Raw genomic sequence first — 110,507 nt, 5'->3', positions numbered from 1 at the left:
GCGGCGCCTCTTCGGCGCCTTGCCGCGCGAGAAGATCGATGCCTGCCTGGACGCCGATTTCCTCGGCGCCGGCGAGCTGTGGAACGACACGATCGAGCAGAAGATCGGTGCGAGCCACTACTTCCTGGTGTTGAACAGCGAGAACCTGCGCGGCAAGGACGTCGGCTACGTCAACAAGGAGCTGGCGCTCGCGCTCGAGCGCCAGAAGTACCGCGCGCCGGGCGTGCCGTTCATCGTGCCGATCGGCGTCGACGGGCTGAGCGCCGAGCAGGGCCGGCACGACCTGAAGCCGTTCCACCAATTGCCGCTGCGCCGCGACTCGTTCCACGACGACGCGGCCGAGATCACGCGCCATCTGTGGCGCGACTTCCAGAAGCGTTCGCGCGATGCCACCGCCTGAAGCCCGCCGCACGCGCTACCCGGGCGCCCAGTCGTTCTCCGACGACGGGCTGTCGCGGCGCCTGTTCTTCGGCCGCGAGGCCGAGGCCACGGCACTGCGGCACCGGGTGCTCGCGAACCGGCTGACGGTTCTGTTCGCGCGCTCCGGACTCGGCAAGACCTCGCTGCTGAACGCCGGGCTGGCCCAGAGCCTGCGCGAGCAGGGCTTCCTGCCGCTGGTGGTGCGCGTCGGTGACGGCCACCGTGACGTCGCCGAGGCGATCGTGCGGAACATCGAGGCGCTGTGCGCCCGCCAGGCGGGGCTGGAGTACGTGCCAGGGGAGTCGGTCAGCCTGTGGCGCTACTTCAAGACTGCCGAGTTCTGGATCGACGACCTGCTGATGACGCCGGTGCTGGTGCTCGACCAGTTCGAGGAGCTGTTCACCCTCGTCGGGCAGGCTCGGCGCGAGGCCTTCCTGGACGACTTCTCGCAGGTGGTGCGCGGCATCGGCCCGACGGACGACTGCACGGCGCCGGCGATCAAGGTCGTGCTGAGCCTGCGCGAGGACTTCCTCGGCCTGCTGGACGAACTGTCCAGCCGCCTGCCCGGCGTGCTCGACCAGCGCTTCCGGCTGCTGCCGCTGAGCCACGCGGCGGCAGCCGAGGCGATCGAGTCGCCGCTGCAGATCGAGGACGCGTCGCTGGCCAGCCAGCCGTTCCTGATCGAGGCCGACGTGCGCGACGCGGTCCTGCGTTTCCTCGAGCAGAGCGCGCGCCCGGAGGCCGGACGGACGAACGCCGTGGCCATCGAGCCGTTCCAGCTCCAGCTGGTCTGCCAGCACGTCGAGGACCTGGCCCGGCGCGCGCAGGCCCGCGGGGCGGATGCGCCAGTCCGGATCACGACGCACGATCTCGGCGGCGAGTCGCGCCTGCGCTCGATCTTCCGCGAGTTCTACAAGCGCCAGGTGGCCGCCGTGCCCGGCCTGCTGCAGCGCCGCGGCGTGCGGCGCCTGTGCAGCGAACACCTGATCAACGCACGCGGGCGCCGGCTGCGCCTGGAGCAGTCGGAGATCAGGCGCTTGACCGGGGTCAGCGAGGCGACACTGGAGACGCTGGTCGATCGCCGCCTGCTTCGTCGCGAGCAGACCCCCGACGCCGACTACTACGAGTTGAGCCACGACTCGCTGGTGCTGCCGATCATCGACTCGCGCCGGCTCTGGCTGACGGTCAAGTCGGTCTGGCTGCTGGCGGTGACGCTGTTCGTGCTCGTGTTCCTGGTCGCCGGCGGGTTCGGCATGTGGAACGTGATCGAGGAGGTGCTGACCCGGCTGTGGGACGGGCGCCTGCGCAGCGAGCACCTCGCGCTGGCGCTGGCGGCACTGGCCCTGCTGGCGGCGCTGGCGCGCTGGGCGTGGCGCAGCGTCGGCGAACTGCGCGACACGTTCGGCCGCGCCGTGCTGCGCGCCGCGGGCAGCCTGCGCCGGTCGCCGGCGCCGCCGGCTAGCGCGCCAGGGCCTTCAGCGCCGCCTTGATGCCATCGCTGACGCCGATGTCCGGCGGCAGTGCCTTCAGCGCCGCGGCGGCCTCGCGGTCGTTGTAGCCGAGCGCCAGCAGCGCCTGCAGGATGTCGCCCTGCGCGCCACCGGCCACGGCGGCCGGCGCGGCCAGCGCATCACCGAGCTTGCCCTTGAGCTCGAGCAGCAGGCGCTCTGCGGTCTTCTTGCCGATGCCCGGCACCTTCACCAGCCGGCCGCTCTCCTGCAGGCTCACGGCCTGCGCCAGCTCGGCCACCGACAGGCCGGAGAGGATGGCCAGCGCGGTGCGCGGGCCGATGCCGCTGATCCGGACCAGCTGGCGGAAGGTGGCGCGCTCCTCGTGCGTCAGGAAGCCGTACAGCAGCTGCGCGTCCTCGCGCACCACGAAGTGGGTCAGCAGCGTGACGCGCTCGCCCAGGCCGGGCAGGTGGTAGAAGCTGCTCATCGGCACGTCGAGCTCGTAGCCGACGCCGTTGACGTCGACCAGCACCTGGGGCGGTGATTTCTCGGCGAGCGTGCCGGTGAGCCGGCCGATCATCGGCTGCGGCCGAACAGGCCGAGCCGCTGCGCCTCCAGCGCCGCTTCCGCACGCGAGCTCACGTTGAGCTTGCGGTAGATCTGCTTCACGTAGTCGGCGATCGTGTGGCGCGACAGGTTCAGCTGCACGCCGATCTCCGGCAGCGTGAAGCCCTTGGCCACGCGCAGCAGCACCTCGTTCTCGCGGTCGGTCAGCTGCACGTGCGGCAGCGAGTCCTTGCGCGGCTTGGCCTGCTCGGCGAAGTAGGAGATCACCTTGCGCGCGATCGAGGGCGACAGCGGCGGCTCGCCCTGGCTCATGCGACTGAGCTGCTCGGCGATCAGCTCGCGCGCCTGCTCCTTCAGCACGTAGCCGAAGGCACCGGCCTGCAGCGCGGGGAACAGGTGGTCGTCGTCGTCGTGGATGGTCACCACGACCGATTGCGCCTCGGGCTGCTGCTCGCGCAGCGCGGCGACGACGTCGACGCCGGTGCCGTCGGGCAGGCCGAGGTCGATCAGCGCGAGGTCGAACTTGACCGCGCTGACCAGGCCGAGCGCGTCGTGCACGCGCGCGGCCTCGGAGATCTGGGAGTCCGGGAACACCTGGGTCACCAGCGCCTTGAGCCAGGTCCGGATCTCCGGCAGGTCTTCGAGCAGCAGGATGTTCTTCATGGCACGCCTCTCGCGCGGGCCGCGTCCGGCCCGGAAGGAAGCACTGTATCAGCGCCCCGCGCCGGCCGGCAGTTCGGGGCCGAGCGGCAGCGTGAGCCGGATCACGGTGCCGTAGCCCGGGCCGGACTCCACCAGGCACTGGCCCTGCATCTGCTTGGCGCGGTGCTTCATGCTCGACATGCCGTGGCCGCGGTCGAGCTTGCCGTCCAGCTCCATCGGGATGCCCTTGCCGTTGTCCTGGATGTTGATGCCGAACTGCCCGTCGGCGATCGCGCAGCGCACCTTGCAGTGCGAGGCGCCGCTGTGCTTGATGATGTTGCTGACCGCCTCGCGCAGGATGCGCGTGGTCTGCACGTAGCCGCGTGCCGGCAGCACCTGGTCGGTCTCCTCGGCCAGGCTGCGCCAGTCGATCTCGATGTTGGCCTGGCCCAGGCGCGAGACGGTCTCGGCGCGCCAGTCGGCCAGCGCGTCGGCCAGCCGCACCGGCTTGCCGGTCAGCCCGCGCACCGACAGGCGCATCTCCTCCAGCGCCTCGCGCGCCAGGCTGGATATGCGCTCGCTCTCGCTGGTGTGCACGATGGTCAGCAGCTTGGCGCCGAGGTCGTCGTGCAGGTCGGCGGCGATGCGCTTGCGCTCCTGCTGCGTGACCTGCTCGACGCGCATCTCGGCGATCTGCGCGTAGTTGCGCTCGGCCTCGGCGGTGACCTCTCGGATGCGCGCCTCCATCACGTGCCGGCCGATGTCCACGTGGCGCTGCGCGCGCCCGAACACCAGCAGCAGGCGCACCGCCAGCGCGAGCAGCAGCACCGGCAGCGCGAACTGCAGCAGCGGCACCGGCGGGCTTGCCAGCCAGCCGCGCTGCACCGCCACCTCGGCCAGCAGCACGGCGGCGCCCGCAGCCAGCGCCGGCGCCATGGTCCAGAACTCGTGGCGCCTCTCGCGCCACAGGATGTGCAGGTGCAGCCCCATCGCGCCCACCGCCTCGGCCGCCAGCACCAGGTACCAGGCGCTGGCCAGCTCGAACAGCCGCGCCGGGCCGGCCAGCAGCAGGCTCATCGGCAGCACCACGCACTGGGCCAGCAGTGCTGCCTCGAGCATGCGCGAACGCACGCCCGCATGGCTGAGCAGGAACTGCACTGCCAGCGCGAGGATGGGCGTGAAGCCGAGGCAGACCAGGAACTCGATGCTGGCGCTGTCCATCGGCAGGTCGCGCCACCACAGGCGCGCCGACAGCACCGACCAGCCGAGCGACATCAGCCCGAAGTAGCCCATCGCCGCCTCGCGCCGGTTCAGCCAGGCCAGCGCCACCAGCGCGGCGCCGAGCACCGCCAGCGCGAGGTTGGCGGCCGCGACGGCGTCCACGTTCCAGAAGCGCGCCTGACGCTGGCGCTCGAGCAGCTCCGCATGGTCGCCGATCACCAGCTCCGACAGCCCTGCGGCGCGCTGGCGCGCGGCCACGCGCTGCAGCGCCTGGCCGCGCAGCTTGATGTCCAGCGTGTTGCCCTGCGAGAGCAGCACGCCGCCGGGCAGCGGCACGAGCTGCGGGTAGTGGCAGTTGCGCGTCAGCGGCTCGTCCATGCGGCCGCCGCGGTAGATCACCCGGCCGTTCAGCCACACCTCGAGGTTGCTGCAGGCGCGCGGCACGTACAGCGCCAGCAGCTCGTTGCGGCCGGCGCCACCGACCGGGTCGAATTGCACGCGGTACCAGACGCTGCCGTCCAGGCGCGGCACGCGGCTCGACCAGTCGTCAGGCAGCGGCACGGTCACGATGCCGGGCGCGCGCTCCGGAAACTGCGGCGCGTCGCTGACCACCGACTCGGCCGACTGCAGCACCTGGGCCGCCGGGGCCGCGGTGGCCGGGGCCTGCAGCGCGATGAACAGCGCGACGAACAGCGCCATCGGCCGCGCGACGGCCTGCAGCGCGTGCAGCACCGGGCGTCGGAGGGCGGCCGTGATCATCGGCGCGCATTGTGCAGGATGGGCCGCGCGGCTTGCGGCGACAATGCCGGCCGTGATCCTGCGCCACGCCTTCATCCCGCCCGACAACGCACGCCTGGCGCACCTGTGCGGCAGCCTGGACGAGCACCTGCGCAGCATCGAGGCGGCGCTGGACGTCAGCATCCACCGGCGCAACGAGTCCTTCCGCGTGGAGGGCGGCAAGCGCCAGGCCGAACGCGCCGTGCTGCTGCTGCAGTCGCTCTACGAACGGGCACGCCGGCCGATCGGGGCCGAGCAGCTCCAGATGGCACTGTACGAGGCGCAGTCGGAGCTCAAGGCCAAGCCGGCGCTGCGTGCAGTCAAGGGGCGCACCGAACGGGAGCCGCGCGAGGCCGGCGGCGACGAGGACGAGGCGATCGTGCTGCACACGCGCCGCGCCGACCTGGCCGGCCGCACGCCCAACCAGGTGACCTACCTGCGCAACATCCTGGCCCACGACATCACCTTCGGCATCGGCCCGGCCGGCACCGGCAAGACCTTCCTCGCGGTGGCCTGCGCGGTCGACGCGCTGGAGCGCAGCCAGGTGCAGCGCATCATCCTGACGCGCCCGGCGGTGGAGGCCGGCGAGCGGCTCGGCTTCCTGCCCGGCGACCTGGCGCAGAAGGTCGACCCCTACCTGCGCCCGCTGTACGACGCGCTGTACGACCTGATGGGCTTCGACCGCGTGACCAAGGCCTTCGAGAAGGGGCTGCTGGAGATCGCGCCGCTGGCCTTCATGCGCGGCCGCACGCTGAACCACGCCTTCGTGATCCTCGACGAGGCGCAGAACACCACGCCCGAGCAGATGAAGATGTTCCTGACGCGCATCGGCTTCGGCGCCAAGGCGGTGGTGACGGGCGACACGAGCCAGATCGACCTGCCCAAGGGCACGACGAGCGGGCTGGTCGACGCCGAGCGCGTGCTGCGCCGCGTGCGCGGCATCGCGACGACCCGCTTCACCGCCGCCGACGTGGTGCGCCACCCGCTGGTGGCGCGCATCGTCGAGGCCTACGACGCCGCGCGCCCCTCCGATGATCGATCGTGATTCGCTGAGCCTCGCGCTGCAGTTCGCCGACGCGCGGCACCGGCGCCACCTGCCGCGCCACCGCGTGGCGCGCTGGCTGCGCGCCGCGCTCGAGGCGCCGGCCGAACTGGCAGTGCGCATCGTCGATGCCGAGGAGGGCCAGGCGCTGAACCGCGACTACCGCGGCCGCGACTACGCCACCAACGTGCTGACCTTCGACTACCAGCACGCGCCGGTGGTGGTGGCCGACCTGGTGCTGTGCGCGCCGGTGGTCGAGCGCGAGGCGCGCGAGCAGGGCCTCGCGCTCGAGGCCCACTACGCGCACCTGCTGGTGCACGGCGCGCTGCATGCGCAGGGCCACGACCACGAGAAGTCGCGCGAGGCGAGGGTGATGGAGGCGCGCGAGGTGGAGATCCTCGCCGGGCTCGGCTTCGCGAATCCCTACGCGCGCTGAGGCGCCGGCGGCAGCAGCACCGATGCGATCGCGGCCAGCATCAGGCCGATCGCGGCGAAGTCCTGCCAGTGCAGCACCTCGCCGAGCCACCAGGCTCCGGAGAGCACGCCCAGCACCGGGATCAGCATGACCGACAGTGTCGAGGCGATCGGCGGCAGCGAGCGCGCCAGGTAGAGCCAGACCGGCTGCGCGAAGCCGAAGATCAGCACCGCGTTGAAGACGATCGTGGCCCACACCACCGGGGTGGGCGCGTCCCAGCGATCGTGCTCGAGCAGCGCGGCCAGCAGCGTCATCACCAGCGTGGTCAGCACCGTCATCCAGAACACGATGGCCAGCGTGGGCGCCGTCATGCGCGTATGGCGCAGCTGCTGCGTGCCCAGCGCCCAGGTGGCAGCCGCCAGCAGCATGCCCGCCGCCGCCCAGGGCCGCCCGGCCATGCGGCCGAGTTCGTGCCACAGCAGCAGCGTGACACCCAGCGCTGCCGCGGCCACGCCCAGCAGCTGGCGCGCACGCAGGCGCTGGCCGAACAGCGCCAGGCCCCACAGCGCCGAGAACACCGGCATCGTGTAGCCGAGGATGGCCGCGCGCCCGGACGACAGCGCCTGCACCGAGACGATCGCGACGACATGCCACACGATCATGTTGGTGATGGTCAGCGCACCGAGCTCGCGCCACTCGGCGCGCGGGATCGACAGCGGCACGCGCAGCACGCGTACCGCGGCCCACAGCACCGGCAGGCCGAGCCACATCGACAGCGTGCGGAAGGACAGCGGCGGGAAGTGCGTGACGCCGAGCTTCATCACCGGCCAGTTCACGCCCCACACCAGCGTGAGCAGCGCCAGCAGCACCAGCTGGCGCGGGCTGAAGCGCAGCGCACTCAATGCGTGCTGCCCAGGTAGTTCTTGCGCCAGAAGTAGACGCTCAGGCCCACGCCGAGGGCGAGCATCACGCCGGCGGCGATCCAGAATCCCGTCGCGCTGTGGATCAGCGGCAGCGCGTCGAAGTTCATGCCGAAGAAGCCGGTGACGAGGTTCAGCGGCAGGAAGATCGCCGTCAGCACGGTCAGCGTGCGCATGATGTTGTTGGTGCGGTGGCTTTGCGCCGAGAAGTGCATCTGCACCGCCGTCTCGGCCGAGCCCTCGAGTCGGCGCACGTGCGTGAGCACGCGCTCGATGTGCTCGACCACGTCGCGCGAGCGCAGCCGCAGCAGCTCGCGCTCGCGGCGCGCCGCCTTGTCGGGCACGTCGGGCCATTCCTCGAGCGCGTCGATCCACTCGATCATCGCGCTGCGCTGGTCCTCGCAGGTGTCCTCCAGCATGTGCAGCGCGTTGCGCGAGTCCAGCAGCAGCTGCCAGTTGCGGAAGTTGCTGCGCGGGCGGAACAGCTCCTGCTGCAGGTAGGCGAACTGGCGCGTCAGCAGGCGGCGCAGCTCGAGGTAGCTGTCCACCATGTGATTGACCATGCGCAGCATCAGGTCGGCCGGGCTGTTGGGCAGGCGTGCGCCGGGCCGTGCCTCGCCAGGCTGCGCCTGCTGCGCGAGCCGGTTGGCGAAGTACTCGCGCACCTGGCAGTCGGTCGGGTGCACGGTCAGCAGCACGCGGTCGGTGACGACGAAGCCGACCGGGCTGGTGTCGATCGCCTCCAGCGCGCTGCGTGCCGAGCCGATGGTGCCGTGCTGCTCGTCGAGGAACTTGGCCGCCGTGCCGCTGCCGGCGGCCAGGCGGCGGAACACCAGCATCTCGTAGCCCGAGGTGTAGTCGAAGTGCGAGGGCAGCTGGTTGTTCAGCAGGTCCGAGACGTGCAGGTCGACGATCTGCGTGCCGGCCCAGCGCTGCAGCGCGGCCTGCAGTGCCGCCACGCCGACCTCGAACTCGCGCCGCGCGCTGCCGATCCACAGGTATCCCGCGGCCGGCAGGGCCTCGGGCAGCGCCGGCAGCTCGACGAACTGGTCTCCGCTGGCGTGGAAGATGCGCATCGGCCCAGGCTCAGCGCACCCTCAGGAGCCGGGCCGCGTCGCGCGCGAAGTAGCTCAGCACCCCGTCGGCGCCGGCGCGCTTGAACGCGAGCAGCGACTCCAGCATCACCGCGTCGTGGTCGAGCCAGCCGTTGGCCGCCGCGGCCTTGAGCATCGCGTACTCGCCGCTGACCTGGTAGGCGAAGGTCGGCACGCGGAACTCGTCCTTCACGCGGCGCACGATGTCGAGATACGGCATGCCGGGCTTGACCATCACCATGTCGGCGCCTTCGGCGAGGTCCAGGCCGACCTCGCGCAGCGCCTCGTCGCCGTTGCCCGGGTCCATCTGGTAGACCTTCTTGTTGCTCTTGCCGAGGTTGGCGGCCGAGCCGACCGCGTCGCGGAAGGGGCCGTAGAAGGCGCTCGCGTACTTGGCGCTGTAGGCCATGATGCGCGTGTGGATGCGCCCCCTGGCCTCGAGCGCCTGGCGGATGGCGCCGATACGGCCGTCCATCATGTCGCTCGGCGCGACGATGTCCACGCCGGCCTCGGCCTGCACCAGCGCCTGCTGCGTGAGCACCGCGACGGTCTCGTCGTTCAGGATGTAGCCGGTCGCATCGAGCAGGCCGTCCTGCCCGTGGCTGGTGAACGGGTCGAGCGCGACGTCGGTCATCACGCCGAGCTCGGGGAAGCGCTTCTTCAACTCGCGCACCACGGTCGGCACCAGGCCCTCGGGATTGAGCGCCTCGCGGCCGTCCTCGGTCTTGAGCGACTGCTCGATCACCGGGAACAGCGCCAGCACCGGAATGCCGAGCCTGACGCAGTCCTCGGCCACCGGCAGCAGCCGGTCCAGGCTCAGGCGCTGCACGCCGGGCATCGACGCCACGTCCTGCACCACCCCCTGGCCGGCCAGCACGAAGACCGGCAGGATCAGGTCGCTCGGGTCGAGCCGGTGCTCGCGCACCAGGGCGCGGGTGAACTCGTCGCGGCGCAGGCGGCGCGGGCGGCTGGCGGGGTAGGGCGGCGGAATGTGCATGTCGGGAGAAGGCCCAAGAATGTGTAGAAATTCTCGTGCCTTCTGCTAAAGTGTTGATTGAATGATAGCCGCGAGGCTGTTGTTCCCTGCTTTTCCTCCCTGAGCAGGTGCCTTACCGTGATGACAGCGTTAAGGCTTTTGGAGCCCTGGCCTCGCGCCGGGGCTTTTCTTATGGCCCCCGACATAATGCCCCGATGCTCTGGGTCAAGGCTTTCCACATCGTGTTCGTCGCGGCCTGGTTCGCGGCGCTGTTCTACCTGCCGCGCATCTTCGTCAACCTGGCCACCGTGCCGGCGGACAGCCACGCCGAGCGCGAGCGGCTGCTGATGATGGCGCGCCGGCTGTACCGCTTCGGCACGCTGCTGATGATCCCGGCGGTCGGGCTCGGACTCTGGCTGTGGATCGGCTTCGGTGGTGTCGGCCGATTCGGCGGCGGCTGGATGCACGCCAAGCTGCTGCTGGTGCTGGGCGTGATCGGCTACCACCACATGTGCCGCGCGCTGCTGCGCCGCTTCGAGCAGTTCACCAACCAGCGCAGCGAGCACTGGTTCCGTGTGTTCAACGAGGCCTCGGTGCTCTTCTTCGCGGCCATCGTCGTGCTGGTGGTGGTCAAGCCCTTCTGACGCGGCCCGGCCGTGGTGCGCCACCGCAGCTCCGCCGTCCCGCTGGCCTGGCTGTATGCCGCGCTGATCGGCTACGCGAGCCTGTACCCGTTTGCCGGCTGGCGGGTGTCCAGCGCCGACTGGTGGCAGTTCCTGGTCAGCGTGCCGCCGCATTGGCGAAATACCTTCGACCTGGTGTCCAACATGGTCGGCTACCTGCCCCTGGGCGCGTTGGCCTGCGCGGCCCTGCTGCGCAGCGGCCAGGAGGCCCGCCGCGCGGCGCCGCTGGCGCTGCTGGCGGGTGCCGGGCTGTCGTTCGCGATGGAGTCGCTGCAGAACTACCTGCCGCGGCGCGTGCCGTCGAGCATCGACCTGGCGCTGAACACCCTGGGCACGCTGGGCGGCGTCGCGCTGGCCGTGCTGGCGCACCGGCTGGGCGGCATCGAGCGCTGGCAGGCGGTGCGCGACCGCTGGTTCATCAGCCGCAGCGCCGGCGGGCTGGCGCTGCTGCTGCTGTGGCCGCTCGGCCTGCTGTTCCCCGCGCCGCTGCCGCTGGGCCTGGGCCAGGTGCTGGAGCGGGCCCAGGAGGGCCTGCGCGCGCTGCTCGAGGACACGCCGGCGATCGACTGGGCCGAGCCGTTCCTGACCGCCGTGCCCGCGCTCGAGCCGCCGTCGCCGGCCACCGAACTGGTTGCCGTCGCGCTCGGGCTGCTCGCGCCCTGCATGGTGGCCTACACGGTGGCGCGGCGCGGCTGGCGGCGCCTCGTCCTGGCCGCCGGTGCGGCGCTGTTCGGCGCCGCCGCCACCACGCTGTCGACCGCGCTGAACTTCGGGCCCGACCATGCCCTGGCCTGGCGCACGCCCAACGGCTCGGCCGGCTTCGCGCTCGGTGCGCTGCTCGCGGTCGTGCTCGCGCCGGTGCCGCAGCGTGTGGCCGCCGGCATCGGCCTGGTCGCCCTGACCGCGCTGGTGCTGCTGGTTACCCAGGTGCCCGCGGACCCCTATTTCGCCGAGAGCCTGGCGGCCTGGGAGCAGGGCCGCTTCATCCGCTTCCACGGTGCTGCGCAATGGGTCGGCTGGCTGTGGCCCTATGCCGCGGCGGTGTACCTGCTGGTGCGCATCGGGGCGCGCGCGGACGAGGGTGAAGGCTCGCCAACCTAGAATCCGCCCATGAGCTACTACGAGCGCCACATCTTCTTCTGCCTGAACGAGCGCGACAACGGCGAGGCGTCGTGCTCCCAGCACGATGCGCGTGCCGCGTTCGACCACTGCAAGGCCCGCGTCAAGGCCGAGCGCCTGGCCGGACCGGGCGGCGTGCGCGTCAACAAGGCCGGCTGCCTGGACCGCTGCGCCGGCGGACCGGTGGCAGTGGTCTACCCCGAGGCGGTCTGGTACACCTACCTCGACAAGCACGACATCGACGAGATCGTCGACTCGCACCTGAAGAACGGCCAGGTGGTCGAGCGCCTGCTGCTGCCGCCGAACGTCGGCCGGTGAACGCACAGACCGAGCGCCAGCTGATCGCCGGCCCGGCCGGTGCGCTGGAATGCGCGATCGACCGGCCGCCGGCCGCGCCGGTGGGCCTGGCGGTGATCTGCCACCCGCACCCGCAACATGGCGGCACGCTCGACAACAAGGTGGCGCAGACGCTCGCCCGCGCCGCGCTCGCGCTCGGCTGGCGCAGCGTGCGCTTCAACTTCCGTGGCGTCGGTGCGTCGCAGGGTGGCTGGGACGAGGGACGCGGCGAGATCGACGACGCGCTGGCCGTCATCGCCGCCCATCGCGCACCCGGCGAGGCGCTGCTGCTGGCGGGTTTTTCGTTCGGCGGCTTCGTCGCGGCCAGCGCCGCCGCGCGCCTGCCGGAGGGCGAGAAGCCGCAGCGCCTGGCCCTCGTCGGCCCGTCCACGCAGAAGCAGCAGGTGCCGCCGGTGCCGGCCGACACCGTGGTGATCCACGGCGAGGCCGACGACGTGGTGCCGCTCTCGGCCACGCTCGAGTGGGCCCGGCCGCAGTCGCTGCCGGTGATCGTCTTCCCCGGCACGGGCCACTTCTTCCACGGGCAGCTCGGCCTGCTCAAGAACACGCTGGTGCGGCAGCTGCAGACGGCCGCGGCCTGAACCTTTCTTCTCTTTCGCCCTCTTCCTTCCGATGAACAAGATCCGTGCGTGGGCCGCGTGGCTGGCCCTTTCCGTTCCGCTCCTCGCGCAGGCCCAGGCCCCGCAGCCGCCCGAGGTGGCAGCCAAGAGCTACATCCTGCTGGACCTTACCAGCAACCAGGTGCTGGCCGAACGCGAGGCCGACGCCCCGGCCGACCCCGCCTCGCTGACCAAGCTGATGACGGCCTATGTCGTGTTCAGCGCGCTGAAGGACAAGAAGATCTCCGAGGACCAGACGCTGCCGGTGTCGGTGCGTGCCTGGGCCGAGCGCAAGGGCGGCGGCTCGCTGATGTTCATCGAGCCGCGCAACACGCCCAAGGTCTCGGAACTGCTGCGCGGGATGATCGTCAACTCGGGCAACGACGCCTCGGTGGCGCTGGCCGAGGGCGTGGGCGGCAGCGTCGAGACCTTCGTGCAGATGATGAACCGCCAGGCGCAGGCGCTGGGCATGAAGAACACGGTCTACAAGAACGTGACCGGCCTGACCGAGCCGGGCCACCACAGCACGGCGCGCGACATCGCGATCGTCGCCTCGCGCATCATCAAGGACTTCCCCGAGTACTACCCGATCTACTCGACGCGCAAGTACCGCTACGAGGGCGCGCCGGCCAGCAACGAGAACAACCGCAACGTGCTGCTGCAGCGCGACCCGACGGTCGACGGCATGAAGACCGGCTACACCGAGGCCGCCGGCTACTGCCTCGTCGCCAGCGCGCAGCGCGACTTTCCGAACGGCAAGCGCCGCCTGCTCAGCGTGGTGCTGAACACCGCCTCGATGGAGGCGCGCGCCAACGAGAGCCAGAAGCTGCTGAACTGGGGCTACCTGGCCTGGGATGCGGTCAAGCTGTTCGAGGGCGACAAGCCGCTCGCCACCCCGCCGGTGTGGAAGGGCAAGGCTAACGAGGCCAGGCTCGGTGCCGCGCAGAGCGTGTTCGTCAGCGTGCCCAAGGGCGAGGGCACGAAGCTGCAGACGCAGATCGAGCGCACCGACCCGCTGGTGGCGCCGCTGGCCAAGGACCAGAAGGTCGGCACGATCAAGGTCAGCACCTCGACCGGGCAGGCGGTGGCGCAGGTGCCGCTGGTGGTGCTCGAGCCGGTCGAGGAGGCGGGCATCCTGGGCCGCGCCTGGGATGCGATCCGCCTGTGGATCAAGTAAGCTGCCACGAGGAGGCGCCATGCAGACCCTGCCCGACACGTTGTGCTACCTGAACGGCGAGTACCTGCCGCTGCGCGAGGCCAAGGTGTCGGTGCTCGACCGCGGCTTCATCTTCGGCGACGGCGTCTACGAGGTCGTGCCGGTCTACGCGCAGCGCCTGTTCCGCTTCGACGAACACCTGGCGCGCCTGGGCCGCAGCCTGGCCAAGCTGCGCATCGCCGCCCCGCACACCGACGCGCAGTGGCTGGAGCGCTGCCGCAGGCTGGTGGCCGCGCTGGCCGACAAGACCGGCGCGCAGGACCAGCTGATCTACATCGAGGTCACACGCGGCGTGGCGCTGCGCGACCACGTGATGCCGGCCGACATCGAGCCGACGGTGTTCATGATGGCCACGCCGATGAAGCCGGCCACCGCCGAGCAGCGCCACCACGGCGTGGCCTGCGTGACGGCGCGCGACTTCCGCTGGGAGCGCGGCGACATCAAGAGCATCTCGCTGCTGGGCAACGTGCTGGCGCGCCAGATGTCGGCCGACAAGGGCGCGGTCGAGACCATCCTGTTCCGCGACGGCTACCTGACCGAGGCCTCGGCCAGCAATGTCTGGGTGGTGCACGAGGGCGCGCTGCTCGGCCCGCCCAAGAGCGAGCATGTGCTCGAGGGCATCCGCTACGACCTGCTGCGCGACCTGTGCGAGGAAGCCGGCATTGCCTACAACCTGCGCCCGATCCCCGAGGCCGACGTGCTGTCGGCCGACGAGCTGCTGCTCAGCTCGGCCACCAAGGAGGTGCTGCCGGTCACCACGCTGGACGGCCAGCCGGTCGGCCACGGCGCGCTGCGCGGCAAGCCCGGGCCGGTGTACGCACGCCTGTTCGAGGCCTACCAGCAGGCCAAGCTGACCCAGTCGATCTGAGCCGGTTGACTTCGCGCAAGCCGGCCCCACCTTCGGCGGCATGGACGTCACGATGAACGAGATCCCGCCCGAGCAGTCGCTGATCGAGTACCCCTCGGCCTTTCCGATCAAGGTGATGGGGGCCAACGTCGAGGGCTTCGCCGAGGCCATCGTGATGGTCGCGCAGCGTTTCGACCCGGGCTTCGACCCCGCCACGCTGGAGCGGCGTCCGAGCAGCGGCGGCAACTACCTGGGCCTGACGATCACCATCACCGCGACCAGCCGCGAGCAGCTCGACGAGCTGTACCGCACGCTGTCGACCCACCCGATGGTCAAGGTGGTGCTCTGAGCCAGCCGCTGCTGCGCGTGCTCGGTCGCGTGGACTACGCGTCCACGGTGGACGCGATGCGCGGCTTCACCGAGCAGCGTGGCGACGACACGCCCGACGAGATCTGGCTGTGTGAGCACGCGCCGATCTACACCCAGGGCATCGCCGGGCGCGCGCAGCATGTGCTGAACCCGGGCGGCATCCCGGTGGTGCAGACCAACCGCGGCGGGCAGGTCACCTACCACGGCCCGGGCCAGGTGGTGGCCTACCCGCTGATCGACCTGAAGCGGCTGCGCATCTACGTCAAGGAATACGTCTACCGCATCGAGGACGCGGTGCTGCGCACGCTGGCCGCGTTCGACGTCACCGGCCACCGCGTGGCCGGCGCGCCGGGCATCTACGTGAAGCTCGACGATCCCTTCGGCCATGCCGCGCTGACCGGCCCGCGGCGCGACCCGTTCGAGGGCCTGGGCAAGATCGCCGCGCTCGGCATCAAGGTCAGCCAGCACCGCACCTACCACGGCGTGGCGCTGAACGTGGCGATGGACCTGACGCCCTTCGAGGGCATCGACCCGTGCGGCTATGCCGGGCTGAAAACGGTCGACCTCGCTAAAATCGGGGTTTCCACCGATTGGGACAGCGTCGCGCGGCAGCTCGGAGACAGGCTGGCTGCGAACCTCGCGCCATAACCAGCCATGCCGACCGAAAACGTCACCCACGAGGCCAAGAGCGCGGAGCAGTACGACGCCAGCGCCAAGCAGAAGGCCCAGGCCAAGACGGCGCGCATCCCGATCAAAGTCGTTGCCGCCGAGACGCTGAAGAAGCCGGACTGGATCCGCGTCAAGGCCGGCTCGCCGACCACGCGCTTCTACGAGATCAAGCAGATCCTGCGCGAGCACAAGCTGCACACGGTGTGCGAGGAAGCCTCCTGCCCGAACATCGGCGAATGTTTCGGCCACGGCACGGCGACCTTCATGATCATGGGCGACAAGTGCACGCGGCGCTGCCCCTTCTGCGACGTCGGCCACGGCCGCCCGGATCCGCTCGATGCGGACGAACCGGCCAACCTGGCCAAGACCATCGCCGCGCTGAAGCTGAAGTACGTGGTGATCACCAGCGTCGACCGCGACGACCTGCGCGACGGCGGTGCCGGCCATTTCGTCGAGTGCATCCGCCAGGTGCGTGCGCAGTCGCCCGAGACGCGCATCGAGATCCTGACGCCCGATTTCCGCGGGCGCATGGACCGTGCGCTGGACATCCTCAAGGCCGCGCCGCCGGACGTGATGAACCACAACCTCGAGACCGTGCCGCGCCTGTACAAGGAAGCGCGCCCGGGCTCGGACTACGAGTTCAGCCTGAACCTGCTCAAGCGCTTCAAGGAATTCGCGCCCGGCGTGCCCACCAAGAGCGGCCTGATGGTCGGCCTGGGCGAGACCGACGAGGAGATCCTGGCGGTGATGCGCGACATGCGCGCCCACGGCATCGACATGCTGACGATCGGCCAGTACCTCGCGCCCTCCGGCCACCACCTGCCGGTGCGCCGCTACGTGCACCCGGACACCTTCCGCATGTTCGAGGACGAGGCGAAGAAGATGGGCTTCACACACGCCGCCGTCGGCGCGCTGGTGCGCTCGAGCTACCACGCCGACCAGCAGGCGGCATCGGCGGGCGTCGCCTGACACGCCGGCGCCGGTGATGAGCGAGCCGGCACTGTCCTGCGGCAACTGCCGCCAGCCGATGCAGCGCCTCGCGCTGCCGGGGCACTATGGCCGCCGGGTCGAGCTCGACCTGTGCCCGCGCTGCCACCTGGTGTGGTTCGACCAGACCGAGACGGCGCGGCTCACGGGCGTCGGCCTGCTCGAGCTGATCGGGGCGATGGCCGGCACCCAGTCGCTACCGCACGAGACGCTGCACGACACGGCGCGCTGCCCGCGCTGCAGCGCCGGGCTGAAAACGGTGCACAACCGCAGCCGCTGGGGCAGTTCGCTGCAGCTCGAGTGCCGCAACCGGCACGGGGCGTTCCAGTCCTTCGCGCAGTTCCTGCAGGAAAAGGGCCTGCTGCGGCCGATGTCGCGTGTCGACCGCGCCAGGCTGGTCGAGCAGCGCGGCCATGTCGATTGCGTCAACTGCGGCGGCGCGATCGGCCGCGACGACGAGGAATGCCGGTTCTGTCGTTCGGTGCCGGCGCTGCTGGACGTGGCCCGGCTCGCCCGCGCGCTCGATCCCGAAGGCGTGCTCGAGCCACAGGCGGTGCACGGCGCGACGGCCGAGCGCACCGCGATGCAGTGCGCGGCCTGCGGGGCCGCGCTGCCGCCTCAGCAGTCGCTGGCCTGCGCGCAATGCGGCGCGACGCTGGCCATCAGTCGCCTCGCCCAGGCCCACGACAGTGTGGCCGCCCTCGGCCCGGCATTGCGCGCCCACGCCCACAAGCCGGCGCCGGAGGTCATCAAGCGACGCCTGGACGCACTCGATGCCGATCTGCCGCGGCGCCGCGAGCTGGCGGCGCAATGGCAGGCCGAGGCGCAGGAGGCGCGCCACGGGCGCAGTTTCGACTGGGAGCAATGGGCCACGTGGTGGCCGTTCGACACCAACCCGCTGCGGGCCGTGCTGATCGCGCTGGCGATCTGGTTCATCTGGTGGTTCTGGTAGGGTCGCGGGATCGGACCTTCCAACGACGGGAGCAAGACGATGAGACGACGCGAATTCGCGGCCGGCGGCGCAGTGGCCGCCTGGACGGGCCTGGGGGCGTTGCCGGCCTGGGCGTTCGACCTGAGCGAGACCGACGCGGCGGCCGGTGTACGTGCCGCCCTCGAGCGTGGTGCCGGCGCCGCGGTCAGCCTGCTCGGTCGCACCGACGGCTTCCTGGGCAACCCGAAGGTCCGGATCCCGCTGCCGGGTTACCTCGAGGATGCCGGCAAGCTGCTGCGCACGATGGGCCAGGGCCAGAAGGTGGACGAACTGGTCACGGCGATGAACCGCGCCGCCGAGGCCGCCGTGCCGGAGGCGAAGTCGCTACTGATCAGCGCCGTCAAGGCGATGAGCGTGGAAGATGCGCGCAACATCGTGACCGGCGGCGAGGACTCGGTGACGCGCTTCTTCGCCGACAAGACACGCGAGCCGCTGGGCGTCAAGTTCCTGCCCATCGTGACGCGCGCCACCGAGAAGGTTTCGCTCGCCTCGAAGTACAACGCGGTGGCCGGCAAGGTGGCGGGCTTCGGCCTGGTCAAGAAGGAAGACGCCAACATCGAGCAGTACGTGACAGGCAAGGCGCTGGACGGCCTGTACCTGATGATCGGCGAAGAGGAGCGCAAGATCCGGCAGAACCCGGTGGCCACCGGCAGCGCGATCCTGAAGAAGGTCTTCGGCGGCCTGAAGTGAGCCCGGGGCGCGGCGCGAGCCGCGCCGCTCAAAGTCCCTTGGACAGCTCGAACATCAGCGCCGAGGGCAGCGAGCTGTCGATCACGTCGCGACCCACGCGAGCGACGTTGGAGCCGCTGAAGCCCGACATCTCGAAGGTGTTGCCTTCCTCGATGATCTCGATGAAGACGAAGTCCGGCACCTCGTTGCTGATCTCCTCGCGCAGTTGCGCGAACTTCTCGCCGCGCTGGATCGACTCGACGATGATCGCGTGAGGCAGGCCGTCGCGGCAGAACTCGGTGGCTTCGTCCACGCTGCCGACGAAGTCGACGATCAGGCCCATGTTGCGCAGGGCGTCGCGGATCTGCGTGCGCAGTTCGCGCCGCGACGAGATGACCAGCACATGGCTGCCCGCCAGGGGCTTGGAGTTGGTGGACGGAGCGAATCCCTCATCGACCTCGAAGGTGCTGACCCCCTCGATCTCGTCGCTGGCGGTACGCGGAAACTCGATCGTCAGCACCGTGGCGCCACCGTCCTCCTGACGATCCAGCGGCAGGCCCATGGTCCAGGCGGTCTGCTCCAGCAGCCGCCAGGTGAGCGTGTCGAGTGCCGTCGGCTCCACGTTGTTGTCCTCCGGCTCATCCGGCAGCCGGTGCGCGAAGCGGCACTGGAGCCGGGCATGCGCCGGCCAGGAGCGCATCTCGATGCGGAACTCGATGGTCGAGCGGGCGCATTCGAGCGCCCAGTCGAGCACGGTGTTGAGCAGGCTGAACAGCAGCGAGGCGTCGACGATCACCTCGGCCGGCTTGAGCGTCGGCTTGAACACGATGCCGCGCGCCTGGGTCTCGCGCTGGCGGTGCGACAGCACACCCTTGAGCGTTTCGGCCAGCTGCAGGCGCTCGTGCGACTGGCGCAGCCGGCCGGAGGCAAAGCGCGTGATCTGCTGGCCGACCATGCCGGCCTGTCGGGCGCGCTCGACTTCGTCGCGCAGCGCCCGCAGGCTGGCGCGGTCGATGCGGCCGCTGCTGACCAGCGCGTGGATGCGTTCCAGTGCCGACGTGAGCGGCGCGGCCGTGGCGGCCCCGATCGCCGTCACGATGGTGTGCCAGCGCTCGGCCGTGCCACCGTCGTCGGGCGCCGGGGCCGGATGGGAGCGGGGGCGGGACCCTGCGTTGCGGTTGATGTCCGACATGTCCATGCGATCGGTGCCTTGTGTGCCTTGTTATGGGGCCGCGCGCAGGCGCCGGGTGGGGCGCATCGGGATGCGCCGGGTGGCGGCGAATCCCGGAGAGCGTCGGTCGGCGCGCGACCATTCGTAGGCGCGAAGTGTCGCGCCGCCGCCTCGGCTAGACCATCCCGCGACCGGGCATTCACACCGTGGCCCGGGGGTGGACATGTCACAAGATGTGAGCGTGCGGGGGCGCGGTGTCGCGGCCCGGCTCGCGGTGCCGCCGGATAATCGCCCCATGCCGATCCGGACCCTGACCAGCCTGTTGGCGATCGGCCTCGCCGCGACGGCGTGTTCACCGTCGCGCGACTGGCGCGAGCTGCACCCGGAGGGCAGCAGCCTCCGCGCCCAGTTTCCCTGCAAGCCGGACCGGCATCAGCGGGAGGTGCGGCTGGCCGGGCGGACCGTGCGCATGGACATGCTGGTCTGCCACGACCGAGGCGCGACCTTCGCCCTGGCCTTCGCCGATGTCGCCGATCCGGGCGCCGTGGCGCCGGCGCTCGACGAACTGCGTGCCGCGGCCGTCGGCAACGTGAAGGCCGCGGCGGTGCACGAAACGGCGCTGGCGGTGCCGGGCATGACCCCCAACCCGCGGGCCGTGCGCCTGCAGTTCGATGGCAAGCGCCCCGACGGCACGCCGGTGCAGGAGCAGGTGGGCTTGTTCGCCTACGGAATGCGGGTCTACCAGGCCACCGTGCTCGCGAGCCGGCTGAAGCCGGCGGAAGCCGACACCTTTCTTGGCGCCCTGCGGGTATCACCCTGAGGCCGCGGCAAGTGCGTGGCGCCTGTGGTTTTATTGGAACGTGCGGTCCGGTGTGTGCCCGGACCGGGCGCGGCCGGGTCGAACTGCCGATAATTTGTGAATGGCCGGGTTGTTGATCATCGCGCATGCGCCCTTGGCATCGTCTCTGAGGGATGTGGCGCGCCACGTCTATCCCGACTGTGCCGCGCGCCTGGAGGTGCTCGACGTCCCGCCGGACATGCCGGCCGAGCAGATCGAGGCCCAGGCGCGCGACCTGCTCGCGCGGATCCGTCAGCCGGAGGCGCTCATCTTCACCGACGTGTTCGGCGCCACCCCCTGCAACGTGGCGCAGCGACTGGCCGACGGCGTGCAGGTCAAGGTGATTGCCGGGGTCAACGTGCCGATGCTGTGGCGCTCGCTGTGCTACGCGGACGAGCCGCTCGACGCGCTCGTGGCGCGGGCCATGGCAGGCGCCGCGCAGGGCGTGATGGCCGTGGCCTCTTCGCGGCCCCAGAACCAGACCTACAAACCGGGCGGCAATGATCAAGACCACCGTCACCATCAGCAATAAGCTGGGCCTGCATGCGCGCGCTTCCGCCAAGCTCACCAAGCTGGCAGGGGGATTCCAGAGCGACGTTCACCTGAGCCGCAACGGACGGCGGGTCAATGCCAAGAGCATCATGGGAGTGATGATGCTGGCCGCGGGCCTGGGGTCGGAGATCGAGGTCGAGACGTCGGGTGCCGACGAGCAGCCGGCGATGGACGCCATCGTGGCGTTGATCAACGACAAGTTCGGCGAAGGCCAGTAGCCCGTGCCCGGCCCGCCCCGCGGTGCGGGCGGGGGCCTGTAAGAAGTACCGATGTCCCCGGCGCCGGGCGGCTGCTAGGATTTTTCGATGAGCTTCCAGGTGTTCGGGTTGCCGGTATCGCGCGGGGTGGCGATCGGGCGGGCGGTGCTGGTCGCCTCCAGCCGCATCGACGTGGCGCACTACTTCATCGACGCCGGGCGCGTCGATGCCGAGGTGAGCCGCCTGCGTGCCGCGCGCGATGCCGTTGCCGGGGAGCTCAGTCTGCTCAAGCGCGACCTGCCGGTCGAGGCGCCGGCGGAACTCTCCGCACTGCTCGACGTGCACTTGATGCTGCTGCACGACGACTCCCTGACCGGCGCCACCAAGCAGTGGATCGTCGATCGCCACTACAACGCCGAATGGGCGCTCTCCGCCCAGCTGGAGGTGCTGGCCCGGCAGTTCGACGAGATGGAGGACGACTACCTGCGCGAGCGCAAGGCCGACCTCGAACAAGTCGTCGAGCGCTTGCTGCGTGCGCTTGCTCGGGGCCCGGAGGCCGTTCTGGTACCGGTGGCGACGGCGGGCGCGCGCGACTTCGCCGGCGAAGACCCGCTGGTGCTGGTGGCCAACGACATCGCGCCGGCCGACATGCTCCAGTTCAAGGGCAGCGTGTTCACCGGGTTCGTCACCGACGTGGGCGGCCGAACCTCGCATACCGCGATCGTCGCCCGCAGCATGGACATCCCGGCCGTCGTGGGTGCACGCGAGGCGAGCCGCATCATCCGCCAGGACGACTGGCTGATCATCGACGGCGACAACGGCATCGTCATCGTCGATCCATCACCCATCGTTCTGGAGGAGTACCGATTCCGGCAGCGCCAGTCGGGGCTGGAGCGGGAGCGTCTGTCCCGGCTGCGCCACACCCCGGCGGTGACCCTCGACGGCGAGCGCGTCGAACTGCTTGCCAACATCGAGTTGCCCGCCGACGCCAAGGCGGCGCTGGAGGCCGGGGCCGTCGGCGTGGGCCTGTTCCGCAGCGAGTTCCTGTTCATGAACCGCGAAGGGAACCTGCCCGACGAGGAGGAGCAGTTCGAGGCCTACCGAGCCGCCGTCGAGGCGATGCAGGGGCTGCCGGTGACGATTCGCACCGTGGACATCGGCGCCGACAAGCCGCTCGAACGCATGTCGGTGCACGAACTTCGCCACGAACACGCGCTGAACCCGGCGCTCGGGCTGCGTGCCATTCGCTGGAGCCTGTCGGAGCCGGCCATGTTCCGGCAGCAGTTGCGTGCGATCCTGCGGGCGAGCGCCTATGGCAAGGTCCGGCTGCTGATTCCGATGATTGCCCATGTCAGCGAGGTTCGCCTGACGCTCGATGCGCTGGCGCGGGCCAAGCAGCAGCTGGACGAGGCCGGCCGCCCCTACGTGGACGTCGAGGTGGGGGCGATGATCGAGGTGCCCGCCGCGGCGCTCATGCTGCCGGTGTTCCTGCGCTACTTTGACTTCGTGTCGATCGGCACGAACGACCTGATCCAGTACACGCTCGCCATCGATCGCGCCGACGAGTCGGTGGCCCATCTGTACGACCCGTGGCACCCGGCGGTGCTGTCTCTCATCGGGGGGACGATCGCCCAGGCGCGGCAGCTCGGCAAGAGTGTCAGCGTCTGCGGCGAGATGGCCGGGGATCCGGCCTTCACGGAGATCCTCCTGGGCATGGGCCTGCGAAGCTTCTCCATGCACCCTGCTCAGATCGCGTCGATCAAGCAACGTGTGCTGCGCGCAGACACGCGCAAGTGCGGGCAGCAGCTCGAGGCGGTGCTCCGACCCGATGACGGGTTCGTGGTTGCTCCCGGCCGGCAGATGCCACCGGATTCGCAGACTGGCTTGCCGGCCGCGACAAGCATGCTATAGTCGCGGTCTTCGCTGAGTGATGCGCAGCTCGCACCAACCAGGGCGGCAAAGCAAGACGCAGCGAAAACGAGAAAGCCGAGCGCTTGACAGGGTTTTGAAAAACATGTCAGAATCGCTTTCTTCGCTGATAACGCAAGTCGATGTCAGCGACGCCGCAAGGCAAGCTCTTTAAAAACTAACAGCCGATAAGCGTGGGCGCTTGAGCAAACAGTGCCAAGGATCGCAAGATCCAAGGCCAAATGGCCTCAAGTGCTCACTGAAGTGAAGTTCACTTCAATTCTTTGAGCAACATTCAAGATCGAACTGAAGAGTTTGATCCTGGCTCAGATTGAACGCTGGCGGCATGCCTTACACATGCAAGTCGAACGGTAACGCGGGGCAACCTGGCGACGAGTGGCGAACGGGTGAGTAATGCATCGGAACGTGCCCAGTAGTGGGGGATAGCCCGGCGAAAGCCGGATTAATACCGCATACGACCTATGGGTGAAAGCGGGGGACCGCAAGGCCTCGCGCTATTGGAGCGGCCGATGTCAGATTAGCTAGTTGGTGGGGTAAAGGCCTACCAAGGCGACGATCTGTAGCTGGTCTGAGAGGACGACCAGCCACACTGGGACTGAGACACGGCCCAGACTCCTACGGGAGGCAGCAGTGGGGAATTTTGGACAATGGGGGCAACCCTGATCCAGCCATGCCGCGTGCGGGAAGAAGGCCTTCGGGTTGTAAACCGCTTTTGTCGGGGAAGAAACGGTCTGCGCTAATACCGCGGACTAATGACGGTACCCGAAGAATAAGCACCGGCTAACTACGTGCCAGCAGCCGCGGTAATACGTAGGGTGCAAGCGTTAATCGGAATTACTGGGCGTAAAGCGTGCGCAGGCGGCTTTGCAAGACAGATGTGAAATCCCCGGGCTTAACCTGGGAACTGCATTTGTGACTGCATCGCTAGAGTGCGGCAGAGGGGGATGGAATTCCGCGTGTAGCAGTGAAATGCGTAGATATGCGGAGGAACACCGATGGCGAAGGCAATCCCCTGGGCCTGCACTGACGCTCATGCACGAAAGCGTGGGGAGCAAACAGGATTAGATACCCTGGTAGTCCACGCCCTAAACGATGTCAACTGGTTGTTGGACGGCTTGCTGTTCAGTAACGAAGCTAACGCGTGAAGTTGACCGCCTGGGGAGTACGGCCGCAAGGTTGAAACTCAAAGGAATTGACGGGGACCCGCACAAGCGGTGGATGATGTGGTTTAATTCGATGCAACGCGAAAAACCTTACCTACCCTTGACATGCCTGGAATCCTGCAGAGATGTGGGAGTGCTCGAAAGAGAACCAGGACACAGGTGCTGCATGGCCGTCGTCAGCTCGTGTCGTGAGATGTTGGGTTAAGTCCCGCAACGAGCGCAACCCTTATCATTAGTTGCTACGCAAGGGCACTCTAATGAGACTGCCGGTGACAAACCGGAGGAAGGTGGGGATGACGTCAGGTCATCATGGCCCTTATGGGTAGGGCTACACACGTCATACAATGGCCGGTACAGAGGGCTGCCAACCCGCGAGGGGGAGCTAATCTCAGAAAACCGGTCGTAGTCCGGATCGCAGTCTGCAACTCGACTGCGTGAAGTCGGAATCGCTAGTAATCGCGGATCAGCTTGCCGCGGTGAATACGTTCCCGGGTCTTGTACACACCGCCCGTCACACCATGGGAGCGGGTTCTGCCAGAAGTAGTTAGCCTAACCGCAAGGGGGGCGATTACCACGGCAGGGTTCGTGACTGGGGTGAAGTCGTAACAAGGTAGCCGTATCGGAAGGTGCGGCTGGATCACCTCCTTTCTGGAAAATGCACTGGAGTTCTTGCGCCCACACTTATCGGCTGTAGTTGACAACAGTGTGTGAGCGTGAGCCGGCTGACTGCGTCAGCTGTGTGTATTAACACCTGGTTGACGCGACACGGACTTCCTGCGCTTCGCAATGAATGCGAAGGGTCTGTAGCTCAGTTGGTTAGAGCACCGTCTTGATAAGGCGGGGGTCGTTGGTTCGAGCCCAACCAGACCCACCATCTTCATGGGGGATTAGCTCAGCTGGGAGAGCACCTGCTTTGCAAGCAGGGGGTCGTCGGTTCGATCCCGTCATCCTCCACCACCAATGAACTCTGAGCGCTAGTCGCTGACGTGAGCGGCCACTTATGAAGTGGGCCGCTCGCGCCAGCGTCTCGAAAGAGTCGGCTGTTGTTCTTTAACAATTCGTAGAGTCGAATCAGCGTCGACAACGGCATCTGCCGTTGGCGATCAATGATTGCGTCACCAATAGATCAACTCGAAAGAGTTTGAAGACGGCGAACGCATACTCATCAGTCCTTGACGATGCCGAATACAGCGCGGCGTCAAAGTTATAGGGTCAAGTGACTAAGTGCATGTGGTGGATGCCTTGGCGATTACAGGCGATGAAGGACGTGATAGCCTGCGATAAGCTTCGGGGAGCTGGCAAATTAGCTTTGATCCGGAGATTTCCGAATGGGGAAACCCACCGAAAGGTATCGCGCGGTGAATACATAGCTGCGCGAGGCGAACCGGGTGAACTGAAACATCTCAGTAGCTCGAGGAAAAGACATCAACCGAGATTCCGAAAGTAGTGGCGAGCGAAATCGGAACAGCCTGCGCGTTTTAGCTGTTGGCATATCGGAACGGAATGGAAAGTCCGGCCATAGCGGGTGATAGCCCCGTACGAAAAATGTTGGCAGTGGAACTAGGCGCGCGACAAGTAGGGCGGGACACGTGTAATCCTGTCTGAAGATGGGGGGACCATCCTCCAAGGCTAAATACTCGTAATCGACCGATAGCGAACTAGTACCGTGAGGGAAAGGCGAAAAGAACCCCGGGAGGGGAGTGAAATAGATCCTGAAACCGCATGCATACAAACAGTCGGAGCCCGCAAGGGTGACGGCGTACCTTTTGTATAATGGGTCAGCGACTTACATTCAGTGGCAAGGTTAACCGAATAGGGAAGCCGTAGAGAAATCGAGTCCGAATAGGGCGATCAGTCGCTGGGTGTAGACCCGAAACCAAGTGATCTATCCATGGCCAGGATGAAGGTAGGGTAACACCTGCTGGAGGTCCGAACCGACTAGTGTTGCAAAACTAGCGGATGAGCTGTGGATAGGGGTGAAAGGCTAAACAAACTTGGAGATAGCTGGTTCTCTCCGAAAACTATTTAGGTAGTGCCTCGTGTATTACCGCCGGGGGTAGAGCACTGTTATGGCTAGGGGGTCATGGCGACTTACCAAACCATTGCAAACTCCGAATACCGGCGAGTACAGCACGGGAGACAGAGCACCGGGTGCTAACGTCCGGACTCAAGAGGGAAACAACCCAGACCGCCAGCTAAGGTCCCTAAAATTGGCTAAGTGGGAAACGAAGTGGGAAGGCTAAAACAGTCAGGATGTTGGCTTAGAAGCAGCCACCATTTAAAGAAAGCGTAATAGCTCACTGATCGAGTCGTCCTGCGCGGAAGATGTAACGGGGCTAAGCCAGTTACCGAAGCTGCGGATTTGCACGCAAGTGCAAGTGGTAGGAGAGCGTTCTGTACGCCTGTGAAGGTGGATCGTGAGGTCTGCTGGAGGTATCAGAAGTGCGAATGCTGACATGAGTAGCGTTAAAGGGGGTGAAAAGCCCCCTCGCCGAAAGCGCAAGGTTTCCTACGCAACGTTCATCGGCGTAGGGTGAGTCGGCCCCTAAGGCGAGGCAGAGATGCGTAGCTGATGGGAAACAGGTCAATATTCCTGTACCGATGTGTAGTGCGATGTGGGGACGGAGAAGGTTAGCTCAGCCGGCTGTTGGAGTCCGGTTCAAGCCTGTAGTCGTGCCTGGTAGGCAAATCCGCCGGGCTTAGATGAGAGGTGATAACGAGGAAGCTTGCTTCCGAAGTGAGTGATACCCTGCTTCCAGGAAAAGCCACTAAGCTTCAGCTGCACACGACCGTACCGCAAACCGACACTGGTGCGCGAGATGAGTATTCTAAGGCGCTTGAGAGAACTCTGGAGAAGGAACTCGGCAAATTGACACCGTAACTTCGGAAGAAGGTGTGCCTTTAGTAGGTGAAGTCGTACAGACGGAGCCCAATGAGGCCGCAGAGAATCGGTGGCTGCGACTGTTTATTAAAAACACAGCACTCTGCAAAGACGAAAGTCGACGTATAGGGTGTGACGCCTGCCCGGTGCTGGAAGATTAAATGATGGGGTGCAAGCTCTTGACTGAAGTCCCAGTAAACGGCGGCCGTAACTATAACGGTCCTAAGGTAGCGAAATTCCTTGTCGGGTAAGTTCCGACCTGCACGAATGGCGTAACGATGGCCACACTGTCTCCTCCAGAGACTCAGCGAAGTTGAAATGTTTGTGATGATGCAATCTCCCCGCGGAAAGACGGAAAGACCCCATGAACCTTTACTGTAGCTTTACATTGGACTTTGAACAGATCTGTGTAGGATAGGTGGGAGGCTTTGAAGCGGTGCCGCTAGGTGCCGTGGAGCCAACGTTGAAATACCACCCTGGTGTGTTTGAGGTTCTAACCTTGGCCCGTGATCCGGGTTGGGGACAGTGTATGGTGGGCAGTTTGACTGGGGCGGTCTCCTCCCAAAGCGTAACGGAGGAGTTCGAAGGTACGCTAGGCACGGTCGGAAATCGTGCTGATAGTGCATAGGCATAAGCGTGCTTGACTGCGAGACTGACAAGTCGAGCAGGTACGAAAGTAGGACTAAGTGATCCGGTGGTTCTGTATGGAAGGGCCATCGCTCAACGGATAAAAGGTACTCTGGGGATAACAGGCTGATACCGCCCAAGAGTTCATATCGACGGCGGTGTTTGGCACCTCGATGTCGGCTCATCTCATCCTGGGGCTGTAGCCGGTCCCAAGGGTATGGCTGTTCGCCATTTAAAGAGGTACGTGAGCTGGGTTTAAAACGTCGTGAGACAGTTTGGTCCCTATCTTCCGTGGGCGCTGCAAGATTGAGAGAGCCTGCTCCTAGTACGAGAGGACCGGAGTGGACGCACCTCTGGTGTATCGGTTGTCACGCCAGTGGCATTGCCGAGTAGCTATGTGCGGAAGAGATAACCGCTGAAAGCATCTAAGCGGGAAACTCGTCTCAAGATGAGTCTTGCCGGGGCCTCGAGCCCCCTGAAGAGTCGTTCGAGACCAGGACGTTGATAGGCCGGGTGTGGAAGCGTAGTAATGCGTTAAGCTAACCGGTACTAATTGCTCGTGAGGCTTGACCCTATAACTTTGACGATCCTTCGTTGAAGTATGTTGAGTGTGTATCGCCGGTCTTCGTGATCGGTGCGCAATCAAGCTGATTTGACTCTATGAATTGGCCGCTGCAAGTGTGCAGCGGTGACCGGTTAAGCCTGATGACCATAGCGAGGTGGTCCCACTCCTTCCCATCCCGAACAGGACAGTGAAACGCCTCAGCGCCGATGATAGTGCGGATTCCCGTGTGAAAGTAGGACATTGTCAGGCTATTAATGAGAAGGCCCCCGTCATTGACGGGGGCCTTTTTCGTTGGCGTCTCGATCCAACCCTCAGGCGTCGCAAACAAACTCGCCGTCCCGCCGCACGGCACCCGAGCGCAGCAGCTCACCAAGAACATTGGTGAGCCACCCGCGCATCGGTTCGGCCGCAAAATGATCCCGATGAATCAGTCGGAGATACAGGATCGACTCCGCCCAAGCGAACAAGCTGTCGACCCGCTTGCGGCGAACTTCCAGTAGATGAAACTTCAGCAAGACCTTCGCTGCGTGCAATGAATGCTTCTCGGGCGCAGAACGAAATGAGTCGAGTCGGCGACGCGCCCGATCGATAGCTGCGGCAACGTCTCCGAACGGCCGTCCATGGCCCGGTATCACCCAGTCGACCTTCAATGTCGCCAGTTGATCCAGTGTCGATGCCAGAACGTCGAATGCCGCGGACCCTTCCAGCTCCGGGAAAACGACCCCGAAGCCGTTCTCCCAAAGTGCATCGGCCGAAATGAGAATGCGCAGTTCTCGCTGGTGCAAGACCACCGACTCCGGGTCATGCCCCGGCGATCCGATCACTTCCCAGCTGCGCCCCCCGAGCGTCACCGCAGTCCCAGGCCGCAGCGCCCGGTGAGCCGCGAAGCGGGGGCAGTGCTGGCCCGTCGCATCGTAGGTCAGTTGTGCGCTGTCCCAGCGCCGGACCTTGTCGACTTCGCCTGCGGGAATCCACGCCTCGCAACCGTAGGCGGCCTGCAACCCCGCATTGCCGCCGCAGTGATCGGAATGAAGGTGCGTGTTGACGATGCGCCGGAGCTGCCGTTCGCCCAGCGCGTGCCGCACGAGCGCCAGTGTCTGCGACTCGTGTGAGAAGTAGCCGCTGTCGACCAGGGTGGCATCGTCGTCCGCGCCGCCGGCGAACAGCACGTTGTTGGACGACAACCAACCGCGCTCGAACACCTGCAGCCCGGCGGCGGCGAACGCCTCGTGCGGCTCATCGAACCGACGGGTCATGGCCGACTCAGGCCCGCAACTCCCGTCGCAGAATCTTGCCGACGTTCGACTTGGGCAACTCGTCGCGGAACTCGATATGCCGAGGTCGCTTGTACGCGGTGAAGTTCTCCCGACAGTAGTCGGCAAGGTCTGACTCGGACAGCCCCGGATCGCGCCGCACCACGAAAAGCTTCACCGCCTCGCCGGAACGCTCGTCCGGCACGCCGATCGCGGCGCACTCCAGTACCCCGGGGTGCAGGCTCACGACCTGCTCGATTTCGTTCGGGTACACGTTGAAGCCCGAGACGAGGATCATGTCCTTCTTGCGGTCCACGATCCGGATGCGCCCGCTCGGATCCATCACCCCCACGTCGCCGGAACGGAAGAATCCATCAGAGGTCATCACCTTCGCCGTCTCGTCCGGACGGTTCCAGTAGCCGGCCATCACCTGCGGCCCGCGGATGCAGATCTCGCCAGCACTGCCGAGAGGAAGGTCGCGCCCCTCGTCGTCGCGGATGGCCACGTCCGTGTTGGGCATCGGCAGCCCGATCGTGCCGGAGAAGGACGCGTCATCGAACCGGTTGATGGTGACCACCGGGGAGGTCTCTGAGAGTCCGTAGCCCTCGACCACCGGGCAACCGGTGACCTGCTTCCAGCGCTCCGCGGTGGACTGCTGAACGGCCATGCCGCCCCCGGTGGAGATCACGAGCTCGGAGAAATCGAGCCGGGCGAAGTCGGGGTCGTTCGCCAGTGCGTTGAACAGGGTGTTCACGGCGGGGAACATGTTCACCGGACGCTGCGCCAGCGTGCGAACCAGCCCGGGAATGTCGCGCGGATTCGGGATGAGCAGATTGGTCATGCCCAGGCGCACGCCGAGCATGAAGCAAGCCGTCAGCGCGAAGATGTGGTAGAGCGGCAGCGCGCAGGCGACCGTCAGCGCGCGCTCGGTGCCCAGCTTGGCGAGCATGGGCTGGAACCAGGCTTCGCACTGCAGCACGTTCGCCACCACCTGGCGGTGCAGCAAGGTGGCCCCCTTCGACACGCCGGTGGTCCCGCCGGTGTACTGCAGGAAGGCGACGTCCTCCGGGCCGATGGCCACCCGCTTCAGGCTCATGCGTGTGCCCTCGGCCAGGGCGAGGTTGAAGCGGGTCACGGAGACGCCCTCGCCGAGCGGAATCGAGAACTCGGCAACCATCTTGCGCACGTGGCGCACGGCGAAGTTCACCAGCTGACCCTTCCAGAACCCGAGCAGGTCGCCCATCGCCGCCAGCACGACGTGCCGGACCGGCGTGCGCTCCAGCACCTGCGCGAGGGTGTGCGCGAAGTTCTCAAGAACGATGATCGCCTCGGCGCCGGAGTCACGCAGCTGGTGCTCCAGTTCGCGCGCCGAGTACAGCGGGTTCACGTTGACCACCGTGCAGCCGGCACGCAGCACCGCAGCGATCGCCACCGGGTACTGCGGCAAGTTGGGCATCATGATCGCGACGCGCGCGCCGCGCGCCAGGCCCTTGGCCTGCAGCCACGCGCCGAGCGACTGGGACATCTCGTTCACCGCCGCGTAACTCTGCGTCGTGTTCATGCACACCGTCGCCGTGCGGCGGGCGTGGCGCTGGAACGACTCCTCCAGCAACTCGACCAGCGAGCCGTAGCGCTGCACGTCGATCTCCGCCGGCACGGAGGCGGGATAGCTCTTCAACCAGGGGCGTTTGTCGAGATCGGCGCTCACGGATCAGTCAGATTGAAGGCGAAGCCCGGATGCTCCTTGTTCGCCGTCCGCAGCGGCTACGGTAGTTCTCCTAGGACGCCTGCATCCGCGGCAGCGCCAGGCCGGAACAACTGCGCGGCCAGGCGCCGTTCGCGATCTTCGATCTGGCCGAGGAACTCGTGCGCCCCGTTCATCGCGCGAAAGGTGTCGAACCCGCTTTCCAGGAACTGCTGCAAGGCACCCAGACCGGCGGCCCGCGCCGGGCCGCGCATCAGGTGCAGGCTGTGGCGCAACAGGGTCTTGCGGGTCAATCGGTCGAGCGTGCGCCCGATCGAGACCGTCAACACGATCTGCCGGTCGCGATCGGCCGCGCGCCCCACCGCCTGCCAGGCGTTGATGTAGCCGGGCGCATCCACATCCGGCGCATCGCGCAATTCGGCACCCATTGCACTGTCCAGGCCCTCGGACAACGCATGCAGGTGGGCCAGCGTCTCCACCGTCGCCACGATCTCGGGCGGGAACAACCGCACCAGGGCCGGCACCACACGTGCGAACTGCGCGTCGCGCTGGCTGAAGTCCTGCGGGCCGTACAGTTCCTCGAGGAAGAAGCGCGAGGCGGCCGCGTAGCGCGGGCTGGCCAGCAGGTCCGCATAGGTGCGTGCGAAGCGGTCGCGCTGGAAGTGCTTGACCTTCAGCACCGCCGCCGCCAGCGCCGCATCGACGGCGCGCCGAGCCCGTTCCTGCTCGACGCAGGCCAGCTGATCAAGAATCGTCTGGGCCGCAGGACGCATGGGTGGGGCAGATCGCTCGTCGCACTGTAGCGGCTGGTGCGGGTTTGCAAGGGCATGGGTTAGTCGACCCCCTCTAGGGAACGGAGCGAGCCCGGTGCAACACTCACGCCCGAGATGCAGCGAAGAACCCTCCTGCGATTGGGCCTGGGCAGCGCGGTGGTGCTGGCACTGGCCGGCGGTGGCCTGGCACTGGTCGAACCCGGGCTGACGCGCGACGGACGCTTGGGCCGCGGCGCGCGCGAGGTGATGCGCCACGTCGCCCGCGCGGTGCTCGACGGCCTGCTGCCCGTGGACGCGATGGCGCAACGACTGGCGCTGGACGCGCAGCTCGAGCGCCTGGATGCGGCGATCGCACCGTTTCCGACCGCCACGCGTGCGGAGCTGTCGCAACTGCTGGCGCTGCTGGCGGCACCGCCCGGACGCTGGTCGCTGGCCGGCCTGCGACCGTCCTGGGAGGCGGCAACGGTCGAGGAGATCGCTGCGGCGCTGCAGTCGATGCGCCTGTCCGGGCTCGCCCTCCGCCAGCAGGCCTACCATGCCCTGCGCGACCTGACCAACGCGGCCTGGTTCGCCGAACGGGCCCACTGGCAGGCGCTCGGCTACGACGGCCCCGTCCCCGTCTGACAAGGTGTCCATGGTGAGCCGCTTCCCCGATCCCATTCGCCTTGGCCTGGCGCGCGGCTGGAACGTCCACGGCGGGCCGCATGGGCCGGTGCCCGAGCGCTTGAGCTGCGATGTCGCCATCGTCGGCAGCGGGGCTGGCGGAGGCATCACGGCCGAACTGCTGGCGCGCGCCGGGCTGTCGGTCGTGATCGTCGAGGAAGGGCCGCTGCGCAGCAGCAGCGACTTCCGCCAGCTCGAGTCCGAGTCCTACCCCGCGCTCTACCAGGAGAGCGCCGCGCGCAAGACCGCCGACAAGGCGATCACCATCCTGCAGGGCCGCTGCGTGGGCGGCTCGACCACCGTCAACTGGACCAGCTCGTTCCGTACGCCGACCCCGACCCTGGCCTACTGGCGCGAGCACTTCGGCCTCGACGGCATGGACCCCGACGCGCTCGCGCCCTGGTTCGAGCAGGTCGAGCGACGGCTGGGCATCGACGCCTGGCTGATGCCGCCCAACGAGAACAACGACCTGCTGCGCCGCGGTGCCGACAAGCTCGGCATCCGCACCGGAGAGATCCGCCGCAACGTGCGCGGCTGCTGGAACCTCGGCTCCTGCGGCATGGGCTGCCCGACCAACGCGAAGCAGTCGATGCTGGTGACCACCATTCCCGCGGCGCTGGACGCCGGGGCGCGCCTGCTGGTGCAGACACGGGCCCAGCGCCTGCTGCTGCCGGCAGACCGGGTTGAGGCGCTGGAGTGCGTCGCCGTGGGCCCGGATGGCAGCGCTTCCGGCGTCGCGACGCGCATCACCGCGCGCCACTACGTGCTGGCCGGCGGGGCTATCAACACGCCGGCCCTGCTGCTGCGCTCCGGCGCACCCGACCCGCACCGCCGCACCGGGCTGCGCACCTTCCTGCACCCGGTGGTGATCTCCGCCGCGGTGTTCGACGATCCCGTCGAAGGCTGGAAGGGGGCGCCGCAGACGATCTACAGCGACCACTTCCTCGAGACCCAGCCGCTCGACGGGCCGATCGGCTACAAGCTCGAGGCGCCGCCGCTGCATCCGATCATCTTCAGCACCACGCTGCCGGGCTTCGGCCGCGCCCAGGCCGATCTCCTGTCCCGCTTCCCTAACACGCAGGCGCTGCTGGCGCTGCTGCGCGACGGCTTTCACGCCGAGTCCCCCGGCGGCCAGGTGCGCCTGCGCGAGGACGGCAGCCCTCTGCTCGACTACCCGCTCAGCCCCTTCGTCCTCGAGGGCGCACGGCGCGCGCTGCTGAGCATGGCAGAGATCCAGTTCGCGGCCGGCGCGCGCTCGGTGCTGCCGGTGCACGAACTGGCGCAATCCTGCAGCACCTGGGCACAGGCGCGCGCCATGATCGACACGCTGCCGATGCAGCCGCTGCTGACGCGCGTCGTCAGCGCGCACGTCATGGGCGGCTGCGGCATGGCGGGCGATACGCAACGCGGCGTGGTCGGTCCGGACGGCGTGCACTGGCAACTCGCCAACCTGTCGGTCCACGACGGATCGCTGTTTCCCACCAGCATCGGCGCGAATCCTCAGCTGTCGATCTACGGCATCGTCAACCGGCTGGCCGCCGGCCTGCGCCAGCGCCTGGGCGCACCGGCGACGGCGCTGGCCTGATGCTGGCCCGGCTGCAGCAGGCCACCACGCTCGGGTTGCTGGCCCTGGCAGCGGCCTGGTTCGCCTGGTTCGCCGCGCGCGAACGCTGGGGCTGGGCGATTCTCGGCGCCTTGCTGATCGTGCTCGGCTATGCACTCTTCCTCGGCGTCGAGATGGTGCTGCTGGCCTGGCAACATGGAGACGACCCCTCGCCGCGCGCCAGCGCGGCGCAGTTGCTGCGCGCCTGGTGGGGCGAGGTGCGCACCGCGCCGCAGGTGTTCTGCTGGCGCCAGCCGTTCCGCTCTCAGTCGCTGCAGGACCTGCTCGGGCCCGAGAGCGCCGGCCACACCGGCGTGGTCCTGGTGCACGGCTTCGTCTGCAACCGCGGCCTGTGGAACCCCTGGATGCGTGAGCTTCGGCGGCGCGGCATACCTCATGTCGCGGTCAACCTGGAGCCCGTGTTCGGCTCGATCGATGCCTATGCCCCGCGCATCGATGCCGCGGTCCGGCAAGTCGCCGCGGCGACCGGGCGTCCACCGCTGGTCGTCGCCCACAGCATGGGCGGCCTGGCAGTGCGAGGCTGGTGGGCCGGCTGCGGCGCCGGCACGCCGCTGGCAAGGGTGATCACCATCGGTTCACCGCATGCGGGCACCTGGCTGGCCCGCTTCGGCGCCACGCACAACGGCCGGCAGATGCGGCGCGGCGGCGACTGGCTGGCCGAGCTGGCCTCGGCCGAACGGCAAACGCGCGGCGCGCAGCCCTATGCGTCGTTCACCTGCTTCTACAGCCACTGCGACAACATCGTCTTCCCGCCATCGACCGCCACGCTGCCGGGTGCCGACAACCGGCACGTGCCGGGCTGCGCGCACGTGGACCTGGTGTTTCAGCCCGCCGTGTTCAGCGAGGCCTGTCGCTGGCTGTCCGGCGCGGCACGCGAGGCGGCCAGCAGCGCACGGTAGGCCAGCCAGCCGCTGACGACGGCCAGCAGCAGGTGCATCAGCGCATGGCCGCCGAGCCCACCCGTGGCCGCCAGCAGCCGGGCGTCGTGCAGGTCCGCCAGGCGCGCCAGGCCGTAGCCGATCAGCATGACGACCCAGTCCACCGTGCGCGTCCAGCGCCCCGGCAGGCTGATCGCGCCGGCCGGCAGCAACAGGACCGGCAGCAGTTCGAACAGCAGCAGCGGCCGGATGTCGGCGCCGCCGCCTGTCACGACGACAGCACCTGACAACAGCACGCCGAGCAGCAGCAGCACGGTCGGCCTGGTCTGGCCGAAGCGCGCGTCGACCCGTTCGGCGAGGGCGCCCAGGGCGAGCATCGCGAATGCCGCGCACAGGGCGGTGTGCGCGGCAATCCAGCCGGTCGGGCCCGGCTGCAGGTGGTACAGCAGCGCCAGCGCTCCGGCGGCGAGCGTGCAGAGGTGGAAAGCCGCCCAGGGCCGGCGCACGGCGGCCGGCCAGGGCGCATTGCGCGTGACATGCCAGCCCCACCAGCCCACCAGAATCTGCGGCAGGCTGGCCAGCACGTTCCCTGCGTTCGGCAGGCCCAGCCACGGCCGCGTGTCGGCATGGCGCCAGGCGGCGGGTTCTAGCGGCACCGGCCCCCAGGCCAGCAGCCCGGTGGCCAGGGCCAGCGCCATGGCGCCCAGCAACACCAGCGTACAGCGGCGAACGAGTGAGTCGTCCATCGTGGCGCGCAGTCTCGGCGCGCCGGCGCGGCGCCACAATCGCCCCGAAGAGGGCTTGCTCAGTACACGCGGTCGGCGGGCAGCAGGCTGTCGGGTGCCAGCTCACCGCCCTCGGCAACCCGCCGGTAGACCGGCGTGAAGTCCGGCGCCGTGGCGTCGAACAGCTGATCGAACGAGTCGATCACGAAGTAGGCGGCCTGGTAGGTGTCGATCTTGTAGCGCGTGCGCATCATGCGCTCGAGGTCGAAGCCGATGCGGCGCGGCTGCGGGCTGGTGACGCTGTAGCGCAGCTCGCCGGCCGACGACAGGATGCCGGCCCCGTAGGCGCGCAGCCCGGCCGGCGTGGCGATCAGGCCGAACTCCACCGTGTACCAGTACAGCCGCGCCAGGTACTCGCAGGCCTCGAGCCGGCTCGCCTTCAGACCGCCTGCGCCATAGGCCTGCATGTAGTCGGCGAACACCGGGTTAAACAGCAGCGGCACGTGGCCGAACAGGTCGTGGAAGACGTCGGGCTCGACCACGTAGTCGAATTCCTCCGGCCGGCGCAGCCAGCCCGTGACCGGGAAGCGCCGGTTGGCGAGCAGGCGGAAGAACGCCTCCTCGGGGATCAAGCCGGGCACCGCGACCACCTCCCACCGCGTCGCGCGGTAGAGCCGCTCGCTCAATGCGTCGAAACGCGGGATGCGGTCCGGCGCGCCGAGCTCGCCCACCGCGGCGATGAACTCCTCGCACGCCAGCCCGGGCAGCTGGGCCGACTGGCGCTCGTGCAGGCGGCGGTACAGGTCGTGCTCGGCCTCGGTGTAGGCCGCCCAGCCCTGCTCGCAGGTGTAGTCGGCGCGCGCGCTGCCGTAGTCGCCACGCGGCGGGCGGTCGCCCTGGCCGTAGGTCACCGGCGCCACGCCGTGGTTGATGCCGGAATGGAAGTCGGGCGTCAGGCTCATCGTTGTCTCCTCGCGGGCCGCGTTGACCGGCCTCAAGTGGACATGAACTGTAGGGTGGAGGCTGCGCAGCTTTCCTGCAAGTCGCAAGCCCCCATCCACCGAGCGCGCCCGGATCCTGCAAAATATCGCCCATGACGGGCGAAATCCTGCTTGATCAGGTCGATCGGCGCATCTTGCGTGCCCTCCAGGCCGACGGGCGGACGACTTACGACGCGCTGGCCGAGCAGGTCGGGCTGTCGGCCTCGGCGGCGCTGCGGCGTGTCAAGCGACTCGAGGAGGCGGGCGTGATCGCGGCCTACGTCGCGCTGGTGCCGCCCGAGCGCGTCGGCCTGTCGCTGACGGCCTACATCAACGTGCGACTCGAGAAGCATGTCGAGGTGCACAAGCGTTCTCCCATGGACCTGTTCCGGGCCGCCGTGCAGGCCTGGCCCGAGGTGGTGGAATGCGCGGCGCTGACGGGCGAGACCGACTACCTGCTGCGCGCGGTCTTCGGCGACATGCAGCACTACTCCCGCTTCATCCTCGAGACGCTGCTGCGGCACCCGAGCGTCGCCGACTGCCGCACCAGCTTCGTGCTCGACCGCGTCAAGGCGACAACGTCGGTTCCGGTATAGCCCCGGCGCGCAGCCGCTCGGCGATCGCCCCGGCCTCCAGCGGCGGGCTGAACAGGTAGCCCTGCAACTCGTCGCAGCGCAGGTCGTGCAGGGCCTCGAGCTGCTGCGCCGTCTCCACGCCCTCGGCCACGGTGCGCATGCCCAGCGAGCTGGCCAGCGCGACGATGGCCCGCGCCACCGCCAGCGCGCTGTTGTCGTGCCCGATGTCGCGCACGAAGGCGCGGTCGATCTTGAGCACGTCGATCGGCAGGCTGCGCAGGTACGACATCGACGAGTAGCCGGTGCCGAAGTCGTCCAGTGCGATCGTCAGGCCCAGCCGCCGCAGCGCGCGGAGTCGCGCCATCGTCGAGTCGGTCTGTTCGACCAGCAGGCTCTCGGTGATCTCGACCTCCAGGTCGGCGCCGAGCAGGCCGTGCCGGGCCAGGGTCGACTGGAGGTCGTGCAGCAGCCGGTCCGAGGCGATCTGGCGTGCCGACAGGTTGATCGCCACGCGCAGGCCGTCGATGCCGGCATCGCGCCAGGCACGAGCCTGCCTGCAGGCCTGCTCGATGACCCAGCGCCCGACATGTTCGATCAGGGTGCTCTGCTCGGCCACCGCAATGAATTCGCCGGGCGGGCACTCCCCGTGTTCCGGATGTCGCCAGCGCAGCAGCGCCTCGACCGACACGATCCGTCCGTCGCGCGCCAGGCGCGGCTGGTAGACGAGCCGGAGCTCGCCGCGTTCGGCCGCCAGCGGCAGCTCGGCCTCGATCCAGGCACGCCGGCGTGCCTGCCGGTCGAGTTGCGGGTCGAACAGCGCGTACCGTCCGCCGCCGGCGCGCTTGGCCTGGTACATCGCCTGGTCGGCCTGCCGCAACATGGCCTCGCCACCGGCGCGGGCGTCGTCGCACAGGGCGACGCCGATGCTGGCACGCACGAAGAACAAGGTATCGCCCAGCAGCATCGGCTGGGCCAGGCTGTCGTTGATCGCCTGCGCCAGCGCGGTGGCCGCCCGGCCGTCGCCGGCGCGCGGCAGCAGCACGACGAACTCGTCGCCGGCTGGGCGGGCTGCCTCGGCCTGCTCGGGCAGGCAGTCGCGCAGCCGTTCGGCGGCCTGGCGCAGGGCCTGGTCGCCGACGGCGTGGCCGCGGCTGTCGTTGATCGACTTGAATCGGTCGAGGTCGACGAACAGCACCGCGAGCTGGTTCGCTCCGGGCCCGGCCGAGGCGAGTGCCTGTTGCAGCGCGTCGTCCAGGCCATGCCGGTTCAGCAGGCCGGTGACCGGGTCGTGCCGCGCAGCATGGACCAGGCTGCGCTCGCGCTCGGCGGCACCGGCGGCGATCGCCGCGCGGTTGCGCAGCTCGTGGATCTGGCGTTGCGCGTCCTCGTCGGGCGTCGGCCCGGCACCCAGTGCCAGGAAGCCATGGCAGCGATCGCGCCGGCGCAGCGGCAGCGCAGCGCCGCCGGCCAGCCCGGGCACCTCGAGCACACCGTCCAGCGGCAGCCAGCCGGGCGCCGCGCCGATGCGCGCGAGCACCTCCGGCTCGGCCGCGATGCGGTGCGAGCGCGTGTCCGGAAGCGTCGGCGCCGCGACGATGCCCACGAGGTGCCGTGCGTCGAGGTTGGGCAGGTAGGCCAGCGCTACGGCCCGCTGCGGCAGCACGCGCTGCAGCTGCCGGACGATCTGCACCCCGATCGTCGCCAGGTCGGCGCCGTCGACGATCTCGCGGTCGATGGCCGCCAGCGTCTCCAGCTCGGCGAACTGCGCCTCGATGCGCTCGGCCATGTGGTTGAAGGCGCCGGCGAGTTCGCCGAACTCGTCCTGGCTGGTGATCGCCAGGCGCGTGCCGGTGCGCCGCTGGGCGACCTGCTGCGCCCCGTGGGTCAGCGCCAGCAGCGGGGTCATCGTGCGGCGCAGCTGCACCATCGTCAGCAGCAGGGCCAGCAGGAGCACCGCGGCCCCCGCCAGCGGCAGTTGGCGGCGCAGGCTGTGCGCGGCGGCGTCCGCACGGTCGTCGTCGAAGCCGGCCACGAAGTGCCAGTCCGGCGCGCCGAAGTCGGCGGCCAGGAACAGGCCACGGGCACCGTGCTGTGCACCGGTGGCGACGCCACGTCCTGCGAGCAGGTGGGCGGCGCGCTCGGCCAGGCCGGGGTGCGAGCACTGCAGCGGCCGACCCTGGTCGTCCAGCGCACACATCCACAGGCCGGCGGGCAACTCGTCGAAGCCGTCCCACAGGAAGTCGCGCGCGACCAACCCGAGCCGGACCCCTCCGTCCTCGAGCGGCTGCCGCAGCACCACATCGGCCGCGCCGGTGCTGTCCGGCACGATCAGCAGACGCGCCTGCGCGCCCGCCGCGACCCCCCGGGCCGCGGTCAACAGGCGGGCGGCGCCGGGACCGTCGCGCCGCACCACGACCCGGCCGCGGGCGTCGGTGTCCACCGCGGCGCCCAGCGGGTGCGCATCGGCCGATCCGGCTGCCGGGGCGGAGGCGAGCAGGCTCTGGCGCGCCAGCCGCAGCCGGTCCAGTGTCTGCAGGCTGGAGGCCTTCGCGGTGGAGGCGAGGATCTCGGCATTGCTGCGCGCCAGGGCGTCGTCGATGACCTGCTGCGCCAGCAGCGCGAGCGCCAGCAGCGGCGCGGCCGCGGCCAGCACGAACAGACCGAGCACGCGCAGGCCGACCCGGCTGCCGCGGAGGCGCGCGTGGCTGCTGCTCACGGCGAGCTCAGTAGTCCTTCGCCGGGCCGACGAACGAGCCGTTGCGGGCCCGGACGATGTCGTCGCGGCTGATGGCCGCGGTCAGCGGCGTCGCGCTCTTGCCGTCCGGCCCGACGCTGTACAGGTCGTAGTCGGTGTTCAGCGGGTGCAGCGAGCGGTCCTTGCGAACCTGGCCGACCTTGGCGCCTTCCATGTTCAGGTAGCGGTAGGCCCGGCCCCAGGGGTCGGTGAGCGTGATGCCGGCCTCGGCCAGGCTGGCCGGGTAGCGCCCGCGCGCGGTCATGAACCGCTCCAGGCCCATCTCGATCGACTTGATGTCAGCGATCGCTTTCGCCGTGCGCCCTCGATTCACGTGCCTGCTGTAGGCCGGCAGGGCGATGGCGGTGATCACCCCGGCGAGCACCAGGGCGATCAGCATCTCGATCAGCGTGAAGCCGGTTCCTCGGCAGGACTTTCTGAGCGTGGCCACGACAAGTTGTCGGCCGCGCCCGCGCCGGGTTGAGCCCGGCGCACCTCACGCATTCACGATCCGCGTGACTTGCGTCGGGGTCGGCGCGGGCCAGCCGGCCTCCTTGCAGACCCGCACGATCGCCGCATTGGTGTCGAAGTAGACCTGCCAGTAGTGGGCGGTGTGGGTGTACGGCCGCACCGAGATCACCGGGCCGTTCAGGTTCATGTCCAGCAGGTTGACTTCCGGGGCGGGGTCGGCGACGACGTTGGGGATGGTCGCCAGCGCCGTCTTGAAGCGCTCGATGGCGTCCAGCGGGTCGACGCTGCCGGCCAGTTGCGCGGTGCGTTCGACCCGCCGAGCCGGCAGGGCGGAGAAGTTCTGGATCGTGTCGCCGAAGATCTTGCCGTTGCCCAGCAGGGTCAGCACGTTGTCCGGCGTGACGAGGGTGGTGCCGAACAGGCCCAGCTCGTGCACGGTGCCGGTGATGCCGCCGACGCTGACGAAATCGCCCACCTTGAACGGGCGCAGGATCAGCATGAAGGCGCCGGCGGCGAAGTTGCCGAGCATCCCGCTCCAGGCCGCGCCGATCGCCACGCCGGCGCCAGCGAGCATGGCGGCGAACGAGGTGGTCTGGATGCCGAAGTAGCCGAGGATGCCCAGCACCAGCGCGATGTTCAGCGCGATGGCGACGATCGAGCCGAGGTACTTGGTCAGCGTCGGGTCGACGTTGTTGCGGTCCATGCCGGCGCGCATCAGCGCGATGACCCGGCCGATCAGCCAGCGGCCGACGACCCAGAACGCGATCGCGGCCAGGACCCTGAGGCCCAGGTCGAGCGCGGTGGTCGACAGGAAGTTCTGGATCGATGCCATGTCCATGGGGGGCCCTCCGGGGCGAGTGATGGGACGCGGCGCGAACTCTGTCGCGCGCGGCGCACATCATCCACCCCCGCGGGGGGCGCCGTGTGACAAGCTGGCGCGCACGGCGCGGCCGCGCCACGCGCCGCGGGATCAGTTCTCGATGCTGCGCAGCAGCTGCAGCGCGGCCGGCGGCGCCAGGTTCAGCAGCGCGGCGATGTCGGCCACGTCGTCGGGCAGCGCGGCGTTGTCCCAGCCGCGCGCGGTGTGGCGCGCCAGGCGCACCGCCAGCAGCACGTTGCGCACGCTGGCCTGCTCGGCATGCCGGTCGTCGCTGATGCGCACCAGCAGCTCGGGCAGGTGCCAGGCCTTCATCAGCGCCTGCTGCAGGTCGGGCAGCTCGATGTTCAGCAGCCGACGCTGGATCTCGCTTGAGCGCAGACCGGGGTCGGCCAGCTGGGCCTCCCGGATGCGCAGCGCCAGCGCCGGCGCATGGCACCACAGCAGCATCTCGGCGAAGTCGTGCAGCAGCGCGGCCTCGTGAATCACCGCCGCGTCCGGGTCCATGCGGTGCACCGCGAAGGCGAGCCCGAAGGTGGCGCCGCGGTGCGCGCGGCGGATCACCTCGTCGAGCCCCTGCAGGGCCTCGAGCCGGCCGGCCAGGTGCTCGTCGATCGAACGCTGCGGCCCGAAGGCGCGGAAGAAGGGCCCGATGCCCATCATCACCAGTGCGGCGGTGACGGTCTCGGTGTCGGTCACCACACGCGCCGGGCGGTGCGCGGCGGCATGGGCCAGCACCTTCAGCGTCATCAGCGGGTCGACCGCGACCATCTCGCCGATCTGGTTGGCGTCCACGCCGTCTTCATTGGCGCGCATCGCCTCCAGGGCCTCGGCGGTCTGCGCCAGCACCGGGATCTCGGCGCCGCGAAAGCGCGCCACCCAGGCACCCAGGTCGGGCAGCGGGGCGGTCAGGTCGAGCGTGGCATCCGGCATGGTGAACCTCTCGTGGAGGTTGGCGTGACCGGGTTATCGGCGCGCTCGGCGCCGACTTGAGCGTTGACTCACTTCCCGCCCAGCGTCGCCTTCACGTCGAGGCCGACCTTCCTGTTGACGAACTGGTAGGTGGCGACCTTGGCCAGGTCGACCTCGCCCGGCTTGTACAGGCCGGCCTTGACCATCTGCTCGTAGAAGTCCTTCACCCGGCCGGCGTTCATCGCGCCGATGCCGTTGGCCAGCGATTCGCCCGAGTCGACGATGCCCTGCTGCTTCATCAGCGCCGTCGAGGCCTCGAGCTCGGCCTCGGTCATCTCGGGGTTGTCCTTGATCATCAGCGCGTTGGCCGCCCGGCGGTTGCCGTACAGGTAGTTGACCCAGCCGAGGATGGAGGCATCGACGAAGCGCTGCACCAGGTCCGGCTGGTTCTTCACGGTCTCCGTGCGCGCCTCGATCACGGTGGAGTAGGTCGAGAAGCCGTGGTCGGCCAGCAGGTGCACCACCGGCTTGAACTTGCCCTGGTTCTCGACGTAGATCGGCTCGGCCACCGAGTAGCCCTGCTGGATCGCCTTCGGGTTGGCGAGGAAGGGGCCGAGGTTGTAGTTGTAGGGCTTGAGCGCCTCGTCCTTGAAGCCGTGCGTCACCTTCAGCCACTGCCACCAGGAGAACTGGCCGTCCTTGGCGATCAGGGCGGTCGGGGCGTTCTTCAGCGCCTCGAACTTCTCGTAGCCCTGGCCGGGGTGGGCGATCAGCGCCTGCGGGTCCTTCTGGAACATGGCCGCGACGACGACCGTCGGCACGCCGTTCTTGGCGTTGTCGAAGTTGTGCAGCAGGTTGCCCGTCATCAGGAAGTGGATGCGGCCAGCCGGCAACAGGGGCCGGTTGTTGACCTGCGGGCCGCCGGGCTGGATGGTCACGTCCAGGCCGTACTTCCTGTACGTGCCGTCGGCCAGCGCCTGGTAGAAGCCGCCGTGCGCGGCCTGCGCCTTCCAGTTGGTGGCAAACACCACCTTGTCCTCGGCCTGGGCCGAGGCGGCGCACAGCAGGGCCGCGAGTAGGGAGAGGGTGCGCTGGGTCATGGCCGGCTCCTAGTCGTGAAGGGTCTGCTCCGAAGCATGCCACCGCCCGAGCAGCAGGCGCGAGAGGCCGTTGAAGCCCCAGAAGATCAGCACCCCGGTGGCCACCAGCAGCAACAGCGCGGCGAACATCTTCGGCGTCTCGGTGCGGAAGCTGGCCTCGAGGATGCGCGAGGCCAGGCCCGTCTCGCGCCCGGCCGCGCCGGCCACCATCTCGGCCGTCACCGCGCCGATCAGGCTCAGCCCGCCGGAGATCTTCAGCCCGGCCACGAAGTAGGGCAGTGCGCTGGGCACCAGCAGCAGGCGCAGGCGCTGCCAGGGCGTGGCGCGGTAGAGGCGGTACAGGTCGCGCAGGTTCGGGTCGGCCGCGCGCAGGCCGACCACGGTGTTCGACAGGATCGGGAAGAACGCGACGATCCAGGTGCACAGCAGCAGCGCGGCCGTGGTGCTCTCCACGTAGATCAGGATCAGCGGTGCGATCGCGACGATCGGCGTCACCTGCAGGATCACCGCGATCGGGAACAGCGCCGTCTCGACCGGCCGCGACAGCGCGAACACGGCCGCGATCGCCACCCCGCCGGCGCAGGCCAGCGCCAGCGCGCCGAAGGTGATCTTCAGCGTGAACCACCAGCTGCCGGCCAGCGAGCCGAAGTTCGCGGCCAGCGTCTGCAGCACCAGCGTCGGCGCGGGCAGCGTGTAGTGCGGAATCTTGGCCAGCCGCACCAGCGCCTCCCAGGCGAGCAGCAGGCCGAGCAGCGTCAGCAGCGGCAAGGCACCGCGCTTCATGCGGCCTGCGGCACGTGGGCCGCCTCGAGCGCGTCGGTCAGCGTGCGACAGTGCGCCAGGTAGGCCGGCGAGGTGCGGAAGGCCGGCGTACGCGGGTAGGGCTCGTCGATCGCCAGCTCGGCGATGATGTGTCCGGGCCGCGCGCTCATCACCAGCACGCGCTGGCTCAGGAATACCGACTCGTACACGCTGTGGGTGACGAACAGCGTGGCCAGGTCCTTCGACTGCCAGGAGGCGAGCAGGTCGGCGTTGAGCTTCTGGCGCGTGATCTCGTCCAGCGCGGCGAAAGGCTCGTCCATCAGCAGCAGCAGCGGCTCGGTCACCAGCGCGCGGGCGATCGACACACGCATCTTCATGCCGCCCGACAGCTCGCCCGGGAAGGCGGACGCGAAGTCCAACAGCCCGACCGAGTTCAGCGCCCGCTCGATGCGGTCGTGCGCCGCATCCCGGCCCATGCCGGCCAGGCGCAGCGGCAGCCAGACGTTGTCGAACACGCTGGCCCAGGGCATCAGCGTGGGTTCCTGGAACACGTAGGCGGTCTGTGCGCTGCGCCGGTCGCGCAGCGCGGGGGCATCGATGCGGCCGGCGCTGACCGGCTCGAGCCCGGCCGCAAGCTTGAGCACCGTGCTCTTGCCGCAGCCCGAGGGGCCGAGGATGGTGACGAACTCGCCGGCCGCCACCGACAGCGTCGTGCCCTGCAAGGCGAGCAGGCCGTTGCCGAAGCGCTTCTCGACTCCTTCCAGCTCCAGCACCGACATCGCGATCCTCTCCCGGGTGACTACCATGCAGTATCGCGGCAGAAGCAAGCGCCATGCAGCACGTGACCTTCCCCGACGGATCGACCCGCCCGGCCCTCGGCCTGGGCACCTGGCGCATGGGCGAATCCGCGCGCACGGGCGGCGCCGAGATCGCCGCCGTGCGGCTCGCGCTCGAGCTCGGCTACCGCGTCATCGACACGGCCGAGATGTACGGCGAGGGCGGCGCGGAGCGGGTGGTCGGTGTCGCGCTGGCCGACGCGCTGCGCGCGGGCGTCGTGGCCCGCGAGGACGTGTTCGTCGTCAGCAAGGTCTACCCGCACAACGCCAGCCGGCGTGGCGTGCCGGCGGCCTGCGAGCGCAGCCGCAAGCGGCTCGGGTTCGACCGCATCGACCTCTACCTGCTGCACTGGCGCGGCGCCCATCCTCTGGGCGAGACCGTCGAGGCCTTCGAGCAGCTGCGCGCGCGCGGCCACATCGGGGCCTGGGGCGTGAGCAACTTCGACCTGGAGGACATGGAAGAACTGGTCGGCGTGCCGCAGGGCGACGCCTGTGCGGCGGACCAGGTGTATTTCTCGCTCGGCGAGCGTGGCGCCGGGGTCGCGCTGCTGCCCTGGCTGCGCGCACGCGGCATGCCGCTGATGGCCTATTGCCCGATCGACCAGGGCGCCCTGGCGGCCGACGCGCGGCTCGTGGCGCCGGCGCAGCGGCTCGGGGTCAGCCCCGCCCAGCTCGGGCTGGCCTGGGTGCTGCACCAGCCCGGCGTGATGGCGATTCCGAAGGCGGTGCGCGAGACGCACCTGCGCGAGAACCGGGCGGCCGCCGAGCTCGTGCTGGACGAGGCCGTCCGGCACGAGCTCGACAGGCTGTTCCCGCCACCGCGGGCGCGCGGGCCGCTCGCGATGGTGTGACGCGGCGCGAGCATCACAGGCGCTGCACGCCGGGCAGCCAGCCGACGAGCTCGCCGTCGAGGTACAGCGCACCCTCGGGCGCGCCGGCCTCGGCGTAGAACTCCAGCTGCGCCGGGCCGCGGACCGGCCGGCGCGGGGCGGCCAGCCGGCGTGCCAGGCGGGCCAGTGCGGCGCTCGCGGCGCGCAGCACGGCCGCGGCGGCGCGGCGGGGCCAGACGGACGCCGGGCGCGGCTCGACAGCGGCGCTCCAGCGGGGGACTTTCAGGCTCGACATGGTCTTCTCCACGGTCGCGGCCCTCGTCATGGCGGGGCCGCGGCAGGTTCAGGGGCTGTGTTTCAGTCGGTGCAGTTCGGCGCGCAGCTCGTCGCGCCCGCGGCGGCGGGCGAAGCGGCTGTCCGGCTGGTGCGATCCGGCGCGGCGGAACTGCGCGGGCGCCACCATCGGATTGCGCGGCTTGAGGGTCTTGACGGTGATCTTCATCAGCGGGTCTCCGGAAAGGGGCGCCTGAAAACACGACGGCCCGGGTGCTGACGCGACCCGGGCCGTGCACGGCGAGCGGAGGATTCGCTCAGCCGGTGCGCGGACCGGAACGCTGGCGCGCGCCTGTGAGAGGCAGCGCGGTCGGGCACGACGGGAACAGCGGGCGGGTCATCGGGCGCAGAAAGTGGATGGATGGGCCTCGTCGCCGGAAGCGACTTGCGCACATGATAAACGCTTCATTATCTTTGGCAAGACCCCTTGCCTTAGGGGCCTCCCGCTCAGCGCTTGCGCTTGAGCGGTGCGACGCCGGCCCCGACGCGGCCCCACAGCGAGGCGTCGTCCTCCGGCGCCGGGGGCTTCGGCGCGGCGCCGGCGCCGCGGCCGGGGGCGGCGGGCGTCGGCGGCGCGGCCGGCGGAGGCGGCGCGAGCACCTCGCCGAGCAGGTCCAGCAGCCGGGTGCGGGCGCGTTGCGGGTGGCGCCGGTAGTAGGTCAGCACCAGGCCGACGATGAAACGTTCGTCGTCGTCCTGCGGCAGGCCGTGCGCCGGCTCCTCGGGGGACGCACGCGGGGCGGCGTCGGGGCCGGCGTGCGGCTGGTCCATCCAGCCCGGCGGCTTGTGCGTCAGCACCTCGAACTGGCGCGCCAGGCGTTCGCCGATCTGGCGCGAGCGCGCCTTGATCTGGCTCCAGTAGCTCGGCTGGATCTGCAGGCGCTCGGCGAAACGTCGCTCCAGGCCGCGCAGCGTCGCCGCGTCGGGGTGCTTGACGGTGGCGCGCACGAACTCGTCGAACAGCAGCAGCGCGTTGTCGAGGCGGATCTGCGCGACGTCGCGCGTGGCGGAGGACATGCCCGGATGATAAAGCTGCGTTGACCGGCCAAGGCGCCGTCCCGGCGCGAGACAATGCCGGCCGCCCGCCGTATCAGGAACCGCTCATGACCACGCTCGGAACCCCGCTCTCGCCCACCGCCACCCGCGTGATGCTGCTGGGCAGCGGCGAGCTGGGCAAGGAGGTGCTGATCGCGCTGCAGCGCCTGGGCGTGGAGACGATCGCGGTGGACCGTTATGCCAATGCGCCGGGCCACCAGGTGGCGCACCACGCACGCGTGATCACGATGAGCGACCCGGCGCAGCTGAAGGCGCTGATCGAGGCCGAACGGCCGATGCTGGTGGTGCCCGAGATCGAGGCGATCGCCACGCCGGTGCTCGAGGAGCTCGAGGCGCAGGGCCTGGTGCGCGTGATCCCGACCGCCCGCGCGGCGCGCCTGACGATGGACCGCGAAGGCATCCGCCGCCTCGCCGCCGAGACGCTCGGCCTGTCCACCAGCCCCTACAGGTTCTGCGATTCGCTGGCCGAGCTGCAGGCGGCGATCGACGGCGCGGACGGGAAGGGGATCGGCTATCCGTGCATCGTCAAGCCGGTGATGAGCAGCTCCGGTAAGGGCCAGAGCAAGATCGACGGCCCGGCCGACGTGAAGAAGGCCTGGGACTACGCGATGGCCGGCGGGCGCGTCAGCCATGGCCGGGTGATCGTCGAGGGCTTCATCGACTTCGACTACGAGATCACCCAGCTCACCGTGCGCCATGCCGACGCGCGCGGCCACATCGAGACCTCGTTTTGCGAGCCGATCGGCCACATCCAGGTGAGCGGCGACTATGTCGAGAGCTGGCAGCCGCACCCGATGTCGAGCGCCGCGCTGGAGCGCTCGCGCGAGATCGCCGAGGCCGTCACCGGCAACCTGGGCGGGCTGGGCCTGTTCGGCGTCGAGCTGTTCGTCAAGGGCGACCAGGTCTGGTTCAGCGAGGTCTCGCCGCGCCCGCACGACACCGGCATGGTGACCATGGCCACCCAGTGGCAGAACGAGTTCGAGCTGCACGCGCGCGCCATCCTCGGCCTGCCGGTGGACACCACGCTGAAGAGCCCGGGCGCCAGCGCCGTCATCTACGGCGGTGTCGAGGCGCGCGGCATCGTGTTCGACGGCGTCGCCGCGGCCCTGCAGGTGCCGGGCACCGAGCTCCGTCTGTTCGGCAAGCCGGAGAGCTTCACGAAGCGGCGCATGGGCGTGGCGCTGGCGCACGACGCAGACGTCGAACGGGCGCGGACGAGGGCGAAGCAGGCCGCGGCGCTGGTCCGTCCCCGGGCGGTCTGAGTCCGACAAATTGCCGAAAATGATAAAAATGTTCAGCCGAAAAGCGCATGAACGGCTGAACTGATGGATAGTGGCGGCGAACCGAGGAAGCCGCCGTGATTTCGACCTTCGCCCCCGCGGGACCGACGCCCGCCCCGACCGACCCGACCCGCACCGCCGCCGACCGCTCGCCAGGCTGGCGGCTCAGCCATGCCCTGTCCGCGGCCGGCCTGGTGGCCCTGCTGATCCTGTGGAGCGCGGTCTGGCTGGTGGTGAGCGCGCGGCGCGACGAGGCGATCGACGCCGAGGTCCGTCAGAACGCCAACGTCGCACGCGCCCTGCAGGAGCAGACCGAGCGGGTGCTGGCCACGGTGGATCACGCCACGCTGCGTGTGCGTGACGCGGTGGTGGCGCATCCCGACGCCGTGCCCGACCTGGAGCGCTTCGCCAACGAGACCGGCCTGGCGCCGAAGATCCTGGTGCAGCTGTCCCAGGTCTGGCCGGACGGCCGCTTCGCCGCCAGCAACCTCGACCCCACGGGCGAGCGCACCGGCCATGTCGACCTGTCTCAGCGCGAGCATGTGCGCATCCACCTCGCGCCGCACACCCTGCCCGAACGCGACCGTCAGCTGCCCGACAACGGGCTGTTCGTCGGCAAGCCGGTGCTCGGCAAGGTGTCGCAGCGCTGGACCATCCAGCTCTCGCGCAAGATCGTCGCCGCCGACGGCCGCGTGCTGGGCGTGGTGGTGGCCTCGCTGGACCCGGCGTACTTCGAGGCCGTCTATGCGCGTGTGCAGCTCGGCGGCCAGGGCGGCGTGACGCTGGCCGGCAGCGACCTGAACGTGCGCGCCCGCGTGATCGGCGGGCAGGCCAAGGGCATGGGCACCAGCATCGGCTCCGGCAGTCCGGCGGCTCGGCCCGACCTGCCGGCCGAGGGACACTACCTCAGCACCAGCTCGATCGATGGTGTCGACCGCATCTACGCGCACCGGCGCATCAGCGGCTACCCGATGAACATCTTCGTGTTCACCGGCCGCGAGGAAGCACTGGCCGCCTGGAACAAGGGCCGGCTGTTCACCGTGGCGATGGCATCCGTCGCCTCGCTGCTGCTGGTGACGGTGCTGGCGCTGCTGGCGCTGGGGCTGCGCCGCCAGGAGCGCGCCAACGAGGCGCTGCGTGCCAGCGAGATGGCAGCGCAGTCGGCCAACCGCGCCAAGACCGAGTTCCTGGCCGCGATCTCGCACGAGCTGCGCACGCCGCTGACCTCGATCCGCGGCTTCGCGGAGCTGATGGAGCGCCGCATCGAGCACCCGGTGTTCCGCGAGCAGGCCGGGCTGATCCGCAAGGGCGCCGAGCACCTGAACACGCTGCTGACCGAGATCCTGGACATGACCCGCATCGAGGCCGGCGCCATGCCCATCGTCCCGGAACCGCAGGACCTGCGCCAACTGGTGACCGGTGTGGGCGAGTTCTTCGAGGTCGCGGCCGCCGCCAAGGGGCTGAGGCTGGAGGTGCAGGTCGCGCCGGAGGTGCCGCCGCTGGTCTCCTGCGACCCGCTGCGCACCAAGCAGATCCTGAACAACCTGATGTCCAACGCGATCAAGTTCACGGCGCAGGGGCGGGTCGGCCTGCAGGTCGAGCGCCAGGGCGACACGCTGCTGCTGCACGTGACCGACACCGGCCCGGGCATCGCGGCCGAGCAGCACGAACTCATCTTCGAGAAGTTCCGCCAGGGCAACGACCGGGTCAGCTACCAGCATGGCGGCACCGGGCTCGGTCTGGCGCTCTCGCGCTCGCTGGCCGAGCTGATGGGCGGCCGCCTGTCCTTGCGCTCGGTGCCCGGCGCGGGCTCCACCTTCACCTTCACGCTGCCCCTGCGCGACGCCGGCGTGCGATAGGAACGCCAATCCGTCACGCGTCGCGTGCGTCGCTCATCGATCGGCGCGGCGGCGGGTTACGCTGGCAGCAGCAATCGAGAGGGGGAGTGGCGCCATGTCGCTGGCAATGTCTCTGGCCGTCGCCGTGATCGCCGCGGCCCTGGCCGCCGTGTTCGGCTGGGCGCTGGGCGGCCGGCGCGGCTCGGCCGCGCTCGAGGCCCGGGTCGACCGGGCCGAGCAGGCCCTGAAGGAGGAGTCCGCCCGCGCGGCCGCCAAGCTGGCGGCGGCGGAGGCACAGGCCCGGCGCGACGTGGCCGCAGTGCAGGAGGAAATGCTCGCGCGCCTCGAGCGCCTGCAGGCCGACCACCGGGCCGAGAGCGAGAAGCTCGCCGCCCACCTCACCCAGGCCTACGACGAGCTGGACCGGCTGCGCCATCGCGGCGCACCGGCGCAGCCCGGCGACACCGGGCAGGGCTTCCCCGCCACGATGCCGCTCGGCGACCTCTGAGCCGACGCGTCAGGAGATCTGCAGCTTGGTGCTGCGCGGGCCTTCGCGCTTGGGCAGCGTCAGCGTCAGCACGCCGTTCTCGAACTTCGCCGCGGCGCGGGCCGAATCCACCGCCTGCGGCAGCTCGAATGAACGCGCATACGACTCGTGGCTGCGCTCGCTGTAGAGCAGCTTCTCGCCTTCCTTCTTCTCGGACTGCGTGTTCGCCTTGGCGCTGATGGCGACCCAGGAGCCGTCGATGTCGACGGCGATGTCTTCCTTCTTCGCGCCGGGCAGCTCCGCACGCACCTCGTAGGCGTTGTCACGCTCGACCACGTCGAGCTTGGCGCGCGAGACCAGCGACGCACCGGCGCGCTGGCCGACCCAGTCGTTGAACATCGCGTCGATCAGGCTGAACGGGTCACGCGAAGTGCCGGCCACCTGGGAACCGGGACGGGAAAGCAGCGAGAACATGGACTTCTCCTTGACGAAACGACGGCCATGCCGTCCATGCCAAGGAGATAGGGCGCAGCGCGACCCGCTTCAAGGGCCGTGCCGGCCACTCCGGACATGGCGCTGAGCCAGATCAAATCACTCGTCGTCGTGCGGCTTGAACTGCGCCGCGAGCTGCTGCTGCACCGTCGGCGGCACCGCCTCGTAGTGGCTCAGCTCCAGCGTGTAGCGCCCCTGGCCGCCGGTCAGGCCGTTCAGCCGGGCCTGGTAGTTGTTCAGCTCCGACAGCGGCACCTGGCCGTTGACCACCATCTGCGCCCCCGGCAGCGCCTGCGTGCCGCTGACCTGGCCGCGCTTGGCCGACAGGTCGCCGGTGATGTCGCCCATCGCCTGCTCGGGCGCGGTGATCTCGACCTTGACGATGGGCTCGAGCACGATGGGCCGCGCCTTCATCACCGCGTCGATGAAGGCCTTGCGGCCGGCCGTCGCGAAGGCGATGTCCTTCGAGTCGACCGAGTGCGACTTGCCGTCGTAGACGATCACGCGCACGTCCTTGACCGGGTAGCCGGCCACCACGCCCGAGTCCATCGCCTGGCGCACGCCCTTCTCGACCGCCGGGATGAACTGGGTCGGGATGGTGCCGCCCTTGACCTGGTCGACGAACTCGAAGCCCGACCCGCGCGGCAGCGGCTCGATCTTCAGGTACACCTCGCCGAACTGGCCGGCGCCGCCGCTCTGCTTCTTGTGGCGGTGGTGGCCCTCGGCCGGCGCGGTGACCGTCTCGCGGTAGGCGATGCGCGGCGGGCGCGTGTTCACCTCGCACTTGTAGACCTCGCTCATGCGCTCGAGCAGCGTGCGCAGGTGCAGCTCGCCCAGGCCGTAGACCACGGTCTCGTTGGTCACCGCCACGTGCTCGACCTTCAGGCAGGGGTCCTCGTCGACCAACTTCTGCAGGATCTCCCACATGCGCTGCTCGTCGCCGCGCCGCTTGGGCTCGATCGCCAGGCCGTGCACCGGCACCGGGAAGGGCAGCGGCCGCAGGTGCAGGTGGTCGTCCTCGGCGGCGTCGTGCAGCACCGCGTCGAAGTGCATCTCGTCGACCTTGGCCACCGCGCAGATGTCGCCCGGCACGCCGCGCGCCACCTCCACATGCTCCTTGCCCTGCAGCATGAACAGGTGGCCGACCTTGAAGGGCTTGCGCCCGTCGCCGATGTAGAGCTGGCTGTCCTTGGTGACCGTGCCCTGGTGGATGCGGAAGATGCCCATGCGCCCGACGTAGGGGTCGACCGTCACCTTGAACACATGCGCGATGACGTGCTTCGAGGGGTCCGTCGGGTCGGCGTGCAGTTCCTTCGCCTCGGCCCCTTCGCCCTTGTAGAACTGCGGCGGGTTGCCCTCGGTCGGGTTGGGCAGCAGCAGCTCGATCACCTCCAGCAGCTCGGCCACGCCGGCGCCGTTGCGCGCCGAGACGAAGCAGATCGGGATCAGGTGCCCCTCGCGCAGCGCCTGCTCGAGCGGCGCGTGCAGTTCCTTCGGGTCCACGTCGCCGTCGTTCAGGTAGCGGTCGACGAAGGCCGGGTCCACCTCGACCACCTGCTCGACGAGCGCACGGTGCGCCGCCTCCACCGAGCCGAAGTCGCTCTCGCCCTGGGTGTTGAAGAAGCAGTCGACCACCTTCGTGCCGCCGGCCGCCGGCAGGTTCAGCGGCAGGCATTCCTTGCCGAAGGTCTCGCGGATCTGCTCGACCAGGCCCGGCAGGTCGACGCCCTGGGCGTCGATCTTGTTCACGATGATCATGCGGTCGAGCCCGCGCCCGGCAGCCCATTCCATCATCCGGCGGCTCATCATCTCGATGCCGGTGCTCGCGTTGACGACGATCGCCGCGGTCTCCACCGCCTCCAGCGCCGTCATCGACTGGCCGACGAAATCCGGGTAGCCCGGGGTGTCGATCAGGTGGATGCGCGTGCCCTGGTGCGTCAGGTGCATCACGGCCGCGTTCAGCGAATGCTGGGCGCGGCGCTCCATCGGGTCGAAATCGCTGACCGTGGTGCCGCGCTCCAGGCTGCCGGGGGCGCCGATCGCGCCGGCGCGGTGCAGCAGCGCCTCGGCCAGGCTGGTCTTTCCTGCCGCAGACTGGCCGACCAGCGCCAGCGTGCGGATGGCTGGGGTGCCGAGGGTGTCGGGGGTGCCGGGGGTGACAGGCATGATGCGCTCCTTCGAAGGCGCGATCTCCTGCGCCCGGGTGGCTGGGGAGGGGGTTGCGAAGAGGTTAAGGGATAGCCGCGCGGGCGGCAATCGGGAGCGCTGCGGTACGTCAAGGCCCCCGCGCCGGCGCTTCAGCGCCCCAGCAGCTGCGCGCGCCAGACCGGCGGCAGGCCGCGCCAGACGCGCCAGGCCAGCAGTGCCCAACGCAGCCAGGGCCGGCGGCGCGGCGCCGGCGCCGCCGGGCGGCGCAGCAGCCGGCGCAACCCGAGGCCGACCAGCAGGCCGGCGCCGGCCCAGCCGAGCGGGCCGGCCAGTGCGGCACGGGCTCGCGTCGCCAGGCGCTGCCCGGCATCGGCGCGTTCGGCCAGCTGCCCGAGCGCAGCGCCGGCCTGCAGGCGCAGCAGCTGCGAGGCGAGCAGCAGGTCCTGGCGGCGCTGGGCGCGCGCCGCCCGGTCGGCCGCCGTCATGGCGCCGCCCGGTCGCGCAGGCCCTGCTCGTCGGCGCGCAGCTCGGCCAGGCTGCTGGCGAAGGGCCCCGGGGCGTCGCCGAGCCGGCGCAGCCGCCACAGGCCGAACAGCAACCCGGCGACGAAGACGGCGCTGCAGGCGAGCAGCGCCGCCAGCCGGTGGCTGTCCCACAGCAAGACGGTGACCGTCAGCGCGACGAACACCAGCGCCAGCCCGCCCAGCAGCGCGCTCAGCACCGACCAGAACAGCAGCGCCGCGAGGCGCTCCTTCTCGTCCTGAAGGTCGAGCGCCAGCAGCTCGAGCCGGATCCGGCCCAGCGCCAGCAGCGACGCGCCCAGCCGGCCGAGCGTCTCGCTCAGCGGGGCGGCAGGCATCGCCGCCCGCTCAGCGCCGGCCGATCAGCACGCCCAGCGCCAGGCCGACCGCGGCGGCGGCGCCGACGGCCTGCCAGGGGTGCGTGTGCACGTACTCGTCGGTGGACTTGACGGCGCGCTTGCCGCGCTCCAGTACCTCCTCGCCGGCGTGGCCGATCTGGTCGCGCGCGGCGTCCAGGCGTTCGCGGATGCGGCTGCGCAGGGCCTTGGCCTCGCCTTCGGCCTGGTTGGTGGTGGCCTTCATCAGCGCATCGATATCGTCCATCACCTGGTGGAAGTCGGCGGAAAGCTTCTCGCGCACGGCGGCGGTGTCGTTCATGAACTTCTCCTTGGGCACACGCAGTGGAAGGGTCCGGTGTTGAACCCGTAGCGTGCGCCGAAGTTCCCGCTGCGTCGATGCCCCTCAGGTGATGAAGATGTCGGCCGCGGTCAGGCCCGGGTTGCCGCTGAGCGTGGCGAGCAGCACCGCGGCGCCGGCGCCGCTGCCGTCGGCGTCGTAGAACAGCTGCCCGGTGCTGGTGTTCCAGAGCACGTGGTCGTTCGCGTCCACCGCGGTGCCGGTCGCGTTGGCGCGGAAGTTGGCGGCCGCCAGCGTGCCGACGCTCGTCAGCTTCGCAAAGGCGGCGTTCTCCAGCTCGATGCGGTCGTCGACCACGCTGAAGTCGCCGATCGTGTCGGCCCGTCCGGCGCCCGGCACGGCGGTGAAGCGGAAGCTGTCCGTGCCCGCGCCCCCGAGCAGCAGGTTGGCGCCGCTGTTGCCGGTCAGCACGTTGGCCAGCGCGTTGCCGATCGCCGAGACGTTGGCGCTGCCGGTCAGCGTCAGGTTCTCGACCTGGTCGGGCAGCCGGTACGACAGGGCGGTTTGCACGAGGTCGGTGCCCTCGTTGAGCTGCTCGACCACGACGTCGGCCATCCCGTCGACGACATAGCTGTCGTTGCCCGCGCCGCCGACCAGCAGGTCGGCGCCCGCGCCGCCGTCCAGCAGGTTGGCGCCGGCGTTGCCGATCAGGGTGTCGCCGAACGCCGAGCCGATCAGGCGCTCGATCGAGACCAGGGTGTCGCTGCCGGCGCCGGTGGCCTGCACACCGGCGATCGACAGGTTCACCTGTACCGGGCCGGTGGCGCCGGCATAGCTCGCGGTGTCGGTGCCGCCGGCGCCGTCGAGCACGTTGTTGCCGGCATTGCCTACCAGCACGTTGGCGCCGGCGTTGCCGGTGGCGTTGATCGCGGCGCTGCCGAGCAGGCTCAGGTTCTCGACGTTGGGCAGCGCGGCGAGGCTGAAGGAAACCAGCGCCCGCACGGCGTCGGTGCCGGCCGAGGCCGCCTCGACGACCGAGTCGCCCGCAGCGTCGACGACGTAGGTGTCGTTGCCGGTGCCGCCTCGCATCGTGTCGGCCCCGGCGCCGCCGTCCAGCAGGTTGTCGGCGCTGTTGCCGGTGAGCGTGTTGGCCAGCGCATTGCCGGTGCCGTCGATCGCGGCACTGCCGGTCAGGGTCAGGTTCTCGAGGTTCGCGCCGAGCGTCCAGCCCAGGCTGGCGTTGACCCGGTCGGTGCCGCTGCCGATGCTCTCGACGACGCGGTCGCCGGCGTTGTCGACCACGTAGACGTCGTTGCCGGCGCCGCCGCTGAGGGTGTCGGCGCCGCTGCCGCCGTTGAGCGTGTTGCCGGCGGCGTTGCCGGTGATCCGGTTGGCCAGCGTGTTGCCGGTGCCGTTGATCGCGGCAGCGCCGGTGAGCACGAGCTTCTCGACGTTGACCGGCAGCGTGAAGCTCACCGACGTGCGCACGGTGTCGACCCCGCCGCCGGACACGAGGAAGGGGTTGAGCGCGACGAACAGGTCGTCGGCGCCGTTCGTGTCGCCGGCCACCAGCGAGTCGGCGGCGGACGTGAACACGATGCGGCTGCCGTCGGCACTGAAGTTGCCGACCTCGAGGGTGTTGCCGCTGGCCTGGTTGCCCGCGGCATCGGTGGAGACGCGGCGGATCGCGCCGGTCGACAGATCCTTGATGAACAGGTCGGTGGCGCCGTTGGTGTCGCCGGCCACCAGGTTGCTCGCCGTGCTGAGGAAGGCGACGAAGCGCCCGTCGGCCGAGATCGCCGCCGCCGTGCTCTCGGCGTTGCCGACCACGCCGCTCGCGTTGCTCGAGACGAGCCGCGTCGTGCCGGTCTCGAGGTCCTTGACGTAGATGTCGGTCACGCCGTTGCTGTCGCCGCCGGCCAGGTTGCCGGAGCCGCTGAGGAAGACCACCCAGCGATCGCCGCCGAAACGGCCGTTGCTGCTGGTGGCGTCGCCCTGCACGCCGGCGCTCGAGGACGAGACCAGCGTCACCTGGCCGGTCTCGAGGTCCTTGACGAACACGTCGACACGCCCACCGAGATCGCCCGCGACCAGCGCCGCATCCGAGTCGAACACCACCAGGCGCCCGCTGGCCGAGAACGCGCCGTTCTGGCCGCCGGTGGCGGCGGCGTTGCCCTGCGCGTCCGACGACGCGACCACCAGTTCGCCGCTCACCAGGTCCTTCACCAGCACCTGGGCCGGGCCGGCTGCGCCGAGCAGCGTGCTGTCCTGCGATCCGAACAGCACCTTCGTGCCGTCCGCCGAGATGCCGGGCTCGAAGCTCGAGGCCGTGCCGCGTGCGCCGTCGGCAGTCTGCGACGCGAGCAGCAGCGCGCCGGTCAGCATGTCCTTGACGTAGACGTCGCTGACGCCGTTGATGTCCAGCGGGTCGAGCGCGGTCGGTGTGTTGAACACGACGAAACGCGCGTCGGCCGAGGCGCCGCCGGGGTTGGCGAAGCCGGGAAAGCGCACGCCGTCGGCGTCGGCCGAGACGAGCCGGGTCTCGCCGCTGCGCAGGTCGCGCACGAACAGGTCGATGTCGCCCTGGTCGTCGTCGCCGACGAAGGCATTGACGGCATAACTGCCGAACACCAGCAGCTGGCCGTCCGCACTCAGCACGCCGGCGGCCGATGACGAGGCGAGCTGCTGGCCGCCGCCGCCGAGGCTGACGCGCACCGGGTCGGGCCCGGCGGCTTCGGTGACCACGTCGCCGGCGGCGTCGACCAGGTAGATGTCGTCGCCCGTGCCGCCGACCAGGGTGTCGTTGCCGAGGCCGCCGTCGAGCGTGTCGCGGCCGCCCGCGCCGTTCAGCAGGTTGGCGGCGCCGTTGCCGGTGATTCGGTTGGCCGCCTCGTTGCCGGTGCCGGCGATCGCCGCCGCACCCGTCAGCACCAGGGCCTCGACCTCCGTGGGCAGCCTGAAGGCGACGCTCGAGTGCACCGTGTCGGACGCGCCGTCGCCGAGGAACGGGTTGCGCACGCGGAAGCAGTCGTTGGCGGCGTTGGTGTCGCCGCCAACCAGGTTGGTCGCCGCGCTGCGGTAGGTGATCCACTGGCCGTCGGCCGACACCGAGGCCAGGTCGCTGGCGTTGTTGGATGGCGTGCCGGCCGCATCGACCGAAACGCGCCTGATCTCGCCGCTGCTCAGGTCCTTGACGAAGATGTCCGACACGCCATTCGTGTCGCCGCTCACCAGGTTGCTCGCGGTGCTCTGGAACACGACGAAGCGTCCGTCGGCGGACACGGCGGCAGCGGTGCTGGTGCCGTTGCCCACCTCGCCCGCGGCGTTCGACGAGACGAGCCGCAGGTCCCCGGTGCGCAGGTCCTTGATGAAGATGTCCGACGCGCCATTCGCGTCTCCGGCCACCAGGTTGGTCGCCAGGCTGTGGAACACGATGGAGCGGCCGTCGCCGCTGAACTGCCCGGACTGGGACGTGCCGTTGCCGGCGACGCCGGTCGAGGATTCCGACACCTTCACCAGGGCCCCGGTCAGCAGGTCCTTGACGAACACGTCCCGCGTCGAGTTGTCGCCGGGCAGCAGGTTGGTGGCGCTGGTGTCGAACAGCACGTAGCGGCCGTCGGCCGAGATCTGCGCGCGGGTGGCGGTCGCGTTGGCCTGCAGGCCCGCCGCGTCGGTGTCGACGCGCGTCGTCGCGCCGGTGAGCAGGTCCTTGACGAAGATGTCGCTGACGCCGTTGGTGTCGCCGCTGACCAGGTTGTTGGCCGACGACTCGAACACCACGAAGCGGCCGTCGGCGGCGATGCGCCCGAGCGCGCTGCTGCCGTTCGCCTCGACGCCGGCCCCACTGACCGAGACGCGCTGGATCGCGCCGGTCAGCACGTCCTTCAGGAAGACGTCCTGCACGCCGTTGCCGTCGGTGACGAGGTTGTTCGCGAAGCTGTGGAAGACGACGTAGCGCCCGTCGGCCGAGATCGAGTGCACGAAGCTGTCGCCCCCGCTCGACTCGATGCCGGCGGCGTTGGTGGAGACACGCTGGATCGCGCCGGTGGCCATGTCCTTCACGAACACGTCGCTCGCAATGTTGCTGTCGCTGCCGGCCAGGTTGTCGGCGTAGGAATGGAACACCACGAAGCGCCCGTCGGCCGACATGAAGCCCTCGCCGCTGCCCACGCTGGCCGCGACCCCCGTGGCGCTGGTGTCGACGCGTTCGGTATCGGTCGTCGGGGTCTCGTCGACCACGTCGCCGGCGGCGTCGACCACGTAGGTGTCGGCACCCAGGCCGCCCCGCATCAGGTCGTTGCCGGCGCCGCCGTCGACCCAGTCCGCGGCGGCTGCGCCGGCCAGCGTGTCGGCACCCGACAGGCCGAGCAACTGGTCGGTACCCAGGCCGCCGGCCAGCACGTTGGCGCCACCGTCGTTGGTGGCGGCGCTGTCGTCGCCGATCAGCAGGCGCGAGCCGTCGTCGAAGATCACGTTGCTGCTGGTCAGCTGCGTCAGGCTGACCGAGGCGGTGAGGGTGAACGAGCGGCCGGCGACACTGAAGCCGATGCCGGTCAGGTCGGGTGCCGTGCTGATGCGCACCGCGGCGGCGGTGCTGACCGTGCCGAAGTCGAACACCAGCGTGTCGACGGCCGGGTCGAACGACACGACGGCGCCGTCGGCGATGCTGCTGAAGAAGATGACGGCCATGGCGCTGCTCCCTGGTGACGGCGAGCTCGCCGCCGGTCGCGCGAGCTTAGACGGGCAGGTGGGCGCCGGCTAGCGCCCAAACCGCGGGGTATGCCCGCCCGGCGCTCACTCGTGCCGCAGCGCCTCGATCGGATCGAGGCGCGCCGCGCGCCGGGCCGGGAAGTAGCCGAACACGACGCCGATCGCGGCCGAGAACGCGAAGGCCAGCAGGTTGATCGAGGCGTCGAAGGCGTAGGGGATGTTCATCAGCTGCGCCAGCGACAGCGAGGCCGCGGTGGCCAGCACGATGCCGATCAGCCCGCCCAGCGCGGCCAGCACCACCGCCTCGACCAGGAACTGCAGCAGCACCTCGCGCTCGAGCGCGCCGATGGCCAGCCGCACGCCGATCTCGCGCGTGCGCTCGGTCACGCTGACCAGCATGATGTTCATGATGCCGATGCCGCCGACCACCAGGCTCACCGCGGCCACCGCGCCCAGCAGCATGGTCATCACCTGCGTCGTGCCCGACATGGTGTCGGCGATCTGCCGCGTGTCCAGCACGTTGAAGTTGTTGTCCTCGTTCTCGGCCAGCTTGCGCCGCTCGCGCATCAGCTCCTCGAGGCCCTCCTTCACGCGCGTGGCGTCGGTGCCGTCGCGCATCGACACGAGGATGGTGTTGATGCGGGTGTGGCCGACCACGCGGCGCTGCATGGTGGCCAGCGGCAGCACGAGCAGGTTGTCCTGGTCGTTGCCCATCGCGCCCTGGCCCTTGGCGCCCAGCAGCCCGACCACGGTGCAGGAGAATTTCTTGACGCGGATCTGCGCGCCCAGCGGATCGGCCGCGCCGAACAGCTCGCGCCGCACCGTCGCGCCGATCACGCACACCGCGGCGCCGACACGCTCCTCGTCGGGCTCGAAGCCGCGCCCGGCGGCGAAGGTCCAGTTGGCGACGCCGAACCAGTCCTGCGTCGAGCCGGTCACGCCGGCCGACCAGTTGCGCCCGTTGGCCACCAGCGTCGCGCTGCTGCGCACCTCGGGCGCGACGGCGCGCAGGCCGCCGATCTGCTGCGCGATCGCCTCCACGTCGCTCGCATTGAAGGCCGGCCCGCCGGCGCTGCCCGGGCCCATGCGCTGGCCGGGCAGCACCATCAGCAGGTTGCTGCCCAGACTGGCGATCTGCGCCTGCACCGCGCGTGTCGCGCCGTTGCCCAGGGTCACCATCGTGATCACCGCGCTGACGCCGATCACGATGCCGAGCATCGTGAGGAACGAGCGCAGCAGGTTGCGCCGGATCTCGCGCAGCGCCAGCAGCAGGGTGTTGAACCACATCAGGCGCTTCCTTCGGCGACGGCCGTGGCCAGCCCGGCCGGATGCGGGTTGCGCCGGTCGCTCTCGACGCGGCCGTCGACGAAGCGCACCACGCGCCGCGCGAAGGCCGCCATGTCCGGCTCGTGCGTGACCATCAGCACCGTGATGCCCTGCTCGGTGTTGAGCCGCCACAGCAGCTGCATGATCTCGATGCTGCGCTGGCTGTCCAGGTTGCCGGTCGGTTCGTCGGCCAGCAGCACCTGCGGGTTGGTGACGATGGCGCGCGCGATCGCGACGCGCTGCTGCTGCCCGCCCGAAAGCTCGGCCGGCGTGTGGTGCTCCCAGCCGGCCAGGCCCACCGAGGCCAGCGCGTCGCGTGCCTGGGCATGGCGCGCCGCCGCCGGCTCGCCGCGGTACAGCAGCGGCAGTTCGACGTTCTCCAGCGCCGTGGTGCGCGCGAGCAGGTTGAAGCCCTGGAACACGAAGCCGAGGAACTTGCGCCGCAGCCGCGCGCGCTGGTCGCGGGTCAGCTTCTGCACCGCGATGCCGCGGAACAGGTAGTCGCCGCTGGTCGGCACGTCCAGGCAACCGAGCGTGTTCATCGCGGTGGACTTGCCCGAGCCGCTCGGGCCCATGATGGCGACGAAGTCACCCTCCTCGATGTCCAGGTCCACGCCCTTGAGCGCCTGGAAGGCCACCGCGCCCTGGCCGTAGGTCTTGGTGATGCCTCTGAGGCGGATCAGCGGCTCGCTCACCGACCCGCCCCGCTGCGCTGGTCGACGATCACCGCGTCGCCCTCCTTCAGATCGGCCGCGGTGACCTCGGTACGCCGTCCATCGCTCGCACCGACCGTCACGCGCACCGCCACCGGCTGCCCGTCGCGCAGCAACCAGAGCTGCCGTGCGCCCCCGTTGCTGCCGTTGGCCGGTGTGGCCGAACGTCGCGCCACGCTGCCCGGCGGCCGCGGCATCAGGCGCGAGACGATGCTGGTGCTGCCGGCCGGCGCCGACGCCGCCGCGCTGGCGCCGCCGAGGTTCGGCGTGAAGCGCAGCGCCGTGTTGGGCACGAGCAGGGCCGGCGGGCGCTCGCTGGTCTGGATCGTCGCGGTCGCGGTCATGCCCGGACGCAGGCTCAGGTCCTGGTTGTCCACCGACAGCAGCGTGGTGTAGGTGACCACGTTGTCGGTCTTGGTCGAGCCGTAGGCCACGCGGGTCACGACGGCCGGGTAGCGTCGGTTCAGGTAGGCGCCGACCGTGAAGCCGGCCTGCTGGCCGGCGGCCACCAGGCCGACGTCGGTCTCGTCGACGTTCACCTCCAGCTGCAGCCGGCTCAGGTCCTCGGCCAGGGTGAACAGCGTGACGGCCTGCAGCGAGGCGGCCACCGCGTTGCCCGGGTCGACCGAGCGCGTCAGCACCACCCCGTCGATCGGCGCGCGGATCGAGGCCTTGGCCAGGTTGGTCTCGTCGGTGGACAGCTGGGCCTGTGCGTTGGCCACGCTGGCACGCGCGGCGGCCTCGTCGGCCCGGGCGCGCTCGAGCGCGGCGCGCGCGGTGTCGAGCTCGCTCTGCGCCGGCACCTTGCCGCCGGACAGGCGCGACACCTCCTCCAGCCGGCCCAGGTTGCCCTGCGCCTCCTTCAGCGTGGCCGCGGCCTGCGCCACGCCGGCCTGGGCCGAGGCGAGCGCGGCGCGCGACTTGGCGATCTGGTCGCGCAGCTTGGCGGTGTCGAGCTCGACCAGCACCTGGCCCTTCTTCACCCGGTCGTTCACGTCGACCAGCACGCGTGCGACCGTGCCCGAGAGCTCGCTGCCGACGTTGACCGAACGCGTCGGCTGCAGCGTGCCGTCGGCGCTGACGGTGACGGTCAGCGTGCCGCGCTGCACCGGCTCGGTGACGAAGCTCGGCGCCGCCGCGGCGCGCCGGCCGGACTGCCAGGCCAGCGCGCCGGCCAGCGCCAGCACGAGCAGGGTCAGCGCGCCCCAGGTCCAGGGGCGCTTCCACCACGCTCGGGCGGTGGGTTCGTCCAGCAGCGCGGCGATCTGGTCGGCGCTGTGTCGCGGCAGGGCTTCGGTGGGGCTCATTTCGTGACGGGTGAGGGGTCGTTGGCGGCGACGGCGGCATCCGGCTGCCAGCCGCCGCCCAGCGCCTTGTAGAGGCGCACGTGGTCGGTGGCGACCGCGGCCTCGGCCGCGGCCACGCTGTCCTGGGCGTTGAGCTGCGAGCGCTGCGTCTCCAGCACGGTCTGGAAGTCCACCAGGCCGCTGGCGTAGCGCTGGCGTGCCAGCAGGGCCGCGTTGCCGGCCGCCTCGGCGGCCGCGCGCAGCGTGGCCAGGCGCTCGCGGTCGCCGCGCAGCGCGACCAGCGCGTCCTCGACGTCTTTCAGCGCGGTCAGCACGGCGGCCCGGTAGCGTGCCCCGGCCTGCTCGTAGGCCGCCTGCTGGGCGCGCAGCTGGCCGCGCGCGGCGCCGCCGTCGTAGACCGGCCAGGCCACGCTGGCGAGGATCGCGCTGGCCACCGAGCCGGGCCCGCTCAGGCCGGACAGGGTCAGCGCCGACAGCCCGAGCGAGCCGCTCAGCCGCAGGCTCGGGTACCGGTCGGCATCGGCCTTGGCCACACGCTGGGCGGCGGCCGCGGCGGCGTCCTCGGCGGCGCGCACGTCGGGCCGCTGGCGCAGCGTGTCGGCCGGGAAGGCCAGCGCCAGCTCGGCGTCGGCCTGCGGGATGCGGCCGGCCGGCAGCACCAGCGCGTCCGGGCTGCGCCCGGTCAGCAGCGCGATCGCATGGCGCGACTGCTGTGCGCTGGTGGCCAGCGACTGGGATTGCGCCCGGGTCTGCTCGGCCGCGGCACGCGCCTGCTCGGCCTCCAGCGAGGTCGCCAGGCCGGCCTGCACGCGCCACTGCGTGATCTGCAGCGTCTCCTGCTGGCTGGCGAGGTTGTCCAGCGCGATCGCCAGGCGCGCCTCGGTGGCGCGCAGGGTGACGTAGTTCAGCGCCACCTCGGCCGCCACCGACACCTGCACGTCGCCCAGGGTGGCGGCGCTGGCGCTGGCGTCGAGTTCGGCGGCACGGGTGGCGGCGCGCCGGCCGCCGAACAGGTCGGGCTCCCAGCTCGCGTCGATGCCGACGCCGACACTGTTCGTCGCCGCGCGCGAGGCGGAGCGGGCGCGCTGCGCCGAGCCGCTGGCGTCCAGCGACGCGCCCGCGCCGGCCTGAACCTCGGCCAGCGCCCGCGCCTGGCGCAGCGCGGCACGGGCCGACTCGATGTCGGTGTTGGCCTGCAATGCGTCGCGCACCAGGCCGCCGAGCACCGGGTCACCCAGACGCTGCCACCAGTCGGCCAGGGACGCGGGCTCGCGCGTGCCGGCGCCCGCCGACCAGGCGACGGGCACCGCCACGCCGGCCTGCGGCGGCGTGGCCGGAGCCGGCAGGCTGGCGCAGCCGGCCAGCCCGAGGGTGGCCAGCAGCATCACGGTGGCATGGCGGCGTCGAAGGGGCAGTCGGGGCATGGGCGCAGTGTCCGGGCCCGGGTTTGCCCCAGTGCTTGTTGGCCGTCAAGGTTTGTAAAGCCGTCATCCCCGGTCTCGCACCGAAACGTTGAGTGACCCGTGAGCCTTGGCCCGCGCTTGCGGGCGCGCATTGACCGCCCCCGGGGCGGGCGCTACAAGGCGCGGCAACGGCCCGGCAGGGCGGGAGGAGCACGGCACATGAAGCACGAGGGTGGCGGACTGCGCGGATGGATCCGCGCCGCGCTGGCGCTGGCCGGCCTGGGAGTGGCGGCGTGCGCCACGGCGCAGGTCACGCTGTACGAGCACGACAACTTCCAGGGCCGCTCCATCACGGCCGAGCGCGACACCGAGAACTTTGCCCCGCTGGGCTTCAACGACCGGGTCTCGTCGGCCGAGGTGCGCGGCGGCGTGTGGCAGCTGTGCGAGGACGCCGGCTACCGCGGCCAGTGCATCACGCTGAACCCGGGCCGGCACCCGTCGCTGCGCGCCTACGGCATGAACGACCGCGTGTCGTCGGTGCGCCGCGCCGGCAGCGGCAGCAGTGCGATCGAGCTGTACGAGCACGACAGCTTCCAGGGCCGGCGCTTCGCGGCCGGCGAGGACACGCCCAACCTCGCGCCGCTCGGATTCAACGACCAGGTCTCGTCGGTCAACGTGCCGAGCGGCCAGTGGCAGCTGTGCGAGGACGCCGACTACCGCGGCCGCTGCATCACGCTCGGGCCGGGCCGGCACGCCTCGCTGAACGCGTTCGGCTTCAACGACCGCGTGTCCTCGCTGCGCCGCCTCGACGCAGGCGCGGCACCGGGCCTGCCCGCCCCGGGCGCGCCGGCCATCGAGCTGTACGAGCACGACGACTTCGCCGGCCGGGTGTTCCGCGCTGCCGGGCCGGTGGTGAACCTGCAGCCCGAGGGCTTCAACGACACCACCTCGTCGGTGCAGGTGCGCAGCGGGCGCTGGGAGCTGTGCGGCGACGCCGAGTACCGTGGCCGCTGCATCGTGCTCGAGCCGGGCAGCTACCGGCGCCTGCGCGAGCGCGACATGAACGACCTGGTGTCCTCGCTGCGCCCGCTGGCCGCGGCCCCCGGCACGCCGCCGGGGCAGGCCGCGTCGGGCGCGCCGGCGCTGGAGCGGGGCATGTTCGAGACCTGGCGCGTGCGCTTCGACGACGGCTGCGTCGTCTACTTCAACCGCGAAGGCCAGCGCACGGCCAGCGAGCCGGGCTGCAGCGCGCAGCAGGCGCAGTGGGCCGAGCAGGTGATCCTGCAGCGCCCGGCGCGCTGAGACGGGGCGAGCGCCGCCGCTACTGGAACGCGACCTCGGCGAAGCTGCGCAGCTTGCGACTGTGCAGCTGGTCGACGCCCTGCTCGCGCAGCAGCTCGATGGCGCGGATGCCGATGCGCAGGTGCTGGTCGACCCGGTCGCGGTAGAACTTGTTGGCCATGCCGGGCAGCTTGATCTCGCCGTGCAGCGGCTTGTCGCTCACGCACAGCAAGGTGCCGTAGGGCACGCGGAAGCGGAAGCCGTTGGCGGCGATGGTCGCGCTTTCCATGTCCAGCGCGATCGCGCGGCTCTGGCTGAAACGGCGCTCCGGCGTGCTCGGCACGTTGCGCGAGGGCAGCAGCTCCCAGTTGCGGTTGTCGGTGGAGGCCACCGTGCCGGTGCGCATGATGCGCTTGAGCTCGTAGCCCTTGAGCTGGGTGATCTCCGCCACCGCCGACTCGATCGCCACCTGCACCTCCGCCAGCGGCGGGATCGGCACCCACAGCGGCAGCTCCTCGTCGAGCACATGGTCCTCGCGCACGTAGCCGTGGGCGAGCACGTAGTCGCCCAGCTGCTGCGTGTTGCGCAGCCCGGCGCAGTGGCCGAGCATGATCCAGGCGTGCGGGCGCAGCACCGCGATGTGGTCGGTGATGGTCTTGGCGTTGGCCGGGCCGACGCCGATGTTGACCATCGTGATGCCGGCGTTGTCCGGCCGCACCAGGTGGTAGGCCGGCATCTGCGGCAGGCGCGGCGGGGCGGCGCCGAGCTCGTCGCCGGGCTGTGCCGGCAGGCCGGCGCGCCGCGTGACCACGTTGCCCGGCTCGACGAAGGCCACGTAGTCCTGCGCCTTCGCGCTGCTGGCCATGGTCTCGTGGCCCAGGCGCACGAACTCGTCGATGTAGAACTGATAGTTCGTGAACAGCACGAAGTTCTGGAAGTGCTCCGGCGCCGTGCCGGTGTAGTGGCGCAGCCGGTGCAGCGAGTAGTCCACCCGCGGCGCGGTGAACAGCGCCAGCGGCTCGGGCTCGCCGCGGCGCGGCTCGTGGGTGCCGTTGGCGATGCCGTCGTCCATCGCGTTCAGGTCGGGCAGGTCGAACACGTCGCGCATCAGCAGGCGGCGCTCGGCGTCCAGGCTGCCCTCGACATGGTCATGCTCGGCGAACGAGAAGTGCACCGGGATCGGCTGCGTGCCGGTGCCGACCTCCAGCGCCACCTGGTGATTCTTCAGCAGCAGGCGGAACTGCTCGAGGTAGTAGCTGCCGAACAGGTCGGGCCGGGTCAGCGTGGTCTCGTAGCTGCCGGGCCCGGCGACGAAGCCGTAGGACAGGCGCGAGTCGGCGCGGGCCACGGTCTCGGTGCGCACGCGCACGAAAGGGTAGCAGGCCCGCACATGGGTGCCGACGTCCTCGCCGGCGACGAAGCGCTGCATCGCCTGGCGCAGGTAGGCCACGCCGCTGTCGTAGATGGCGCGCACCTGGGCGAGGGCCTGCTGCGGGTCGTCGAAGCGGGTGGGGGCGACGAAGGGAGGGACGGAGCTCATCGTGGTTCGTTCCATGCGTGGCCCATTGTGCGGGCGAATCTTGTTCGGCGCGTGACGGGCCGGGGGCTGGAAGATTCGGTGCCGGAAACGGACCTCGTCGAAAACCCGCGAGTTCTGCGGGGGGCGCGTCGATAAGCTTCCCGTCCATCCAAGCGGGGGTGCGCGGCATGAAGGTGATGATTCTGGGCAGCGGCGTGATCGGCGTGAGCAGCGCCTGGCATCTGGCCAAGGCCGGGCACGAGGTCACGGTGGTCGACCGCCAGCCGGGCGCGGCGCTGGAGACCAGCTTCGCCAATGCCGGCGAGGTGTCGCCCGGCTACTCGGCGCCCTGGGCCGGTCCGGGCGTGCCCGTCAAGGCGATCAAGTGGCTGCTGATGCACCACCGCCCGCTGGTGATCCGACCGCAGCTCGACATGGCGATGGTGCGCTGGGGCCTGGCGATGCTGCGCAACTGCACCGCCGCGCGCTACGAGCTCAACAAGGGGCGCATGGTGCGCCTGGCCGAGTACAGCCGCGACTGCCTGCGCGAGCTGCGCGCGGCCACCGGCATCCAGTACGACCAGCGCACCCAGGGCACCCTGCAGCTCTTCCGGACCCAGAAGCAGCTCGACGGCACCGGGGCCGACATCGAGGTGCTCAAGCGCTACGGCGTGCGCTTCGAGCTGCTCGACCGCGCCGGCTGCATCCGCCACGAGCCGGCCCTGGCGCGCGTTCAGGACAAGTTCGTCGGCGGCCTGCTGCTGCCCGGCGACGAGACCGGCGACTGCTTCAAGTTCACGCAGAACCTGGCCGCCCTGGCGGCACAGGCCGGCGTGGAGTTCCGCTACGGCACGGCCATCGAGCGCATCGAGGCCGAAGGCGGCCGCATCACCGGCGTGGCGACGAGCGCCGGGCGCCTGCAGGCCGACGCCTACCTGCTGGCACTGGGCAGCTACTCGCCCACGCTGCTCAAGCCCTTGGGCCTGCACATCCCGGTCTACCCGGTGAAGGGCTACTCGATCACCGTGCCCATCACCGATGCCTCCGGCGCCCCGGAGTCGACCGTGATGGACGAGACGCACAAGGTCGCGGTGACGCGCCTGGGCGAGCGCATCCGCGTCGGCGGCACGGCCGAGCTGGCCGGCTACACGCTGCAACTGCACGAGGCGCGCCGCCGCACGCTGGAGCATGTGGTGAGCGACCTGTTCCCGGCCGGCGGCGACGTGGCGAAGGCCGAGTTCTGGTGCGGCCTGCGCCCGATGACACCCGACGGCACGCCGATCGTGGGCCCGACCCGGCTGCCGAATCTCTACCTCGCCACCGGCCACGGCACGCTGGGCTGGACCATGGCTGCCGGCACCGGCCGCGTGATGGCCGACCTGATCTCCGGCCACGCGCCGGCCATCGACATGGACGGCCTGACCGTCGAGCGCTACACCGGGGCCTACGACGCGCGTTTCAGCCGGGCCGCTCCGGTGCTTTCTGCGGCCGCGCCGCAACCACGCTGATCGCGCTGGCGCGCAGCCGCACCTCGAAGCTGCGCAAGGGCGGCAGCGGTTCGCCGTCGGCGGCCAGCGGCAGCTCGTCGGCGCTTTCCACGCGCAGTTGCTGGAAGCGCCAGGTCTGGCACTTGCCACTGCGCAGGTGCGTGCCCTTGAGCAGGCGCGGCAGCATCGCCAGCGCCTCCACCCGGCCGAGCGGGCCGGCCAGCAGCAGGTCGAGCTGGCCGTCGGCCACGCGCGCCGCCGGCGCGGCCGGCATGCCGCTGCCGTAGCTCGGCGTGTTCAGCACCGAGGCGAACAGCGCCTCGCCCTCGTGGCGCAGCTGACCGTCGGCGACCACGCGCAGGCGGTGGTGGTGCAGACCGGCCAGCTCGGCGAAGGTCGCCCACAGGTAACGCGGCAGGCCGGTGAGCGCGCGTGGAGCGACCAACGCCCGCTGGCCCACCGCGGCATCGAAACCGGCCGCCAGGCTGGAGATGAACGGCACCTGGCGGCGCGGCGTCATCAGCTCGCCGACATCCATGCGCCGCGTCGGGCCGTTCAGCGCGAGCTCGAGCGCCTCGGGCCAGGCCAGGGTATCGACGCGCAGCGCACGAGCGGTGTCGTTGCCGCTGCCCAGCGGCACGATGCCCAGCGCCAGGCGGTGCGTCAGCAGCACCGGCAGCATGTGGTGCAGCGTGCCGTCGCCGCCCACCAGCACCACGCGGCTGCTGCGCGGCAGGCATTGCAGCGTGGCGCGCGAGCGCTCGATGCTGTCGGACTCGACCAGCGCCACCCCGGGCGCGTGCCCGGCCAGCCAGTCGCGCATCGGCCCGGCCAGCGCGGCTGCGCGCCCGCCGGCGGCCCGCGGGTTGAGCAGCACCATGGTCGGCCGCGCGGCGCGCAGGGCGCGTTCGGTGCGGACGGCGTGCGGGAGCGGCGCAAGCATGGCGCGAGGAGCCTAGCGCAAGAAGGCGCGGATCCGTCCCCGCGGCCTCGGGGTGGCGGAGAATCTTCACGACATGCTCGTCCTGCACAACCCCGACCACGCCCGCCACGCCGGCCGCCAGGAGATGTTCCGCGGCCGCCTGGTGCCCTGCCACGAGGTGCCGCAGCGGCTCGACCATGTGCTGGCGGAGCTGCGCCGGCGCGGCCTCGGCCGCCTGGCCACGCCCGGGCCGGAGGACGACATGGCCTTCGAGGCCCTGCTGCAGCGGGTGCACGCGCCGCGCTACCTGCGCTTCCTGGCGCGCGCCTGGGACGACTGGGTCGCGCTCGACCCGGCCAACGCGGCGCTCGACGCGCTGCCCTCGGTCTGGCCGGTGCGCGGCTTCCGCGCCGACGTGGAGCCGGACAACTTCGCCGCCCGGATGGGCCTGTATTCGTTCGACGCCGGCACGCCGCTGACGGCCGGCAGCTGGGCCGCCGCGCGCACCGGCGCGCGCTGCGCGGTGCAGGCCGCGCAGGCGGTGGCCGGGGGCGAGCGCGCCGCCTTCGCGCTGACCCGTCCCCCCGGCCACCATGCCGGGGCCGACTTCTTCGGTGGCTACTGCTTCCTGAACAACGCCGCGCTGGCCGCCGAGGCCTTGCGCGCGGCCGGCCACGCACGCGTCGCGGTGCTGGACGTCGACTACCACCACGGCAACGGCACGCAGGCCCTGTTCTACGAGCGCGCCGACGTGTTCTTCGCCTCGATCCACGGCGACCCGCGCACCGAGTACCCGTTCTACCTCGGCCATGCCGACGAGCGCGGCGCCGGCGCCGGCGCGGGCTGCAACCTGAACCTGCCGCTGCCGCGCGGCACCGGCTTCGCCGCCTGGCGGGCCGGGCTGGCCACGGCGCTGGAGGCGATCGGCGCGTACGGCGCGGGCGCGCTGGTGGTCTCGCTCGGCGTCGACACCTTCGAGGGCGACCCGATCTCCGGCTTCCGCCTGGCCAGCGCCGACTACCTCACGCTCGGGCGCGACCTCGCCGCGCTCGCGCTGCCCACGGTGTTCGTGTTCGAGGGCGGCTACGCGGTGGATGAAGTGGGGGTCAACACGGTCAACGTGCTCGAAGCCTTCAGCGCGGCGTGAGCACCGTGCAGGCGCGGAAATCCTCGAACGCGCCGTAGGCGGGTGCCGCCGGTCGGCTGGCGCCGCACAGGTCGGTCGGCGCCGAGGCGGCGGCCGCGGCGCGGCGCGGCGGCCCGTCGCGCCAGGCGAAGTCCAGCGCCGCCGGGTCGGCGAACAGCGCGCGCTGCGGGTGGCTGCCGAGGTACAGGCGCCACAAGGGCGTGGCCAGGTCGTCGCTGCCGTGCAGGCTGGCACCCTGGCGGGCCAGCAGCGCACCGTCGACCAGGTTGCCGTCCAGCTCGGCGCTGCTGGCGCCGGTGCGCGCCGACAGCCCGCCGGTGTCCACCAGCGTGTTGTGGCGCACCAGGCTGCGCGCGGCGCCGTTCAGGTCGATGCCGGCGTCGGAGCAGAACGCGATCAGGTTGCCCTCGATCAGGCCGGCGTCGTGCTCGACCACGCAACGCCGGTCGCGACAGGCGTAGGGCTGCGACCCGCCGCCACCCAGCGACAGCCCGACCCGCGAGCCCGGCCGGCCGCGCAGCCGGTGCTCGCACAGCACCACGTTGCCCAGCATGCGCGTGCCCTCGGCCGCGCCCTTGGCGAAGGCGCCGTAGCTGGTGGTGTCGGCGGCCTCGCGCACGAAGTCGGCGATCAGGTTGGCACGCAGCGTCCAGCGGCTCGCGCCGACGATGTCCACCGGCGTCACCGGGTTGTCCGTGCGGCGCGCGGCGCTGTTCGCGAGCGTGTTGTGCTCCAGCAGCCCGTCGTCCGGGAACCGGCCGTCGTGGCCGTTCACCTTCACGTGGGCGTTGAAGTCGCTCAGTTCGTTGTGGCGCGCCTGGAAGCCGCGCGCGTCGCCGCTGACGTGCAGGGCGTGCTCGCAGTCCGAGTGCTCGCGGCACACGCCGCGCAGCACCAGGTTCTCGACGTGCCAGTACGGCGCGCTGACACGCAGCGCCTCGACCGTGTCGACCTCCAGCGTCACCTCGCCCGGCCGGCGTGCCCGCAGCGTGATCGGGGCGTCGGCGCGCCCCGGCCGGTTTGCGTCCAGCGGGGCGGACAGGCGCCAGGCGCCGGGCAGCAGCGTGATCACGTCGCCGGGGCGCGCCTGAGCGAGTGCCTGGCGCAGCTGTGCGTCGTCGAGCGCCAGCTGCTCGCGCAGCGCCGGCACTGCCGCCGCACCCTGCGGCTGGACGCCGACAGCCCAGGCGGGCCGCAGCGGCAACGGGGCCAGCCGGGCGTCCAACGCGCCGACCGCGCGCGCCAGCAGGCGCGCCGCATCGCCGGCCAGGCCGTCGTGGCCGCGGGCGCGCCGCTCCAGGGCGTCGGCCAGCCGGCGCGGCGGCACCTCGCCGAAGCTGGCCAGCAGCAGCGCCGCGCCGCCGAGGGCGACACCGGCGAGCAGCAGGCCTCCCAGCGCGCGCGGCCAGCGCATCAGTCGACGGCCTCGGCGCCCGACAGCAGCGCGACGAAGCGCTCGATGCCGACGTTGCCGCCCGACAGCGTGACGCCCACGCGGCGGCCGGCGAAGCGCTCGCGGTGCTGCATCAGCGCGGCCAGCGCGCAGGCGCCGGAGGGCTCGAGCACGATTTTCATCCGCTCGAAGGCGAAGCGCATCGCCTGCACCACCACCGGGTCGGGCACCGTCAGCACGTCCTTCACCAGGCGGCGGATCACCTCGAAGGGCTGGCGCCCGACCGCCTGCGTCTGCTGGCCGTCGCAGATGGTGCGCGGCACCTCGATCGTGACGATCTCGCCGCGCCGCAGCGACTGCTGCATGTCGTTGCCGCGCTCGGGCTCGGCGCCGTAGACCTCGATGCCCGGCAGCAGGTGCTTGGCGGCCACCGCGCAGCCCGACAGCAGCCCGCCGCCGCCGGCGCAGACGATCAGCGCGTCCAGCGGCCCGGCGTCCTCGATCAGCTCGAGCGCCGTGGTGCCCTGGCCGGCCATCACCGGCAGGTGGTCGAAGGGCGGGATCAGCGCGCCGCCGCGCTCGGCGGCCAGCTGCGCGGCGATCGCGGCGCGGTCCTGCGTGTAGCGGTCGTAGACGATCACCTCGGCACCGTAGCCGCGCGTGGCCGCCAGCTTGAGCGCCGGGGCGTCCGAGGGCATCACGATGGCGGCCGGGCAGCCGTGCAGGCGGGCCGCCAGCGCCACCGCCTGCGCATGGTTGCCGGAGGAGAACGCGATCACGCCGCGCGCCCGCTCGGCCGCCGGGAGCACGTTCACCGCGTTGTAGCCGCCGCGGAACTTGAAGGCGCCCATGCGCTGCAGGTTCTCGGCCTTCATCAGCACCTGGCAGCCGAGCTGCGCGTCGAGCGTGCGCGAGCTCAGCACCGGGGTGCGGTGCGCGATGCCGCGCAGACGCTCGGCGGCGGCCTGGACGTCGGAGAAGGCGAGCATGGTCGCGAACACTCTACACAAAGCAGGATCGGCGCGCCGAGGCTACGATCGCCGCCGGGCCCACACCACCACAGGAGACAAGACCATGCCCGCCACCGACACCTGCTGCACGCTCGTGCCCTACTTCAAGGTCCAGCCCGGCAAGATGGCCGAGTTCAAGGCGCTGGGCGAGACCTTCGTCGCCAAGACGCGCACCGAGCCCGGCTGCGTGCACTACGCCTTCTCGTTCAGCGGCGACGAGGCGCATTGCCGCGAGGGCTACGACGACGCCGCGGCGGTGCTGGCCCACCTCGACAACGTCGGCCCGACGCTGCAGGAGGCGCTGAAGATCGCCCAAATCACCCGGCTCGAGGTGCATGCGCCGCCGGCCGAGCTGGAGAAGCTGCGCGGCCCGCTGGCCAAGCTGAACCCGCAGTGGTTCAGCGTCGAGCTCGGATTCCGCCGTTGAGCGAGCGGCCGCCGCGCCCGGCGGCCACCGTCGTCGTGCTGCGCGACGGCCCGCGCGGCCCGGAGGCGCTGTTGCTGCGCCGCGCCGAACGCGGCGATCACAACAGCGGCGCCTGGGTGTTCCCCGGCGGGCTGGTCGACGCGGCCGACCACGCGGCTGCCGTCCACGCCGGCCGCTTCGACGCGGCCGCCGCCGCGACGCGGCTGCGCACCGACGCCCCGACCGCGCTGGCCCACTGGGCCGCCGCGGTGCGCGAGTGCGTCGAGGAATGCGCGCTGCTGTTCGCCGCGCCGGCGCTGCCGGTCGAGCGCCTGCAGGGCTGGCGCGCGCCCCTGGCGCGCGGTGAGCGCAGCCTCGCCGAGCTGTGCGCCGCCGAGGGCCTGACGCTGACCTTCGGCGCGCTGGTCTACCTGAGCCACTGGATCACTCCGGTCGGCCGCGCCAAGCGCTTCGACACGCGCTTCTTCGTCGCCCGGGCACCGGCTGGCCAGGAGCCGTGCCACGACGCCGACGAGCTGGTCGAGCAGCGCTGGCTGCGTCCCGCCGAGGCGCTGGACGCCGCGGCCGGGCTGAAGCTGATGACACCGACGCGCCGCACGCTCGAGTGGCTGCGGGGATTCGACGACGTCGAGTCCGCGCTCGCCTGGGCGCGCGCCCAGGCGGAGGTGCCGCCGATCCTCGGTCGCGTGGCGACCGGTTCGCGCGGCGAACGCCCGGTGGCGCCGGACGAGCCGGCCTGGGCCGAGATCGGCCGGCTCGACCCTGCCGGGCGCGGCGACGCGCTCTACGAGATCCGCGCCGGCCACCCGGTGCGGCTGTCGCAGAGGGTGATCCGCGTCACCGCCGGCAACCCGGGGGCGATGACCGGCCCGGGCACCAACAGCTACCTGGTCGGCGGCGGGCCGCGCAACACCTGGGCCGTGATCGACCCCGGGCCGGACGACGCCGGGCATGTCGAGGCGCTGCTGGCGGCCGCACCGGGCCCGATCGAGGCGATCCTCGCGACGCACACCCACCGCGACCATTCCCCGGCCGCGCAGCGCCTGCGCGAGCGCACCGGCGCGCGCCTGCTCGGCCGCCTGGCCGACCATGCGCAGCGCCAGGACGACAGCTTCCGCCCGGACCAGCCGCTGGCCGGCGGCGAGACGCTGGCCCTGGACGGCGCCACGCTGCAGGTGATCCACACACCCGGCCACGCCTCCAATCACCTGTGCTACCTGCTGCTGGAGGAGCGGCTGCTGTTCACCGGCGACCATGTGATGCAGGGCAGCACCGTCGTGATCGACCCGCCGGACGGCGACATGGCGGCCTACCTGGCCTCGCTGCGTGCGCTGGCCACGCTCGAACTGGACTGGCTCGCGCCCGGGCACGGCTTCCTGATCGCGCCGCCGCGCGCCGCCTTCGAGCGCCTGATCACGCACCGCCTGCGGCGCGAGGCCAAGGTGCTGGAGGCGCTGCGCTCGCTCGGGCCGGCACCGGCCGAGGCGCTGCTGGCCCGCGTCTACGACGACGTGCCGGCGCGCATGCACCCGGTGGCGCTGCGCTCGCTGCTGGCGCACCTCGTCAAGCTGCGCGCCGAGGGTGCCGTGGACGAGCGCGACGGCCGCTGGGCCGCCGCGCGCGACTGATCAGGCGCGCTCGAAGATCGCGGCGATGCCCTGGCCGCCGCCGATGCACATCGTCACCAGCGCATAACGCCCGCCGACACGCTGCAGCTCGTACAGCGCCTTGGTGGTGATGATCGCGCCGGTGGCGCCGATCGGGTGGCCGAGCGAGATGCCCGAGCCGTTCGGGTTCACCTTGGCCGGGTCGAGCGCCAGTTCCTTGACCACCGCGCAGGCCTGCGCGGCAAAGGCCTCGTTCGACTCGATCACGTCCAGATCACCCACCTTCAGCCCGGCCCTGGCCAGCGCAAGCTTCGTCGCCGGCACCGGGCCGATGCCCATGATGGTCGGCTCGACGCCGGCGTGCGCATAGGCCACCAGGCGTGCCAGCGGCTTCAGGTTGCCGGCCTTCACCGCGTCGGCGCTGGCCAGCACCACCGCACCGGCGCCGTCGTTGATGCCCGAGGCGTTGCCGGCCGTGACCGAACCGTCCTTCTTGAACGCGGCGCGCATCTTCGCCAGCGTCTCCATCGTCGTGCCGGGCTTGACATGCTCGTCGGTGTCGAAGCTCAGGTCGCCCTTCTTGCTCGGGATCACCACCGGCACGATCTGGCTCTTGAAGCGGCCGTCGGCGATGGCCGCGGCGGCGCGCCGGTGGCTCTCGACCGCCAGCTCGTCCATCATCGTGCGGCTGATGCCGAACTGCTCGGCCACGTTCTCCGCGGTGATGCCCATGTGGATCTTGTGGAACGGGTCGTTCAGCGCGCCGACCACCATGTCGAGCATCGGGCTGTCGCCCATGCGCGCGCCCCAGCGGGCCTGCGGCAGCAGGTAGGCGCCGCGGCTCATCGATTCGGCACCGGCGCCGACGGCGACCTCGCAGTCGCCCAGCGTGATCGCCTGCGCCGCCGAGACGATGGCCTGCAGGCCCGAGCCGCACAGCCGGTTGACGTTGAAGGCCGGCGTCTCCTTCGGCAGCCCGGCGTTCAGCGCGGCCACGCGCGAGAGGTAGGCGTCGCGCGGCTCGGTCGGGATGACCGTGCCCATCGCGAGATGGCCCACGCTGGCGGGCGCCGCGCCGCTGCGCTCGAGCGCCGTCTTCACGGCGAGGGTGGCCAGGTCGGCCAGCGGCACATCCTTCAGGCCTCCGCCGAAGGTGCCGATCGCGGTGCGCGCGGCACCGACCACAAAGACGTCGCGGGGCAGGGGCATGGGGGGTCTCCTTCGGTTGGGAATGGACGGAAAGTACACCCGATTCGCTACGCGAGGCTGACGCGTGACTACACTGCCGCTCATGCTGCAGCCCACGCCCGTGCAGGCCGAGGCCCCGGCCGGCGAACGGCCCGGCGGCGTGCCGACGGTGCGCCACCTGCGCCAGGTGCTGCTGTGGCCGCTGCGGCTGATGCCGACCCGGCCGCCCGCCGGCGCAGGGCCGGAGCGCGTGCCGCCCTGGCAGCTGCTGCGCGACCAGGGCGAGGCCTCGCCCTGGCGCGAGGTGGTGGACGAGTACACCGGCGGCATCGAGGCCTTCCACGAGCGCCACTACAACGAGTTCGTCACCTTCCTGCCCTACGTGCAGCGCTTCCTGTACGGCGAGGGCCGCTCCGGGCATGGAGCCACCGCCCCCGGCAGCGGCCCGCCGCTGCGGGTGTTCCGGCGCCACGACGTGAGCGCGGTGCGCGCCGTCACGCGGCCGGGTGAGCCGGCGCTGAGGCTCTCGATCGTGCACGTCGACCTGTATTTCTTCTACGACGTCGACGTCGTGATCCTGAACCTCGAGGTCGCCGCGAACGATCTGCCGCTGCCGCGCGCGCAGGAGCTGCTGTACCGCTTCGGCCGCGCCTACCCCGCGGGCTGGGACGCGCAGGGCCACGCGCTGCACTGCCTGCACGAGGTGGAGTGGCTGGCGGGCGACGGCCGCGTGCTGGCGCGCTCGGACGCGCAGCAGCGCGAGCTGTTCATGGCCCATGTCTGCGAGCACCGCGCGCCGCGCATCGCGGCGCACTGGGCCTTCCTGCTCGAGCCGCTGGTGCCGGCACATTCCGACCGCGAGGGCATGCTGCGCTACCGGCAGATCGAGTACTACCGCATGCCGCTGATGGCCTTCCTCGCGCTGGACGAGCCGCAGGCGCTGACGCGCAACGACTTCGTGCGCCTGGGCCTGGTCACCGGGGCCGGCCCGCGCGAGGGCGACACGGCGCTGCCCTACGCCGCGCAGCACCTGTCCGACTTCGAGCAGCGCTTCTGCTACGACCGCTTCTGGTCCGACGGCGGCGCAGCGCCGCACACCCGCTACCTGTGCAGCGGGCACTCGCTGGTGGTGGTGGGCGACGCGCGCAGCGAGTTCTTCGGCTGCCGCGACCGCGGCGTGCTGGCGCAGTTCCGGCACCAGCACTTCATGCTGTTCCTGATCGCGCATTTCCAGAAGGCCGCGCTGCTGATGTTCTCCGACCGGCTGGTCGAGGCGCTGAAGGCGCTGGACGTGGGCGACCCGGCCAGCGTGCGGCGCTTCAAGCGCGCGATCCGCCAGAGCTTCGAGGTGTTCCTGCGCTTCACGCACCGCTACTGGTTCCACGAGGTGGCCGAGCAGGCGCAGGCGCGCGCGCTGTTCCACATGGCTTCGAACCACCTCGGGCTGGACCCGCTGTACGCCGAGGTCAAGGAGCGCATCCACGACATGAACGCCTACCTCGACGCCGACTCGCTGCGCCGCCAGGCCAACACCGTGGTGCGGCTGACGGTGGTGACGATCTTCGGCCTGGTGGGCACCGTGACCACCGGCTTCCTGGGCATGAACCTGATCGCCGAGGCCGAGGCCTCGCTGTGGACCAAGCTGGGCTACTTCGCGCTGGTGTTCGTGCCCACCACCTTCCTGACCGTCTACACGATGGTCAAGTCCAAGCGCCTGTCGGATTTCCTCGACGCGCTGTCCGACGAACGCCTGTCCACCTGGGCCAAGGTCAAATCCCTGCTGGCGGTCTGGCGGCGTGGCACCGATTGAGCCCCCGCGGCGACAATCCGCGCCGACATCGACGAGGGTGGGGGGAGACCAATGTTCGAATGGATCGCCGATCCGAATGCCTGGATCGCGCTGGCGACGCTGACCGCGCTCGAGATCGTGCTCGGCATCGACAACATCATCTTCATCTCGATCCTGGTCGGCCGGCTGCCCGCCGAGCGGCGTGACCTGGCGCGCCGGCTCGGCCTGTCGCTGGCGATGCTCTCGCGCATCCTGCTGCTGCTGTCGCTGGCCTGGATCATGCGGCTGACCGAGCCGCTGTTCACGGCCTTCGCCATGGAGATCTCCGGGCGCGACCTGATCCTGATCGGCGGCGGCCTGTTCCTGCTGTGGAAGAGCGTGCACGAGATCCACGCCTCGCTGGAGGGCGAGCCCGAGGAGGAGGGCGCCGCGGCCGCCGCGCGTGCCACCTTCGCCGGCGTGCTGGTGCAGATCGCGGTGATCGACATCATCTTCTCGCTCGACTCGGTGATCACCGCCGTCGGCCTGGCCGACCAGGTCAGCGTGATGGTGCTGGCGATCCTGATCTCGGTGGCGGTGATGATGTTCGCCGCCAAGAGCATCGGCGAGTTCGTCGACCGCCACCCGACCATCAAGATGCTCGCGCTCTCGTTCCTCGTGCTGGTGGGCGTGACGCTGATCGCCGAGGGCTTCGACACCCACGTGCCCAAGGGCTACATCTACTTCGCGATGGCCTTCTCGGTGGCGGTGGAGATGATCAACATCCGGCTGCGCAAGCGCATGGTCGCGCCGGTGCAACTGCGCAAGGACCTGCCCTGAGCGATCGCAGCGGCGCAGCCCGGCGGGCCGTCACGAGCTCGGCGCGGCGACGCTCATCAGGTTCTCGACGGCCATCACCCCCTTGACGTCGGCGGCCAGGCGCGTGGCCCGCTCGCGCGCCGCGGCGTCGGGTGCGCTGCCGCGCAGCACCACGCGGCCCTCGGAGGTGTCGACGTCGACCTTCAGCGCCGACAGCGCCGGGTCGCGCGCCAGCGCGGCGTTGACCTCCGCGGTGATCGCGGCGTCGCGCGCCACGGCGGCGACCTTGTCGCCGGCCTGCTCGGCCGCCTGGCGTGCGGTGTCGGCCGCGGCCTCGGACTTCTGCTCCACCTTGGCGAGGGTCTCGTCGACCGCCTGGCCGGCGCTGCGCTGCTCGCCGCGGTCGCAGGCCGCCAGCGACAGCGCACCGGCGACGGCCAGGGCCAGCGGCAGCGTGCGTTTGAGGGACGTGTTCATCCTGGATCTCCTTGGTTCGGGCGGCACCGGGTGATGCCGACGACTCAAGGCTAGGCGTCGCCCCGCGGCGCCTCCATCGGCCGGCCGCCCGCCGCGCTGTCGGACGGGTCCGACACGCCGGGCCAGCGGCCGGTGGCGGCCAGCTGCGGCGCCTCGACCGCGGTCGACCAGCGCAGCGGCAGCGCCGCGCTCGCCCAGACCCCGGCCACGACATCGACATGCACGACACGCAGCGCGCCGGCGAAGCCGGCCACGTCGGCACTGTCCCAATCGACCGTCGCGCGGCCGCTGAGCTGCAGGCGGTCGCCGCAGGCGGGATCGAAGAACAGCAGCCCGGCCCAGGGCCAGGCGGCCAGGTTGCCGAGCGTGTTGAACAGGTTGTTGCCGCGGAAGTCGGGGAAGCTCAGGCGCTCGCCGCCCCCGGGCAGGCGCTGCACGCGCACGAAGCCGGGCCGGCCGCCGCGGTGCGACACGTCCACCCCGCCGGCTGTGCCGTCGCCGAGCGCGGCCGAGGCGATGAACAGCGTGTCGGCGCGGCGCACCAGGGCCGCGGCGGCCTCGGGCAGCGTGGCCGCGAACTGCTGCGCCGGCGGCTGGGTGCGCTCGACCCAGGCCGGTTCGCGCGCCTGGATGTACTGCGGGCAATTGCCGAAGCTCTGCTCGACCGCCACCGTGAAGCCGGCCGCATCGAGCGCGACCACCCGGCCGTTCATGCGGTTGCGCCGCCGCGTGGCCGGCTCCAGGCCGAGCAGGCCGAGCCGGGCATCCAGGGCGAGCTGGCCGGCCAGCGGGTCGGCGGCGTCGGGCCGCGCATCGATGCGCAAGGTGCGCGCATCCGGGCTGTGCACGAAGCCGGGACGCCCGGCCAGCAGCGAGGCCCAGGGGCGGCGCGACGCGTCCAGACTGCCCACCAGCAGGGTCGGCAGCTTGCCGAACAGCTCGCGGTGCTGGTCGGGCATGTGGTCGCGGATTATTCGCGCGCCGAGCGGCGCCATCTGCTCGCGAACGCCGGCGCGTTCCTGCAGCGCCAGTTCGCCGGGGTGGAAGGGGTGGTCCATCGCCGACTTCCTCAGCCGAGCGCGGCGCGCAGTGCGGCCTGCAGCGCGTCGCCGCGCGGCAGGTCGAGGAAGCCGGGCAAGGCCTCGACACGTGCGAGCCAGGCGCGCAGCGCCGGGTAGGGCTCGAGCGACACGCCGCCCTCGGGCACGTGGGCGTTGTAGGTGTAGAGGGCCAGGTCGGCGATGGTCGGATGCTCGCCCACCAGCCAGTGGCGGCCTTGCAGGTGCCGTTCCATCTGGCCGAGCAGCTCGAGCGCGGTGTCGATGGTGGACTGCGGCACGGGCTTGCCGGTCAGCGTCGCCCAGCGCGCGCTGGCCGCGCCGTTGACCTGCGGACCGGCCGACAGCGCCAGCCACTGGTGCACCCGCGCGGCCACCAGCGGATCGCGCGGCAGCCAGCGTTCGCTCGGGTCGTAGCGCAGCGCGAGGTAGACCAGGATGGCGTGGCTGTCGGCCACCACCGTGCCGTCGTCCTCGATCACCGGCACCTTGCCGAAGGGGTTGAGCGCCAGGAACTCCGGGCGCTTCTGGGCCCGTTGCACCAGGTTCACCTCGACGGTTTCGTACGGCAGGCCGAGCAGCGAGAGAAACAGCTCGGCGCGGTGCGCGTGGCCGGACAGCAGGAAGCGGTGCAGGCGGATCGGGCGGGCGGGGGCGGGTGCGGTCATGGGAGGCTCTCGGGGTGGGGCAGGGGATGCATCCTCGTCGCCGATCGGCGGCAATGGAACGCCCATGGTTGACAGTTCATCGTTGCGCGGCGTGGAATGATCGAATGGATCGACTGGAGACCATGCGGGTGTTCGTGGCCGTGGCCGAGGCGCGCGGCTTTGCGCCGGCGGCGCGCCAGCTCGGGTTCTCGCCGCCGGCGGTGACCCGCGCCGTGCTGGCGCTGGAGCGCCGTCTGGGCGCGCAGCTGCTGCGCCGAACCACCCGCAGCGTGGCCCTGACCGAGGCCGGAGAGCGCTTCCTCGCCGACTGCCGGCGCCTGCTGGGCGAGCTGGCCGAGGCCGAGGCGGTGGCCGGCGGCGCGCACCGGGAGCTGCAGGGGCAGCTGTCGATCACCGCGCCGCTGCTGTTCGGGCGCCTGCATGTCGAGCCGCTGGTGCACGAGTTCCTGCGCGCCCAGCCGCGCATCAGCGTGCGTTGCCAGTTCGCCGACGCCATCGTGCACCTGCTGGACGAGGGCTTCGACGTGGCGGTGCGCATCGCACGGCTGCCGGACTCGGGCCTGCATGCGCGGCGCGTCGGCGCTCTGCGGCGCGTGCTGGTCGGTGCGCCGGCCTACCTGGCCGAACACGGCACTCCGGCCGAACCGGCGGCCCTGGCACGGCATGCCGGCATCGGCTTCAGCAGCAGCGGCTCACCGGCCGGGCCCTGGGTGTTCCGCCTGCCCGGACGCCGCCCGCCGGACGATGCGCTGGCCGTGCAGCCGCGCTGGCGCCTGCAGGCCAACACCAGCGAATCGGTGATCGCCGCCGCGGTGGCCGGTTTCGGCCTGGCCCGCGCGCTGGCCTACCAGGTGGCTGCGGAGGTGCGTGCCGGCCGGCTCGTGGTGCTGTTGCCGGAGTTCGAGCCCGAACCGGTGCCGGTGCAGCTGGTCCATGCCGAAGGGCGCCAGCCCTCGGCCAAGACACGCGCCTTCGTCGACCTGGCGGTGCAACGGCTGCAGGGCGAACCGGTGCTCAACGGCCGGTTCGCCTGAGCTCGGTGCCGCCTCGGTACCGATCAGCGCCTGGGCCGATCGCCGCGGGCGTGCAGGCGCTGGGCCTGCCGTTGCCAGGCCCGGCGCAATCCGACGGCCAGACCCGCGGTCAGAACGACAGGCAGGGTGGCCACCGCAGCGGCCAGCAGCACCGGCAGCACCAGGGCCAGTAGAAGCACCGTGGCGGGCAGCCGCCACGCCACACCGGCGGGCAGGCTCCGGAACTGCTTCCGGTCGATCAGTCGGGACAGCGTGACGATCGGCAGGCCCATGGCGACGACTTGATGTGATTCCTCGCAACCATAGTCGCCCTACCCCCCCATGAACAAGGGGCCCGTGTCCCTAAGTTGTAACCAGCCGTCTGGCGCCGACGGCCGCTCACATGCTGCGCCGGTACTGCCCGCCCACCTCGAACAGGGCGCGGGTGATCTGCCCGAGCGAGCAGACCCGCACCGCGTCCATCAGCACCTCGAACACGTTGGCGTTGGCGATCACCGCCTGCTGCAGCCGCTGCAGCATCGCGGGCGCGTCGGCGGCATGGCGGGCGTGGAAGTCGGCCAGTCGCTGCAGCTGGCTCTGCTTCTCCGCCTCGGTCGAGCGCGCCAGCTCCAGGCTCTGCGGGATCGGGTCGCCATGCGGGTTGCGGAAGGTGTTGACGCCGACGATCGGGTACTCGCCGGTGTGCTTGAGCATCTCGTAGTGCAGCGATTCCTCCTGGATCTTGCTGCGCTGGTAGCCGGTCTCCATCGCGCCGAGCACGCCGCCGCGCTCGGCGATCTTCTCGAACTCGGCCAGCACGGCCTCCTCCACCAGCTCGGTCAGCTCGTCGATCACGAAGGCGCCCTGGTTCGGGTTCTCGTTCTTCGCCAGGCCCCACTCGCGGTTGATGATCAGCTGGATCGCCATCGCGCGGCGCACGCTCTCCTCGGTGGGCGTGGTGATCGCCTCGTCGTAGGCGTTGGTGTGCAGCGAGTTGCAGTTGTCGTAGACCGCGATCAGCGCCTGCAGCGTGGTGCGGATGTCGTTGAACGCGATCTCCTGCGCGTGCAGCGAGCGGCCGCTGGTCTGGATGTGGTACTTCAGCTTCTGGCTGCGCTCGTTGGCGCCGTAGCGCTCGCGCATCGCCACCGCCCAGATGCGCCGCGCCACGCGGCCGAGCACGGTGTACTCCGGGTCCATGCCGTTGCTGAAGAAGAAGCTCAGGTTGGGCGCGAAGTCGTCGATGTGCATGCCGCGCGCGAGATAGGCCTCGACGAAGGTGAAGCCGTTGGCCAGCGTGAAGGCGAGCTGCGAGATCGGGTTCGCGCCGGCCTCGGCGATGTGGTAGCCGGAGATGCTCACCGAGTAGAAGTTGCGCACCTGGTGGTGCACGAAGTACTCGGCGATGTCGCCCATCACCTTGAGGCTGAACTCGGTCGAGAAGATGCAGGTGTTCTGGCCCTGGTCCTCCTTCAGGATGTCGGCCTGCACGGTGCCGCGCACGTTGGCCAGCGTCCAGGCGCGGATCTTCTGCGCCTCGTCGTCGGTCGGCTCGCGGCGGTTGTCGGCGGCGAACTTCTCGAGCTGCTGGTCGATCGCCGCGTTCATGAACATCGCGAGGATGGTCGGCGCCGGCCCGTTGATCGTCATCGAGACGCTGGTGCTCGGGCTGCACAGGTCGAAGCCCGAGTACAGCACCTTCAGGTCGTCGAGCGTGGCGATGCTGACGCCCGAGTTGCCGACCTTGCCGTAGATGTCCGGACGCAGGTCGGGGTCGTGGCCGTACAGCGTGACCGAGTCGAACGCGGTCGAGAGGCGCTTGGCCGGCATGCCCTCGCTGACCAGCTTGAAGCGCCGGTTGGTGCGGAAGGCGTCGCCCTCGCCGGCGAACATGCGCGTCGGGTCCTCGTTCTCGCGCTTGAAGGCGAACACGCCGGCCGTGTAGGGGAACGAGCCCGGCACGTTCTCGAGCATCAGCCACTTCAGCAGCTCGCCGTGGTCCTCGAAGGCCGGCAACGCCACCTTGCGGATCTTGTTGCCCGAGAGCGTGGTGTGGACCAGGCCGGTACGGATCTCCCGGTCGCGGATCTTCACCACGTACTCGTCGCCGGCGTAGGCCTTCACGGTGTCCGGCCACATGGCGAGCAGCTTCCTGGCGCGCGGATCGAGCTTCGCCTCGCGGATCTGCGCCTGTTCCTCGAGCGCGTCGCGCGCCTTGTGCTTGGTCGGGATCGCCTCGTAGAGCATGCGCGCGCTCGCGCGAAGCTGCTGGATCTCGCGCGCCAGCGTGGCCTGCACGCGCGCGTGGCGCTTGTAGCCGCGCACGCTGTCGGCGATGTCGGCCAGGTAGCGCACGCGCGCGCCCGGCACGATGGGCGTCTGGTGCGTGCTGTGGCGCGTGGCCACGGCGGGCAGCCGGCCGTCGGCCAGCGCCAGGCCGAGCCCGGCCAGGCGGGCTTTCAGCGCCTGGTACAGCGCGGTGACGCCGTCGTCGTTGAAGCGGCTGGCCATGGTGCCGAACACCGGCATCGCCTCGGGCCTGGCGCCGAAGGCCTGGCGGTTGCGCTGCACCTGCTTGGCCACGTCGCGCAGCGCGTCGGCCGCGCCCTTGCGGTCGAACTTGTTGATCGCCACGAACTCGGCGAAGTCGAGCATGTCGATCTTCTCGAGCTGGCTGGCGGCGCCGAACTCGGGCGTCATCACGTACATCGGCACGTCCACCAGCGGCACGATGGCCGCGTCGCCCTGGCCGATGCCCGAGGTCTCGACGATCACCAGGTCGAAGCCCGCGGCCTTGCAGGCGGCGATCACCTCCGGCAGCGCGGCGCTGATCTCGCTGCCGGCCTCGCGCGTGGCCAGGCTGCGCATGTAGACGCGCGCTCCGCTCTGCCACGGCCCGATCGCGTTCATGCGGATGCGGTCGCCCAGCAGCGCGCCGCCGCTCTTGCGGCGCGACGGGTCGATGCTGATCACCGCGACGTGCAGCCGGTCGTCCTGGTCGAGCCGCAGGCGGCGGATCAGCTCGTCGGTCAGGCTCGACTTGCCGGCGCCGCCGGTGCCGGTGATGCCGAGCACCGGGATGCGCGTGCCCTTCGCCTGCTCGTGCAGCGCGGCCCGGAAGCCCGGATCGGCGCGGCCGTTCTCCAGGGCGCTGATGGCCTGCGCCAGGGCACGCCAGGCGGCCTCGGTGTGGCCCTGCAGCGCCGCCACGTCGCGCGGCGCCTGCGCCGCCGGGTCGCGATCGCTCCTCATCAGCATCTCGCCGATCATGCCGGCCAGGCCCATGCGCTGGCCGTCTTCCGGGCTGTAGATGCGGCCCACGCCGTAGGACTGCAGCTCGGCGATCTCGGCCGGCACGATCACCCCGCCGCCGCCGCCAAACACCTGGATGTGCTCGCCGCCGCGCTGGCGCAGCAGGTCGATCATGTACTTGAAGTACTCGACGTGCCCGCCCTGGTAGGAACTGATCGCGATGCCCTGCACGTCCTCCTGGAGCGCGGCGGTGACCACCTCGTCGACCGAGCGGTTGTGGCCGAGATGGATCACCTCCGCGCCCATGCCCTGCAGCAGCCGGCGCATGATGTTGATCGCCGCGTCGTGGCCGTCGAACAGGCTGGCCGCGGTGACGAAGCGCACCTTGTGCGTCGGGCGGTAGTCGGCCAGCGCCTGGTATTCGGCGGAAAGGTCGGTCACGGGTTGTCTCCGTTGTGTCGGGCGTGTCTTACTGCACGCGGATGGCCGAGAGCTCGGGGCTGCCGGGCGGGTAGCGCAGCTTCAGGCCCTGCAGCGTCTCGACCACCGCGGTGCCGATCATCAGGTTGCGGTGTGTCTTCGAGTCCGACGGCACGATGGTCCAGGGCGCCCAGGGCGTGCCGGTGGCGGCGATCGCGTCGCTGTACGCCTGCTGGTAGGCGTCCCACTGCTTGCGCACCTCCAGGTCTCCGGCAGCGAACTTCCAGTGCTTGGTCGGGTCGTCCAGGCGCTCCTGCAGGCGCACGCGCTGCTCTTCCTTGCTGATGTGCAGCATGAACTTGCAGATCACCGTGCCGTTCTCGGTCAGCATGCGCTCGAACTGGTTGATCTGCTCGTAGCGCTGCTTCACCTGCGCCGGCGTGATCCAGCCGTTGACCGCGGGCACCAGCACGTCCTCGTAGTGGCTGCGGTTGAAGATCACGATCTCGCCGTCGCCCGGCACGCGCTGGTGGATGCGCCAGAGGAAGTCGTGTGCCTTCTCCTCCGGCGTCGGCGCCTTCCAGCCGACCGCGTGCACCCCCAGCGCGCTGGTCTTGCCGAACACGCCGCGGATCGTGCCGTCCTTGCCCGCGGTGTCGGTGCCCTGCAGCACCACCAGCAGCTTGAAGCGCCGGTCGGCGTAGAACAGGTCCTGCAGCCGGTCGACCTCGAGGGCGAGCGTCTCCACGCGTGCCTTGTCGCGCGCCTTGTTGCCGCTCGAGAACGGCTTGGTGCGCGGGTCGTGCCTGGTCAGGTCGAACGGCTTGCCGCCGCGCCCGCTGCCGGCGCTGCGGTGCTGGTGGTCGGCGAGGGATGCCTTGCTGCGAGCCATGCAGTTCTCCGGATGCCGTCGCAATTGACGTATACGTCAATTGGAAGTGTATCCGCAGCCTGCCGGTGCGGCGCGGTTTGGCCTCACAATGCGCGCCGTTGGGATCCGCCGCACCCGTGCGGTGGGCATGGAGAGCACCGTGGCCGCGGGCAACGCACCGATCAAGACCGCCGACGGACTGGACGAGATCGCGACACGCTCGCGCAGGCTCGGCCAGCGCCAGCGCACCATGCTGCTGCTGGTGGACGGGCGGCGCAGCGCCGAGGAGGTCAAGCGCCTGGCCGCGCAGGCCGGCGTGCCGGCGGCGTGTTACGACGAGCTGCTCGCGCTGGGCCTGATCGCGCTGCCGCTGCCCACCCTGCCGCTGGCGGTGCTCGAGGCCACCCGGCCGATGCCGCTGCCGATCGACGTGCCGCTGCCGGTGGACGACGATTCGCTGCTGCCCTCGGCCCAATCGCTGCACCCCGAATCGACCCTGAACGGCGACCTCGGCCCGGCCGAGCCCTGGGCGGCCGTGGAGACCGGCCACGGCGACCTGGCCGACCTGGACCCGGCGCTCGAGGAGGCACGCGACCTGATGTTGCGCGCCGTGCGCGCCGAGGCGCCGGTGGCCGGCTCGCTGACGCTGATGCGCCTGCGCCGCGCGCGCACCCGCGCCGACCTGGCCGAGCTGATCGAGGAGGTCGAGTCCCGGGTGCACAAGCCGCACCGCGCGCTGGCGGCGACGCTGCTGCTGCGCCGTGTCAACGAGCTGATCGGGCAGCCGGCGGATTCGTCGACCATGGCCTGACGGCGCTCGCATCACGGACGCATGAGCTTCCTGGCCATCGACGTCGGCAACACGCGGCTGAAGTGGGCGCAGTACGCCTCGCCGCAACCCGGCGCCGCGCTGCTGGCGCATGGCGCGGTGTTCCTCGAGACCATCGACGGCCTGGCCGACGGCGACTGGAAGCGCCTGCGTCCCCCGGCCAGCATGCTCGGCTGCCTGGTCGCCGGCGAGGCGATCCGGCGGCGTGTCGAGGAGCAGCTCGAGTTGTGGGACGTGGAGCCGCGCTGGGTGCACTCGGCGCCCGCGGCCTGCGGCGTGGTCAACGGCTACGACCACCCGGGCCGCCTCGGCGTGGACCGCTGGGTGGCGCTGATCGGTGCGCGCCACCGCGTGCTCGCCACCGGGCCGGCGCGCCCCGCGCTGGTGGTGATGGTGGGCACCGCGGTGACGGTGGACGCGATGGACGCCTCCGGCCGCTTTCTCGGCGGCCTGATCCTGCCCGGCTTCGGCCTGATGCTGCGTGCGCTCGAGATGGGCACCGCCGGCCTGAAGGCGCCCACCGGCGAGGCGGTCGCCTTCCCGACCAACACCAGCGACGCGCTGATGAGCGGCGGCGCCGACGCGCTGGCCGGTGCGATCGAGCGCATGCACCGGCGCCTGCGCGCGCACACCGGCGCCGATCCGGCGCTGATCATGAGCGGCGGTGCGGCGGTCAAGCTGGCGCCGATCACCGAGCTGCCCTTCGAGACCGTCGACACGCTGATCTTCGAGGGCCTGCTGCAGCTGCAGGCGCACCGGCTGGCGCTCTAGCGGTCGATCCTCTCCCGCAGCGCCGCCACCTCGTCGCGCAGCAACTTCAGCTGCCGGTGCAGGTCGTGCAGGATCTCGCGCTCGATGCGGCGCTCCTGCGATTCGACCCAGGTGGCGGCGATGGCGGCGGTGACCAGCGACAGCACGCCGAAGCCCAGCAGCACCACGAACACCGAGAACAGCCGCGAGGCGTGGGTGCTCGGGATCAGGTCGCCGTAGCCGATCGTGGAGGCGGTGACGAAGGCCAGCCAGAGCCCGTCGCTGAAGTGCGGCGTCTGCGGCTCGATGTGCCAGTAGACGGCCCCGCAGCCCACCAGCAGCAGCGCGGCGATGGCGAGCTGCAGCACCAGGCGCTGCAGGATGCTCCAGTGGGCGGTCGAATGCGGCAGGTGCCAGAAGCTGGCCATGCCGCAAGACTAGGCCGCCGCCGCGCCGGCGCGATTGAGCGCCGGCAAGCCGGCGACGGCCCTAGAGGATGTAGCGCGACAGGTCCTCGTTCTTCACCAGCTCGGCGAGCTTGGCGTCCACCGCCGCGGCATCGATCGTCAGCGTGCGGCCGGAGAGGTTCGGCGCGTCGAAGCTGATCTCGTCGAGCAACCGCTCGAGCACGGTGGCCAGGCGCCGCGCGCCGATGTTCTCGGTGCGCTCGTTGACCTCGAAGGCGATCTGCGCGATGCGGCGGATCGCCTCCGGCGCGAGCTCCAGCGTCACGCCCTCGGTGGCCAGCAGCAGCTGGTACTGCTTGACCAGGCTGGCGTGGGTCTGCGTCAGGATCGCCTCGAAGTCCGCCACCGACAACGAGCCGAGTTCGACGCGGATCGGAAAGCGCCCCTGCAGCTCCGGAATCAGGTCGCTCGGCTTGGCGAGGTGGAAGGCCCCCGAGGCGATGAACAGGATGTGGTCGGTCTTCACCATGCCGTACTTGGTGTTGACCGTCGTGCCCTCGACCAGCGGCAGCAGGTCGCGCTGCACGCCCTGGCGCGACACGTCGGCGCCCTGGTGCTCCGAGCGCGAGGCGACCTTGTCGATCTCGTCGATGAAGACGATGCCGTTCTGCTCGGCGTTGGCCAGCGCGGCGGTCTTCACGTCCTCGTCGTTCACCAGGCGCGCCGCTTCCTCCTCGACCAGCAGCTTCAAGGCCTCGCCGATCTTCAGCTTGCGCGTCTTGCGCCGGCCGGCGCCGAGGTTGGCGAACATGCCCTTGAGCTGCTCGGCCATCTCCTCCATGCCGGCCGGGCCCATGATCTCGAGCGCCTGCTTCGGCTCGGCCAGCTCGATCTCGATCTCCTTGTCGTCGAGCGCGCCCTCGCGCAGCCGCTTGCGCATCACCTGGCGCGCCGTGTTGTCGGGCGCCGCGCCGCTGCCGAAGCCGATCTCCTGGCCGCTCGGGCGCGGTCCGGGGACGAGGGTGTCGAGGATGCGCTCCTCCGCGGCGTCTTCCGCGCGGGTGCGCTGGCGTCGCATCGCGGCCTCGCGCTCCTGCTTGACGGCCATGTCGACCAGGTCGCGCACGATGGTGTCCACGTCCTTGCCGACGTAGCCCACCTCGGTGAACTTGGTCGCCTCGACCTTGATGAACGGCGCGTCCGCCAGCTTGGCCAGCCGTCGCGCGATCTCGGTCTTGCCCACGCCGGTGGGGCCGATCATCAGGATGTTCTTCGGCGTGATCTCGCCGCGCATCTTCTCGTCGACCTGCTGGCGCCGCCAGCGGTTGCGCAGCGCGATCGCGACGGCGCGCTTGGCGCCGGACTGGCCGACGATGTGGCGATCGAGTTCGGAGACGATCTCCTGGGGGGTCATCGACGACTTCATTCCAGGGTCTCGATCGTGTGGTGCTGGTTGGTGTAGATGCACAGATCGCCGGCGATCTGCAGCGACTTCTTGACGATCTCCCTGGGCGCGAGCTCGGTGTGCTCGAGCAGCGCACGCGCCGCCGCATTGGCGTAGGCGCCGCCGGAGCCGATCGCCACGATGCCGTGTTCGGGCTCGAGCACGTCGCCGTTGCCGGTGATGATCAGCGAGGCGCTGCGGTCGGCCACCGCGAGCATGGCCTCGAGGCGGCGCAGCACGCGGTCGGTGCGCCAGTCGCGCGTCAGCTCGATGGCCGCGCGCACCAGGTGGCCCTGGTGCTTCTCGAGCTTGGCCTCGAAGCGCTCGAAGAGCGTGAAGGCGTCGGCCGTGGCGCCGGCGAAGCCCGCGAGCACCTGCTCGCGGAAGAGCGTGCGCACCTTGCGGGCCGAGGCCTTGACGACGATGTTGCCGAGCGTCACCTGCCCGTCGCCGCCGAGCGCCACGAGCGGGCCGCGGCGCACGCTGACGATGGTCGTGCCGTGGTAGCTGTCCATCGGGGAAATGTGGCGCCGGGCGGCGCCAGATCAAGTCAGACGGCTCTGACTTTAACGCGCGCGTGCTCGTTGATCCCCATAGCGCCGAAGAACAGCGCGACGAGCCGGTGCGCCTCGACGAAGTTGACGGTGCGGCTCTCGCCGCGCCGCGACAGCACCCAGTTCAGCAGGTCGCCGGCGGCGATGAAGTCGACGCGGATCAGCTTCGCGCAGCTGACGTTGACGATGGTCGCCGCGCCGAGCTTGGCCTCGAGCTTCTTCAGCGTCGCGCCGATGTCGCCCACCAGCTGGCCGGACAGCTCGACACCCGCCACCTGCACCTGGCCGGCCGCCTCGTCGGGCGCGCGCGACTCGAGGAAGCTGGTCGACACCTCGCTGACCATCGACAGCGGCGGCGACTGCGTGCTCGCGTGCGAGCCGCTGATGCGCACCTCGCACTGGGCCGGCTCCCACGACGGCGGCGACACCTCGTAGGTCACGCAGTAGTCGATCGCGCACTCGTCGAACTGGTCGGGCCGGTTCGTCATGCGCAGCGCGTCCAGACGCAGCTGCCAGTAGGCCGGGTCGGCGTCCTTCACGCCGGTGGGCGCCGCATCCTGCAGCACGGTGAACAGCTTCTCGCCGCCGAGCCAGCGCATGTCGAGCTTCTGGCGGATCCAGCTGCGGAACAGCTCGGACAACCTGGCGCAGGCCTCGGGCTCGATGCCCTTCAGCGCGCTCCAGTCGAACACCCAGGGCAGCGGCAGCTGCAGGCTCTGCGACGACAGGCGGGCCACCGCCTCGGCGTCGACGTATTCCGGGCAGGCCCAGCCGACCTGGCCGTCGAGCCGAGCGCCGCCGCCGTGCGACGGGCGCTCCTCGCTGGCGGCCTCGGCCACCAGGCGCGGCAGCGAGAACCACTGCGGCGCCGACCAGCCGAACTGCTGGGCGTAATCGAGCGCCAGGCTCTCGAACTTGTGCTGCTGGCCGATCGCGCGGTAGAGGTCGAACAGCACCAGCCAGGTCTCGGCATGGGCGGCGCGCGGGCCGCCCTGGGCCGTCATCGCGGCCAGCGACTGCTCGCACTGCTCGAAGTCGGCGTTGGCGAAGGCGATGACCGCCTCGTCGAGCTCGGGGTCGTGCGCCACCTCGCTGACCTCGACGGCGAAGGCCTGGCCGAAGTCGCCGGCGCCGCTGTCCAGGGTCAACGCGGCCAGCACCGGGGCGGCCGGGGCGGCCGCCGGGGCGGGCTGGGCCGGCGTTGGCGGTGCGGCGGACGCCTCGGCCGAGCGCGACGGGGACAAGGGCATGCGCGCGCTGGCGCGCGGCGTGCCATCCATCGGCGCGGGCTGGGTCGGGGCGTTGTAGAACTCGGGGCCGCGGCGCGGAGACGGCGTGAAGCCGTCGCCCACCATCTGCTGCTCGATCTCGTCGATCTTGGCCTTGACGCCGGCTTCCTGCTTCGCGCCGCTCTCGGCCACCAGCAGCTTGCCGTCGGAGTCGTCGATGCGCGAGGAACCGCCGAGCGCGGCCAGCTGCTCGCCCGACAGGCCTTCGCGGCGCACCTTGCGCAGCATGTCGAACTCGCGCTTGCGGACGAAGTCGTTACGCCGCTTGCGCTCGATCATCGCCTTCAGCTCGGACTTGGCGAACTCCGTCTCGCGCGCCTCGTCGGTCGGCGCGCCCACCTCGGACCACTCCGTCGTCGGATTGGCCACGAACTTGACGACCTTGCGAAAGAAGCTCGTGGTGTCTTTGGATTCCGCCATGGAGGGGGTGGGGCGCAGTCCCGAAGCCGGCTCAGTCGCCGAACATCTTCTGCTTCATCTCGCGCCGCTGCTGGGCCTCGAGGGACAGTGTAGCGGTCGGCCGGGCGATCAGCCGGCCGAGCCCGATCGGCTCGCCGGTTTCGTCACAGAAACCGTAGTCGCCGGACTCGATGCGGGCCAGCGACTGTGAAATCTTCTTCAGCAGCTTGCGCTCGCGATCGCGTGTGCGCAGCTCCAGGGCGTGCTCCTCCTCGATCGTGGCCCGGTCGGCCGGGTCCGGCACGATGGAGGTGTCCTCGCGCAGGTGCTCGGTGGTCTCGCCGGCGTTGGACAGCAGGTCGTCCTTGAGCGCCTGCAGCCGGCTGCGGAAGAACTCGAGCTGCTTGTCGTTCATGTACTCCGAGTCGGGCATGGCGAGCAGCTCGGCTTCGGTCAGGTCGCGGCCGGCCTTGCTCTTCCAGGCGTTGGCCAGTTTCGGGTCCGCCTTGTGCGACGGTTTGGGGGTATCGAGTCCGAGGTTGTTCATCTGACGGGTCGGCGGGCGCGGCGGCGCGAAGCGGTCCGCGAAGCGCGAACTGCTCTGCGGTGCGGGGGCCTCGGTCGTTACCGGCGTGGCGCCGGCGCGGGTCGTTTCCTTGGCGGGGGCCGCCGCGGCAGGCGCCTTTGCCGGCTTGGGCGCGGCAGGCGCCGCCGCCTTGGCAGGGGCGGTCTTCTTGGCGGGGGTCTTGGCGGCCGGGGTCTTGTTGCTCACGGGTGTCTCCTCGCAACAGCGCTTATACCCTGTTCCGGCAGGAGCGGGCGGGCCCGAATTTCAGGAGGCGCGGATTGTAGCCACTTCGCTGCCTCAGACGAGACACTGCTCCAGGCCCTGGAGGAACACGTCACGCGGCAGGTCCAGGCCGATGAACACCATCTTGCTGGTCTTCTTCTCGCCCGGCGCCCATTTCGGGCCCAGGTCGCTGCCCATCAGCTGGTGCACGCCCTGGAAGATCACCTTGCGGTCGCTGCCCTTCATGTTCAGCACGCCCTTGTAGCGCAGCATCTTCGGGCCGTAGACCTGCACGATCGCGCCCAGGAAGTCCTCCAGCTTGGCCGGGTTGAACGCCCGGTCGGACTTGAAGACGAAGGACTTGACGTCGTCGTCGTGATGGTGGTGGTGCGGGTGGTCGCAGTGCTCGCCGTGCTCGTGATCATGGTCGTGGTGATCATGATCGTGATGATCGTGGGCGTCGGCGTTGAGGAACTCCGGGTCGATGTCGAGCTTGGCGTTCAGGTTGAAGCCGCGCAGGTCGAACACCTCGGCGATCGGCACCTCGCCGAAATGCACCTTGCGCTGCGGTGCACGCGGGTTCATGTGCTTGATGCGGTGGATCAGCGCCTCGACGGTGCCGTCGTCCACCAGGTCGGTCTTGCTGATGAAGATCTGGTCGGCGAAGCCGATCTGGCGGCGTGCCTCCTGGCGCGAGTCGAGCTGACCGTTGCCGTGCTTGGCATCCACCAGCGTCAGGATCGAGTCGAGCAGGTAGCTCTCGGCGATCTCGTCGTCCATGAAGAAGGTCTGCGCCACCGGGCCGGGGTCGGCCAGGCCGGTGGTCTCGATCACGACGCGCTCGAAGTCGAGCTCGCCCTTGCGCTTCTTCGCCGCCAGGTCGGACAGCGTCGAGCGCAGGTCCTCGCGGATCGTGCAGCAGACGCAGCCGTTGTTGAGCTGGATGATCTGCTCCTCGGAGTCGCGCACCAGGATGTCGCTGTCGATGTCCTCGTCGCCGAACTCATTCTCGATCACCGCGATCTTCTGGCCGTGCGCCTCGGTCAGCACGCGCTTGAGCAGGGTCGTCTTGCCGGCCCCGAGGAAGCCGGTGAGGATGGTGGCGGGGATCAGGGCCATGATGGAAGGCGCGGGGTGCGCGAAGCCGGGGCAGGAGCCGGAAAATGGGGGCCGCAGACTGTGGTTCAAGCCCGATGCCCTGTCAAGCGCGGGGCCGGCCGGCGGCGCGGCCCGGGCGGCGGCGCCCGGTCATGGGCTTGGGGTAAGCTCCGCCCCTCACGCATTCCCTCGCGCCCGCGCGATGTCCGATCCCCACCCAGGCCGATCCCGTGAGACCCACGGCGAGAAGCGCTCGTTCCTGCGCAAGCTGGTCGAATTCGTCCACCCCGGCCCGGACTCGACCGACGAACTGATCTCCACGCTGGCCGACGCCGAGAACCGCGAGCTGATCGCGCCCGAGTCGCGCATGATGCTCGAGGGCGTGATCCGCATGGCCGATCTGACGGCCGGCGACGTGATGGTGGCCGCGCCGCGCATGGACCTGCTGGACATCGACGCCGCCTACGACGAGGTGCTGCACGCGGTGATCGCCACCGGCCATTCGCGCTTCCCGGTCTACGAAGGCAGCCGCGAGAACATCATCGGCATCCTGCTGGCCAAGGACCTGCTCAAGCTGCAGCGCGCCCCCGAGCTGAACCTGCGCACCCTGCTGCGCCCGACCGTCTTCGTGCCCGAGAGCAAGGGCCTGAACGAACTGCTGCGCGACTTCCGCAGCAACCGCAACCACCTGGCCATCGTGATCGACGAGTTCGGCAACACCGCCGGCCTGATCACCATCGAGGACGTGCTGGAAGAGATCGTCGGCGAGATCGAGGACGAGTTCGACGAGAAGGACGGCGAGTCCGGCATCTACACGCTGGCCGACGGCAGCCAGCGCGTGGCCGGCGATGCGTCCATCGAGGCGGTCAACCGCGTCTTCGCGGTGGCGCTGCCGGAGCAGGAGTTCGACACCATCGGCGGCCTGGTCGCGCACGAGCTCGGCCATGTGCCGCGGCGCGGCGAGTCGGCCCGGCTCGGTGCGCTGCAGTTCACCGTGATGCTGACGCGCGGCGGCGCGGTGCGCTGGTTCAGGGTCACGCGCGCGATCGAGGATCCCGCCGCCGACCACGCCACCGGCTGATGCGGGCCTGGCTGCGGCCGGCGCTGGCCGGGGCGCTCGGTGCGCTGCAGACGCTCGCCTACGTGCACACCGGCGCCTGGTGGCTGCCGCTGCTGACCATCGGCCTGCTGGCACGCCTGGCCGCCGGCGCCACGCCGCGCGCGGCGGCGCTGCTGGGCGGCGCCTACGGCACGGCCTGGGTCGCCGCCGGCACCTGGTGGCTGTTCGTCAGCATGCACCGCTACGGCGGCCTGCCGGCCTGGATGGCGGCGCTCGCGGTGCTGGCGCTGGCGGCCTTCCTCTCGCTCTACCTGGCCGCCGCGCTGGCCGCGTTCGCGCGCTGGCGCAGCGGCCGGCCGCTCGCCGATGCCGGGCTGTTCGCCGCGCTGTGGCTGCTGGCCGAGCTGGCGCGCGGGCTGCTCTTCACCGGCTTCCCCTGGGTGGCCTCGGGGTATGCGCAGGTCGACGGGCCGCTGGCCGCCTGGGCGCCCTGGATCGGCGTCTACGGGCTGGGCGCGGTCGGCGCCTTCGCGGCGGCGCTGCCCGCGCTGGCCTGGCCGCTGCGCGGGCTGCGTGCCGCGCTGCCGGGCGTGGTGCTGCCCGCGGCGCTGCTGCTGCTGCCGGCGCTGGCCGGCGTGCCGGAGTTCACCCGCCCGAGCGGTACGCTCTCGCTCACGCTGTTGCAGGGCAACATCCCGCAGGAGGAGAAGTTCGCCGCCGAGCACCAGGCCGAGGCGCTCGAGTGGCACCTGCGCGAGCTGCTCGCCGCCGAGGGCGACCTGGTGGTGGCCCCCGAGACCGCCATCCCCTTCCTGCCGCAGCAGATGCCCGAGGGCCTGTGGGAGCGGCTGCAGGACCATTTCCGCGCCGGCCGCACGGCGGCGCTGATCGGCGTGCCGCTGGGCGACATGGCGGCCGGCTACACCAACTCCGCGGTCGGCTTCGCGCCGGGCGTGCCGGGCTTCTACCGCTACGACAAGTTCCACCTGGTGCCGTTCGGGGAGTTCATCCCGTTCGCCTTCAAGTGGTTCACGCGCATGATGAACATCCCGCTGGGCGACTTCGAGCGCGGCCCGCTGGCGGCGCCGTCGTTCGAGCTGCGCGGCGAGCGCGTCGCGCCCAACATCTGCTACGAAGACCTGTTCGGCGAGGAACTCGCCGCCCGCTTCGTCGATCCCGCCCAGGCGCCCACCGTGCTGGCCAACCTCAGCAACATCGGCTGGTTCGGCGAGACGATCGCGATTCCGCAGCACCTGCAGATCTCGCGCCTGCGCACGCTCGAGCTGCAGCGGCCGATGCTGCGCGCCACCAACACCGGTGCGACGGTGGTGATCGACCACCGCAGCCGGGTGACGGCCGCGCTCGCGCCGCACACCCGCGGCGTGCTGAAGGCGAGCGTGCAGGGCCGAACCGGCAACACGCCGTACGCCGCCTGGGCCGGCCGCCTCGGCCTGTGGCCGCTCGTGCTGCTGGCGGCGCTGGCCGTCGCGCTGGCGGCGTGGCGACGTCGGGCCGGCCCGTAAAATCGCCGGTCGCCTTCCGCGACGGCCCGCCGGCCGCCCGTCCATGCTTTCCTTCCAGCAACTGATTCTTCGCCTGCAAGACTACTGGGACCGCCAGGGCTGCGCGCTGCTGCAGCCCTACGACATGGAGGTCGGCGCCGGCACCAGCCACACCGCGACCTTCCTGCGCGCGCTCGGCCCCGAGCCCTGGAAGGCCGCCTACGTGCAGCCCAGCCGCCGCCCCAAGGACGGCCGCTACGGCCAGAACCCGAACCGCCTGCAGCACTACTACCAGTACCAGGTGGTGCTCAAGCCCGCGCCGAAGGACATCCTCGAGCTCTACCTCGGCTCGCTCGAGGCGCTCGGCTTCGACCTGAAGAGCAACGACATCCGCTTCGTCGAGGACGACTGGGAGAACCCGACGCTGGGCGCCTGGGGCCTGGGCTGGGAGGTCTGGCTCAACGGCATGGAGGTGACGCAGTTCACCTACTTCCAGCAGGTCGGCGGCATCGACTGCAAGCCGATCACCGGTGAGATCACCTACGGCCTGGAGCGGCTGGCGATGTACCTGCAGGGGGTCGACAACGTGTACGACCTGCAGTGGACGGCCGAGCTGAAGTACGGCGACGTCTACCACCAGAACGAGGTCGAGCAGAGCACCTACAACTTCGAGCACAGCGACGTCGAGTTCCTGCTCGGCGCGTTCGCCGCGCACGAGAAGCAGGCGAAGCACCTGATGGAGACGCAGCTCGCGCTACCGGCCTACGAGCAGGTGCTCAAGGCGGCGCACAGCTTCAACCTGCTCGACGCACGCGGCGCGATCAGCGTCACCGAGCGCGCCGCCTACATCGGGCGCATCCGCAACCTGGCGCGCAGCGTCGCGCAGAGCTACGTGGACAGCCGCGCGCGGCTCGGCTTCCCGATGGCGCCGAAGGCCTGGGCCGATGAAGCGATCGCCCAGATCGAACAGAAGAAGGCCGCCTGACCGATGAGCACCACCAAGAACCTGCTCGTCGAACTGTTCGTCGAGGAACTGCCGCCCAAGGCGCTGAAGAAGCTCGGCGAGGCCTTCGCCGAGGGCATCGCGAAGGGCCTGCGCTCGGCCGGGCTCGCGACCGACCGTTCCGCGGCGACGCCCTACGCCTCGCCGCGCCGGCTGGCGGTGCATGTCTCGGCCGTGGCCGCGCAGGCGGCGGACAAGGCGGTGTCCACCAAGCTGATGCCGGTGACGGTCGGCCTCGCCGCCGACGGTTCGCCCACGCCCGCGCTGCTGAAGAAGCTCGCCGCGCTCGGCGCCGACGCGTCCGTCGTGCCCGCGCTGCAGCGCCGCCCGGACGGCAAGGCCGAGGCGCTGTTCCTGGACAGCACCGCCCAGGGCGTGACGCTGGCCGAGGGCCTGCAGAAGGCGCTCGACGACGCGCTCGCCGCGCTGCCGATTCCGAAGGTGATGCAGTACCAGCTGGGCGACGGCTGGAGCAGCGTGCACTTCGTGCGCCCGGCGCATGGCCTGGTGGCGCTGCACGGCGCCGAGGTCGTGCCGGTGAAGGCGCTCGGCCTCGTGGCCGGCCGCACCACCCGCGGCCACCGCTTCGAGGCGCAGGTCGATCCGGTCGTGCTGCAGGATGCCGACCACTATGCCCGCCAGCTCGAGGAGCAGGGCGCGGTGATCGCCAGTTTCGCGGCGCGCCGCAGCGAGATCCAGCGCCAGCTGCGCCACGCGGGCGAGAGCCTGGGCCTCGCGCCGATCGACGACGACGCGCTGCTCGACGAGGTCACCGCGCTGGTCGAGCGGCCGAACGTGCTGCTCGCGCAGTTCGAGCCCGAGTTCCTCGCCGTGCCGCAGGAATGCCTGATCCTGACGATGAAGGCGAACCAGAAGTACTTCCCGCTGCTCGATGCGAACGGCCGGCTGACGCACCGCTTCCTGGTGGTCAGCAACATCCGGCCGGCCGACGCGAGCCGCGTGGTCGGCGGCAACGAGCGCGTGGTGCGCCCGCGCCTGGCCGACGCCAAGTTCTTCTTCGACCAGGACCGCAAGCGCCCGCTGGCCGCGCGCATCGACGGGCTCGGCAAGGTGGTCTACCACGCGAAGCTGGGCTCGATGGGCGAGCGCGTGATGCGCGTGCGCGAGATCGCGCGCGAAATCGGCTGCCTGCTCGGCGGCCCGGCGCTCGCCGCCTCGGCCGACCAGGCGGCGCACCTCGCCAAGGCCGACCTGCTGACCGACATGGTCGGCGAGTTCCCCGAGCTGCAGGGCATCATGGGCGGCTACTACGCGCGCCACGACGGCGAGAGCGAGGAGATCGCCTTCGCGATCGAGGACCACTACAAGCCGCGCTTCGCCGGCGACGCGCTGCCGCGCAACCCCACCGGCCTGGCCGTCGCGCTGGCCGACAAGCTCGAGACGCTGGCCGGCCTGTTCGGCATCGGCCAGGTGCCCACCGGCGACAAGGACCCGTTCGCGCTGCGCCGCCACGCGCTCGGCCTGATCCGCATGCTGATCGAGCGCCAGCTGCCGCTGGAGTTGCCGCACCTGGTGGCCGCCGCGTTCAAGGCCTTCGGCCCGCAGCACGGCCAGGCGCAGGCCGAGCTGGGCTACTTCCTGCGCGAGCGCCTGGTCGGCTGGCTGCGCGAGGCGGGTTATCACGCGCAGGAGGTGGAGGCGGTGGTCGAGGTGCACCCGGCGCGCTGGGCCGAGATCCCGAAGCGTCTCGACGCGGTGCGCGCCTTCCGTGCGCTGCCCGAGTCGGCCTCGCTGGCCGCGGCCAACAAGCGCGTGGGCAACATCCTGAAGAAGAGCGAGGAGAAGGTCGCCCCGGTGGCCGAGGCCGCGCTGCTGCACGAGCCCGCCGAGCGCGCGCTGCACGCCGCGCTGGCGGAGGTGGCGCCGCGCTCCGAGGCGGCCTTCGAACGCGGCGACTACACCGGCTCGCTGCAGCAGCTGGCCGTGCTGAAGGCGCCGGTGGACGCCTTCTTCGACAGCGTGCTCGTCAACGCCGAAGACCCGCGCCTGCGCGCCAACCGGCTCGGCCTGCTGGCCCAGCTGCACGCGGCGATGAACCGCGTGGCCGACCTGTCCCGTCTGGCGGCATGAAGCCCGCCCACCATCACGCGCCGATGAAGCTCGTCATCCTCGACCGCGACGGCACGATCAACGAGGATCGCGACGACTACGTCAAGAGCCCCGACGAGTGGATCCCGATCCCCGGCGCGCTCGAGGCGATCGCGCGGCTGAACCACGCCGGCTGGCATGCGGTGGTGGCGAGCAACCAGTCGGGCATCGGCCGCGGGCTGTTCGACATGTCCACGCTCAACGCGATGCACCTGAAGCTGCACCAGCTGCTGGCCAAGCAGGGCGGCCGCATCGACGCGGTGTTCTTCTGCCCGCACACACCCAGCGACGGCTGCGACTGCCGCAAGCCCATGCCCGGGCTGTTCAAGCAGATCGGCGAGCGCTACGGCGTGGACCTGACCCAGGTGCCGGTGGTCGGCGACGTGCTGCGCGACCTGCAGGCCGGCAGCGCCGCGGGCTGCCAGCCGCACCTGGTGCGCACCGGCAAGGCGGCGCGCATGAGCGACGCGCAGATCGACGAGCTGTGCACCCAGGTGCCCGGCACGCGCGTGCACCAGGACCTGGACGCCTTCGCCGACTGGCTGATCGCGCACGAGCGCGAGGTGCTCGGCCTGCCGGCGGATCCGGAGGCCACGGGGCGCAAGCGCGACGCATGAACGCCCTGCGCTCCTTCCTGTTCGTGCTGTGGATGGCGGTGACGGTGGTCCCGTACGCCATCGCGGTGATGCTGCTGTCCATCGTCGTGCGCGGCGACCGGCTCTACTGGTTCACGGTCGGCTGGCTGCGCCTGTCGATCTGGGGGGCACGCGTGATCTGCGGTGTGCACGCCCGCGTGCGCGGGCGCGACAACCTGCCCGACGGCCCGGCCATCCTGGCGCCCAAGCACCAGTCGACCTGGGAGACCTTCGCCTTCCCGACGCTGATGCCGCGCCCGCTGTGCTACGTGTTCAAGCGCGAGCTGCTGATGATCCCGTTCTTCGGCTGGGCCATGGGCCGGCTGGACATGATCCACATCGACCGCAGCAAGCGCACCGAGGCCTGGAACAAGGTGGCCGAGCAGGGCCGGCGCTTCATGGCCGAGGGCCACTGGGTGATCATGTTCCCCGAGGGCACGCGCACGCCGCGCGGCAGCCAGGGGCCCTACAAGGCTGGCGCCGCGCGCCTGGCGGTGGCCACCGGCGTGCCGATCGTGCCGATCGCCGTCACCTCGGGGCGCTGCTGGCCGCGCAAGCGCTTCGTGCTGACGCCCGGCGTGGTCGACATCTCGATCGGCAAGCCGATCGCCCCGGACGGCCGCGACGCCGAGGCCATGATGCGCGAGGCCGAGGCCTGGATCGAGGCCGAGATGCGCCGGCTCGACCCCGAGGCCTACCGCGACAGCCCGGGCGCGCGGGCCTAGACTCGCGCTCCATGCCGCGCCCGCCCGAGCCCGCCGACGCCACGCAGCTCTCGCTGTTCGACGACGGCGCACCGGCCGCGCCGGTGACGCCCGCCGCGCCGCCGGTAGCCGCGGCGCCGCGCCCGGCGCTGCCGGTCGCGGAGTTCCGCCACCCGCAGGCCGACCGCGAAATCCGCCTGCAGCAGCATGTGGTGGCCTATGCGCTGCAACGCGTGCGCCGCCGCAGCATCGGCTTCGTCGTGGGGCCCGAAGGGCTCGCGGTCAAGGCGCCGCGCTGGGTGGGGCTGGCCGACATCGAAGCGGCCCTGCACGGCAAGGCGTCCTGGATCCTGCGCAAGCTGCGCGAGCAGCGCGAGCGTGCCGCCAGGCTGCAGTCCGCCCGCGTGGAGTGGCGCGACGGCGCCGGCTTCCCCTTCCTCGGCGAGACGGTGATCGTGGTGCTGGACCCGCGTGCCACCGGGGCGATCCTGAACACCGCGGCCGATGCGCTGCCGGGCGTGCCGCGCCTGACGCTGCACGTCGGGCTGCCGCAGAGCGCCGCGGCGGAGCAGATCCGCGATGCGGTGCAGAGCTGGCTGCAGCGCCAGGCGCGCCGCGTGTTCGAGGAGCGCGTGCGGCACTTCGCCGAACGCCTGGCGGTGCGCTGCACCCGGCTCTCGCTCTCCTCGGCGCAGACGCGCTGGGGCAGCGCCAGCGCCGACGGCTCGGTGCGGCTGAACTGGCGGCTGATCCACTTCGCGCTGCCGACCATCGACTACGTGGTTGCGCACGAACTCGCGCACCTGCGCGAGATGAACCACAGCCCGCGCTTCTGGGACGTGGTGCGCTCGGTGCTGCCCGACTACGAACGCCACCGCGGCACGCTGAAGGACGACGTGCTGCCCGCGTTCGACTGAGCCGCGCCGCGCTGCCCCGTTTTTGGGCGGCCTCGGCCTGAGCTTGGTGCGCCGCGGGGCCAGGCGCCGGCCCGGCGCGTGGCACATCGCTTGCGTACCGGCGCGGGCATGGCTGCCGACTCCGGTCTCGAGCTGATCCACCTCGTCAAGCGCTACGGCTCGACCACCGCGGTCGACCGCATCGACCTGAAGATCGCCGCCGGCAGCTACTGCTGCCTGCTCGGCCCCTCGGGCTGCGGCAAGACCTCGACGCTGCGCATGATCGCCGGCCACGAGATCGCCAGCGAGGGCGACATCCTGCTCGGCGCCCGCAACATCACCAACCTGCCGGCTGCGGGCCGCGGCACGGCGATGATGTTCCAGAGCTACGCGCTGTTCCCGCACCTGTCGGCGCTCGACAACGTCGCCTTCAGCCTGAAGATGAAGGGCGTCGGAAAGGCCGAGCGGCACAAGAAGGCCGCCGAGCTGCTCGAGCGCGTCTCGCTCGGCCACCTGGCGCAGCGCAAGCCGGCCGAGCTCTCCGGCGGCCAGCAGCAGCGCGTGGCGCTGGCGCGGGCGCTGATCACCGAGCCCAAGGTGCTGCTGCTCGACGAGCCGCTCTCGGCGCTCGACCCCTTCCTGCGCATCAAGATGCGCGCCGAGCTGAAGGACTGGCAGAAGACGCTCGGCATGACCTTCGTGCACGTCACGCACTCGCAGGAGGAGGCGATGGCGCTGGCCGACCAGGTGGTCGTGATGAACAACGGCCGCATCGAGCAGGACGCCACGCCGCACGAGCTGTTCAACGCACCGCGCACCGAGTTCGTGGCGCGTTTCATCGGCGGCCACAACGTGGTGCCGAGCACACGCGGCCTGCTGGCCGTGCGGGCCGACCGCACCCGGCTCTCGCGCACGCCGCTGGCCGAGGGCGACAGCGCCGTGGCCGGCACCGTGCGCGAGGTCGAGTACCAGGGCACGCATGTGCTGCTGACGCTGGCCAGCGCACGGGTCGGCGAGCTGACCGTGATGCTGCCCGAAGCCGAGTTCGACGCCGCGCCCTGGCAGCGCGGCGACAGCGCCTGCGCCCACTGGGAGCTGGCGCGGGCCCATGTGCTGGCGGCCTGAGGCCGCCCACCCTTTCCATCCAACGAGGAGTACGAGATGAGCGACACCTCCCGCCGCAGCCTGCTCAAGGGCACCGCCGGCATCCTGGCCAGCGGCATGTTCCCGGCCGTGCACGCCGACGACAAGCCGACGCTGCGCTACCTGGGCACTGCGGTGAACCAGGACAAGGCGATCGCCGAGAAGTTCAAGGCCGACACCGGCATCACGATCCAGTACGTCGCGGTCAACACCGACGAGGTGACCAAGCGTGCGGTCACATCGCCGAACAGCTTCGACCTGATCGACACCGAGTACTTCTCGCTCAAGAAGATCATCCCGACCGGCAACCTGATGGGCATGGACACCAAGCGCATCAAGAACGCCGACAAGATCACCACGCTGTTCACCAAGGGCGAGGTCGGCGGCAAGAAGGTCGGCGACCAGGGCACCGCGCCGAAGAAGGTGATGTACCTCGCCAAGCCCGACGCCAAGACCTTCAGCGCCGAGCCGACGCAGTTCATGACGCTGATCCCGACGGTCTACAACGCCGACACCCTGGGCATCCGGCCCGACCTGATCAAGCGCCCGATCGAGAGCTGGAAGGAACTGCTGAACCCGGAGTTCAAGGGCAAGGCCTCGATCCTGAACATCCCGTCGATCGGCATCATGGACGCGGCAATGGTCGTGGAGGCGATGGGCCTGTACAAGTACCCCGACAAGGGGAACATGACGAAGAAGGAGATCGACCTCACGATCAAGACGCTGATCGAAGCCAAGAAGGCCGGCCAGTTCCGCTCGCTGTGGAAGGACTTCAACGAGAGCGTGAACCTGATGGCCTCGGGCGAGGTGGTGATCCAGTCGATGTGGAGCCCGGCGGTGACCGCGGTGCGCACCAAGGGCATCGCCTGCACATACCAGCCGCTGAAGGAAGGCTACCGAGCCTGGGCGGCCGGCTTCGGCGTGCCCAAGACGCTCTCGGGCAAGAAGCTCGACGCGGCCTACGAGTTCATCAACTGGTTCCTCGACGGCTGGGCCGGCGCGTACCTGAACCGCCAGGGCTACTACAGCGCCGTGCTCGAGACCGCCAAGGCCAAGATGGAAGCCTACGAGTGGGCCTACTGGATGGAAGGCAAGGCGGCCGAGAAGGACATCAAGAGCCCGAACGGCCAGCTGCTCGCCAAGGCCGGCGAGAAGCGCGACGGCGGCTCCTACGAGGACCGCATGGGCGGCATCGCCTGCTGGAACGCCGTGATGGACGAGAACGTCTACATGGTCCAGAAGTGGAATGAGTTCGTCGCGGCCTGACGTGAACCCCCCCCGCAGCGCCTGCGGCGCTCCCCCCCGGGGGGGCGCCGCCAGCGGACCGGCGCAGCCGGCTCCGCGGCGACCGCTTGATGGCGGCTTCGCTGCGCTCGCCGATTCGAGCGAAGGCTCGGCGTGAACGGCGCGGCGCCTCGGTCGGGCCCGGCGGCGTGGCTGCAGGCACTGCCCTTCGGGGCAGTGTTTGCCTTCTTCTTCGTCGCGCCGCTGCTGCTGATCGTCGCGGTGAGCTTCTGGCCGACCAGCGACTACGCGCTGGTGCCGGGGTTCACCGCGGACAACTACGTCTCGATCTTCTCGGGCTGCAGCGAGTTCGCCGACCCCTGCGTCACCGTCAAGACCTATTGGTCGACGCTGCGCTTCTCGTTCTTCACCTGGCTGGTGTCGCTGCTGCTGGGCTTCACCATCGCCTACTTCCTCGCCTTCCACGTGCGCAGCACCGGCATGCAGACGCTGCTGTTCGTGCTGTGCACCATCCCGTTCTGGACCAGCAACGTGATCCGCATGATCTCGTGGGTCCCGCTGCTGGGCCGCAACGGGCTGGTCAACCAGGGCCTGATCGGCGCCGGGCTGATCGAGCAGCCGCTCGAGTGGCTGCTGTTCTCCGAGTTCTCGGTCGTGCTGGCCTTCGTGCACCTGTACACGATGTTCATGCTGGTGCCGATCTTCAACTCGATGATGCGCATCGACCGTGCGCTGCTCGAGGCCGCCGAGGACGCCGGCGCGAGCGCGTGGCAGACGCTGTGGAACGTGGTCGTGCCGCTGTCGCGCACCGGCATCGTGATCGGCTCGATCTTCGTCATCACCATCGTGATGGGCGACTTCGTCACCGTCGGCGTGATGGGCGGGCAGCAGATCGCCTCGGTGGGCAAGGTGATCCAGGTGCAGACCAGCTACCTGCAGTTCCCGCTCGCCGCGGCCAACGCCGTGGTGCTGCTGGCGGTGGTGCTGATGATCATCGCGGCCTTGACGCGCATGGTCGATCTCCGGAAGGAACTCTGAGCATGGCTCGCGAAGGTCGGCAACGAGGCTTCTGGCCGCTGGCCATCGTGTTCGGCCTGTTCGTGCTGTTCCTCTACGGCCCGGTGATCACGATCTTCGTGCTCAGCTTCCAGGGGCCGGAGGGCGGGCTCACCTTCCCGATGCGCGGCTGGTCGCTGCACTGGTACGCAGAGCTGTGGAAGGGCCTGGGCGTGGTCGACATCGGCGCCGCCCTGCGCCGCTCGCTCTGGCTCGGCCTCGTCGTGATGGTGCTCACCGTGCTGCTCTCGCTGCTGGCCGGCCTCGCCTTCCGCAAGAAGCTCGCCGGCGGCGAGGCGCTGTTCTACGTGACCGTGGCGAGCCTGATCATGCCCTCGATCATCGTCTCGCTCGGCATCGGCCTGCAGTTCCGGCTGATCGACGGCGGCGTCAAGTGGCTGCTCGAGTCGATCGGGGCCAGCGAGGCGCTCGAAGGCTTCACGACCACGCTCGGCATGTTCAGCTCCGGCCTCGGCGCGCACCTCACCTGGACGCTGCCCTTCGGCCTCCTGATCATGTTCGCGGTGTTCAACCGCTTCAATCCGGCCTACGAGGAGGCGGCGCGCGACCAGGGGGCCACGCCCTGGCAGACCTTCCGGCACGTGGTGCTGCCGCTGATCGGCCCGTCGGTGGTGGGCATCGGCATGTTCGGCTTCACGCTCAGCTGGGACGAGATCGCGCGTTCCTCGCAGGCGGTGGGCGACCTGAACACGCTGCCGCTGGAACTGCAGGGCCTGACCACCACGGTCACGACGCCGGCCATCTACGCGCTCGGCACCGTGACCACCCTGGTCTCGCTGCTCGTGATCGCGCTGGCGCTGGCCAGCGCGGCCTGGCTGCGGCGCCGCCGGCCGGCTTGAGTTCCGGCGCGCCGGCTCCATCTAGGGTCGCTGGCGGGCAGGGTGCCCGCGGGAGCGTGGGCATGCTGGAAACCGTCGTCGCCGCCTCGGCCAGCCCGTGGTGGTGGGTGCTTGCGATCGGCCTGATGGTCGTCGGTGTGGTCGGTGCCGTGCTGCCGGTGCTGCCCGGCACGATCCTCGTGCTCGGCGGTGCGGTGCTGGGCGCCTGGATCGACGGCTTCGAGAAGGTCTCGGTCGGTGCGCTGGCCTGGATCGCCGTGCTGGCCGTGCTGGCCTGGGCGACCGACTACGTGGCCGCGCTGCTGGGCGCCAAGAAAGCCGGTGCGAGCCGGCTGGCGGTGATCGGCGCGGCGGTCGGCACGGTGCTGGGCGTGCTCACCGGCTTCATCGGCCTGCTGTTCATGCCGCTGGCCGGCGCGCTGGCGGGCGAGTACTGGGCCCAGCGCCAGAAGCTCGGCGGCTTCCAGGATGCCGACGACCATGCGGCGGCCGGGCGGCAGGCCGCGAAGGTCGGCATCGCCACCTGGATCGGCATGCTGCTGGGCACCGTGGTCAAGCTGGTGCTGACCTTCCTGATGATCGGCAGCTTCGCGGTGGCCTACCTGGTCTGAAACCGGATCACGCCGTCGTCGCCGAGCGAGCGGCTCAGCTCGCCGGCCAGCCACAGCGCGTTCAGGTGGGCGATCGACTCGCCCATCGCGAAGGTGGTCTGGTGCAGGTCGAGCGCGCGCCTGAACAGCACCGGCAGCAGGCTGGCCGCGGTCTGCGGCTCGCGCGCGCAGGCGCCGCGCACGTCGGCCAGGCGCTCGTCGTGGTGGGCGTGCAGCTGGGCGATGCGCTCGTGCAGCCCGCGGAACGGCTTGCCGTGCGAGGGCAGCACCAGGGTGTCCGGCGGCAGCGCGCGCAGCGCGGCGATCGAGCGCAGGTACAGCGGCAGCGGGTTCGCCTCGGGCTCGAGGTCGATCACGCTGACGTTGGTGGAGATGCGCGGCAGCACCATGTCGCCGCTGATCAGCACGCCGAGCGATTCGCTGTGCAGGCTGATGTGCTCGGGCGCGTGGCCATGGCCGGCGAGGCAGGTCCAGTCGTGATCGCCGATGCGGAGCACATCGCCGCAGAGCAGGCGGCGGAACTGGCGCGGCACCTGCGGCACCATCGTCGCGTAGTAGTTCGAACGGGCGCGGATCTTGGCCTGCGCGGCCGGGTCGGTCAGTCCGTGGCTGGCCATGAAGGCCGCCGCCGTCTCGCCGCCGAAGCCGGTGGTGGCCTGGCTGGCCATGCGCGCGGCGTTCCAGTCGGTGGCGCTGATCCACAGCCGCACGCCCCAGCGCTCGGTGAGCCAGTGCGCCAGGCCGACATGGTCGGGGTGCATGTGCGTCACGATCACGCGCAGCACCGGCAGGCCGTCGAGCTCGTGCGCGAACACCTGCTCCCAGGCGGCACGTGTGGCGTCGTTCGTGATGCCGCAGTCGACGATCGCCCAGCCCTCGCGGCCGGCCTCGTCGCGGTCGCGCAGCAGCCAGAGGTTGATGTGGTCCAGCGCGAAGGGCAGGCCCATGCGCAGCCAGCGCACGCCGGGGGCGAGCTCGATCGTGCGCCCGGGCTCGGGCACGGCCTCGCCCCAGGGGTAGTCGAGCTGGTGTTCGAGATGGTTCATGCGTCGGGCGCTTCGCTACACTTGACGTAAACGTCAATCACGCACGCAGTGTAAGAGCCCATGCCTGCCCCCACTGTCGCCGAGGCGTCGCCGGCGGGGCCGACCTACACGATCGGCGAGCTGGCGCGCGAGTTCGACCTCACCACCCGCGCGATCCGCTTCTACGAGGACTGCGGGCTGATCGCCCCGCAGCGGCGCGGCCGCAACCGCGTCTACACCGCGCGCGACCGCACCCGGCTGAAGCTGACGCTGCGCGGCAAGCGGCTCGGGCTGACGCTCTCCGAGGTCAAGGAGATCGTCGACATGTACGAGTCGCCGCGCGACACGCTGCCGCAGCTCAAGCGCTTCCTCGCCGTGCTGGCGGCACACCGCAGCCAGCTCGAGCAGCAGATGGCCGACCTGAACGCCACGCTCGACGAGGTGCGGGCGCACGAGAAGGAGGCGCGGCGGCTCCTCGCCGAAGGCGAGAAGCGCCGCGCCTGATCGGCGCCGGCGCCCCGCGCGGGCGTCAGCCGCGCTTCCTGAGCAGCGCGTGCAACAGGATGGCGCCGAAGGTGGCGGTGCCGATGCCGCCGAGCGCGAAGCCGCCGAACTTCAGCGTGAAGTCCCCGGTGCCCAGCACCAGCGTGACCGCCGCGACGATCAGGTTGGTGTTGTCCGAGAAGTCGACACGGTTGTCGACCCAGATCTTCGCGCCGGCCACCGCGATCAGGCCGAACACCACGATCGAGACGCCGCCCATCACCGCCAGCGGGATGGCCTGGATCAGCGCGCCGAACTTCGGGCTGAAGCCCAGCAGGATCGCGATCAGCGCGGCGACGACGAACATCGCGGTCGAGTAGATCTTGGTGGCCGCCATCACGCCGATGTTCTCGGCATAGGTGGTCACGCCGGTGCCGCCGGAGGCGCCCGAGACCATCGTCGCCACGCCGTCGCCGACGAAGGCGCGGCCCATGTAGCGGTCGAGGTCGCGGCCGGTCATCGCGCTGACCGCCTTGATGTGGCCGAGGTTCTCGGCCACCAGGATGATCGCCACCGGGGCGATCAGCAGCATGGCCTTGCCGTCGAACACCGGCGCGGCGAAGTTCGGCGCGCCGAACCAGGCGGCGTTGGCGATGCCGGAGACGTCGATCGGCTTGCCCATCCCGAGGCCGTTGGTGAGGATCGCGTAGACGATGCTGGCCACGATCAGGCCCACGAGGATCAGCAGGCGCTGCGTCATGCCGCGGGTGTAGACGGCCACCAGGCCGACGCTGACGAAGGTGACCGCCTGCATCCAGGCGTCGAAGCCGGTGGGGGCCATGTTCTTCACCGGGATGCCGGCCAGGTTCAGGCCGATCACCGCGACCACCGCGCCGGTGACCACCGGCGGCATCAGCGACTCGATCCATTTCGTGCCGATCGCCATCACGAGCAGGCCGATCGCCGTGTACAGCGCGCCGCAGGCGACGATGCCGCCCAGCGCCAGGCCGAGGTTGGCGTTCGGCCCCGAGCCGGCGTAGCCGCTGGCGGCGATCACCACGCCGATGAAGGCGAAGCTCGAGCCCAGGTAGCTCGGCACCTTGCCGCCGACCATCACGAAGAAGATCAGCGTGCCGATGCCGCTCATCAGGATCGCGACGTTCGGGTCGAAGCCCATCAGGATCGGCGCGAGCACGGTGGCGCCGAACATCGCGATCACGTGCTGCACGCCCAGCGCCGCGGTCTGCGGCCAGGGCAGGCGTTCGTCCGGCGCCACCACCGCACCGGGCGTGGCCGACACTTCCCGCCATTGGGGAATCAAGCTCATGGGGAATCTCCTCGTTGTTGTACTTCGGGATCGCCGGCGGACCGCCCAACGCACCGGCGCGGGGCATTGTGACGCGGCAGCAACCGGATCCGTATAATTGACGTTTACGTAAACGTCAGATCCACGGGAGATCCGATGCAGCCCCACGACGACGGCTACGCGCAGCGCACGCGCGACTCCTTCGCCCGCCAGGCCGCGATGGCCACGCTGGGCGCGACGCTCGAGACCGTGGAGCCCGGCCGCGTGGTGCTGGCGATGGCGCACCGCGACACGCTGACCCAGCAGCACGGCTTCATCCACGCCGGCATGGTGTCGTGCGCGCTCGATTCCGCCTGCGGCTACGCGGCGTTTTCACTGATGCCCGACGACGCCGCGGTGCTGACCATCGAGTTCAAGATCAACCTGCTCGCGCCGGCACGCGGGCCGCGCTTCCGCTTCGAGGGCCTGGTGATCAAGCCGGGCCGCACGATCAGCGTGGTCGACGGCCGCGCGACGCAGCACGACGAACACGGCCGGCACGAGAAGCTGATCGCCACGATGACCGCCACCGTCATGACCGTGCGCGGCCGCGAGGCGCTGAAACACTGAGAGGAGACATGCCATGAACCTGCCCGGACTCAACTTCCAGCTCGGCGAGGACATCGACGCGCTGCGCGACGCGGTGCGTGCCTTCGCCGAGGCCGAGATCGCGCCGCGCGCCGCCGAGATCGACCGCAGCGACCAGTTCCCGATGGACTTGTGGCGCAAGATGGGCGAGCTCGGCGTGCTCGGCATCACCGTGCCGGAGGAATACGGCGGCGCGGACATGGGCTACCTCGCCCACATGATCGCGATGGAGGAGATCAGCCGCGCCTCGGCGTCGGTGGGCCTTTCCTACGGCGCGCACAGCAACCTGTGCGTCAACCAGATCAAGCGCAACGGCACCGAGGCGCAGAAGCGCAAGTACCTGCCCGGGCTGATCAGCGGCGAGCAGGTCGGCGCGCTGGCGATGAGCGAGCCCGGTGCCGGCTCGGACGTGATCTCGATGAAGCTCAAGGCGGTCGAGAAGGGCGGCGCCTA

At 70.4% G+C, this 110,507-nt stretch carries 103 protein-coding genes, 2 tRNA genes and 3 rRNA genes (2 of these 108 only partly in view); 57 read left to right on the top strand and 51 right to left on the bottom strand.

Annotated elements, in window-relative coordinates; all coding sequences use genetic code 11:
- A protein-coding gene (locus D9C15_RS01285) for an SIR2 family protein (RefSeq protein WP_127995610.1) crosses the window boundary here: on the top strand, positions 1–400 show its 3' portion. It extends 953 nt beyond the left edge of the window; 400 of the gene's 1,353 nt are visible here — the last part of the coding sequence; the start codon falls outside the window, past its left edge; the stop codon is at positions 398–400.
- Entirely contained in the window at positions 387–1,910 is a 1,524-nt protein-coding gene (locus D9C15_RS01280) for an nSTAND1 domain-containing NTPase (protein WP_127995609.1), read from the top strand. Before D9C15_RS01285 ends, D9C15_RS01280 begins: the two co-directional genes overlap by 14 nt.
- On the opposite strand, the gene ruvA is transcribed toward D9C15_RS01280, so the two are convergent.
- The 3 genes from ruvA to D9C15_RS01265 are packed head-to-tail and all read right to left on the bottom strand — an operon-like array spanning position 1,879 to position 5,060.
- Positions 1,879–2,451, bottom strand: coding sequence for a Holliday junction branch migration protein RuvA (gene ruvA / locus D9C15_RS01275; RefSeq protein WP_127995608.1), 573 nt, complete (start codon positions 2,449–2,451; stop codon positions 1,879–1,881). The two genes, D9C15_RS01280 and ruvA, sit on opposite strands and share 32 nt — an antisense overlap.
- A complete protein-coding gene (locus tag D9C15_RS01270; protein WP_127995607.1) occupies positions 2,448–3,101 on the bottom strand; it encodes a response regulator in 654 nt (217 codons plus the stop codon). The genes ruvA and D9C15_RS01270 overlap by 4 nt, the downstream gene beginning before the upstream one ends.
- Positions 3,102–3,149: 48 nt before the next feature.
- Positions 3,150–5,060: a sensor histidine kinase gene (locus tag D9C15_RS01265; protein WP_127995606.1), complete on the bottom strand. Its 1,911-nt coding sequence runs from the start codon at positions 5,058–5,060 to the stop codon at positions 3,150–3,152.
- A 52-nt stretch (positions 5,061–5,112) separates the two neighbouring features.
- On the opposite strand from D9C15_RS01265, the gene D9C15_RS01260 reads away from it, so the two are divergent.
- On the top strand, positions 5,113–6,123 hold the full coding sequence (locus D9C15_RS01260; protein WP_127995605.1) for a PhoH family protein: 1,011 nt from the start codon (positions 5,113–5,115) through the stop codon (positions 6,121–6,123).
- A complete protein-coding gene (gene ybeY / locus D9C15_RS01255; protein WP_127995604.1) occupies positions 6,110–6,556 on the top strand; it encodes an rRNA maturation RNase YbeY in 447 nt (148 codons plus the stop codon). The genes D9C15_RS01260 and ybeY overlap by 14 nt, the downstream gene beginning before the upstream one ends.
- On the opposite strand, the gene D9C15_RS01250 is transcribed toward ybeY, so the two are convergent.
- From D9C15_RS01250 to hemB, 3 genes are read right to left on the bottom strand one after another with little or no spacing between them, the layout of a single operon-like run.
- Positions 6,544–7,428, bottom strand: coding sequence for a DMT family transporter (locus tag D9C15_RS01250; protein WP_127996100.1), 885 nt, complete (start codon positions 7,426–7,428; stop codon positions 6,544–6,546). The genes ybeY and D9C15_RS01250 overlap by 13 nt on opposite strands.
- Before the next feature lie 5 nt (positions 7,429–7,433).
- Positions 7,434–8,531, bottom strand: a complete 1,098-nt coding sequence (locus tag D9C15_RS01245) for a magnesium transporter CorA family protein (RefSeq protein ID WP_127995603.1) — start codon at positions 8,529–8,531, stop codon at positions 7,434–7,436.
- Between the two features lie 10 nt (positions 8,532–8,541).
- Entirely contained in the window at positions 8,542–9,546 is a 1,005-nt protein-coding gene (hemB, locus tag D9C15_RS01240; protein WP_127995602.1) for a porphobilinogen synthase, read from the bottom strand.
- A gap of 194 nt (positions 9,547–9,740) precedes the next feature.
- Between hemB and D9C15_RS01235 the strand changes: the two genes are divergently transcribed.
- Genes D9C15_RS01235 through D9C15_RS01185 form a run of 11 tightly spaced genes read left to right on the top strand, consistent with a single transcriptional unit; the run spans position 9,741 to position 18,052 of the window.
- Positions 9,741–10,169 (top strand): CopD family protein, encoded by a 429-nt coding sequence (locus D9C15_RS01235; protein WP_127995601.1) that lies wholly within the window; start codon positions 9,741–9,743, stop codon positions 10,167–10,169.
- A gap of 12 nt (positions 10,170–10,181) precedes the next feature.
- A complete protein-coding gene (locus D9C15_RS01230) occupies positions 10,182–11,309 on the top strand; it encodes a VanZ family protein (RefSeq protein ID WP_127995600.1) in 1,128 nt (375 codons plus the stop codon).
- 9 nt (positions 11,310–11,318) lie between these two features.
- On the top strand, positions 11,319–11,645 hold the full coding sequence (locus tag D9C15_RS01225) for a (2Fe-2S) ferredoxin domain-containing protein (protein ID WP_127995599.1): 327 nt from the start codon (positions 11,319–11,321) through the stop codon (positions 11,643–11,645).
- Positions 11,642–12,265: an alpha/beta hydrolase gene (locus D9C15_RS01220; RefSeq protein ID WP_127995598.1), complete on the top strand. Its 624-nt coding sequence runs from the start codon at positions 11,642–11,644 to the stop codon at positions 12,263–12,265. The genes D9C15_RS01225 and D9C15_RS01220 overlap by 4 nt, the downstream gene beginning before the upstream one ends.
- A gap of 31 nt (positions 12,266–12,296) precedes the next feature.
- Positions 12,297–13,460: a D-alanyl-D-alanine carboxypeptidase family protein gene (locus tag D9C15_RS01215; RefSeq protein ID WP_127995597.1), complete on the top strand. Its 1,164-nt coding sequence runs from the start codon at positions 12,297–12,299 to the stop codon at positions 13,458–13,460.
- Between the two features lie 19 nt (positions 13,461–13,479).
- Positions 13,480–14,367 carry a D-amino acid aminotransferase gene (locus D9C15_RS01210; RefSeq protein ID WP_127995596.1) on the top strand — a complete coding sequence of 296 codons (888 nt, stop codon included), beginning with the start codon at positions 13,480–13,482 and terminating at the stop codon, positions 14,365–14,367.
- Between the two features lie 52 nt (positions 14,368–14,419).
- A complete protein-coding gene (locus tag D9C15_RS01205; protein ID WP_127995595.1) occupies positions 14,420–14,695 on the top strand; it encodes a DUF493 family protein in 276 nt (91 codons plus the stop codon).
- Entirely contained in the window at positions 14,692–15,363 is a 672-nt protein-coding gene (gene lipB, locus D9C15_RS01200; protein ID WP_127995594.1) for a lipoyl(octanoyl) transferase LipB, read from the top strand. The genes D9C15_RS01205 and lipB overlap by 4 nt, the downstream gene beginning before the upstream one ends.
- Positions 15,364–15,369: 6 nt before the next feature.
- Positions 15,370–16,353 (top strand): lipoyl synthase, encoded by a 984-nt coding sequence (lipA, locus tag D9C15_RS01195; protein WP_127995593.1) that lies wholly within the window; start codon positions 15,370–15,372, stop codon positions 16,351–16,353.
- 16 nt (positions 16,354–16,369) lie between these two features.
- Positions 16,370–17,323 (top strand): TFIIB-type zinc ribbon-containing protein, encoded by a 954-nt coding sequence (locus tag D9C15_RS01190; RefSeq protein WP_127995592.1) that lies wholly within the window; start codon positions 16,370–16,372, stop codon positions 17,321–17,323.
- Between the two features lie 39 nt (positions 17,324–17,362).
- Positions 17,363–18,052 (top strand): DUF4197 domain-containing protein, encoded by a 690-nt coding sequence (locus D9C15_RS01185; RefSeq protein WP_127995591.1) that lies wholly within the window; start codon positions 17,363–17,365, stop codon positions 18,050–18,052.
- Between the two features lie 28 nt (positions 18,053–18,080).
- On the opposite strand, the gene D9C15_RS01180 is transcribed toward D9C15_RS01185, so the two are convergent.
- On the bottom strand, positions 18,081–19,229 hold the full coding sequence (locus tag D9C15_RS01180) for a hypothetical protein (protein WP_240668248.1): 1,149 nt from the start codon (positions 19,227–19,229) through the stop codon (positions 18,081–18,083).
- Positions 19,230–19,425: 196 nt separating this feature from the next.
- Between D9C15_RS01180 and D9C15_RS01175 the strand changes: the two genes are divergently transcribed.
- From D9C15_RS01175 to rrf, 9 genes are all read left to right on the top strand, one after another.
- Positions 19,426–20,022, top strand: coding sequence for a hypothetical protein (locus D9C15_RS01175; RefSeq protein WP_127995590.1), 597 nt, complete (start codon positions 19,426–19,428; stop codon positions 20,020–20,022).
- Between the two features lie 100 nt (positions 20,023–20,122).
- Positions 20,123–20,572: a PTS sugar transporter subunit IIA gene (locus D9C15_RS01170; RefSeq protein WP_127995589.1), complete on the top strand. Its 450-nt coding sequence runs from the start codon at positions 20,123–20,125 to the stop codon at positions 20,570–20,572.
- The gene (locus D9C15_RS01165; RefSeq protein WP_127995588.1) at positions 20,541–20,810 is read left to right on the top strand and encodes an HPr family phosphocarrier protein; all 270 of its coding nucleotides are present in this window, start codon (positions 20,541–20,543) and stop codon (positions 20,808–20,810) included. The genes D9C15_RS01170 and D9C15_RS01165 overlap by 32 nt, the downstream gene beginning before the upstream one ends.
- Before the next feature lie 87 nt (positions 20,811–20,897).
- Positions 20,898–22,700 carry a phosphoenolpyruvate--protein phosphotransferase gene (gene ptsP / locus D9C15_RS01160; RefSeq protein WP_127995587.1) on the top strand — a complete coding sequence of 601 codons (1,803 nt, stop codon included), beginning with the start codon at positions 20,898–20,900 and terminating at the stop codon, positions 22,698–22,700.
- 300 nt (positions 22,701–23,000) lie between these two features.
- Positions 23,001–24,529: ribosomal RNA gene (locus tag D9C15_RS01155) — 16S ribosomal RNA — on the top strand.
- 149 nt (positions 24,530–24,678) lie between these two features.
- Positions 24,679–24,755, top strand: a tRNA-Ile gene (locus tag D9C15_RS01150).
- A gap of 7 nt (positions 24,756–24,762) precedes the next feature.
- A tRNA-Ala gene (locus tag D9C15_RS01145) sits at positions 24,763–24,838 on the top strand.
- 253 nt (positions 24,839–25,091) lie between these two features.
- A 23S ribosomal RNA gene (locus tag D9C15_RS01140) occupies positions 25,092–27,963 on the top strand.
- Positions 27,964–28,090: 127 nt separating this feature from the next.
- A 5S ribosomal RNA gene (gene rrf / locus D9C15_RS01135) occupies positions 28,091–28,203 on the top strand.
- Together the 16S, 23S and 5S rRNA genes with 2 tRNA genes alongside form the textbook arrangement of a ribosomal RNA operon.
- 62 nt (positions 28,204–28,265) lie before the next feature.
- Here the strand turns inward: rrf and D9C15_RS01130 are convergent.
- From D9C15_RS01130 to D9C15_RS01120, 3 genes are read right to left on the bottom strand one after another with little or no spacing between them, the layout of a single operon-like run.
- The gene (locus D9C15_RS01130) at positions 28,266–29,210 is read right to left on the bottom strand and encodes an MBL fold metallo-hydrolase (protein ID WP_127995586.1); all 945 of its coding nucleotides are present in this window, start codon (positions 29,208–29,210) and stop codon (positions 28,266–28,268) included.
- 7 nt (positions 29,211–29,217) lie between these two features.
- Positions 29,218–30,915, bottom strand: a complete 1,698-nt coding sequence (locus tag D9C15_RS01125; RefSeq protein WP_127995585.1) for a long-chain-fatty-acid--CoA ligase — start codon at positions 30,913–30,915, stop codon at positions 29,218–29,220.
- A 56-nt stretch (positions 30,916–30,971) separates the two neighbouring features.
- On the bottom strand, positions 30,972–31,685 hold the full coding sequence (locus D9C15_RS01120; protein ID WP_127995584.1) for a DUF8198 family protein: 714 nt from the start codon (positions 31,683–31,685) through the stop codon (positions 30,972–30,974).
- Between the two features lie 114 nt (positions 31,686–31,799).
- Between D9C15_RS01120 and D9C15_RS01115 the strand changes: the two genes are divergently transcribed.
- Genes D9C15_RS01115 through D9C15_RS01105 form a run of 3 tightly spaced genes read left to right on the top strand, consistent with a single transcriptional unit; the run spans position 31,800 to position 34,871 of the window.
- Positions 31,800–32,309, top strand: coding sequence for a hypothetical protein (locus tag D9C15_RS01115; protein WP_127995583.1), 510 nt, complete (start codon positions 31,800–31,802; stop codon positions 32,307–32,309).
- 10 nt (positions 32,310–32,319) lie between these two features.
- The gene (locus D9C15_RS01110; protein WP_127995582.1) at positions 32,320–33,933 is read left to right on the top strand and encodes a GMC family oxidoreductase; all 1,614 of its coding nucleotides are present in this window, start codon (positions 32,320–32,322) and stop codon (positions 33,931–33,933) included.
- On the top strand, positions 33,933–34,871 hold the full coding sequence (locus D9C15_RS01105) for an alpha/beta fold hydrolase (protein ID WP_127995581.1): 939 nt from the start codon (positions 33,933–33,935) through the stop codon (positions 34,869–34,871). The genes D9C15_RS01110 and D9C15_RS01105 overlap by 1 nt, the downstream gene beginning before the upstream one ends.
- Here D9C15_RS01105 and D9C15_RS01100 read toward each other — a convergent pair.
- A complete protein-coding gene (locus tag D9C15_RS01100; protein ID WP_127995580.1) occupies positions 34,796–35,596 on the bottom strand; it encodes a hypothetical protein in 801 nt (266 codons plus the stop codon). The two genes, D9C15_RS01105 and D9C15_RS01100, sit on opposite strands and share 76 nt — an antisense overlap.
- Positions 35,597–35,655: 59 nt before the next feature.
- On the bottom strand, positions 35,656–36,537 hold the full coding sequence (phhA, locus tag D9C15_RS01095; protein WP_127995579.1) for a phenylalanine 4-monooxygenase: 882 nt from the start codon (positions 36,535–36,537) through the stop codon (positions 35,656–35,658).
- A 131-nt stretch (positions 36,538–36,668) separates the two neighbouring features.
- Here phhA and D9C15_RS01090 point away from each other — a divergent pair, with 131 nt between their 5' ends.
- Positions 36,669–37,151, top strand: a complete 483-nt coding sequence (locus D9C15_RS01090) for an Lrp/AsnC family transcriptional regulator (protein WP_127995578.1) — start codon at positions 36,669–36,671, stop codon at positions 37,149–37,151.
- Here the strand turns inward: D9C15_RS01090 and D9C15_RS01085 are convergent.
- From D9C15_RS01085 to D9C15_RS01055, 7 genes are all read right to left on the bottom strand, one after another.
- Positions 37,123–39,846: a putative bifunctional diguanylate cyclase/phosphodiesterase gene (locus D9C15_RS01085; RefSeq protein ID WP_127995577.1), complete on the bottom strand. Its 2,724-nt coding sequence runs from the start codon at positions 39,844–39,846 to the stop codon at positions 37,123–37,125. The genes D9C15_RS01090 and D9C15_RS01085 overlap by 29 nt on opposite strands.
- 7 nt (positions 39,847–39,853) lie before the next feature.
- Entirely contained in the window at positions 39,854–40,315 is a 462-nt protein-coding gene (locus D9C15_RS01080) for a prepilin-type N-terminal cleavage/methylation domain-containing protein (protein ID WP_127995576.1), read from the bottom strand.
- A 45-nt stretch (positions 40,316–40,360) separates the two neighbouring features.
- Positions 40,361–41,173 (bottom strand): mechanosensitive ion channel family protein, encoded by an 813-nt coding sequence (locus D9C15_RS01075; protein WP_127995575.1) that lies wholly within the window; start codon positions 41,171–41,173, stop codon positions 40,361–40,363.
- Positions 41,174–41,305: 132 nt separating this feature from the next.
- A complete protein-coding gene (locus D9C15_RS01070; RefSeq protein ID WP_127995574.1) occupies positions 41,306–42,145 on the bottom strand; it encodes an HDOD domain-containing protein in 840 nt (279 codons plus the stop codon).
- A gap of 68 nt (positions 42,146–42,213) precedes the next feature.
- Positions 42,214–43,224 carry an ABC transporter substrate-binding protein gene (locus D9C15_RS01065; protein ID WP_127995573.1) on the bottom strand — a complete coding sequence of 337 codons (1,011 nt, stop codon included), beginning with the start codon at positions 43,222–43,224 and terminating at the stop codon, positions 42,214–42,216.
- A gap of 9 nt (positions 43,225–43,233) precedes the next feature.
- On the bottom strand, positions 43,234–44,007 hold the full coding sequence (locus D9C15_RS01060) for an ABC transporter permease (RefSeq protein WP_127995572.1): 774 nt from the start codon (positions 44,005–44,007) through the stop codon (positions 43,234–43,236).
- The gene (locus D9C15_RS01055; RefSeq protein ID WP_127995571.1) at positions 44,004–44,792 is read right to left on the bottom strand and encodes an ABC transporter ATP-binding protein; all 789 of its coding nucleotides are present in this window, start codon (positions 44,790–44,792) and stop codon (positions 44,004–44,006) included. Before D9C15_RS01055 ends, D9C15_RS01060 begins: the two co-directional genes overlap by 4 nt.
- 26 nt (positions 44,793–44,818) lie before the next feature.
- Between D9C15_RS01055 and D9C15_RS01050 the strand changes: the two genes are divergently transcribed.
- On the top strand, positions 44,819–45,673 hold the full coding sequence (locus D9C15_RS01050; protein ID WP_127995570.1) for an aldo/keto reductase: 855 nt from the start codon (positions 44,819–44,821) through the stop codon (positions 45,671–45,673).
- A gap of 13 nt (positions 45,674–45,686) precedes the next feature.
- Here the strand turns inward: D9C15_RS01050 and D9C15_RS01045 are convergent, their stop codons facing one another.
- The 3 genes from D9C15_RS01045 to D9C15_RS01040 form a co-directional block, all read right to left on the bottom strand.
- The gene (locus D9C15_RS01045; RefSeq protein ID WP_240668246.1) at positions 45,687–45,947 is read right to left on the bottom strand and encodes a hypothetical protein; all 261 of its coding nucleotides are present in this window, start codon (positions 45,945–45,947) and stop codon (positions 45,687–45,689) included.
- Positions 45,948–45,995: 48 nt separating this feature from the next.
- Positions 45,996–46,154, bottom strand: coding sequence for a hypothetical protein (locus tag D9C15_RS33290; RefSeq protein ID WP_164886608.1), 159 nt, complete (start codon positions 46,152–46,154; stop codon positions 45,996–45,998).
- Positions 46,155–46,432: 278 nt separating this feature from the next.
- Positions 46,433–47,002, bottom strand: coding sequence for a hypothetical protein (locus tag D9C15_RS01040; RefSeq protein WP_127995569.1), 570 nt, complete (start codon positions 47,000–47,002; stop codon positions 46,433–46,435).
- An 86-nt stretch (positions 47,003–47,088) separates the two neighbouring features.
- On the opposite strand from D9C15_RS01040, the gene purT reads away from it, so the two are divergent.
- The 3 genes from purT (at position 47,089) to D9C15_RS01025 (ending at position 50,667) form a co-directional block, all read left to right on the top strand.
- Positions 47,089–48,303: a formate-dependent phosphoribosylglycinamide formyltransferase gene (gene purT / locus D9C15_RS01035; RefSeq protein WP_127995568.1), complete on the top strand. Its 1,215-nt coding sequence runs from the start codon at positions 47,089–47,091 to the stop codon at positions 48,301–48,303.
- Positions 48,304–48,398: 95 nt separating this feature from the next.
- A complete protein-coding gene (locus D9C15_RS01030) occupies positions 48,399–50,180 on the top strand; it encodes a cache domain-containing sensor histidine kinase (RefSeq protein ID WP_240668245.1) in 1,782 nt (593 codons plus the stop codon).
- A gap of 94 nt (positions 50,181–50,274) precedes the next feature.
- The gene (locus D9C15_RS01025; protein ID WP_127995567.1) at positions 50,275–50,667 is read left to right on the top strand and encodes a hypothetical protein; all 393 of its coding nucleotides are present in this window, start codon (positions 50,275–50,277) and stop codon (positions 50,665–50,667) included.
- A 9-nt stretch (positions 50,668–50,676) separates the two neighbouring features.
- Here D9C15_RS01025 and D9C15_RS01020 read toward each other — a convergent pair whose 3' ends face one another.
- The 10 genes from D9C15_RS01020 to D9C15_RS00975 form a co-directional block, all read right to left on the bottom strand.
- Positions 50,677–51,120, bottom strand: coding sequence for an Hsp20/alpha crystallin family protein (locus tag D9C15_RS01020; RefSeq protein WP_127995566.1), 444 nt, complete (start codon positions 51,118–51,120; stop codon positions 50,677–50,679).
- A gap of 117 nt (positions 51,121–51,237) precedes the next feature.
- A complete protein-coding gene (gene fusA / locus D9C15_RS01015) occupies positions 51,238–53,304 on the bottom strand; it encodes an elongation factor G (RefSeq protein WP_127995565.1) in 2,067 nt (688 codons plus the stop codon).
- 131 nt (positions 53,305–53,435) lie between these two features.
- Positions 53,436–53,771, bottom strand: a complete 336-nt coding sequence (locus tag D9C15_RS01010; RefSeq protein WP_127995564.1) for a hypothetical protein — start codon at positions 53,769–53,771, stop codon at positions 53,436–53,438.
- Entirely contained in the window at positions 53,768–54,145 is a 378-nt protein-coding gene (locus tag D9C15_RS01005) for a phage holin family protein (RefSeq protein ID WP_127995563.1), read from the bottom strand. Before D9C15_RS01005 ends, D9C15_RS01010 begins: the two co-directional genes overlap by 4 nt.
- A gap of 10 nt (positions 54,146–54,155) precedes the next feature.
- Positions 54,156–54,464: an ElaB/YgaM/YqjD family protein gene (locus tag D9C15_RS01000; RefSeq protein WP_127995562.1), complete on the bottom strand. Its 309-nt coding sequence runs from the start codon at positions 54,462–54,464 to the stop codon at positions 54,156–54,158.
- A gap of 84 nt (positions 54,465–54,548) precedes the next feature.
- Complete coding sequence (locus tag D9C15_RS00995) at positions 54,549–59,132, bottom strand: beta strand repeat-containing protein (protein WP_127995561.1); 4,584 nt, start codon at positions 59,130–59,132, stop codon at positions 54,549–54,551.
- Positions 59,133–59,237: 105 nt separating this feature from the next.
- Positions 59,238–60,440, bottom strand: a complete 1,203-nt coding sequence (locus tag D9C15_RS00990) for an ABC transporter permease (protein WP_127995560.1) — start codon at positions 60,438–60,440, stop codon at positions 59,238–59,240.
- Positions 60,440–61,174, bottom strand: a complete 735-nt coding sequence (locus D9C15_RS00985) for an ABC transporter ATP-binding protein (protein ID WP_127995559.1) — start codon at positions 61,172–61,174, stop codon at positions 60,440–60,442. Before D9C15_RS00985 ends, D9C15_RS00990 begins: the two co-directional genes overlap by 1 nt.
- The gene (locus D9C15_RS00980; protein WP_127995558.1) at positions 61,171–62,499 is read right to left on the bottom strand and encodes an efflux RND transporter periplasmic adaptor subunit; all 1,329 of its coding nucleotides are present in this window, start codon (positions 62,497–62,499) and stop codon (positions 61,171–61,173) included. Before D9C15_RS00980 ends, D9C15_RS00985 begins: the two co-directional genes overlap by 4 nt.
- Positions 62,496–63,923: an efflux transporter outer membrane subunit gene (locus D9C15_RS00975; RefSeq protein ID WP_240668244.1), complete on the bottom strand. Its 1,428-nt coding sequence runs from the start codon at positions 63,921–63,923 to the stop codon at positions 62,496–62,498. Before D9C15_RS00975 ends, D9C15_RS00980 begins: the two co-directional genes overlap by 4 nt.
- A gap of 198 nt (positions 63,924–64,121) precedes the next feature.
- On the opposite strand from D9C15_RS00975, the gene D9C15_RS00970 reads away from it, so the two are divergent.
- A complete protein-coding gene (locus D9C15_RS00970; RefSeq protein WP_127995557.1) occupies positions 64,122–65,204 on the top strand; it encodes a beta/gamma-crystallin in 1,083 nt (360 codons plus the stop codon).
- Positions 65,205–65,223: 19 nt separating this feature from the next.
- On the opposite strand, the gene D9C15_RS00965 is transcribed toward D9C15_RS00970, so the two are convergent.
- Positions 65,224–66,723: an AMP nucleosidase gene (locus tag D9C15_RS00965; RefSeq protein WP_127995556.1), complete on the bottom strand. Its 1,500-nt coding sequence runs from the start codon at positions 66,721–66,723 to the stop codon at positions 65,224–65,226.
- 167 nt (positions 66,724–66,890) lie between these two features.
- Here D9C15_RS00965 and D9C15_RS00960 point away from each other — a divergent pair, with 167 nt between their 5' ends.
- The gene (locus tag D9C15_RS00960) at positions 66,891–68,210 is read left to right on the top strand and encodes a D-amino acid dehydrogenase (protein ID WP_127995555.1); all 1,320 of its coding nucleotides are present in this window, start codon (positions 66,891–66,893) and stop codon (positions 68,208–68,210) included.
- Here D9C15_RS00960 and D9C15_RS00955 read toward each other — a convergent pair.
- Positions 68,161–69,132 (bottom strand): diacylglycerol/lipid kinase family protein, encoded by a 972-nt coding sequence (locus D9C15_RS00955; RefSeq protein WP_127995554.1) that lies wholly within the window; start codon positions 69,130–69,132, stop codon positions 68,161–68,163. The genes D9C15_RS00960 and D9C15_RS00955 overlap by 50 nt on opposite strands.
- Positions 69,133–69,205: 73 nt before the next feature.
- Between D9C15_RS00955 and D9C15_RS00950 the strand changes: the two genes are divergently transcribed.
- The gene (locus D9C15_RS00950) at positions 69,206–70,258 is read left to right on the top strand and encodes a histone deacetylase family protein (protein ID WP_127995553.1); all 1,053 of its coding nucleotides are present in this window, start codon (positions 69,206–69,208) and stop codon (positions 70,256–70,258) included.
- Here the strand turns inward: D9C15_RS00950 and D9C15_RS00945 are convergent.
- Positions 70,245–71,672 (bottom strand): chondroitinase-B domain-containing protein, encoded by a 1,428-nt coding sequence (locus tag D9C15_RS00945; protein ID WP_127995552.1) that lies wholly within the window; start codon positions 71,670–71,672, stop codon positions 70,245–70,247. The two genes, D9C15_RS00950 and D9C15_RS00945, sit on opposite strands and share 14 nt — an antisense overlap.
- The gene (locus D9C15_RS00940) at positions 71,672–72,640 is read right to left on the bottom strand and encodes a threo-3-hydroxy-L-aspartate ammonia-lyase (RefSeq protein WP_127995551.1); all 969 of its coding nucleotides are present in this window, start codon (positions 72,638–72,640) and stop codon (positions 71,672–71,674) included. The genes D9C15_RS00945 and D9C15_RS00940 overlap by 1 nt, the downstream gene beginning before the upstream one ends.
- Before the next feature lie 85 nt (positions 72,641–72,725).
- Here D9C15_RS00940 and D9C15_RS00935 point away from each other — a divergent pair, with 85 nt between their 5' ends.
- Entirely contained in the window at positions 72,726–73,088 is a 363-nt protein-coding gene (locus D9C15_RS00935; protein ID WP_127995550.1) for a putative quinol monooxygenase, read from the top strand.
- Positions 73,085–74,716, top strand: coding sequence for an MBL fold metallo-hydrolase (locus D9C15_RS00930; RefSeq protein ID WP_240668243.1), 1,632 nt, complete (start codon positions 73,085–73,087; stop codon positions 74,714–74,716). The genes D9C15_RS00935 and D9C15_RS00930 overlap by 4 nt, the downstream gene beginning before the upstream one ends.
- Here D9C15_RS00930 and D9C15_RS00925 read toward each other — a convergent pair whose 3' ends face one another.
- A complete protein-coding gene (locus D9C15_RS00925; RefSeq protein WP_127995548.1) occupies positions 74,717–75,904 on the bottom strand; it encodes an acetyl-CoA C-acyltransferase family protein in 1,188 nt (395 codons plus the stop codon).
- Positions 75,905–75,986: 82 nt separating this feature from the next.
- Here D9C15_RS00925 and D9C15_RS00920 point away from each other — a divergent pair, with 82 nt between their 5' ends.
- Together D9C15_RS00920 and D9C15_RS00915 are read left to right on the top strand one after the other, a co-directional pair.
- Complete coding sequence (locus tag D9C15_RS00920; protein ID WP_127996095.1) at positions 75,987–77,693, top strand: magnesium transporter CorA family protein; 1,707 nt, start codon at positions 75,987–75,989, stop codon at positions 77,691–77,693.
- A gap of 51 nt (positions 77,694–77,744) precedes the next feature.
- Positions 77,745–78,491 (top strand): TerC family protein, encoded by a 747-nt coding sequence (locus D9C15_RS00915; protein ID WP_127995547.1) that lies wholly within the window; start codon positions 77,745–77,747, stop codon positions 78,489–78,491.
- A 30-nt stretch (positions 78,492–78,521) separates the two neighbouring features.
- Here D9C15_RS00915 and D9C15_RS00910 read toward each other — a convergent pair whose 3' ends face one another.
- From D9C15_RS00910 to D9C15_RS00900, 3 genes are read right to left on the bottom strand one after another with little or no spacing between them, the layout of a single operon-like run.
- On the bottom strand, positions 78,522–78,947 hold the full coding sequence (locus D9C15_RS00910; protein ID WP_127995546.1) for a BON domain-containing protein: 426 nt from the start codon (positions 78,945–78,947) through the stop codon (positions 78,522–78,524).
- Between the two features lie 50 nt (positions 78,948–78,997).
- The gene (locus D9C15_RS00905) at positions 78,998–80,005 is read right to left on the bottom strand and encodes a pyridoxamine 5'-phosphate oxidase family protein (protein ID WP_127995545.1); all 1,008 of its coding nucleotides are present in this window, start codon (positions 80,003–80,005) and stop codon (positions 78,998–79,000) included.
- An 11-nt stretch (positions 80,006–80,016) separates the two neighbouring features.
- Complete coding sequence (locus D9C15_RS00900; protein ID WP_127995544.1) at positions 80,017–80,673, bottom strand: glutathione S-transferase family protein; 657 nt, start codon at positions 80,671–80,673, stop codon at positions 80,017–80,019.
- A gap of 104 nt (positions 80,674–80,777) precedes the next feature.
- On the opposite strand from D9C15_RS00900, the gene D9C15_RS00895 reads away from it, so the two are divergent.
- The gene (locus D9C15_RS00895) at positions 80,778–81,707 is read left to right on the top strand and encodes a LysR family transcriptional regulator (RefSeq protein ID WP_127995543.1); all 930 of its coding nucleotides are present in this window, start codon (positions 80,778–80,780) and stop codon (positions 81,705–81,707) included.
- A gap of 23 nt (positions 81,708–81,730) precedes the next feature.
- Here the strand turns inward: D9C15_RS00895 and D9C15_RS00890 are convergent, their stop codons facing one another.
- From D9C15_RS00890 to D9C15_RS00880, 3 genes are all read right to left on the bottom strand, one after another.
- Complete coding sequence (locus D9C15_RS00890; RefSeq protein ID WP_127995542.1) at positions 81,731–81,979, bottom strand: hypothetical protein; 249 nt, start codon at positions 81,977–81,979, stop codon at positions 81,731–81,733.
- 106 nt (positions 81,980–82,085) lie between these two features.
- Positions 82,086–85,379: a fused isobutyryl-CoA mutase/GTPase IcmF gene (gene icmF, locus D9C15_RS00885; protein ID WP_127995541.1), complete on the bottom strand. Its 3,294-nt coding sequence runs from the start codon at positions 85,377–85,379 to the stop codon at positions 82,086–82,088.
- Between the two features lie 28 nt (positions 85,380–85,407).
- The gene (locus D9C15_RS00880) at positions 85,408–86,250 is read right to left on the bottom strand and encodes a PPK2 family polyphosphate kinase (protein ID WP_127995540.1); all 843 of its coding nucleotides are present in this window, start codon (positions 86,248–86,250) and stop codon (positions 85,408–85,410) included.
- 127 nt (positions 86,251–86,377) lie between these two features.
- On the opposite strand from D9C15_RS00880, the gene D9C15_RS00875 reads away from it, so the two are divergent.
- Both D9C15_RS00875 and D9C15_RS00870 read left to right on the top strand, forming a co-directional pair.
- The gene (locus D9C15_RS00875) at positions 86,378–87,040 is read left to right on the top strand and encodes a hypothetical protein (protein WP_127995539.1); all 663 of its coding nucleotides are present in this window, start codon (positions 86,378–86,380) and stop codon (positions 87,038–87,040) included.
- Positions 87,041–87,061: 21 nt separating this feature from the next.
- Positions 87,062–87,829: a type III pantothenate kinase gene (locus D9C15_RS00870; RefSeq protein WP_127995538.1), complete on the top strand. Its 768-nt coding sequence runs from the start codon at positions 87,062–87,064 to the stop codon at positions 87,827–87,829.
- On the opposite strand, the gene D9C15_RS00865 is transcribed toward D9C15_RS00870, so the two are convergent.
- The 6 genes from D9C15_RS00865 to D9C15_RS00840 all read right to left on the bottom strand — a co-directional run bounded on the left by D9C15_RS00865 (position 87,826) and on the right by D9C15_RS00840 (position 93,810).
- The gene (locus D9C15_RS00865; RefSeq protein WP_127995537.1) at positions 87,826–88,236 is read right to left on the bottom strand and encodes a potassium channel family protein; all 411 of its coding nucleotides are present in this window, start codon (positions 88,234–88,236) and stop codon (positions 87,826–87,828) included. The genes D9C15_RS00870 and D9C15_RS00865 overlap by 4 nt on opposite strands.
- Positions 88,237–88,297: 61 nt before the next feature.
- Entirely contained in the window at positions 88,298–89,641 is a 1,344-nt protein-coding gene (gene hslU / locus D9C15_RS00860) for an ATP-dependent protease ATPase subunit HslU (RefSeq protein ID WP_127995536.1), read from the bottom strand.
- Positions 89,638–90,174: an ATP-dependent protease subunit HslV gene (gene hslV / locus D9C15_RS00855; RefSeq protein ID WP_127995535.1), complete on the bottom strand. Its 537-nt coding sequence runs from the start codon at positions 90,172–90,174 to the stop codon at positions 89,638–89,640. Before hslV ends, hslU begins: the two co-directional genes overlap by 4 nt.
- Positions 90,175–90,209: 35 nt before the next feature.
- A complete protein-coding gene (locus D9C15_RS00850; RefSeq protein ID WP_127995534.1) occupies positions 90,210–91,922 on the bottom strand; it encodes a hypothetical protein in 1,713 nt (570 codons plus the stop codon).
- A gap of 31 nt (positions 91,923–91,953) precedes the next feature.
- Positions 91,954–92,673 carry an RNA polymerase-binding protein DksA gene (dksA, locus tag D9C15_RS00845; RefSeq protein WP_164886606.1) on the bottom strand — a complete coding sequence of 240 codons (720 nt, stop codon included), beginning with the start codon at positions 92,671–92,673 and terminating at the stop codon, positions 91,954–91,956.
- Positions 92,674–92,766: 93 nt separating this feature from the next.
- Positions 92,767–93,810, bottom strand: coding sequence for a CobW family GTP-binding protein (locus D9C15_RS00840; RefSeq protein WP_127995533.1), 1,044 nt, complete (start codon positions 93,808–93,810; stop codon positions 92,767–92,769).
- A gap of 181 nt (positions 93,811–93,991) precedes the next feature.
- Here D9C15_RS00840 and D9C15_RS00835 point away from each other — a divergent pair, with 181 nt between their 5' ends.
- From D9C15_RS00835 to D9C15_RS00780, 12 genes are all read left to right on the top strand, one after another.
- Positions 93,992–94,870 (top strand): CorC family transporter, encoded by an 879-nt coding sequence (locus D9C15_RS00835; protein ID WP_127995532.1) that lies wholly within the window; start codon positions 93,992–93,994, stop codon positions 94,868–94,870.
- A complete protein-coding gene (lnt, locus tag D9C15_RS00830; protein WP_127995531.1) occupies positions 94,870–96,372 on the top strand; it encodes an apolipoprotein N-acyltransferase in 1,503 nt (500 codons plus the stop codon). The genes D9C15_RS00835 and lnt overlap by 1 nt, the downstream gene beginning before the upstream one ends.
- A gap of 43 nt (positions 96,373–96,415) precedes the next feature.
- Positions 96,416–97,336 carry a glycine--tRNA ligase subunit alpha gene (glyQ, locus tag D9C15_RS00825; RefSeq protein WP_127995530.1) on the top strand — a complete coding sequence of 307 codons (921 nt, stop codon included), beginning with the start codon at positions 96,416–96,418 and terminating at the stop codon, positions 97,334–97,336.
- Positions 97,337–97,339: 3 nt separating this feature from the next.
- Positions 97,340–99,445 (top strand): glycine--tRNA ligase subunit beta, encoded by a 2,106-nt coding sequence (gene glyS, locus D9C15_RS00820; RefSeq protein WP_127995529.1) that lies wholly within the window; start codon positions 97,340–97,342, stop codon positions 99,443–99,445.
- Positions 99,446–99,468: 23 nt separating this feature from the next.
- A complete protein-coding gene (gene gmhB / locus D9C15_RS00815; RefSeq protein WP_127995528.1) occupies positions 99,469–100,080 on the top strand; it encodes a D-glycero-beta-D-manno-heptose 1,7-bisphosphate 7-phosphatase in 612 nt (203 codons plus the stop codon).
- Positions 100,077–100,823, top strand: coding sequence for a lysophospholipid acyltransferase family protein (locus D9C15_RS00810; protein ID WP_127995527.1), 747 nt, complete (start codon positions 100,077–100,079; stop codon positions 100,821–100,823). The genes gmhB and D9C15_RS00810 overlap by 4 nt, the downstream gene beginning before the upstream one ends.
- Positions 100,824–100,834: 11 nt before the next feature.
- A complete protein-coding gene (locus D9C15_RS00805; RefSeq protein WP_127995526.1) occupies positions 100,835–101,719 on the top strand; it encodes a M48 family metallopeptidase in 885 nt (294 codons plus the stop codon).
- Positions 101,720–101,827: 108 nt separating this feature from the next.
- Positions 101,828–102,823, top strand: a complete 996-nt coding sequence (locus tag D9C15_RS00800) for an ABC transporter ATP-binding protein (protein ID WP_127995525.1) — start codon at positions 101,828–101,830, stop codon at positions 102,821–102,823.
- A gap of 36 nt (positions 102,824–102,859) precedes the next feature.
- The gene (locus tag D9C15_RS00795) at positions 102,860–104,107 is read left to right on the top strand and encodes an ABC transporter substrate-binding protein (RefSeq protein ID WP_127995524.1); all 1,248 of its coding nucleotides are present in this window, start codon (positions 102,860–102,862) and stop codon (positions 104,105–104,107) included.
- 132 nt (positions 104,108–104,239) lie between these two features.
- Entirely contained in the window at positions 104,240–105,124 is an 885-nt protein-coding gene (locus tag D9C15_RS00790; protein ID WP_127995523.1) for an ABC transporter permease, read from the top strand.
- 2 nt (positions 105,125–105,126) lie between these two features.
- The gene (locus D9C15_RS00785; RefSeq protein ID WP_127995522.1) at positions 105,127–106,002 is read left to right on the top strand and encodes an ABC transporter permease; all 876 of its coding nucleotides are present in this window, start codon (positions 105,127–105,129) and stop codon (positions 106,000–106,002) included.
- 62 nt (positions 106,003–106,064) lie between these two features.
- The gene (locus tag D9C15_RS00780) at positions 106,065–106,613 is read left to right on the top strand and encodes a DUF456 domain-containing protein (RefSeq protein WP_127995521.1); all 549 of its coding nucleotides are present in this window, start codon (positions 106,065–106,067) and stop codon (positions 106,611–106,613) included.
- Here D9C15_RS00780 and D9C15_RS00775 read toward each other — a convergent pair.
- The gene (locus D9C15_RS00775) at positions 106,601–107,659 is read right to left on the bottom strand and encodes an MBL fold metallo-hydrolase (protein WP_127995520.1); all 1,059 of its coding nucleotides are present in this window, start codon (positions 107,657–107,659) and stop codon (positions 106,601–106,603) included. The two genes, D9C15_RS00780 and D9C15_RS00775, sit on opposite strands and share 13 nt — an antisense overlap.
- Before the next feature lie 60 nt (positions 107,660–107,719).
- Between D9C15_RS00775 and D9C15_RS00770 the strand changes: the two genes are divergently transcribed.
- The gene (locus tag D9C15_RS00770; protein WP_112189723.1) at positions 107,720–108,142 is read left to right on the top strand and encodes a MerR family transcriptional regulator; all 423 of its coding nucleotides are present in this window, start codon (positions 107,720–107,722) and stop codon (positions 108,140–108,142) included.
- Positions 108,143–108,167: 25 nt separating this feature from the next.
- Here the strand turns inward: D9C15_RS00770 and D9C15_RS00765 are convergent, their stop codons facing one another.
- Positions 108,168–109,448, bottom strand: coding sequence for a solute carrier family 23 protein (locus D9C15_RS00765; RefSeq protein WP_127995519.1), 1,281 nt, complete (start codon positions 109,446–109,448; stop codon positions 108,168–108,170).
- A gap of 135 nt (positions 109,449–109,583) precedes the next feature.
- On the opposite strand from D9C15_RS00765, the gene D9C15_RS00760 reads away from it, so the two are divergent.
- Together D9C15_RS00760 and D9C15_RS00755 are read left to right on the top strand one after the other, a co-directional pair.
- Complete coding sequence (locus tag D9C15_RS00760) at positions 109,584–110,036, top strand: PaaI family thioesterase (RefSeq protein WP_112189725.1); 453 nt, start codon at positions 109,584–109,586, stop codon at positions 110,034–110,036.
- A 13-nt stretch (positions 110,037–110,049) separates the two neighbouring features.
- On the top strand, positions 110,050–110,507 hold the 5' end (the start) of the coding sequence (locus D9C15_RS00755) for an isovaleryl-CoA dehydrogenase (protein WP_127995518.1). Its footprint extends 721 nt past the window's final position; the window shows 458 of its 1,179 coding nt (coding positions 1–458); its start codon is at positions 110,050–110,052; its stop codon lies off the right edge, out of view.

Origin of the sequence: Piscinibacter defluvii (genome assembly GCF_004011805.1) — a bacterium.
Taxonomy (GTDB): Bacteria; Pseudomonadota; Gammaproteobacteria; order Burkholderiales; family Burkholderiaceae_C; genus Piscinibacter; species Piscinibacter defluvii.
Note: the sequence above shows the minus strand (reverse complement) of the source record. Positions and strands in the feature narration are given on the sequence as shown.

Bases quoted from the DNA above. Each gene is read 5' to 3' on its own strand.
- D9C15_RS01280 (WP_127995609.1), top strand. From the start codon at position 387: ATGCCACCGCCTGAAGCCCGCCGCACGCGCTACCCGGGCGCCCAGTCG.
- ruvA (WP_127995608.1), bottom strand. From the start codon at position 2,451: ATGATCGGCCGGCTCACCGGCACGCTCGCCGAGAAATCACCGCCCCAG.
- D9C15_RS01270 (WP_127995607.1), bottom strand. From the start codon at position 3,101: ATGAAGAACATCCTGCTGCTCGAAGACCTGCCGGAGATCCGGACCTGG.
- D9C15_RS01265 (WP_127995606.1), bottom strand. From the start codon at position 5,060: ATGATCACGGCCGCCCTCCGACGCCCGGTGCTGCACGCGCTGCAGGCC.
- ybeY (WP_127995604.1), top strand. From the start codon at position 6,110: ATGATCGATCGTGATTCGCTGAGCCTCGCGCTGCAGTTCGCCGACGCG.
- D9C15_RS01245 (WP_127995603.1), bottom strand. From the start codon at position 8,531: ATGCGCATCTTCCACGCCAGCGGAGACCAGTTCGTCGAGCTGCCGGCG.
- hemB (WP_127995602.1), bottom strand. From the start codon at position 9,546: ATGCACATTCCGCCGCCCTACCCCGCCAGCCGCCCGCGCCGCCTGCGC.
- D9C15_RS01235 (WP_127995601.1), top strand. From the start codon at position 9,741: ATGCTCTGGGTCAAGGCTTTCCACATCGTGTTCGTCGCGGCCTGGTTC.
- D9C15_RS01225 (WP_127995599.1), top strand. From the start codon at position 11,319: ATGAGCTACTACGAGCGCCACATCTTCTTCTGCCTGAACGAGCGCGAC.
- D9C15_RS01215 (WP_127995597.1), top strand. From the start codon at position 12,297: ATGAACAAGATCCGTGCGTGGGCCGCGTGGCTGGCCCTTTCCGTTCCG.
- D9C15_RS01210 (WP_127995596.1), top strand. From the start codon at position 13,480: ATGCAGACCCTGCCCGACACGTTGTGCTACCTGAACGGCGAGTACCTG.
- D9C15_RS01205 (WP_127995595.1), top strand. From the start codon at position 14,420: ATGAACGAGATCCCGCCCGAGCAGTCGCTGATCGAGTACCCCTCGGCC.
- lipA (WP_127995593.1), top strand. From the start codon at position 15,370: ATGCCGACCGAAAACGTCACCCACGAGGCCAAGAGCGCGGAGCAGTAC.
- D9C15_RS01190 (WP_127995592.1), top strand. From the start codon at position 16,370: ATGAGCGAGCCGGCACTGTCCTGCGGCAACTGCCGCCAGCCGATGCAG.
- D9C15_RS01185 (WP_127995591.1), top strand. From the start codon at position 17,363: ATGAGACGACGCGAATTCGCGGCCGGCGGCGCAGTGGCCGCCTGGACG.
- D9C15_RS01180 (WP_240668248.1), bottom strand. From the start codon at position 19,229: ATGGACATGTCGGACATCAACCGCAACGCAGGGTCCCGCCCCCGCTCC.
- D9C15_RS01175 (WP_127995590.1), top strand. From the start codon at position 19,426: ATGTCACAAGATGTGAGCGTGCGGGGGCGCGGTGTCGCGGCCCGGCTC.
- D9C15_RS01170 (WP_127995589.1), top strand. From the start codon at position 20,123: ATGGCCGGGTTGTTGATCATCGCGCATGCGCCCTTGGCATCGTCTCTG.
- D9C15_RS01165 (WP_127995588.1), top strand. From the start codon at position 20,541: ATGATCAAGACCACCGTCACCATCAGCAATAAGCTGGGCCTGCATGCG.
- ptsP (WP_127995587.1), top strand. From the start codon at position 20,898: ATGAGCTTCCAGGTGTTCGGGTTGCCGGTATCGCGCGGGGTGGCGATC.
- D9C15_RS01130 (WP_127995586.1), bottom strand. From the start codon at position 29,210: ATGACCCGTCGGTTCGATGAGCCGCACGAGGCGTTCGCCGCCGCCGGG.
- D9C15_RS01120 (WP_127995584.1), bottom strand. From the start codon at position 31,685: ATGCGTCCTGCGGCCCAGACGATTCTTGATCAGCTGGCCTGCGTCGAG.
- D9C15_RS01115 (WP_127995583.1), top strand. From the start codon at position 31,800: ATGCAGCGAAGAACCCTCCTGCGATTGGGCCTGGGCAGCGCGGTGGTG.
- D9C15_RS01110 (WP_127995582.1), top strand. From the start codon at position 32,320: ATGGTGAGCCGCTTCCCCGATCCCATTCGCCTTGGCCTGGCGCGCGGC.
- D9C15_RS01105 (WP_127995581.1), top strand. From the start codon at position 33,933: ATGCTGGCCCGGCTGCAGCAGGCCACCACGCTCGGGTTGCTGGCCCTG.
- D9C15_RS01100 (WP_127995580.1), bottom strand. From the start codon at position 35,596: ATGGACGACTCACTCGTTCGCCGCTGTACGCTGGTGTTGCTGGGCGCC.
- phhA (WP_127995579.1), bottom strand. From the start codon at position 36,537: ATGAGCCTGACGCCCGACTTCCATTCCGGCATCAACCACGGCGTGGCG.
- D9C15_RS01090 (WP_127995578.1), top strand. From the start codon at position 36,669: ATGACGGGCGAAATCCTGCTTGATCAGGTCGATCGGCGCATCTTGCGT.
- D9C15_RS01075 (WP_127995575.1), bottom strand. From the start codon at position 41,173: ATGGACATGGCATCGATCCAGAACTTCCTGTCGACCACCGCGCTCGAC.
- D9C15_RS01070 (WP_127995574.1), bottom strand. From the start codon at position 42,145: ATGCCGGATGCCACGCTCGACCTGACCGCCCCGCTGCCCGACCTGGGT.
- D9C15_RS01065 (WP_127995573.1), bottom strand. From the start codon at position 43,224: ATGACCCAGCGCACCCTCTCCCTACTCGCGGCCCTGCTGTGCGCCGCC.
- D9C15_RS01060 (WP_127995572.1), bottom strand. From the start codon at position 44,007: ATGAAGCGCGGTGCCTTGCCGCTGCTGACGCTGCTCGGCCTGCTGCTC.
- D9C15_RS01055 (WP_127995571.1), bottom strand. From the start codon at position 44,792: ATGGTAGTCACCCGGGAGAGGATCGCGATGTCGGTGCTGGAGCTGGAA.
- D9C15_RS01050 (WP_127995570.1), top strand. From the start codon at position 44,819: ATGCAGCACGTGACCTTCCCCGACGGATCGACCCGCCCGGCCCTCGGC.
- D9C15_RS01045 (WP_240668246.1), bottom strand. From the start codon at position 45,947: ATGTCGAGCCTGAAAGTCCCCCGCTGGAGCGCCGCTGTCGAGCCGCGC.
- D9C15_RS33290 (WP_164886608.1), bottom strand. From the start codon at position 46,154: ATGAAGATCACCGTCAAGACCCTCAAGCCGCGCAATCCGATGGTGGCG.
- D9C15_RS01040 (WP_127995569.1), bottom strand. From the start codon at position 47,002: ATGTCCTCCGCCACGCGCGACGTCGCGCAGATCCGCCTCGACAACGCG.
- purT (WP_127995568.1), top strand. From the start codon at position 47,089: ATGACCACGCTCGGAACCCCGCTCTCGCCCACCGCCACCCGCGTGATG.
- D9C15_RS01025 (WP_127995567.1), top strand. From the start codon at position 50,275: ATGTCGCTGGCAATGTCTCTGGCCGTCGCCGTGATCGCCGCGGCCCTG.
- D9C15_RS01020 (WP_127995566.1), bottom strand. From the start codon at position 51,120: ATGTTCTCGCTGCTTTCCCGTCCCGGTTCCCAGGTGGCCGGCACTTCG.
- fusA (WP_127995565.1), bottom strand. From the start codon at position 53,304: ATGCCTGTCACCCCCGGCACCCCCGACACCCTCGGCACCCCAGCCATC.
- D9C15_RS01010 (WP_127995564.1), bottom strand. From the start codon at position 53,771: ATGACGGCGGCCGACCGGGCGGCGCGCGCCCAGCGCCGCCAGGACCTG.
- D9C15_RS01005 (WP_127995563.1), bottom strand. From the start codon at position 54,145: ATGCCTGCCGCCCCGCTGAGCGAGACGCTCGGCCGGCTGGGCGCGTCG.
- D9C15_RS01000 (WP_127995562.1), bottom strand. From the start codon at position 54,464: ATGAACGACACCGCCGCCGTGCGCGAGAAGCTTTCCGCCGACTTCCAC.
- D9C15_RS00995 (WP_127995561.1), bottom strand. From the start codon at position 59,132: ATGGCCGTCATCTTCTTCAGCAGCATCGCCGACGGCGCCGTCGTGTCG.
- D9C15_RS00990 (WP_127995560.1), bottom strand. From the start codon at position 60,440: ATGTGGTTCAACACCCTGCTGCTGGCGCTGCGCGAGATCCGGCGCAAC.
- D9C15_RS00980 (WP_127995558.1), bottom strand. From the start codon at position 62,499: ATGAGCCCCACCGAAGCCCTGCCGCGACACAGCGCCGACCAGATCGCC.
- D9C15_RS00975 (WP_240668244.1), bottom strand. From the start codon at position 63,923: ATGCCCCGACTGCCCCTTCGACGCCGCCATGCCACCGTGATGCTGCTG.
- D9C15_RS00970 (WP_127995557.1), top strand. From the start codon at position 64,122: ATGAAGCACGAGGGTGGCGGACTGCGCGGATGGATCCGCGCCGCGCTG.
- D9C15_RS00965 (WP_127995556.1), bottom strand. From the start codon at position 66,723: ATGAGCTCCGTCCCTCCCTTCGTCGCCCCCACCCGCTTCGACGACCCG.
- D9C15_RS00960 (WP_127995555.1), top strand. From the start codon at position 66,891: ATGAAGGTGATGATTCTGGGCAGCGGCGTGATCGGCGTGAGCAGCGCC.
- D9C15_RS00955 (WP_127995554.1), bottom strand. From the start codon at position 69,132: ATGCTTGCGCCGCTCCCGCACGCCGTCCGCACCGAACGCGCCCTGCGC.
- D9C15_RS00950 (WP_127995553.1), top strand. From the start codon at position 69,206: ATGCTCGTCCTGCACAACCCCGACCACGCCCGCCACGCCGGCCGCCAG.
- D9C15_RS00945 (WP_127995552.1), bottom strand. From the start codon at position 71,672: ATGCGCTGGCCGCGCGCGCTGGGAGGCCTGCTGCTCGCCGGTGTCGCC.
- D9C15_RS00940 (WP_127995551.1), bottom strand. From the start codon at position 72,640: ATGCTCGCCTTCTCCGACGTCCAGGCCGCCGCCGAGCGTCTGCGCGGC.
- D9C15_RS00935 (WP_127995550.1), top strand. From the start codon at position 72,726: ATGCCCGCCACCGACACCTGCTGCACGCTCGTGCCCTACTTCAAGGTC.
- D9C15_RS00925 (WP_127995548.1), bottom strand. From the start codon at position 75,904: ATGCCCCTGCCCCGCGACGTCTTTGTGGTCGGTGCCGCGCGCACCGCG.
- D9C15_RS00920 (WP_127996095.1), top strand. From the start codon at position 75,987: ATGCTGCAGCCCACGCCCGTGCAGGCCGAGGCCCCGGCCGGCGAACGG.
- D9C15_RS00915 (WP_127995547.1), top strand. From the start codon at position 77,745: ATGTTCGAATGGATCGCCGATCCGAATGCCTGGATCGCGCTGGCGACG.
- D9C15_RS00910 (WP_127995546.1), bottom strand. From the start codon at position 78,947: ATGAACACGTCCCTCAAACGCACGCTGCCGCTGGCCCTGGCCGTCGCC.
- D9C15_RS00905 (WP_127995545.1), bottom strand. From the start codon at position 80,005: ATGGACCACCCCTTCCACCCCGGCGAACTGGCGCTGCAGGAACGCGCC.
- D9C15_RS00900 (WP_127995544.1), bottom strand. From the start codon at position 80,673: ATGACCGCACCCGCCCCCGCCCGCCCGATCCGCCTGCACCGCTTCCTG.
- D9C15_RS00895 (WP_127995543.1), top strand. From the start codon at position 80,778: ATGGATCGACTGGAGACCATGCGGGTGTTCGTGGCCGTGGCCGAGGCG.
- D9C15_RS00890 (WP_127995542.1), bottom strand. From the start codon at position 81,979: ATGGGCCTGCCGATCGTCACGCTGTCCCGACTGATCGACCGGAAGCAG.
- D9C15_RS00880 (WP_127995540.1), bottom strand. From the start codon at position 86,250: ATGGCTCGCAGCAAGGCATCCCTCGCCGACCACCAGCACCGCAGCGCC.
- D9C15_RS00875 (WP_127995539.1), top strand. From the start codon at position 86,378: ATGGAGAGCACCGTGGCCGCGGGCAACGCACCGATCAAGACCGCCGAC.
- D9C15_RS00870 (WP_127995538.1), top strand. From the start codon at position 87,062: ATGAGCTTCCTGGCCATCGACGTCGGCAACACGCGGCTGAAGTGGGCG.
- D9C15_RS00865 (WP_127995537.1), bottom strand. From the start codon at position 88,236: ATGGCCAGCTTCTGGCACCTGCCGCATTCGACCGCCCACTGGAGCATC.
- hslU (WP_127995536.1), bottom strand. From the start codon at position 89,641: ATGAAGTCGTCGATGACCCCCCAGGAGATCGTCTCCGAACTCGATCGC.
- hslV (WP_127995535.1), bottom strand. From the start codon at position 90,174: ATGGACAGCTACCACGGCACGACCATCGTCAGCGTGCGCCGCGGCCCG.
- D9C15_RS00850 (WP_127995534.1), bottom strand. From the start codon at position 91,922: ATGGCGGAATCCAAAGACACCACGAGCTTCTTTCGCAAGGTCGTCAAG.
- D9C15_RS00840 (WP_127995533.1), bottom strand. From the start codon at position 93,810: ATGGCCCTGATCCCCGCCACCATCCTCACCGGCTTCCTCGGGGCCGGC.
- D9C15_RS00835 (WP_127995532.1), top strand. From the start codon at position 93,992: ATGTCCGATCCCCACCCAGGCCGATCCCGTGAGACCCACGGCGAGAAG.
- lnt (WP_127995531.1), top strand. From the start codon at position 94,870: ATGCGGGCCTGGCTGCGGCCGGCGCTGGCCGGGGCGCTCGGTGCGCTG.
- glyQ (WP_127995530.1), top strand. From the start codon at position 96,416: ATGCTTTCCTTCCAGCAACTGATTCTTCGCCTGCAAGACTACTGGGAC.
- glyS (WP_127995529.1), top strand. From the start codon at position 97,340: ATGAGCACCACCAAGAACCTGCTCGTCGAACTGTTCGTCGAGGAACTG.
- gmhB (WP_127995528.1), top strand. From the start codon at position 99,469: ATGAAGCTCGTCATCCTCGACCGCGACGGCACGATCAACGAGGATCGC.
- D9C15_RS00810 (WP_127995527.1), top strand. From the start codon at position 100,077: ATGAACGCCCTGCGCTCCTTCCTGTTCGTGCTGTGGATGGCGGTGACG.
- D9C15_RS00805 (WP_127995526.1), top strand. From the start codon at position 100,835: ATGCCGCGCCCGCCCGAGCCCGCCGACGCCACGCAGCTCTCGCTGTTC.
- D9C15_RS00800 (WP_127995525.1), top strand. From the start codon at position 101,828: ATGGCTGCCGACTCCGGTCTCGAGCTGATCCACCTCGTCAAGCGCTAC.
- D9C15_RS00795 (WP_127995524.1), top strand. From the start codon at position 102,860: ATGAGCGACACCTCCCGCCGCAGCCTGCTCAAGGGCACCGCCGGCATC.
- D9C15_RS00785 (WP_127995522.1), top strand. From the start codon at position 105,127: ATGGCTCGCGAAGGTCGGCAACGAGGCTTCTGGCCGCTGGCCATCGTG.
- D9C15_RS00780 (WP_127995521.1), top strand. From the start codon at position 106,065: ATGCTGGAAACCGTCGTCGCCGCCTCGGCCAGCCCGTGGTGGTGGGTG.
- D9C15_RS00775 (WP_127995520.1), bottom strand. From the start codon at position 107,659: ATGAACCATCTCGAACACCAGCTCGACTACCCCTGGGGCGAGGCCGTG.
- D9C15_RS00770 (WP_112189723.1), top strand. From the start codon at position 107,720: ATGCCTGCCCCCACTGTCGCCGAGGCGTCGCCGGCGGGGCCGACCTAC.
- D9C15_RS00765 (WP_127995519.1), bottom strand. From the start codon at position 109,448: ATGAGCTTGATTCCCCAATGGCGGGAAGTGTCGGCCACGCCCGGTGCG.
- D9C15_RS00760 (WP_112189725.1), top strand. From the start codon at position 109,584: ATGCAGCCCCACGACGACGGCTACGCGCAGCGCACGCGCGACTCCTTC.